Source organism: Blautia sp. KLE_1732_HM_1032, assembly GCF_025147905.1.
GTDB classification, from domain to species: Bacteria; Bacillota; Clostridia; order Lachnospirales; family Lachnospiraceae; genus Blautia_A; species Blautia_A fusiformis.
Genome location: NZ_CP102266.1, coordinates 1,769,911 through 1,885,253, shown reverse-complemented (window position 1 = coordinate 1,885,253; position 115,343 = coordinate 1,769,911). Strand labels below are relative to the sequence as shown.

The 115,343-nt window shown below is 39.7% G+C and carries 118 protein-coding genes and 4 pseudogenes (2 of these 122 only partly in view); 111 read left to right on the top strand and 11 right to left on the bottom strand.

The window, feature by feature from the left end:
• The 67 genes and pseudogenes from NQ489_RS08965 to NQ489_RS08635 all read left to right on the top strand — a co-directional run.
• Nucleotides 1-1,694, top strand: the 3' portion of a protein-coding gene (locus tag NQ489_RS08965) for a CHAP domain-containing protein (protein ID WP_021652010.1). Its footprint begins 16 nt before the window's first position; only the last 1,694 of its 1,710 coding nucleotides appear in the window; its start codon lies off the left edge, out of view; the stop codon is at nucleotides 1,692-1,694.
• A 154-nt stretch (nucleotides 1,695-1,848) separates the two neighbouring features.
• Entirely contained in the window at nucleotides 1,849-2,211 is a 363-nt protein-coding gene (locus NQ489_RS08960) for an MmcQ/YjbR family DNA-binding protein (RefSeq protein ID WP_021652012.1), read from the top strand.
• Between the two features lie 44 nt (nucleotides 2,212-2,255).
• Entirely contained in the window at nucleotides 2,256-2,675 is a 420-nt protein-coding gene (locus NQ489_RS08955) for a nuclear transport factor 2 family protein (protein WP_021652013.1), read from the top strand.
• A 203-nt stretch (nucleotides 2,676-2,878) separates the two neighbouring features.
• Entirely contained in the window at nucleotides 2,879-3,568 is a 690-nt protein-coding gene (locus NQ489_RS08950) for a response regulator transcription factor (RefSeq protein ID WP_021652014.1), read from the top strand.
• Nucleotides 3,565-4,593, top strand: coding sequence for a sensor histidine kinase (locus tag NQ489_RS08945; RefSeq protein ID WP_021652015.1), 1,029 nt, complete (start codon nucleotides 3,565-3,567; stop codon nucleotides 4,591-4,593). Before NQ489_RS08950 ends, NQ489_RS08945 begins: the two co-directional genes overlap by 4 nt.
• 25 nt (nucleotides 4,594-4,618) lie before the next feature.
• Nucleotides 4,619-5,296 (top strand): ABC transporter ATP-binding protein, encoded by a 678-nt coding sequence (locus NQ489_RS08940; protein WP_044961836.1) that lies wholly within the window; start codon nucleotides 4,619-4,621, stop codon nucleotides 5,294-5,296.
• Nucleotides 5,283-7,880 (top strand): FtsX-like permease family protein, encoded by a 2,598-nt coding sequence (locus tag NQ489_RS08935; RefSeq protein ID WP_021652017.1) that lies wholly within the window; start codon nucleotides 5,283-5,285, stop codon nucleotides 7,878-7,880. Before NQ489_RS08940 ends, NQ489_RS08935 begins: the two co-directional genes overlap by 14 nt.
• A 14-nt stretch (nucleotides 7,881-7,894) precedes the next feature.
• A complete protein-coding gene (locus tag NQ489_RS08930) occupies nucleotides 7,895-8,071 on the top strand; it encodes a hypothetical protein (RefSeq protein WP_021652018.1) in 177 nt (58 codons plus the stop codon).
• 207 nt (nucleotides 8,072-8,278) lie between these two features.
• Nucleotides 8,279-8,413, top strand: a pseudogene (locus tag NQ489_RS08925) (ABC transporter ATP-binding protein); the annotation flags it as partial.
• Between the two features lie 326 nt (nucleotides 8,414-8,739).
• On the top strand, nucleotides 8,740-8,877 hold the full coding sequence (locus NQ489_RS08920; RefSeq protein WP_227945632.1) for a hypothetical protein: 138 nt from the start codon (nucleotides 8,740-8,742) through the stop codon (nucleotides 8,875-8,877).
• A 4-nt stretch (nucleotides 8,878-8,881) separates the two neighbouring features.
• Nucleotides 8,882-9,997 (top strand): DUF6017 domain-containing protein, encoded by a 1,116-nt coding sequence (locus tag NQ489_RS08915; RefSeq protein WP_227945631.1) that lies wholly within the window; start codon nucleotides 8,882-8,884, stop codon nucleotides 9,995-9,997.
• Nucleotides 9,998-10,075: 78 nt separating this feature from the next.
• On the top strand, nucleotides 10,076-10,207 hold the full coding sequence (locus tag NQ489_RS17835; RefSeq protein WP_233435075.1) for a helix-turn-helix domain-containing protein: 132 nt from the start codon (nucleotides 10,076-10,078) through the stop codon (nucleotides 10,205-10,207).
• Nucleotides 10,204-10,746, top strand: coding sequence for a hypothetical protein (locus tag NQ489_RS08905; protein ID WP_227945630.1), 543 nt, complete (start codon nucleotides 10,204-10,206; stop codon nucleotides 10,744-10,746). The genes NQ489_RS17835 and NQ489_RS08905 overlap by 4 nt, the downstream gene beginning before the upstream one ends.
• Before the next feature lie 33 nt (nucleotides 10,747-10,779).
• Entirely contained in the window at nucleotides 10,780-11,706 is a 927-nt protein-coding gene (locus NQ489_RS08900) for a ParM/StbA family protein (RefSeq protein ID WP_092072137.1), read from the top strand.
• A gap of 16 nt (nucleotides 11,707-11,722) precedes the next feature.
• Complete coding sequence (locus NQ489_RS08895; protein ID WP_021650339.1) at nucleotides 11,723-12,139, top strand: hypothetical protein; 417 nt, start codon at nucleotides 11,723-11,725, stop codon at nucleotides 12,137-12,139.
• Nucleotides 12,140-12,152: 13 nt separating this feature from the next.
• Nucleotides 12,153-12,305, top strand: coding sequence for a hypothetical protein (locus tag NQ489_RS08890; RefSeq protein WP_155512673.1), 153 nt, complete (start codon nucleotides 12,153-12,155; stop codon nucleotides 12,303-12,305).
• 130 nt (nucleotides 12,306-12,435) lie between these two features.
• Nucleotides 12,436-17,874: a SpaA isopeptide-forming pilin-related protein gene (locus NQ489_RS08885; protein ID WP_227945628.1), complete on the top strand. Its 5,439-nt coding sequence runs from the start codon at nucleotides 12,436-12,438 to the stop codon at nucleotides 17,872-17,874.
• A 76-nt stretch (nucleotides 17,875-17,950) separates the two neighbouring features.
• Nucleotides 17,951-18,259, top strand: a complete 309-nt coding sequence (locus tag NQ489_RS08880) for a hypothetical protein (RefSeq protein WP_116441961.1) — start codon at nucleotides 17,951-17,953, stop codon at nucleotides 18,257-18,259.
• Nucleotides 18,256-19,380, top strand: a complete 1,125-nt coding sequence (locus NQ489_RS08875) for a hypothetical protein (protein WP_161276455.1) — start codon at nucleotides 18,256-18,258, stop codon at nucleotides 19,378-19,380. Before NQ489_RS08880 ends, NQ489_RS08875 begins: the two co-directional genes overlap by 4 nt.
• Nucleotides 19,361-20,422: a DUF3991 domain-containing protein gene (locus NQ489_RS08870; RefSeq protein ID WP_161276456.1), complete on the top strand. Its 1,062-nt coding sequence runs from the start codon at nucleotides 19,361-19,363 to the stop codon at nucleotides 20,420-20,422. Before NQ489_RS08875 ends, NQ489_RS08870 begins: the two co-directional genes overlap by 20 nt.
• A 12-nt stretch (nucleotides 20,423-20,434) precedes the next feature.
• The gene (locus NQ489_RS08865) at nucleotides 20,435-20,659 is read left to right on the top strand and encodes a hypothetical protein (protein ID WP_025577443.1); all 225 of its coding nucleotides are present in this window, start codon (nucleotides 20,435-20,437) and stop codon (nucleotides 20,657-20,659) included.
• A gap of 249 nt (nucleotides 20,660-20,908) precedes the next feature.
• Entirely contained in the window at nucleotides 20,909-22,432 is a 1,524-nt protein-coding gene (gene dcm, locus NQ489_RS08860) for a DNA (cytosine-5-)-methyltransferase (RefSeq protein WP_227945627.1), read from the top strand.
• 512 nt (nucleotides 22,433-22,944) lie between these two features.
• On the top strand, nucleotides 22,945-23,268 hold the full coding sequence (locus tag NQ489_RS08855) for a plasmid mobilization protein (protein ID WP_025577448.1): 324 nt from the start codon (nucleotides 22,945-22,947) through the stop codon (nucleotides 23,266-23,268).
• A 3-nt stretch (nucleotides 23,269-23,271) separates the two neighbouring features.
• Entirely contained in the window at nucleotides 23,272-24,687 is a 1,416-nt protein-coding gene (locus tag NQ489_RS08850) for a relaxase/mobilization nuclease domain-containing protein (RefSeq protein WP_259853052.1), read from the top strand.
• Entirely contained in the window at nucleotides 24,688-25,641 is a 954-nt protein-coding gene (locus NQ489_RS08845; protein ID WP_227945625.1) for a hypothetical protein, read from the top strand.
• Entirely contained in the window at nucleotides 25,642-26,061 is a 420-nt protein-coding gene (locus NQ489_RS08840) for a hypothetical protein (RefSeq protein ID WP_117688068.1), read from the top strand.
• Nucleotides 26,062-26,071: 10 nt separating this feature from the next.
• On the top strand, nucleotides 26,072-27,235 hold the full coding sequence (locus tag NQ489_RS08835; protein ID WP_227945624.1) for a PcfB family protein: 1,164 nt from the start codon (nucleotides 26,072-26,074) through the stop codon (nucleotides 27,233-27,235).
• 42 nt (nucleotides 27,236-27,277) lie between these two features.
• Nucleotides 27,278-29,359 (top strand): VirD4-like conjugal transfer protein, CD1115 family, encoded by a 2,082-nt coding sequence (locus NQ489_RS08830; protein WP_420314485.1) that lies wholly within the window; start codon nucleotides 27,278-27,280, stop codon nucleotides 29,357-29,359.
• Nucleotides 29,360-29,470: 111 nt separating this feature from the next.
• Nucleotides 29,471-29,809 (top strand): hypothetical protein, encoded by a 339-nt coding sequence (locus NQ489_RS08825; RefSeq protein ID WP_021651237.1) that lies wholly within the window; start codon nucleotides 29,471-29,473, stop codon nucleotides 29,807-29,809.
• Between the two features lie 47 nt (nucleotides 29,810-29,856).
• Nucleotides 29,857-30,693, top strand: a complete 837-nt coding sequence (locus tag NQ489_RS08820; protein ID WP_025577460.1) for a hypothetical protein — start codon at nucleotides 29,857-29,859, stop codon at nucleotides 30,691-30,693.
• A 12-nt stretch (nucleotides 30,694-30,705) separates the two neighbouring features.
• Nucleotides 30,706-31,650, top strand: a complete 945-nt coding sequence (locus NQ489_RS08815) for a DNA-methyltransferase (RefSeq protein ID WP_021651294.1) — start codon at nucleotides 30,706-30,708, stop codon at nucleotides 31,648-31,650.
• A gap of 17 nt (nucleotides 31,651-31,667) precedes the next feature.
• Nucleotides 31,668-32,480, top strand: coding sequence for a DUF4313 domain-containing protein (locus tag NQ489_RS08810; protein ID WP_021651295.1), 813 nt, complete (start codon nucleotides 31,668-31,670; stop codon nucleotides 32,478-32,480).
• A gap of 23 nt (nucleotides 32,481-32,503) precedes the next feature.
• Nucleotides 32,504-33,004: a PrgI family protein gene (locus NQ489_RS08805; protein ID WP_055056111.1), complete on the top strand. Its 501-nt coding sequence runs from the start codon at nucleotides 32,504-32,506 to the stop codon at nucleotides 33,002-33,004.
• Nucleotides 33,005-33,134: 130 nt separating this feature from the next.
• Nucleotides 33,135-35,501, top strand: coding sequence for a VirB4-like conjugal transfer ATPase, CD1110 family (locus tag NQ489_RS08800; protein ID WP_227945623.1), 2,367 nt, complete (start codon nucleotides 33,135-33,137; stop codon nucleotides 35,499-35,501).
• Between the two features lie 174 nt (nucleotides 35,502-35,675).
• Nucleotides 35,676-35,798 carry a hypothetical protein gene (locus tag NQ489_RS08795; RefSeq protein ID WP_255610470.1) on the top strand — a complete coding sequence of 41 codons (123 nt, stop codon included), beginning with the start codon at nucleotides 35,676-35,678 and terminating at the stop codon, nucleotides 35,796-35,798.
• Nucleotides 35,782-36,303, top strand: coding sequence for a JAB domain-containing protein (locus tag NQ489_RS08790; RefSeq protein ID WP_117688073.1), 522 nt, complete (start codon nucleotides 35,782-35,784; stop codon nucleotides 36,301-36,303). Before NQ489_RS08795 ends, NQ489_RS08790 begins: the two co-directional genes overlap by 17 nt.
• A gap of 168 nt (nucleotides 36,304-36,471) precedes the next feature.
• Nucleotides 36,472-37,911: a ribonuclease H1 domain-containing protein gene (locus tag NQ489_RS08785; protein ID WP_021650937.1), complete on the top strand. Its 1,440-nt coding sequence runs from the start codon at nucleotides 36,472-36,474 to the stop codon at nucleotides 37,909-37,911.
• A 25-nt stretch (nucleotides 37,912-37,936) separates the two neighbouring features.
• Nucleotides 37,937-38,302: a type II toxin-antitoxin system RnlB family antitoxin gene (locus NQ489_RS08780; RefSeq protein ID WP_021650936.1), complete on the top strand. Its 366-nt coding sequence runs from the start codon at nucleotides 37,937-37,939 to the stop codon at nucleotides 38,300-38,302.
• Between the two features lie 83 nt (nucleotides 38,303-38,385).
• Entirely contained in the window at nucleotides 38,386-39,726 is a 1,341-nt protein-coding gene (locus NQ489_RS08775; protein WP_117688074.1) for an LPD25 domain-containing protein, read from the top strand.
• 107 nt (nucleotides 39,727-39,833) lie between these two features.
• A complete protein-coding gene (locus NQ489_RS08770) occupies nucleotides 39,834-40,691 on the top strand; it encodes a phosphoadenosine phosphosulfate reductase family protein (RefSeq protein WP_021652267.1) in 858 nt (285 codons plus the stop codon).
• A gap of 63 nt (nucleotides 40,692-40,754) precedes the next feature.
• The gene (locus NQ489_RS08765; RefSeq protein ID WP_117688075.1) at nucleotides 40,755-41,216 is read left to right on the top strand and encodes a hypothetical protein; all 462 of its coding nucleotides are present in this window, start codon (nucleotides 40,755-40,757) and stop codon (nucleotides 41,214-41,216) included.
• Nucleotides 41,206-43,302 (top strand): C40 family peptidase, encoded by a 2,097-nt coding sequence (locus NQ489_RS08760; RefSeq protein WP_227945622.1) that lies wholly within the window; start codon nucleotides 41,206-41,208, stop codon nucleotides 43,300-43,302. Before NQ489_RS08765 ends, NQ489_RS08760 begins: the two co-directional genes overlap by 11 nt.
• A 12-nt stretch (nucleotides 43,303-43,314) precedes the next feature.
• A complete protein-coding gene (locus NQ489_RS08755) occupies nucleotides 43,315-43,521 on the top strand; it encodes a DpnD/PcfM family protein (RefSeq protein WP_055056107.1) in 207 nt (68 codons plus the stop codon).
• Nucleotides 43,518-48,836, top strand: coding sequence for an N-6 DNA methylase (locus NQ489_RS08750; RefSeq protein ID WP_259853042.1), 5,319 nt, complete (start codon nucleotides 43,518-43,520; stop codon nucleotides 48,834-48,836). Before NQ489_RS08755 ends, NQ489_RS08750 begins: the two co-directional genes overlap by 4 nt.
• Nucleotides 48,837-49,008: 172 nt before the next feature.
• A complete protein-coding gene (locus NQ489_RS08745) occupies nucleotides 49,009-51,129 on the top strand; it encodes a recombinase family protein (RefSeq protein WP_021639598.1) in 2,121 nt (706 codons plus the stop codon).
• Complete coding sequence (locus tag NQ489_RS08740; RefSeq protein ID WP_032089827.1) at nucleotides 51,054-51,431, top strand: TnpV protein; 378 nt, start codon at nucleotides 51,054-51,056, stop codon at nucleotides 51,429-51,431. The genes NQ489_RS08745 and NQ489_RS08740 overlap by 76 nt, the downstream gene beginning before the upstream one ends.
• Before the next feature lie 196 nt (nucleotides 51,432-51,627).
• A complete protein-coding gene (locus tag NQ489_RS08735) occupies nucleotides 51,628-52,575 on the top strand; it encodes a serine hydrolase (RefSeq protein ID WP_021639596.1) in 948 nt (315 codons plus the stop codon).
• A gap of 292 nt (nucleotides 52,576-52,867) precedes the next feature.
• Complete coding sequence (locus NQ489_RS08730) at nucleotides 52,868-53,059, top strand: hypothetical protein (protein ID WP_035323891.1); 192 nt, start codon at nucleotides 52,868-52,870, stop codon at nucleotides 53,057-53,059.
• Nucleotides 53,040-54,059, top strand: coding sequence for an AAA family ATPase (locus NQ489_RS08725; protein WP_021639594.1), 1,020 nt, complete (start codon nucleotides 53,040-53,042; stop codon nucleotides 54,057-54,059). Before NQ489_RS08730 ends, NQ489_RS08725 begins: the two co-directional genes overlap by 20 nt.
• A 180-nt stretch (nucleotides 54,060-54,239) precedes the next feature.
• Entirely contained in the window at nucleotides 54,240-55,505 is a 1,266-nt protein-coding gene (locus NQ489_RS08720; RefSeq protein ID WP_035323888.1) for a plasmid recombination protein, read from the top strand.
• A 123-nt stretch (nucleotides 55,506-55,628) separates the two neighbouring features.
• Nucleotides 55,629-55,817: a transposon-encoded TnpW family protein gene (locus NQ489_RS08715; RefSeq protein ID WP_021639592.1), complete on the top strand. Its 189-nt coding sequence runs from the start codon at nucleotides 55,629-55,631 to the stop codon at nucleotides 55,815-55,817.
• 31 nt (nucleotides 55,818-55,848) lie between these two features.
• The gene (locus tag NQ489_RS08710) at nucleotides 55,849-56,589 is read left to right on the top strand and encodes a helicase-related protein (protein ID WP_259853036.1); all 741 of its coding nucleotides are present in this window, start codon (nucleotides 55,849-55,851) and stop codon (nucleotides 56,587-56,589) included.
• Nucleotides 56,570-56,944, top strand: coding sequence for a TnpV protein (locus tag NQ489_RS08705; protein WP_001140406.1), 375 nt, complete (start codon nucleotides 56,570-56,572; stop codon nucleotides 56,942-56,944). Before NQ489_RS08710 ends, NQ489_RS08705 begins: the two co-directional genes overlap by 20 nt.
• Nucleotides 56,945-57,310: 366 nt before the next feature.
• The gene (gene tet(O) / locus NQ489_RS08700) at nucleotides 57,311-59,230 is read left to right on the top strand and encodes a tetracycline resistance ribosomal protection protein Tet(O) (protein ID WP_000691759.1); all 1,920 of its coding nucleotides are present in this window, start codon (nucleotides 57,311-57,313) and stop codon (nucleotides 59,228-59,230) included.
• Between the two features lie 51 nt (nucleotides 59,231-59,281).
• Entirely contained in the window at nucleotides 59,282-59,455 is a 174-nt protein-coding gene (locus NQ489_RS08695; protein WP_002779755.1) for a cysteine-rich KTR domain-containing protein, read from the top strand.
• 490 nt (nucleotides 59,456-59,945) lie between these two features.
• Nucleotides 59,946-60,455 carry a sigma-70 family RNA polymerase sigma factor gene (locus NQ489_RS08690; protein WP_105116765.1) on the top strand — a complete coding sequence of 170 codons (510 nt, stop codon included), beginning with the start codon at nucleotides 59,946-59,948 and terminating at the stop codon, nucleotides 60,453-60,455.
• 94 nt (nucleotides 60,456-60,549) lie between these two features.
• Nucleotides 60,550-60,975 (top strand): sigma-70 family RNA polymerase sigma factor, encoded by a 426-nt coding sequence (locus NQ489_RS08685; RefSeq protein WP_000323895.1) that lies wholly within the window; start codon nucleotides 60,550-60,552, stop codon nucleotides 60,973-60,975.
• A gap of 83 nt (nucleotides 60,976-61,058) precedes the next feature.
• Nucleotides 61,059-61,532 (top strand): annotated as a pseudogene (locus NQ489_RS08680) (RNA polymerase sigma factor).
• A gap of 154 nt (nucleotides 61,533-61,686) precedes the next feature.
• Nucleotides 61,687-62,719: pseudogene (locus tag NQ489_RS08675) on the top strand (AAA family ATPase).
• 518 nt (nucleotides 62,720-63,237) lie between these two features.
• On the top strand, nucleotides 63,238-64,203 hold the full coding sequence (mobV, locus tag NQ489_RS08670) for a MobV family relaxase (RefSeq protein ID WP_227945620.1): 966 nt from the start codon (nucleotides 63,238-63,240) through the stop codon (nucleotides 64,201-64,203).
• Between the two features lie 8 nt (nucleotides 64,204-64,211).
• Complete coding sequence (locus NQ489_RS08665; RefSeq protein WP_009320312.1) at nucleotides 64,212-65,066, top strand: ParB/RepB/Spo0J family partition protein; 855 nt, start codon at nucleotides 64,212-64,214, stop codon at nucleotides 65,064-65,066.
• Nucleotides 65,067-65,111: 45 nt separating this feature from the next.
• Nucleotides 65,112-65,342 (top strand): YdbC family protein, encoded by a 231-nt coding sequence (locus NQ489_RS08660; protein ID WP_021652370.1) that lies wholly within the window; start codon nucleotides 65,112-65,114, stop codon nucleotides 65,340-65,342.
• Between the two features lie 71 nt (nucleotides 65,343-65,413).
• Complete coding sequence (locus NQ489_RS08655) at nucleotides 65,414-65,605, top strand: hypothetical protein (protein ID WP_001820669.1); 192 nt, start codon at nucleotides 65,414-65,416, stop codon at nucleotides 65,603-65,605.
• 54 nt (nucleotides 65,606-65,659) lie between these two features.
• On the top strand, nucleotides 65,660-67,516 hold the full coding sequence (locus tag NQ489_RS08650) for a recombinase family protein (protein WP_227945619.1): 1,857 nt from the start codon (nucleotides 65,660-65,662) through the stop codon (nucleotides 67,514-67,516).
• A 241-nt stretch (nucleotides 67,517-67,757) separates the two neighbouring features.
• Complete coding sequence (locus NQ489_RS08645; RefSeq protein ID WP_227945618.1) at nucleotides 67,758-68,429, top strand: hypothetical protein; 672 nt, start codon at nucleotides 67,758-67,760, stop codon at nucleotides 68,427-68,429.
• A 31-nt stretch (nucleotides 68,430-68,460) separates the two neighbouring features.
• Entirely contained in the window at nucleotides 68,461-69,069 is a 609-nt protein-coding gene (locus NQ489_RS08640) for a septation protein SpoVG family protein (protein WP_227945617.1), read from the top strand.
• Between the two features lie 78 nt (nucleotides 69,070-69,147).
• Entirely contained in the window at nucleotides 69,148-69,387 is a 240-nt protein-coding gene (locus NQ489_RS08635; protein WP_173899983.1) for a flagellar export protein FliJ, read from the top strand.
• 55 nt (nucleotides 69,388-69,442) lie between these two features.
• On the opposite strand, the gene NQ489_RS08630 is transcribed toward NQ489_RS08635, so the two are convergent.
• Nucleotides 69,443-70,483 (bottom strand): sensor histidine kinase, encoded by a 1,041-nt coding sequence (locus tag NQ489_RS08630; RefSeq protein WP_044962490.1) that lies wholly within the window; start codon nucleotides 70,481-70,483, stop codon nucleotides 69,443-69,445.
• A 1-nt stretch (nucleotide 70,484) separates the two neighbouring features.
• Nucleotides 70,485-71,159, bottom strand: coding sequence for a response regulator transcription factor (locus NQ489_RS08625; RefSeq protein WP_044962492.1), 675 nt, complete (start codon nucleotides 71,157-71,159; stop codon nucleotides 70,485-70,487).
• 206 nt (nucleotides 71,160-71,365) lie between these two features.
• Here NQ489_RS08625 and NQ489_RS08620 point away from each other — a divergent pair, with 206 nt between their 5' ends.
• From NQ489_RS08620 to NQ489_RS08500, 25 genes are all read left to right on the top strand, one after another.
• Nucleotides 71,366-72,208 carry a zinc dependent phospholipase C family protein gene (locus NQ489_RS08620; RefSeq protein ID WP_044962493.1) on the top strand — a complete coding sequence of 281 codons (843 nt, stop codon included), beginning with the start codon at nucleotides 71,366-71,368 and terminating at the stop codon, nucleotides 72,206-72,208.
• A gap of 58 nt (nucleotides 72,209-72,266) precedes the next feature.
• Nucleotides 72,267-72,401 carry a hypothetical protein gene (locus NQ489_RS08615; RefSeq protein WP_021653101.1) on the top strand — a complete coding sequence of 45 codons (135 nt, stop codon included), beginning with the start codon at nucleotides 72,267-72,269 and terminating at the stop codon, nucleotides 72,399-72,401.
• Nucleotides 72,402-72,732: 331 nt separating this feature from the next.
• Entirely contained in the window at nucleotides 72,733-73,395 is a 663-nt protein-coding gene (locus tag NQ489_RS08610; RefSeq protein WP_021653102.1) for an ABC transporter ATP-binding protein, read from the top strand.
• Nucleotides 73,392-75,983 (top strand): ABC transporter permease, encoded by a 2,592-nt coding sequence (locus tag NQ489_RS08605; protein WP_227945616.1) that lies wholly within the window; start codon nucleotides 73,392-73,394, stop codon nucleotides 75,981-75,983. The genes NQ489_RS08610 and NQ489_RS08605 overlap by 4 nt, the downstream gene beginning before the upstream one ends.
• Nucleotides 75,984-76,047: 64 nt before the next feature.
• Nucleotides 76,048-76,182 carry a hypothetical protein gene (locus NQ489_RS08600; RefSeq protein WP_256280328.1) on the top strand — a complete coding sequence of 45 codons (135 nt, stop codon included), beginning with the start codon at nucleotides 76,048-76,050 and terminating at the stop codon, nucleotides 76,180-76,182.
• Nucleotides 76,183-76,196: 14 nt separating this feature from the next.
• Entirely contained in the window at nucleotides 76,197-76,334 is a 138-nt protein-coding gene (locus tag NQ489_RS08595) for a hypothetical protein (protein ID WP_155512147.1), read from the top strand.
• A gap of 17 nt (nucleotides 76,335-76,351) precedes the next feature.
• Nucleotides 76,352-76,489: a hypothetical protein gene (locus tag NQ489_RS08590; RefSeq protein WP_021650724.1), complete on the top strand. Its 138-nt coding sequence runs from the start codon at nucleotides 76,352-76,354 to the stop codon at nucleotides 76,487-76,489.
• Between the two features lie 139 nt (nucleotides 76,490-76,628).
• Nucleotides 76,629-77,291, top strand: a complete 663-nt coding sequence (locus tag NQ489_RS08585; RefSeq protein ID WP_021650725.1) for an ABC transporter ATP-binding protein — start codon at nucleotides 76,629-76,631, stop codon at nucleotides 77,289-77,291.
• A complete protein-coding gene (locus NQ489_RS08580) occupies nucleotides 77,288-79,885 on the top strand; it encodes an ABC transporter permease (RefSeq protein ID WP_227945615.1) in 2,598 nt (865 codons plus the stop codon). The genes NQ489_RS08585 and NQ489_RS08580 overlap by 4 nt, the downstream gene beginning before the upstream one ends.
• Before the next feature lie 65 nt (nucleotides 79,886-79,950).
• Nucleotides 79,951-80,085, top strand: coding sequence for a hypothetical protein (locus NQ489_RS08575; protein ID WP_021653104.1), 135 nt, complete (start codon nucleotides 79,951-79,953; stop codon nucleotides 80,083-80,085).
• Between the two features lie 15 nt (nucleotides 80,086-80,100).
• Nucleotides 80,101-80,238: a hypothetical protein gene (locus NQ489_RS08570; RefSeq protein WP_156906945.1), complete on the top strand. Its 138-nt coding sequence runs from the start codon at nucleotides 80,101-80,103 to the stop codon at nucleotides 80,236-80,238.
• 17 nt (nucleotides 80,239-80,255) lie between these two features.
• The gene (locus tag NQ489_RS08565; protein WP_021653105.1) at nucleotides 80,256-80,393 is read left to right on the top strand and encodes a hypothetical protein; all 138 of its coding nucleotides are present in this window, start codon (nucleotides 80,256-80,258) and stop codon (nucleotides 80,391-80,393) included.
• Nucleotides 80,394-80,529: 136 nt separating this feature from the next.
• Nucleotides 80,530-81,564, top strand: a complete 1,035-nt coding sequence (locus NQ489_RS08560) for a radical SAM protein (protein WP_044962494.1) — start codon at nucleotides 80,530-80,532, stop codon at nucleotides 81,562-81,564.
• 52 nt (nucleotides 81,565-81,616) lie between these two features.
• Nucleotides 81,617-82,600, top strand: a complete 984-nt coding sequence (locus tag NQ489_RS08555) for a S8 family serine peptidase (protein ID WP_242827009.1) — start codon at nucleotides 81,617-81,619, stop codon at nucleotides 82,598-82,600.
• Complete coding sequence (locus NQ489_RS08550; RefSeq protein WP_021653108.1) at nucleotides 82,557-83,498, top strand: ABC transporter transmembrane domain-containing protein; 942 nt, start codon at nucleotides 82,557-82,559, stop codon at nucleotides 83,496-83,498. The genes NQ489_RS08555 and NQ489_RS08550 overlap by 44 nt, the downstream gene beginning before the upstream one ends.
• A gap of 5 nt (nucleotides 83,499-83,503) precedes the next feature.
• Complete coding sequence (locus NQ489_RS08545) at nucleotides 83,504-84,130, top strand: ABC transporter ATP-binding protein (RefSeq protein WP_044962500.1); 627 nt, start codon at nucleotides 83,504-83,506, stop codon at nucleotides 84,128-84,130.
• A 15-nt stretch (nucleotides 84,131-84,145) separates the two neighbouring features.
• On the top strand, nucleotides 84,146-85,351 hold the full coding sequence (locus NQ489_RS08540; protein WP_021653110.1) for a radical SAM/SPASM domain-containing protein: 1,206 nt from the start codon (nucleotides 84,146-84,148) through the stop codon (nucleotides 85,349-85,351).
• Between the two features lie 2 nt (nucleotides 85,352-85,353).
• Complete coding sequence (locus NQ489_RS08535) at nucleotides 85,354-86,058, top strand: hypothetical protein (protein WP_044962495.1); 705 nt, start codon at nucleotides 85,354-85,356, stop codon at nucleotides 86,056-86,058.
• Nucleotides 86,059-86,145: 87 nt separating this feature from the next.
• On the top strand, nucleotides 86,146-86,814 hold the full coding sequence (locus tag NQ489_RS08530; RefSeq protein WP_021653112.1) for an ABC transporter ATP-binding protein: 669 nt from the start codon (nucleotides 86,146-86,148) through the stop codon (nucleotides 86,812-86,814).
• Between the two features lie 17 nt (nucleotides 86,815-86,831).
• On the top strand, nucleotides 86,832-89,435 hold the full coding sequence (locus tag NQ489_RS08525) for an ABC transporter permease (RefSeq protein ID WP_156906946.1): 2,604 nt from the start codon (nucleotides 86,832-86,834) through the stop codon (nucleotides 89,433-89,435).
• Between the two features lie 48 nt (nucleotides 89,436-89,483).
• Nucleotides 89,484-89,618 carry a hypothetical protein gene (locus tag NQ489_RS08520; RefSeq protein WP_256280322.1) on the top strand — a complete coding sequence of 45 codons (135 nt, stop codon included), beginning with the start codon at nucleotides 89,484-89,486 and terminating at the stop codon, nucleotides 89,616-89,618.
• A gap of 17 nt (nucleotides 89,619-89,635) precedes the next feature.
• Nucleotides 89,636-89,773, top strand: coding sequence for a hypothetical protein (locus NQ489_RS08515; RefSeq protein WP_021653115.1), 138 nt, complete (start codon nucleotides 89,636-89,638; stop codon nucleotides 89,771-89,773).
• Between the two features lie 99 nt (nucleotides 89,774-89,872).
• Complete coding sequence (locus NQ489_RS08510; RefSeq protein WP_021653117.1) at nucleotides 89,873-90,529, top strand: hypothetical protein; 657 nt, start codon at nucleotides 89,873-89,875, stop codon at nucleotides 90,527-90,529.
• Between the two features lie 14 nt (nucleotides 90,530-90,543).
• On the top strand, nucleotides 90,544-90,912 hold the full coding sequence (locus NQ489_RS08505; RefSeq protein ID WP_044962496.1) for a hypothetical protein: 369 nt from the start codon (nucleotides 90,544-90,546) through the stop codon (nucleotides 90,910-90,912).
• A gap of 93 nt (nucleotides 90,913-91,005) precedes the next feature.
• A complete protein-coding gene (locus NQ489_RS08500) occupies nucleotides 91,006-91,335 on the top strand; it encodes a winged helix-turn-helix domain-containing protein (protein WP_049947036.1) in 330 nt (109 codons plus the stop codon).
• 128 nt (nucleotides 91,336-91,463) lie between these two features.
• On the opposite strand, the gene NQ489_RS08495 is transcribed toward NQ489_RS08500, so the two are convergent.
• The 8 genes and pseudogenes from NQ489_RS08495 to tnpA all read right to left on the bottom strand — a co-directional run bounded on the left by NQ489_RS08495 (nucleotide 91,464) and on the right by tnpA (nucleotide 99,630).
• Nucleotides 91,464-91,631: a hypothetical protein gene (locus NQ489_RS08495; protein WP_156906947.1), complete on the bottom strand. Its 168-nt coding sequence runs from the start codon at nucleotides 91,629-91,631 to the stop codon at nucleotides 91,464-91,466.
• 147 nt (nucleotides 91,632-91,778) lie between these two features.
• On the bottom strand, nucleotides 91,779-94,295 hold the full coding sequence (locus NQ489_RS08490) for an ABC transporter permease (protein WP_044962498.1): 2,517 nt from the start codon (nucleotides 94,293-94,295) through the stop codon (nucleotides 91,779-91,781).
• Between the two features lie 13 nt (nucleotides 94,296-94,308).
• Nucleotides 94,309-94,974 (bottom strand): ABC transporter ATP-binding protein, encoded by a 666-nt coding sequence (locus NQ489_RS08485; RefSeq protein WP_021653121.1) that lies wholly within the window; start codon nucleotides 94,972-94,974, stop codon nucleotides 94,309-94,311.
• 117 nt (nucleotides 94,975-95,091) lie between these two features.
• Complete coding sequence (locus NQ489_RS08480) at nucleotides 95,092-96,126, bottom strand: sensor histidine kinase (RefSeq protein ID WP_021653122.1); 1,035 nt, start codon at nucleotides 96,124-96,126, stop codon at nucleotides 95,092-95,094.
• On the bottom strand, nucleotides 96,123-96,806 hold the full coding sequence (locus NQ489_RS08475; RefSeq protein WP_021653123.1) for a response regulator transcription factor: 684 nt from the start codon (nucleotides 96,804-96,806) through the stop codon (nucleotides 96,123-96,125). The genes NQ489_RS08480 and NQ489_RS08475 overlap by 4 nt, the downstream gene beginning before the upstream one ends.
• Nucleotides 96,807-97,112: 306 nt before the next feature.
• Nucleotides 97,113-98,729 carry an IS66-like element ISRgn2 family transposase gene (locus NQ489_RS08470; protein WP_021650231.1) on the bottom strand — a complete coding sequence of 539 codons (1,617 nt, stop codon included), beginning with the start codon at nucleotides 98,727-98,729 and terminating at the stop codon, nucleotides 97,113-97,115.
• Nucleotides 98,730-98,879: 150 nt separating this feature from the next.
• Nucleotides 98,880-99,224 carry an IS66 family insertion sequence element accessory protein TnpB gene (gene tnpB / locus NQ489_RS08465; RefSeq protein WP_009246070.1) on the bottom strand — a complete coding sequence of 115 codons (345 nt, stop codon included), beginning with the start codon at nucleotides 99,222-99,224 and terminating at the stop codon, nucleotides 98,880-98,882.
• A pseudogene (gene tnpA / locus NQ489_RS17830) lies at nucleotides 99,218-99,630 on the bottom strand (IS66 family insertion sequence element accessory protein TnpA). The gene tnpB and the pseudogene tnpA overlap by 7 nt, the downstream one beginning before the upstream one ends.
• 230 nt (nucleotides 99,631-99,860) lie before the next feature.
• On the opposite strand from tnpA, the gene NQ489_RS08455 reads away from it, so the two are divergent.
• The 6 genes from NQ489_RS08455 (at nucleotide 99,861) to NQ489_RS08430 (ending at nucleotide 105,290) form a co-directional block, all read left to right on the top strand.
• Nucleotides 99,861-101,111 (top strand): radical SAM/SPASM domain-containing protein, encoded by a 1,251-nt coding sequence (locus tag NQ489_RS08455; RefSeq protein ID WP_021651056.1) that lies wholly within the window; start codon nucleotides 99,861-99,863, stop codon nucleotides 101,109-101,111.
• The gene (locus NQ489_RS08450) at nucleotides 101,093-102,124 is read left to right on the top strand and encodes a radical SAM protein (RefSeq protein WP_021651055.1); all 1,032 of its coding nucleotides are present in this window, start codon (nucleotides 101,093-101,095) and stop codon (nucleotides 102,122-102,124) included. The genes NQ489_RS08455 and NQ489_RS08450 overlap by 19 nt, the downstream gene beginning before the upstream one ends.
• Nucleotides 102,125-102,163: 39 nt before the next feature.
• Nucleotides 102,164-102,337, top strand: coding sequence for a hypothetical protein (locus NQ489_RS08445; protein ID WP_021651054.1), 174 nt, complete (start codon nucleotides 102,164-102,166; stop codon nucleotides 102,335-102,337).
• A 12-nt stretch (nucleotides 102,338-102,349) separates the two neighbouring features.
• Nucleotides 102,350-102,517, top strand: a complete 168-nt coding sequence (locus tag NQ489_RS08440) for a hypothetical protein (protein WP_021651053.1) — start codon at nucleotides 102,350-102,352, stop codon at nucleotides 102,515-102,517.
• Nucleotides 102,518-102,619: 102 nt separating this feature from the next.
• Nucleotides 102,620-103,594 carry a S8 family serine peptidase gene (locus NQ489_RS08435; RefSeq protein WP_021651052.1) on the top strand — a complete coding sequence of 325 codons (975 nt, stop codon included), beginning with the start codon at nucleotides 102,620-102,622 and terminating at the stop codon, nucleotides 103,592-103,594.
• A complete protein-coding gene (locus NQ489_RS08430) occupies nucleotides 103,587-105,290 on the top strand; it encodes an ABC transporter ATP-binding protein (RefSeq protein ID WP_021651051.1) in 1,704 nt (567 codons plus the stop codon). The genes NQ489_RS08435 and NQ489_RS08430 overlap by 8 nt, the downstream gene beginning before the upstream one ends.
• Before the next feature lie 63 nt (nucleotides 105,291-105,353).
• On the opposite strand, the gene NQ489_RS08425 is transcribed toward NQ489_RS08430, so the two are convergent.
• A complete protein-coding gene (locus NQ489_RS08425; protein WP_021651050.1) occupies nucleotides 105,354-105,677 on the bottom strand; it encodes a helix-turn-helix domain-containing protein in 324 nt (107 codons plus the stop codon).
• A gap of 580 nt (nucleotides 105,678-106,257) precedes the next feature.
• Between NQ489_RS08425 and NQ489_RS08420 the strand changes: the two genes are divergently transcribed.
• From NQ489_RS08420 to NQ489_RS08360, 13 genes are all read left to right on the top strand, one after another.
• Nucleotides 106,258-106,410 carry an AgrD family cyclic lactone autoinducer peptide gene (locus NQ489_RS08420; protein WP_021651048.1) on the top strand — a complete coding sequence of 51 codons (153 nt, stop codon included), beginning with the start codon at nucleotides 106,258-106,260 and terminating at the stop codon, nucleotides 106,408-106,410.
• A complete protein-coding gene (locus NQ489_RS08415) occupies nucleotides 106,403-106,987 on the top strand; it encodes an accessory gene regulator ArgB-like protein (RefSeq protein ID WP_021651047.1) in 585 nt (194 codons plus the stop codon). Before NQ489_RS08420 ends, NQ489_RS08415 begins: the two co-directional genes overlap by 8 nt.
• 63 nt (nucleotides 106,988-107,050) lie before the next feature.
• Nucleotides 107,051-107,770 carry a LytR/AlgR family response regulator transcription factor gene (locus NQ489_RS08410; protein WP_021651046.1) on the top strand — a complete coding sequence of 240 codons (720 nt, stop codon included), beginning with the start codon at nucleotides 107,051-107,053 and terminating at the stop codon, nucleotides 107,768-107,770.
• A gap of 13 nt (nucleotides 107,771-107,783) precedes the next feature.
• Nucleotides 107,784-109,076: a sensor histidine kinase gene (locus tag NQ489_RS08405; protein ID WP_044961250.1), complete on the top strand. Its 1,293-nt coding sequence runs from the start codon at nucleotides 107,784-107,786 to the stop codon at nucleotides 109,074-109,076.
• A gap of 152 nt (nucleotides 109,077-109,228) precedes the next feature.
• Nucleotides 109,229-109,558 carry a winged helix-turn-helix domain-containing protein gene (locus NQ489_RS08400; protein WP_195191035.1) on the top strand — a complete coding sequence of 110 codons (330 nt, stop codon included), beginning with the start codon at nucleotides 109,229-109,231 and terminating at the stop codon, nucleotides 109,556-109,558.
• Between the two features lie 185 nt (nucleotides 109,559-109,743).
• Entirely contained in the window at nucleotides 109,744-110,352 is a 609-nt protein-coding gene (locus tag NQ489_RS08395; protein WP_021651043.1) for a hypothetical protein, read from the top strand.
• Nucleotides 110,353-110,670: 318 nt separating this feature from the next.
• Nucleotides 110,671-110,850 carry a hypothetical protein gene (locus NQ489_RS08390; RefSeq protein WP_044961249.1) on the top strand — a complete coding sequence of 60 codons (180 nt, stop codon included), beginning with the start codon at nucleotides 110,671-110,673 and terminating at the stop codon, nucleotides 110,848-110,850.
• 5 nt (nucleotides 110,851-110,855) lie between these two features.
• Entirely contained in the window at nucleotides 110,856-111,437 is a 582-nt protein-coding gene (locus NQ489_RS08385) for a hypothetical protein (protein WP_021651041.1), read from the top strand.
• Between the two features lie 263 nt (nucleotides 111,438-111,700).
• On the top strand, nucleotides 111,701-112,057 hold the full coding sequence (locus tag NQ489_RS08380) for a helix-turn-helix domain-containing protein (RefSeq protein WP_021651039.1): 357 nt from the start codon (nucleotides 111,701-111,703) through the stop codon (nucleotides 112,055-112,057).
• 26 nt (nucleotides 112,058-112,083) lie between these two features.
• Complete coding sequence (locus NQ489_RS08375) at nucleotides 112,084-112,539, top strand: sporulation initiation factor Spo0A C-terminal domain-containing protein (RefSeq protein WP_049946987.1); 456 nt, start codon at nucleotides 112,084-112,086, stop codon at nucleotides 112,537-112,539.
• Nucleotides 112,540-113,178: 639 nt separating this feature from the next.
• Nucleotides 113,179-113,724, top strand: coding sequence for a recombinase family protein (locus NQ489_RS08370; protein WP_021651966.1), 546 nt, complete (start codon nucleotides 113,179-113,181; stop codon nucleotides 113,722-113,724).
• A 35-nt stretch (nucleotides 113,725-113,759) separates the two neighbouring features.
• Nucleotides 113,760-113,978, top strand: coding sequence for a DUF6870 family protein (locus NQ489_RS08365; RefSeq protein WP_156906926.1), 219 nt, complete (start codon nucleotides 113,760-113,762; stop codon nucleotides 113,976-113,978).
• Between the two features lie 150 nt (nucleotides 113,979-114,128).
• Nucleotides 114,129-115,343: the 5' portion of a recombinase family protein gene (locus tag NQ489_RS08360; protein ID WP_044961777.1), read on the top strand. Its footprint extends 453 nt past the window's final position; 1,215 of the gene's 1,668 nt are visible here — the first part of the coding sequence; it begins with the start codon at nucleotides 114,129-114,131; its stop codon lies off the right edge, out of view.

Sequence of the window (115,343 nt, the reverse complement as noted above, 5' to 3'; positions counted from 1 at the left end):
AAAAAGTGCGGGATCAAAGTCCAAAGATCCGCAATCCAGCCTCCCGGCTTCCGAAAGAACTGGTGCGTTCTGCGATGCTGGAGACAAAAGAAAAGACCAGCATCATGGCAGATAAGCTCGGAAGAGAAACGGGAGAGGAATCCCCGGTAGAATATGCCGGAAACCGCATCCAGCGTGTGGAACAGCGAGTGGGAAAGGAAAGTGCTTCGGCAGCCTATCGTGGCGGTAAGAAGCTGGCAGTGAAAACTTATGAGAAGTTAAAGGAGCAGAAACAAAAGCAGAGAGAAGCTGCGACAGCCCCTTTGGACGGAGAAACAGGAACGGGTGGCACATCCGCCCAGGCAGGGCAGTCAAAGGCAAAGAAAGGGCGAACAGAAGCCAAAAGAAGCATTAAGGCCAGGCCGGAAGCAGAGAAAACGATCAAGGAAGCTGGAAATCGGATGGTAAAAACAGCGCCCCGTGTGGTGAAAGCCTCTCCGGTTTCTTCCCAGAAGGTGAAAACCCAGGCAGTCTTACAGAAGAAACAAGCACTCAAATCCATGAAAGCAGTCAGGGAAGCGAAACGGGCTGCCATGCACTCTGTTCAGACTGCCAAGCAAAGTGCAAAGACTGCAAAGGCAACCGGAAGAGGATTGAAAGCCATGGCAGAAGCCGCCGCTCATGCAGTGAAAGCTGCATTTGCAGCATTGATGGCAGGTGGAGGCGCAGTGTTTGTCGTTCTGATTCTGATTGTGGGGATCATTGGGGGTGCAGCCTTTTTGGGAAATTCCCAGAGCAGTGAGGCTTTAAGCGTAGAAGTGCTGGCACATACACCTGCCATTCAAAAGTATGCCAGTGAATTTGGCATCCCGGAATATGTTCCTGCCATTCAAGCCATTATGATGCAGGAAAGCGGCGGCAGGGGAACGGATCCCATGCAGGCCAGTGAGTGTCCTTATAACACCCAGTATCCCAATACACCCGGTGCGATTCAGGATGCTGACTATTCCATCAAGGTGGGGATACAGTATTATGCAGATTGTGTCCGGGAAGCCGGATGCCAAAGCCCACAGGATATGGACAAGCTAAAACTCAGTTGGCAGGGATATAATTATGGGAATGGATATATCTCGTGGGCGTTGGAAAAATTTGGCGGTTACAGTGAAGCCAATGCGCTGCAGTTTTCCCAGGAGCAGGCAGCCGCCCATGGCTGGTCGGGGTATGGTGATCCGGAGTATGTGCCTCATGTGATGCGGTATTATTCCGGCGGAGGTTGGTTTACCGGACTTTTTGGAAACAGGCAGCTTGTCACCATTGCGAAAAGCCAGCTTGGAAATGAAGGCGGAGAGAAGTTCTGGTCATGGTGGGGATTTACAGAGAGACAAGAATGGTGTGCTTGCTTTGTCAGTTGGTGTGCGGATCAGGCGGGGCTCATTCAAAACGGAGCTGTGCCAAAGTTTTCCCTTTGTACGGCAGGCGTGGACTGGTTTCAGGCACAGGGGAAATGGCAGGGGGCAGGAAGTGTCCCAAGTCCCGGCATGATTATTTTTTTTGACTGGGATCATGACGGAGCCAGTGACCATGTGGGAATCGTGGAAAGCTGCGATGGAACTACGGTACATACGATTGAAGGAAACAGCGGAGATGCAGTAAGGCAGAACAGCTATACGGTGAATTCCCAGTCCATTTTGGGATATGGACTGGTTGCTTACTAAAAAATGAGAAAAAATCAAAGAACGGATTGCATTGTAGGAGCAGAGGAACAATGCTATAATAGGAAAGCAGGCAGGGCGCACGTCCTGCCTGCTGATAAATATGAAAAGTACAATCATGAGATTGATAAAATAGAGTCATTGGGGAGTGGAATATTTGAAACGGGAAGAAATCTTTGAATATGTAAAAAAGCAATATGGAACAATTCCGGAATATCTTTGGAAGAGTTCTCCGGAGAACGCAATCCTCCGACATAAGAATGGAAAATGGTATGCAGCTATTCTACGGGTTGAAAAATCCAAGTTGGGATTAGAAGAAGAGGGCATGGTAGATGTGATCAATGTAAAGTGCGAACCGGATATGGTGGGACTTCTGACACAGACCTACGGTTTTCTGCCAGGGTATCACATGAATAAGAAGTATTGGATCACCATGTTACTGGATGGAACGGTAAGCGAGGCAAAAATTTTGGATTTTTTGGATATGAGTTATGATTTGATAGATGGGAAAAAAGATTGAGTTTAGAGGTTCCGTAACGAATTTGACATAGGAGGTATTTTATTATGGATAAGAGAGAACAGATGATTCGGTTATGGTTTTCTATGTGGCTGGAAAAGAAAGATTTAGGAATGGATGATATTTTTGCAGAGAACGTGATTTATACAGAAAGTTGGGGACCATGTTATAGCAATCGTGAAACCGTAAAGCATTGGTTTCAGGAATGGAATATGCGAGGGAGTGTAATCGCCTGGGATATCAAACAGTTTTTTCACAAAGGGAATCAGACAGCTGTGGAGTGGTATTTTAAAAATGTGATGGAGAATGGAGACATTGAAGAATTTGATGGAATTTCATTAATTGAATGGTCAGCAGAGAATAAAATCCAATCCTTGAAGGAATTCGGTTGTAATCTTCATAACTATAATCCGTACCAAAAGAGTGATACGCCCCAATTCAGAAAAGAAAAAATTAATTGGTTTTAAATGTTAAGTAAGCGGTACAAAGTAATTTTAGCAAGCAATGAGAAGGTGTGTGGTGACATGCATCTTCTTTTTTGCGTTCCAAAAGATTTTTAAGATTTCAAAAAGAAAATCATAAATTTTTCGATATGTAACATTTCTAGGACATTTCTGTTGTAAAATAAAAATTGGAATGATAGCAAAATTGTCGTAAAGGATGAAAAGGAATGAAACAGATTTTAATCGTAGAAGATGATGAACTTTTAAATAAAATGTTAGTTTACAACCTACAGTCAGAATCCTATGGGATTGTTTCTGTGGAAACGGTAAAAGAAGCCATGGAAGTATTAAAAAGCCAACCGTTTGACCTGGTACTATTGGATATTAATCTTCCTGATGGAAATGGATATGAAATTGCAAAAACAATCCGGGATAAATATAGTGATACCATTGTAATCTTTTTGACCGCAAATGACAGGGAAAGTGATGAGATCCGGGGATATGAACTTGGAGCAGTAGATTATATTACAAAACCTTTTTCCATCCATTCCCTGCAGAGGAAAGTAGAAAATGTACTGCGTATGATGCGGCATCATGTGTCCATGCAGGATGTCTTTGATGATGGCAGGCTGTTTTTAAATTTTGCAGAGCAGACAGCTATGCTGGGTGGGAAGCCATTAACCTTATCTACTTTGGAATTTCGGATGCTGAACCTGTTCTGCCAGAACCGCAATCGTGTATTAACAAGAAAGCAGTTGTTGGAAAAAATATGGGACTGCACAGAGAATTATGTGGACGAGCATACGTTGACGACAACGTTAAGCCGCATCCGGGGAAAGATTGAAACAAATGGAACAGTATATATCAAAACGGTGTATGGCATGGGATACAAATGGACCGGAGGTGAACCAGCATGATAGGAAAGAAAATCTCTGTAAAAAAGATGTTTTTTTGGCTGACTTCTGGAATGGCACTTTCAATGACAGCAATCATATTGGTCTCATTCTTTCTGACAAAAAATATCGTAGTGTTATGGGTTGGTCTGGCATTAATAGTCTGTGCAACACTGTGGATGCTTTTTATGGTACAACTGTTGGGGATGAGATTGTCAAATTTTACTTCTGAATTGTGTCAGATCCTTGACGACATGATGAACCGTAGTCAAGAGCCTGAAAATGTATCAGACAGGGAGACGATTTTTGCCCGTATCCATCATCGTCTGGTGCGTCTGTATAATATCCTGCAGGAAAGTAACCGGAAGGTAGAAGCAGAAAGGCAGGAATTACAGTCCTTGGTGTCAGATATTTCCCATCAGGTCAGGACTCCGGTAAGCAACATGAAAATGATTGTAGATACACTTTTGACAAAATCCCTGGAAGAACAGGAGCGGAATGAGTTTCTTAAAAGTGTAAGAGGCCAGATCAATAAGCTGGATTTTTTAATACAGGCATTAGTCAAAACCTCCCGTTTGGAAACCGGGGTGATTCAATTAGAAAAAGAAGATCATTTCATATATGATACTTTAGCGCAAGCTATGAGTGGAATCTTATATTCTGCAGAACAAAAAAAGATCCATGTATCAGTGGAATGTCCAGAGGATGTGTGTGTGTCCCATGACAGTAAGTGGACAGAAGAAGCTATTTTTAATCTATTGGACAATGCAGTAAAATATACCCAGGCAGGAGGGACTATCAATGTGTCTGTAGCGCAATGGGAAATGTATGTGGAAATAAAAGTATCCGATACAGGAAAAGGAATTTCAGAAAGCAATCAGGCATCTATTTTCAAGAGGTTTTACCGGGAAGAAGAGATTCATAATCAACCGGGTGTTGGAATCGGTCTTTATCTGACCAGGGAAATTGTAACACAGCAGGGCGGTTATGTTACTGTGGAATCACAGGTGGGAAAGGGATCAGCATTTTCTATTTTTCTGCCAAGATAAAGGAAAGAAATATATGGAGGATACTATGGCAGCTGTAAAATTGGTTTCACTTACAAAAGAATATCGAAATGGAGAAAATTACATAAGAGCAGTTGATGATGTATCATTTTCCATAAAAGAAGGAGAGTTTATTGCAGTCATTGGTGCTTCCGGAAGCGGAAAGTCAACCCTGATAAATTTAATCAGCGGATTGGAAAAGCCCACCCATGGATGTGTTTATGTGCATGATGTAAATTTGACGCAATTATCTTTAGAAGAACAGATTTCTTTTCGCAGATGGCATATTGGAGTTATTTTTCAAAGATATAATCTGATTCCTGCCATGAATGTGTTTGAGAATATCGTGCTTCCGGCAAAATTATTGGAGAGGACAGTAGATGAAAAAGAGGTTTTCCGTTTGGCAAAAACTCTGGGGATCGAAGAGAAACTCTTTCAGATGCCGGATGAGTTATCTGGAGGACAACAACAAAGAGCTGCTATTGCCAGAGCTGTCTACACCCATCCTACCATTCTGTTAGGGGATGAGTTGACGGGAAATCTGGACTCCAGAACCAGCGCCTCTGTTATGGAACTGTTAAAAAAGATCTGCAGGCAATATCAGCAGACAATGCTTGTGGTTACCCATGATAAAAAAGTCGCTGCCATGGCAGATCGGATCATCCGCATGAAAGACGGAAGGGTGGTGGAAGATGAAAAACTATGATTATCACCGTCCGGCAGAAAAAGTGCTTTTGGATTCTTACAGAAAACAGAACCGAAACAAAAACCGTCTTTTGTTTCTGGCAGTTGCACTTACCGTTGGAGTGATTTTCTGTATGATAAGCTTTGCCTATGGGAAAATACAGGTGGACATCCAAAAACATATCCGGACAGATGGAATGACAGTGTCAACGTATATTGAAAATGGTACAGAAGAAATGGCAGGGCAGTTGCATACGCTCTCCTACATAGCAGAGACGGGAAAAGAAAAATTTGCCGGAAAACTATGCAATCAAACTATAAAATATTGCGACTGTGTTGTGGCAGATGAAACAGCATTTGAAACCATGCTCTGTCCGGCTTATACACAGATCATAGGAACGTATCCCAAACAGGAAAACGAAATCATGCTTTCCACCAAAACCTTGGCGTATCTGGGAATTTCGGAACCAAAGGTGGGAATGGAATTAAAGCTGGATTTTTATTGGAATGATTTTTTCCAAACAAAAGGAACCGGACAGCAGACGTTTCAGCTTTCCGGATATTTTACAGAATATCAGAATCAGGGGGCAAGTTCTTCTATTGCATTTTTGTCTGAGAAGAAACTGAAAGAAAGCGGAACTGGATGGGACCCCTGCAGGATACTGGTGAAACCGGAAAAGGATTCTGTCAGTGGCATACAGATGGAACAGCAATTGCAGGAAGATGTCCGGTTGGAGGAAGGACAGAGGATTGTCAGCATGGATTCGGCTGCATACCGGGCAGTAGAAGGAATGCTGGGAAGCTATGGATTTGCAGCCTTGTTCTCTTTCCTGATTCTGCTGTGTATGTTTTTGTTCATCTATAATATTTTGAATTTATCATTAGGAAAAGATTTACAGCAATATGGTCTGATGGAAGTGATTGGGGTACAGCAGCATCAGATTATACAAATGATATTTCGGCAGATGATGGAAGTTGTCTTGAAAGGAAGTTTTGCAGGCGTTGCTATAGGCAGTCTGGTGGTACTTGGAGTCCTGCCCTCTGTCATTGGAAAGCTGTATCTTGGACAGGCAGAAGAACTGGAGGGGATTTCTTTCTACCAGCCAGGATTCTTTCTGATAGCCATTCTGCCAGTGGCAGTAACTTTGGGTGTTGTGATACTTCTGGTAAAGCAAAAAATCAAAGTTCTGAGTCCTCTGGAGTGTATGAACTATGGAACTGGGACTGTTGCAGAGAAGAAACAAACAAAGAAAAAGAAAGCAGGTTTCCGGAGTTTTGGAAACAATCCGGAAGTTTATCTGGCCAGGAGATATCTGTTTTACAATAAAAAGGCTTTTTTCATCACCATGATTTCTCTGACTATAGGTTGCGGCTTAGCGCTTGGATCTTCGGTGATTGTAAAGGGAGTAGATCTGCAAAACCAGTTTATGAAAGAACCTGATTTTCAAATCCGCATCACACAGGAAGCCTGCAGAACACTGATGGAAACTTCCCCGGATACAGAAAATATGGTCTTTTTCCCGAAAGAATTCTTGGCGAACATCCTGCAGACTGCCGGAAACAGCCTGCAGGATGAAACAAAGATCCAGGGATTTTACCCTATTATCGGGAAACAAGGTCGGGATAGCATCAAGTTATTAAATGACGGGGAAACTGTTCCGACAGTGATCCAAAAAATTTCTTCTTCTGAAAAAGAAAAACTGCAGGAATTTTTGAAAGAGCAGGAGATAACAGCAGAGTGGGAAACATTTGCACACGAAAACGGAACGATTCTTCTCCATGACCACAGAGTATCAGAATATGCAGAAGAGCAGGCATTGGAGCAGCTTGGAAATACAATAGAAGTGTATGACCTGGTTCCGGTGGGAACGGATATGTCTGTTCGGATTCCAGAGACACTGGTAAATTGCGGATATCTGGATATTACCAAAGAAGGATTTCCGGAATTAGAGTTGTGCTGGGATGGCAGAAATACCAATCTTCTTCTTGTAACAGAGGAAACCTTTGAAAACCTGTCAGAGAATCTGACCCCACAGACCTTTGAAATGAGCTTTTCGGTAGCAAAGGAACAGGAATCGGGCTGCAAAAATAGGTTAAAGGGAATGATCCAAACAGAAAATATGGAATTTCAGTCTGAAAACGGATATGCGGAGCAATTAAATTTATTCCAGATGGAGAGTCGGTCAGACCTTTTATTAAAAGAACAGGAGTATATTCAGACCAGCAGGCTGTTGCTTCTGGTAATCAGCGGATGCCTGATCTTTATCGGGATTATGAATTTTTTGAATGTAAGGGTAACAGAGATGTTACTTCGGAAAAAAGAATGTGCCATTATGAATCGTGTGGGAATGACCAGAAAGCAGTTGCAGCGGATGTTCCTTGCGGAAGGAATGTTTACCTGGCTGTTGTTGAGTGTTCTTCTGGTAACAACGGGAACGCTGTTGATAGGCGGGATTAGATGGTACATGAAAACAAAGATTTCTTATTTTGTATTCTATTATCCGCTGAAAGAAATGGTTGTTCTACTGATGATTTTACTTGCAGGCAGTATTCTGGTACCAGAAATTTTCTTTAAAAAGTTTTATAGAAAAGCGGATACTAAATAATTGGAGGGAATTGAATGATGTATCAAACCGTTTTAATAGAAAATATTACTACTGAAAATGTAACTGAAAAAATAAATGCTAAACTTATAGAAATGGAAAAACAAAGCTACAAACTTGTAACTATGTCATTTTGGGGAGCTGAAAAAGCTGTCTTGGTTTTCAAAAAAGGATTAAAAGGAAGTTTGCTGTGATATTTTAAATAGAATTATAGTCACAGATAAAATCAAGAACAGCAGAATATCATATTAGGTATCTTTTGTAATTTTTTGAAATGTCCGAGATTTGTAACAATTCAGGCTGAAATTCCTTGAATTTTGTTCTTTTCTCGGACATTTCTGTGACATTTGTATTTTATAATAGAGTCATCATAAAGAAAGGCAGAAAGGAGCTTATAGAATATGAGTATTTTACAGACAATCGATTTAAAAAAATATTATGGTACAGAACCGAATATTACAAAGGCACTGGATGGTGTGAATTTTTCGGTGGAAGAAGGTGAATTTGTAGCGGTAGTAGGCACTTCAGGTTCCGGTGGTCATGTTAAAATAAGACTAAGTTAGCAGATTCCTTATAAAATAAGGGCTCACGCCAATTTAGTCTTTTTTCTATTATACCATAAAGGGTAGAAAATTCATAGACCGGGAATGAATTTTTCATAGTAAAAATCAAATGGCAGGGGCTCTTAAAGATAGAAACCTATTGCTACTGGTCCTGTCAAAATTATATCCATTCTCACAGGCGGTCAAGTTTGTGAAAAACCATTCGGTTGCAATATATTGAAAAAAATATGTTAAGGACTAGGTTAGTTAAAAGATTCTGTTAGCTGGCTTAGTCCTTTTTTTCTTGGGAGGACGGAGCAATGATAAAGGTGATTATGATTGTTGGAATAATTTTTTTCCTCGTTTCGTTGTATGCGTGTCTGATAGCAGGCAAAAGAGCAGATGAAGAAATAAGTGCTTTATTTGAAAAAGAAAAGAAGCAGGGGAGTGAGGGATAAACGTATGAATGGAGGTGTTTATAGCACTGGGAATGAAATTGTAGATGAAAATGCAAAACTGAATATATCTGGAAATATCATTCCGCAGGTGTGGTATCGGACAATCATCAGAGAAAGCGGAAAGCCAAATCTGACAGCCATTATTATACTGGCAGATATTGTGTATTGGTATAAGCCTACAGAAATCAGAGATGAAGGAACCGGACAGGTCATTGGGGTAAGAAAGAAATTTAAGTCAGACCTTCTTCAGAGAAGTTACCAGCAGATCAGTGAACAGTTTGGGATTTCCAAAAAAGAAGCGACAAATGCAGTGGTATTTTTAGAGAAGCTGGGTGTGGTAAAACGGGTATTTAGAACCATTTCCATGAATGGGATTGTTGTAAATAATGTTTTGTATCTGGAATTGATCGTAGACCGATTAAAAGAATTGACTTATCCAGAAGAAACAGGAGCAGATCCGGTTTCCTTTGAAAAAAGAAGAGAGAAATCCAAAGCAGAGAAAATCAGTTCCCATACAGCCATAGAGGAAGAGATACATTTTGTAGAAGAGAGGGCTGTCCCTTTCCAAAGGGAGAGGGTGTCACCATTCAAAGAGGGAGCATACCCCGACAGGGAAACAGAGCCCTGGATACCCAAAGAGGTACCTCAGACTGATAGCGGGCAGACAAATACAGAGATTACTACAAAGACTACAGCAGAAAGTACCCAAAAGAATACAACAGAAATAGGGAATGGGTATAGAGATAATCCTATCTTATCCTATCAGGCAGCAGAAGAACAGTTCAAAGATCAGATTGATTATGATGCGATATGGATAGACAGACCTTTTGACAGAAAACTGCTCAATGAGATTGTAGGGCTTGCAGTAGATGTTTTGACGTCCAATGCAAAGACCATAAGGGTAAATCAGGAAGAACGACCTCTTGGCATTGTACAGGGAATGTATAAAAAGCTGGATAAGTTTACCGTAGAGTATGTGATAGACTCAATTAAGCAGTGTACAAGGAAAGCCAATAATATCCGGGCAGTGCTGCTTACCGCTTTATACAATGCCACATTGACAGCAAACAGCTATATATCCAATCTGTTTGCTTATCAGGAAGCTATCCCTCAGACGTAAGGAGCGTGATAGAAAGTAACAAAATTAAGAAAATTCAGGACAGCTCATGGATATACACAGATAGAACTTGCGGCTGTCTTGGGTATCAGTCTTCGGACGTATCAGAGGATTGAATACGGACAGCAAAAGCCCAATGTCTATGTAGTTGTCCGACTTCAGCGGTTATTTCAAAAAGATATTAGTGAGATTATGGAGGAATATACAGAATGAGGGAAGAAAGGTTTCGTATTCAGTGCCCCAAACATTTTCTGGTTGGAGATTCAGGGCGTTTTGAAAAATCTCCACAGGGTAAGGATTCGGATTTTGTAGTAGATTATGCTCCACCGGAAATGTTTGAAGCCGGGATTGTCTTACAGGAGATGGGGACGGAGGGAGATACCTATTGCACAATGTATGTCTATTTTGCACCAGAGGAACACCTTCCGGTTTATATGGACAGCATGAAATACGACCTACAAAAAGTATCCATTCGGAAAATTTTTGTTGATACCGAGGAATACCTCATAAAAGTAAATGAGAAGATAAAAAAGTTTTATGCGGGTGAGGACGGTTGTTGGGGTTCCTATACGGAACTTTACCGGAAAGAGAATGGGGAACGTCTGACTGATGCAGTGATTGTTTTTCTGTGTATGTCAGATGAAATGAAGTTTCAGGAAATGGAAGCTGTGATGGGGGAACTGTTTGAAAAACTTCCTGTGATAGACAAAGAAAAGAAAGAAACAGGTCAAGAACCAAAGAGAACAAGATAAAATACAAACTATAACTTTCAGGAGGATAAGAACGTGGAAACTAAAATGATTATTGGAATTGATCATGGAAACCGTAACATGAAAACTGCAAATACTGTATTTTCAGCAGCAATCCAGCCTTTACAGGCAAGGCCGGACAGCCTGGAACATATTCTGGAATACCAGAACCAGTTTTATTATGTGGGAGGGAAAGTACCGGAAAAGGAGTGTGTGGATAAGACAGAGAATGAAAATTATTATCTTCTTACCCTTGCAGCACTGGCACAGGAAATGCGCTGCCGGGGACTGACAGACGCTTCCGTAAAAATGGGAGCTGCCCTTCCGCCTAGAAGATTTCAGCAGCAGAAAGAAAGTTTTAAGAAATATCTGTTAAAGACAAAGGAACTGCATTTCCGTTATGAAGGAGTACATTATCATGTGTCTTTGGAAAATGTGTTTGTTTTTATGCAGGGGCATGTGGTGATCCATACGCTTTTAGAAGCAGTTCCCGGCTATTGCCTTTTAGTAGATATTGGTGGAGGAACTACCGACCTGGTAGAGTTTGTTGACGGAATGCCGGACGGGAAGTATTCGATTTCGGATAAGGCAGCTTTGTACTGTATCGGAAAAGTCAATGAGGAAGCCATTGCCAAAACAGGGGCAGGGGTACCGGCATACATTACAGAAGCATTTATGAGAACAGGAAGCTATGACTGCCCGAAGCAGTATCAGGACGTCATAAAAAACTGTTTGAAGTCCTACGCAGAGGAAATTTATGGTATCATACAGGCAAACCATTATAATCTGGATCTGACCAAAATGGTGTTTATGGGCGGTGGTTCTTCCATTGTGGAGCATTTTGGAGCCAATGAGGGAAAAGATGTACAGTTTGTAACGGATATACATGCCAATGCAAGGGGCTGTGAAGAGGCAGTGAAAAGTATTATCCGGGCAAAACAGAGGAAAATGCGGACAGCATGATAGGAAGTGAAAACTTATGGATACGGAAAAAGTATATACAACTTCACTGCGGCTGTATAAAAGCAGACCGGTACATCATCAGGCTTATCGGTATCTGAAGGAGTATAACAAAGATATTTTCAAGACAAAAGACGATTTTATAGCAGAAGCAATCGTTTATTTTGCCAAGTATCTACAGCAGGAAGAAGAAGTACAGCAGATGAAACTATTAAATACCCTTCTGGAGAACCAGAAAGAACAATTTTGTAAAATCGTAAAAGAAGCGGTTTCAAAGGCACAGGAAGAAGCCTTTGAGAAGCGGGGTGTGCTGGAAAAGACCGTTCAGGGAGAACTTTCTGACGGTGGAACGATAGCAGAGAACAGGGAAAAGGAAGAAGCCTGTATGGAAAAAGATTTACGGTTTGCGGAATTTTATGGGGCATTTGAAGAATAAGGAGGAAAAAGATATGGCAGTAGGAAGAAGTGTATGGGAAGTTGTAAAAGGGATTTTCATTGCAGTGGGGAAACTGCTGTATCTGACAGGGAAACTGGTGATATGTTTGTTTCTGCTGGTTCTGCAGCTTGTTTTGGCAGTGTTCCATGCAGGAAGCAGGGAATAGAAAGGGGATTGACAGGTGCATTGGATACGGGACAGACCGTATACAAAAGATAGAAAAAAGAAGATAGAAAATGGAAAGCAGGCTTGTGTGGCCTGCTTTTTTTGACGAAAAAATGAAAAGGAGCAAAGCTATGATGAAAGGAAAAAAGAAAAGGCTGCTGGCTGGGACGCTGGCACTTCTTCTTAGTTGTTCTACGTTACTCAATACAGGGATCACCGCACTGGCTTCTGAACAGTCTGAGGAACATGCACAGATACAGGAAGTAAAACAGGAGGAGGCTGCTTCAGAAACATTACCGGAGTTGGAAGAGGTAAAGGAGCAACTAACAGAAGAAGAACTGGTGTATGCAGAGGACCTTACCATAAAAGCAGGAGAGTCCTTTGACTTGGAAACAGATTACAGGGGTTTTCAGAAAAATGATGAAAAAGTAAAGGTGACGTTTCTGAAAGCAGAAGGGGACTCCGGCAATTCTTTTGATTTCAATACCCCAGGTTCTTACCAGGCGTTTTATCGTGTTGATCCGTTAAGCGGAAACCCTTCCTATCAGATTATGAGAAGAATTGTGGTAGAAGCAAGGGAAAACAGTACACAGGAACCCCAGGGAGAAGTAAGCCAGCATACCGAAGATGGCTCCGGTGAGGACGGTGAGGCGGACCCTGACCCGGAGATACCGGAGGTACTGACGGAAGAACCGGAAATGCCAGATGCAGGGGCAGAGTTGATTGATCTGACACCAAAAGAGGATAAGGGAATGTTCTTATCGGTTGTTCCGGCAGCAATGGAGCAGCAAAAAGGAAGCAATGTACATCTGGTACAGGGAGAGAAAATCCCATACCCTTCTAACGTGGGGAACTATTCTACTTCCTATTTCACCGTAAATGGCCATGTGGCATATTGTCTGGAGTCTATGAAGGCTTCCCCGCCGACCTCGGATTATGTAGCCAATGAATTTGAAAGCAACCCGGAATTACAGAAAGTCCTTTATTATGGATATGGCGGTCCCGGGGACATTACTGGGGAGTATATGCCCTCTTTTGACTGGAAGACAAAGTATATTTTTACGCATTTAGCTGCCGCTTATTCTTATTGTGGCATGGACGGTTTTTATGGCTGTACCTTTGAAGATATTAAGGCAAGCGGTGTGTGGGGATATATCCAGCATATTTACAGCCTGGAAGCACCTCCGACAGCAGCAATCACATTGTCCCCAAAGGAAGCAAAGGCTTATGAAAGTGGAAAGGAACAGCGTACCGGAGAATTTACTTTAAAAGGTGACCATAGAAACTATATTACTTTAAAAATGCCAGAGCATGTGACTTATCACAGTGGAAGTACAAAACAGACAGGAACCGTAAAGATCAATGGGAATACCACATTCTATTTCAGTGCTCCCAAAACTGTAACTGGTACATGGAACAGTGGTAAGCTGAAAGGACAAATGGGAACTCAGTGGAAGACCTTAGTATTGTCTACGGGTTCTGGTTCTCAGGATATTGGGTATGGGGCATTTTTTGAAGAAGAAAGTGCTTCTGTGGAATTTACGGTGAAGTGGCTGGACCTGGCAAGGGTAAAGGTAACAAAAAAAGATAAGAACAGTAAAGTAAATCTGTCCGGCGCTGTTTTTGGTATTTATTCAGACAGTGCATGTAAAAACCTTCTTGTACAGATGCCGGCCACAGACAGCAACGGTACTTCTGAGGTGGAAATTCCGAAAACCCAGGATACGGTATATTTAAAAGAAATTTCTGTTCCAGAAGGATATAAGCTGAATACAGAGTCTTTTAACGTGAAGCTGGAAACAGGAAAAACAACTTCTGTTGCAGTGACGAATGAGGAACAGAAAGGAAAAATCACAATCCGTAAAAAAGGTGAGGTTCTGACCGGAGTAACCGGAGAAGAGGGAAACCTGACTTTTGTATATGGAAATGCGGACTTTGCAGGGGCAGAATATAACATTTATGCGGCAGAGGATATTTACAGCCAGGATAAAGTGACGAAGGTGCATAAAGCAGGGGATCTGGTAGAAAGTCTGACAACAGGGGAAGATGGAAGCGCTGTTTCCAAAGAATTGTATCTTGGAAAATATAAGGTTGTAGAACAGAAAGCACCGGAAAATCTGGTGATTGGGAAAACAGAACAGGAACGTACCCAGTTTGTAACCTTGTCCTATGCAGGACAGAATGTAGAGCTATCCCAGGGGGAAACCGTTTTTACCAATGCAAGACCGGAGATTTCCGTAAATGTAGTGAAAAAATCGAAACATGATGATGTTACCCTGGAAGGTGCGACGTTTGGCTTGTATGTAGAAGAAGACCTGACGGCAGCAGACGGAAAGGTCCTTGTAGAAAAAGGAAGCCTGGTGGAACGTGCTGTTTCCGACAGGGAAGGAATGGCTGTGTTCCATGCAGATATTCCTTTGAATTTCCATTACAGCGTGAGGGAAATCCAGGCACCAGATAAGTATTATATGACAGATGAGGTGTATCGTTTCTTCTATGAATATAAAGACGACAGCACCTACACATATACTTTTTCCCATGATTTTAAAAATGAGGAAGTACGGGGAGAAGTTCATGTAAGTAAGATTGACCAGGATTCCCAGGGATTTATTTCTCAGGGTGACGCAACCTTAGTAGGGGCAAAATATGGGTTATATGCTACGGAAGATATTGAACACCCAAATAAGAAAGATGGGATTGTCCATAAAAAAGGGGAACTTGTAGCGCAGGGTACGATTTCCAGTGAAGGAACCGTAGATTTCAAAAACCTGTATCTTGGAAATTATTTCGTAAAAGAAATAGAGCCGGCAGAAGGGTATCTGTTAGATGAAACAGAGTATCCCGTAGAGGTTTCGTATGAGGGACAGGAAGTACAGATTGTACACCGGGAGGTGACTGTAAAGGAAACTGTAAAGAAACAGGCCTTTCAGCTTATCAAGATCTCAGAAGACGGGGAGCAGACAGAAACAGAACTGGTAGAAGGAGCTGGATTTAAGGTATTCCTCATCAGTGAGCTGTCTGGTGTAAAAGACGGAAGTTTGAAGCCGGGAAATGGTTCTTATTATACCCCGGAAGATTTTATCACCTATGATTACAGCAAAGACGAAACCGCTTCTTATTGGGAGAATGGTAAAAAGATTACGGTACCAGAGCTGTTTACGGATAAGAAAGGATATTTAAAGAGTCCAGAACTTCCTTATGGAACCTATGTGGTGTTTGAGTCTACGGTTCCGGAAAATTTAAAAGGGATTCGTCCATTTATTGTACAGATTTCGGAAGACAGCCGGGAACCCCAGGTATGGCGTGTGTTTGATGACCGTCCTTTGCAGTATTACTTCAAGATTGTGAAAAAAGATGCCCAGACGCAGAAGCCGGTGCTGGATAACAGTGCAGCTTATAAGATTTATGATGTGGAAGCAGAAAAATATGTGGAAATGATCGTAAGATATCCAAAAAAAGAAGTGGTATCTGTGTTCAGGACCAACGAAGAGGGATACCTGATTACACCGGAGCAGTTAAAATGTGGCACTTACCGGATTGAAGAAGTGGAAGCACCGGAAAATTATGTACAGGTAGGATTTGAAAATGCCCTCTTAAAAGACGGGAAGGAAGTTCCGCTGAATGAAGTTGCAGACGGAGGAACATACCAGGAGGCAAAGAAAGCGCCGATCACTATTACCGTAGATTCTGATACCGTACACCAGGTAGAGGAGGAAACCGGTAAATTTATTGTTGTCATTGAACAGTATAATGATGAAGCAGTAGGAAGCCTTACAATCCATAAAAAAGGAGAAAAACTTTCTGGTGCTTCTAAAGTAGAAGAAAAGTTCCTGACAAAGATGAAAAACGGTGTAGCAGGTTTCGTAAATCAGGTAAGCAGTTTCTTCACTGGGGAAGAGGTCATGGAAAAAGAGAAAGGTTATGAATTTGACTATGAAGAGGGAAATATGGAAGGTGCAGAATTTGCCATTCATGCAAAGGAAACCATTTATACCCCGGACGGACAGAAAGACGAAGCAGGAAACCGCATTGTAAAATATGAAAAAGATGCCCTGGTAGCCCGTATGGTGACAGATAAAGAAGGAAAGGCAGTCCTGAATAATCTTCCTATCGGAAAATACTATGTAGTGGAAGAAAAAGCAGGTCAGAACTGCGTGCTTGACCCGGAAGCAAAAGAATTTGAAATTGCATATAAGGGACAGGAAGTAGCAGTGGATTATGTAACAATGGAACTTACCAATCAGCGACAGAAAGTTTCCCTTAGTCTTCTGAAGAAAGACGCAGAAACCGGAAAACCGCTGGAAGGAGTGGTATTCGGGCTGTATGCGCAGGAGGATATCAAGAATGCTGCCGGGGAAGTAGTTGTAGAAAAAGATGCCTTGATTGAACTGGGAACAACAGATGAAGAGGGCAAGCTGGTATTTCAGGCAGATCTTCCTCATGGAAAATACTATATTCAGGAAGTAGAGCATAAGCCGGGATACCTGCCAAATGATGAGGTGTATTCCTTTGATGCGTCTTATACAGACCAGACCCTTGAACTGCTCGCTTTTTCAGAAGAAATTTCTAATCAGCCTACCATTACGGAGTTTACGAAAGTAGATTTAACCGGTGGACAGGAAATTGAAGGGGCCAAAATGCAGATCCTGGATCAGGAAGGAAAAGTGGTAGAAGAGTGGGTGTCAAAAAAAGAAGCTCATGTAGTCTACGCACTGGCACCAGGGGAATATATACTGCATGAAGAGCAGGCGCCTACGGAACAGGGATATGTCCGGGCAGAAGATGTGAAATTTGTTGTGGAAGAAACAGGGGACGTACAAAAAGTGAAAATGGAGGACGACCATACAAAGGTTTCTATCTCTAAAACAGATATTACAGATGGTAAGGAGATTGAAGGGGCGAAGCTGCAGATCCTGGATCATGACGGGGAAGTGGTAGAGTCCTGGACCACAGGAGAAGAACACCTGATTGAGTATCTTCCGGTAGGCACTTATACCCTGCACGAAGAGGCGGCAGTTGACGGATATATTGTGGCCAATGACGTGGAGTTTACAGTAGAAGAAACGGGAGAAATTCAGAAAATGAAGATGGAAGATGAGCGTGCTATGGGACAACTGGTTATTGTAAAGACTGATACAGACAGTAAAGCAGCTTTAGAGGGAGTAGAATTTGTTCTGCTGGAAAAGGAAACCGGAAAAGAAGTAGGACGTTTGAAGACTGGAAAAGATGGAAAAGCAGTTTCAGAACTACTTCCAATTGGAACTTATGAAAATGGTGTTTTCAAAGAACCGATCACCTATGTGCTGAAAGAAACTGCCACCTTAAAGGGATATGAGAAGACGGAAGAAGAGTGGGAAATCGTATTTACCTATCAGAATGATAAAACACCAGTCATTGAAGTGGTAAAAGAGATCCAGAATAAAAAAATACCAGAAACACCAGGTACCGTAAAACCAGGACCAAAAACGGGTGATGATACAAACTGGTTCCTGCCTTTGCTGGCTCTTGGTGTAAGTGCAGGTATGGTAGCAGGCCTACTTTATTACAGAAAAAGACATAAAAAGGCATAGAAAATAAAAATCAGTTTTTAAACTTGGGAAAGGGCGGCTGCGGCTGTCCTTTCTTTGGCAATATGAGGTGAGAAGCATGGAAGAGAAAAAAAGAATACGGTTTATTGACAGCCATTATCATACCCTGTTCAGCATAGCAGACGGGGACTCCATAGAGATTGTATATCCAGATGGAAAAAGGGAAGAACGGGTTTGTACCTATATTGATGAATACCACACACAGGTAGGGGCAAGGGTGTTCCATATTTGTGAATTTGCAGAAATCATGGAAGCAAATGGAAAATCATATTGCCCGGCAGAATGCAAGGAAAAGGAAGAAAGAAAAGAGGCAGTCAAAGGGGAGAAGAAAACCGGAACTACCCGTATGGAAAGGAGCAGGCGTTGAGGATAGGGATTATAGATGCAGATCTTTTATACCGGAAAAGACACCGGTTTCCTAACTTGGCATGTATGAAACTTTCCGCTTATTGGAAGGAGCAGGGATTTGAAACAGAGCTTCTTTTGGATTATAGCCAGGCAGGGGAATATGACCGGCTCTATGTATCAAAAGTGTTTACGGATACCTTTGTGCCGGAACATATTTTGACGAGGGAAACAACCGTTTATGGAGGGACTGGATTTTTTTACGATAAAGCACCGGTACTTCCAGAAGCGATTGAACACCATACACCGGACTATCATTTGTATGACCAGATGGTAAAAGAACATAGCGAAGGAGAGAAAAAGAAGAAAGAGTTCCAATTTTATACGGAGTATTCCATTGGTTTCCTCACCAGGGGGTGTTTTCGGAAGTGCAGTTTCTGTGTAAACAAAAACAGCACCGGTGCAGCACCAGCAAGCCCATTGGAAGAATTTTATGACCCGTCCAGAAAGAAGTTATGCTTTTTGGACGATAACTTTTTTGCCTGTGCAGGGTGGGAAAAAATCTTTTCCAGTGTCCTGGAAACAGGCAGGCGGTTTCAATTCCGGCAGGGGCTGGATCTGAGGATTATGCAGAAAAGGCAGATGGAACTTCTGGCATCTGGAAAATTGGATAACGGTATGATTTTTGCCTTTGACCATATCAAAGATCAGGAACTTATTGTAAGAAAATTGGAACTTTTGCGGGAAGTGATCCCAGTTTCTTACCAGAAAATTAAGCTGTATGTACTGTGCGGCTATGACTGGGAAGGAACCTGGAAAGCAGATTTTTGGGCAAAGGATATTCGGGACGTTTTCATACGGATTGAGATTTTGATGCGGTATAAGTGCCTGGCTTATTTGATGCGCTATGCCGCATGGGAACGGGCGCCGGAGGTTTATAAGGGAATGTATATCAATCTAAGTCGTTGGTGTAACCAGCCCGCCCAGTATTCAAAAAAGAGCCTGCGGGAATTTTGTACCGGACAGGGAGAGTATAGTTCCTGTTTCCGCTACCTGACTGCTTTTGAAGCTCTGCACCCGGAAATGGCACATTATCTGGATATGAAATATGAAGAGGTGCAGTATGGGAAAATTTACGGCTGAAGAAATTCAGATTGCAAAGGCAGTGGATTTAGTGGATTTGGCGGAGCAGATAGGGATTCCATTGAAAAGGAAAGGCAGGTTCTATCAGGCAGTTGGTATGGACTCTGTGATGATCTTCAACCGGTCTTCCTGGTGCCGGTTTAGCCAGGGGGTAGGTGGCAGCACCATTGACTTTCTGGAATATTTCAGAAACATGGATTTTGTGGAGGCAGTCAAATATCTGCTGGAGTTTGCCGGATATATCCGTACTGAAACCATGCAAAAATTTCAACCGGAAAGACAGGCTGAAAAAATAGAAGAAACAAAACAGAGAAAAGACATACCGAAAGAACCTTTTGTACTTCCTTCAAAATCAGAAACCAGCCGCCGGTTATATGGCTATCTGATAAAACAGCGGAAGCTGTCAAAGCAGATGATTGATTTTTGGGTAAAAAAGGGGATTTTGTATGAGAGCGGAACGTACCATAACCTGGTTTTTGTGGGAAAAGATACGGAAGGTATCCCACGTTTTGCCAGCCAGAGGGGAACCCTGGATAAATATGGAAAACCCTTTAAAGGAGATGTTACGGGGAATGACAAAACTTATGGGGTTAATCTGGTAGACCAAAACAGTGATACGCTCTATGTATATGAGGCGGCCATTGATGCCATGTCCGATATGGAACTGCGGGAAGATTATCAGAACAATATCCTGGTACTTGGAATGCTTTCCGATGGTCCTTTGGAAAAGTTCTTAAAAGATTATTCTCATATCAGGAAGATACAGTTCTGTTTGGATAATGACCTGCCGGGAAGACAAGCGGCAAAAAAATTGGCAAGAAAATATACCCTTATGGAGTATGAGGTTTTTGTACGTCTTCCACCTATGGGAAAAGACTATAATGCTTTTTTGCAGTATAAAAAGGAAAACCAAGAGCTTTCCAGCCTGGTAGAAAAGGAAAGGCCGCTTCTTACTGAAACAAAAGGGACAAACATACAAAAGATAGAAAAAATGGTAGGACACAGGAACATAGTATCATACCAGATAGCACAGGCAAGATAGGAGGGTATTCTTTTGGAAAATAGCTATGATGAGGAATGTTTCAAAAAATGGGAGATCGACGAATGCGAAGCGGAGATGGAAAAAGTAGTGCAGTGGATAGGAAAGAGGAAACTGCATGGACGTGTACGGGTTGCGTTTATCGAAGAGAGCTATGAGCGGCAGGGATACCGCATGGGGATACCCAAGCAGGCGTATGTGTCCAGGGTGCTGGCAAACATCAGGAAAGAAGAGCGGTGAGAAAGAAATAACCAATCCGAAAGTGGGAGTGTTAGGAAAGGAGGTGGTGCAGACCAACAGAATTTTTGACAGAAGGATAAACTCTGGATACGGGAAGGGGTGATTCTATGATTGTAAGGTAATGCCAGATGGATATTTCGTTTGTAGCTGTGGATTTCTCATGAAGACTATAAAAAATTTAGGAGACAGGAGGAAATAAGTGAGTAATCCTAGGTAAAATGTGTAGCTACACCTCATGAAATATGAGGAATGAAATATAGTTTGGTGAATTTTTGTGAGTTTGATAAATATGCAGCAAAGAGTTATTGTGCGATTCATGGTACAAGTGAAACATTGAATCTGGGAGATATTACAAAAGTGGACGAAAGGGAGATTGAACCGTTTAACATGATCTGTGGCGGAAGCCCCTGTCAGGATTTTTCCCTGGCAGGCAAGCAGGCAGGCGCGGTTTGGAAATGCCGAAGCTGCGGGTATGAGTATAACCCTCTGCAGGTACATTATTCCAAAAGGGACGCCTGCGGCATGTGTGGTTCCCATGATATTGATAAAACACGTTCTTCCCTTCTGGTGGAGTGGCTCCGTATGATACGGGGTGTCAAACCAGTATGGGGAATTTACGAAAATGTAAAAAATATTGTAGGAAAAAAATTCCGGGATACCACATTCCGGTTGTTTGAAGAAGAACTGCATGAATACGGATACCACACCTATTGGAGTGTTCTTAATGCAAAGCATTATGGAATACCACAGAACAGGGAACGGGTATATCTGATTTTGATACAGAAGGAAATGGATAATGGAACATTCCAGTTTCCGGAACCGCTGGAGTCCTTCCAGTGCCTTATGGATATTCTGGAGGATACGGTAGAGGAAAAATACTACTTATCCCAGGAAAAAGTACGCCGCTTGATTGAAGATATGGAAGAGAGAAAAGCGCTTTTGTTTGAGCCGGACGAAAAAAGCCTGAAGGCTTTTCGGGAAAACCGGGTAAAACGGGCCGGAAATATCAAAGGGGTGTTTGAACAGACTGGACGGGTTTATCTGCCAGACGGGTGCTGCCCTACGGTAACTGCCTGTGGTGGTGGCGGACAGCAGCCCAAAATTCTTCAAGTGGGAGATATTCATACCGGCTATGGTTCAAGCGGGGTTATTTATTCCCCTTTAGGAAGCAGCGGTGCGGTTTTAGCAGGGCATGACCAACCAAAGATTGTAGAAAAATGTCCAGGAGCAATCCGGGGCAGGTATGATCGGGAAGGCCGGATTGTGCAGACTTTGGAACTGGGAGAAAAAGAAGTCTGCCATACCCTTACTTCTGTGCAAAAAGATAATATCATTCTGGTACGTCAAAAGACACAGAAAGGTTATGAGGAATGTTTGGAAAATGGTGTTGTAAATCTTAGTTATCCGTCTGTGGAAAAACGGGGAAGGGTACAGGAGCATGGGGAACTCTGCCCTACGCTTACGACATCAAATGGAATACACCGCTTAGAGTCTTTGTTCCGTATCCGGAGGCTGACACCTTTAGAATGCTTCCGGCTTATGGGCTTTTCCGATGCGGATTTTTGGAAAGCAAAAGAAGCAGGCATAAGCAACAGCCAGCTTTACAAACAGGCAGGAAATTCCATTGTTGTTGATGTGCTGTACTATATTTTTCTGGAACTATACAAAGCCATGCCATATCTGTTTGAGGATATCCGGATTTCTTCCTTTTTCAGTGGGATTGGAGCTTTTGAAAAGGCATTGGAGCGTTTGGAAGAACAGGTAAACCAATAATTTCATAAGAGAAACCCAAAGCGGCAAATGGTCCATAGAGAGTCTTCCCATACTTGTTGGAAAGAGAAAAATTGCGGAAGAAGAAGCAGCCTGCATGGGAGTCTGTGTAAAAGCGTTGATAGCAGAATGGAAGAACTGCTGTCACATCAGACACAGGAGGCTGGCAGATTTGCTAACAGAACTGGGGGTTTGTTAGCAGAAATAGAAGTAGGAAGTGGAAAAACCGATAGCAGATGTTTGGAACTGCTATCGGTTTTTCCCTATATGGAACGCAGGTCTGCTACCAGTATCTGCGTTTTGCTATCTATTTTATCCGGGGTATTAGGGGTATCCCCCTAACAAGATGGGATTTTGTACGGTAAAATCCGTATCTTGCAGAGGACTGGCATAGCCAGTCCGGACGCCGGGAAGTTATACGGTGACCGATAGCAGGTCTTAGGAGTTGACAGCAGATAGCGTTGGAGTAGAAATCGGTAGATGAAATATGTGATAAAGATAAGGAAAGGGGGAGCATGAAAAAAGAAACAATGAAATGCAGAAAAGAAATCCGGCTGTACTCATGGGAGTTGGAAGAGTTACAAAAACAGGCAGAAAAGATGGGGCTTTCCGATTCCCAGTACCTTCGTATGCTGATTACCAACCGTCCCAGGGATTACCCGGAAATCCGTCAGGAACTGGAACGCATGAACCAGGAAATCAACCGGATTGGTGTAAACATCAACCAGATTACCCATAACAATAACAGCGCCCTTTATTCCAGGGAAGATAAACACCGTCTGTATGTGTTTTTGAAGCAGATAAAAACACTGGTAAGCCAGGTGCAGGAAAGGCTGTAGGTTATGGCAATTACAAAGTGCCTGCACATGAAACAGGCAAAAACGGGTTATCCGGCAAAACATCTGGCAAACGGTCTTCGCTATATTATGAACCCGGAGAAAACAGAACATGGCCGCTATGTCTGTGGACATAACTGTATTCCTGAACAGGCATTATCCCAGATGGTAGATACTAAACGTCATTTTGGAAAGCTGGATAAAAGGCAGGGCTACCATTTCATTCTTTCGTTTGAGGAAGATGAGGTTTCGGAAGAAGAAGCCTTCCAAGTGGTAGGAGAGTTTGTGGCAGAATTTCTTGGGAAGGATTTTGAAGCGGTTTATGCAGTCCATAATGATACGGACCATATTCATGGGCACATTATTTTTAATTCAGTACGCTGTACTACGGGATATAAATACGATTATAAAAACGGGGATTGGGAAAACAGTATCCAGCCTCTGACCAACCGGATATGCAGGGAGCATGGTTTATCTGTGCTGGAGCTGGAAGAAGTAAAGGAAAAACGCAAACAAAAAGGACAGGAAGAAAAATCTCTTTCTGAACGGGACAGGCGGATCAGAAGAGATGTGGACCAGGCATTACAGGACGCAGGTTCTTATGAGGAATTTCTTGAAAATCTTTCCAGCATGGGATATGAGTTGCGGGGGAGAAAGCACCTTTCTGTTCGGGAACCCGGAGCAGGAAGGGCAAGACGGCTTGACCAGCTAGGGGAAGAATATACAGAGGAAAGGCTTCGGCAGCGTTTTGGACGCCTTCCAATCCCGGAAATGACCGGAGAGGAGATACCGATAGAATGGACGTATGTGTTTATCCCATACCGGGAGCGGCATTTGACCAGATACCAGAAGGAACGTTTTCTTCGCAGGTACCGGCAGGGGAAACCAATGGCAGACTCTAAAACCTGGAAATACAGGGTAGCAATCCATGAATTGAAAAAATTGCAGGAGGAATTTGATTTTCTGGCAGCTTATCGCATACAGGATAAGGCGCAGTTGAAAGCCATTTCTGATGCAACAAAGGAACAGCTTTGGGAAAACAGCAGGGCAAGAAAGCAGCTACGAAAAGAAATGGTTCCTTATGAGGAAATGCTTCTGCTTCTCAATAAGCTGCAGGAAAAACAGATGGAAGCAGAACTTTATCAGGAAGGGTATCAGGAATTTTTTCAAGACCACCAGACATACCAAAACCTTCTTGGGCAGTTAAAAGAAATGGGATATTCCTTGTCTGAGGCAGAACAGACAGACGCTTATTTCTTTGAGAAAGAGGAGCATTTGCGGATTGAATGGAAAAAAATCTTAAAAGAAAAAAGGATTGCAGAGCGTCTGCGTGAAAAAGCAGAAGAAAAAGAAAACTTGGAAGCACAGCAGAAGGAAAAGAATAGGAAACCGTCTGCGAGGGGCAGAGGAAAAGGAGGGTAAATGACAGTAGAAGGACAACGGTATCTGGAAGAATGCCGGAAAGTTTTAAAAGAGGAACAGATGGACGCAGTTTCTATGGGGCTGGATTTTGGTCTTCCTGTTTCGGATATCCAGAAGGTAGTTAAGAGCAACCAGGAAGCCCCGGTGATGAAAGCAATCATCATAGGGCTTATGGAAGGGATTGGGGAAATCGACTTTTTATGTGAAGGAAATTATAACCAGTTCCAGGTACGGGAAATCGTAGAAGGCTTAAAAAACGGGCTGGATATGGAAGAGGTGAAAACCTATGCCGGAAATGAACTGCCGGCCAGTCGTATGCGGACCATGCGGATACAACTGGAAGAGTCAAAGGCAAAAGAAGAAGTTCCGAAAGATGAAGAAATGCGTTCTTATATGAAAAATCTTATGGGGATCATGGAACAATCCATTCAGCAGTTTCGGGAAAGTAATGACCGTTTTACAGCCTTGTCCTCTCTGGTAAAGGAGCATGTTGTTGAAGAGAAAAACCAGGAGATCAAAGACCTGTATGAGAACCTGCACTACAAAGATAAAAACATACAGGAATTAAAAGAAAAGCTGGCAAAGAAAGAGCAGGAAATTCAGGATCTGAAAAAAGAAGCAGAAAAACACAGGGAAAAGACAGAAACTGCTTCCGGGGAAACAAAAGTGGTATTGGAAGAAAAAAGCATACAAACAGCAGAAGGGCTGCAAAAAAGTAAGCGCCGGCTGCTTGGGATTGCCATGCTTGGGAAAAAAGTACCCAAAAGTGTTGTGGAGAAGATTCTGGAATATAACCTGTCCGCAGAGCAGTTGGAAGAAATCCGCCAGTGCGTAGAAAGTGGGCTGGCAGATGCAGAAATCCTTCAGGTGATGGAGAACAGCCCTTCACCGGAGAGAATGAAAAAAATGCGGGAAATTATCCTTTTGATGCGGAAACGGAAGGCGGGTGTGTAAATGGCAGAACTTGAACATGTGGTAAAAACATTTTCCCTTTTGGAAGCTGCCGAAAAGGAACAGCCCTTTCTTACCAGGGAGCAGAAACAGGATTTGTACCGCATTGCTTTTCATAAGGAGTCTATGGAAGAGGTAGAAAAAATTATTTTGCAGTTACAGGCGCCTCATGCAGGAAAGGAAGAAAAAGAGCGTATCCTTTCCCATTACCTTGAACCGTTTTTTCAGGTTCCGGAAAATATTTTGCAGATTGAGAATTATATTTTTCAGCTTCAATATATGACCTATGAAAAGGAAAAAGCAAACCACATGCTGGAGGCTCTCTTAAAACAGGAAAATATCCAGTATGATCTGGAAGCCATGCTTACAGAAGGAAAAATAAAGGCGGCTGTTCCAGTAAAAAAGGACAGGGCAATGGGATAGGAGGGAGAGCATGAGTGAAATACAAGATGCGGCACAGATTATTAAAGTTTCCTTTGAAGGCGCAGAAATCATTCTGAAAATGGGAAATACAGGCTGGCAGTTTGTAAAAGATATTTGTGCGGTATTTAAAAAAGTTCTGGACCAGGAAAAATTGTCAGGGAAAACTTCTGTACAAAAGCTCCTGAAAATGGGAGGCGATTTGCAGGTTTTCCGTTTTGAAACAAAAGACCTGGAGCGGGTAAAAGCCCTGGCAAATAAGTATGGGATTTTATATTCCATTTTGCCGGATTTGAATGAGAAGGACGGTATGAGTGAAATTTTGTTCCATTCCCAGGCAGCGCCCCGTATTCAGTCCATGATGGCAAAAATTGAACATTCCAATATTGGGACGTTAGATGAATATTATGAAAATGCAGAGCCGGATAAGGTGGAGCAGTTGGTAGAAGAAGTAAAAAAGCCTGCCCTGCCGGAGCCGAAGGAGTGTGAACTGGTTGCGCGGGAGCTGGCAAAAAACCAAGTGGAGAAGATCAGTGATGTCCGTTCCCGTCTGAATATGACCTGGCTTCAGATCTGGCCGATTATCTGCTACATGGAAGAACAGGGGATTTTGGAGAAAGGGAAGGAAGGTACGGTAACACTGACCAGGACACCGGAACAGATGGAAGAATTGGTAGATTCCCAGCAGTGGAAACAGTTGTTTGGGGAAGAGGAAGCCCAAAGACGCAGCACTGGAAGCAGCCAGGAAACAGAAGAAAAGATGCAGGTCATTCAGCGTATCCAAAAAGAGAAACGGAACAATCCAGGTGTGAATGCCATTACCATAGACCAGAAGCTGGTATATGAAGAAACAGAGCATCATATCAAAACCAGGATTCCGTACCGTAAGAATGAATTTATCTGGCTGGATAAATCGGAAATTAGCTGGATTAATGACCATAAGACGATTTTTGCAGGTTTGGAAAAGAAAAAGGAGTATGCAATTTTAGACTTGGAGGACCGTTTTCTTAGAAAAACTTCGGGGGAAGATTTATATAGGGAAAGCTATGATCCGGTACACAGGGAACGTGCCAGACAGGAGCAGGAAAAGATACGCAGAAGAAGGGAGCAGAATTACAGGAAGACACAACAGAACCTGGAAGCAGGGAGAAGAACCATACAGGGGCAAAGGAGGTAGAGAACCGGAGCAATTCAGAAAAAGAAGAAACAGTCCTGGGGTATGTATCTCATTGGCGGTGTAGCTTCCGGCTATGGAGGTTATCTCTTGAACGTGTGTTATCAGCCCGGAAAGGATATCAATTATTTTTTAAACCGTCTGGATCAGGTGATGGCAGCCCCGTTTGCCAATTATTGGAACGAAACTTCCTTAAAAGCAATCATTCTGGGGATTTTTGTATATGTGATCGGTATGGTCATGTATGTCACCAGCCGGAAAAACTATATGCCGGGTCAGGAATTTGGTACCGCTGTTTTTGCAGATCCGAAAAAGGTAGCAAAGCAGTTTGCGGATAAAGATGAACACAATAATCTGATCTTATCCCAGAATGTCAGGCTGTCCATGAATACCAGAAAGACCAGGAGAAATCTAAATGTCCTGGTAATCGGAGGAAGCGGCGCTGGAAAAACTTTGTTCATGGTGAAACCCAATCTCCTTCAGTTAAGCAGAGCTTCCCAGATCATTACAGACCCCAAAGGGGAAATTTTAAGATGCTGTGGAGGTATGCTGAAAGCGCATGGATACCGGATACGGGTGCTGAACCTGGTGGAAATGGAGCAGTCTAACGGATATAATCCATTCCGCTATATCCGCTCTGAAACAGATATTGTAAAACTGGTTACCAACCTGATCAATAATACCACACCGAAAAACGCACAGCCCAGTGATCCATTCTGGGAGAAAGCCGAGTCTTTGTACTTGCAGGCCATTTTTCTTTATGTGTGGCAGGAGTGTGAAATGGAGAAAAGGAATTTCCGTATGGTTCTGCAGCTTTTGAATGAGGCGGAAGTCCATGCAGACGGTTCCCCTTCTGATTTAGACCGGCGTTTCCGCAGACTGGAGAGAAAAAAGGGAAGCAATCACCCTGCTTTAATCCAGTATAATAAAGTGGTCCGGGGTGCCGGAGATACGGTAAGGAGTATCATCATTTCCGCAAATGCAAGGCTGGGATTGTTACAGAACCCACAAATTTTGCGGATTCTGGATCATGATGAAATGGAGATTGAGGAGATTGGGCTTGGTGTTGACGGGGACAGAAACCGGAAGACTGCACTTTTTTGTGTAACGCCGGATTCGGATAAGAGTTATGCCTTTTTAATTGGTATGCTTTATTCCCAGATTTTCCAGGAATTGTATTACCAGGCAGACTTCCATTACAATGGAAAACTTCCCATTAACGTCAATTTTATGCTGGACGAATTTGCCAACGTGCCATTGCCAGATGACTACTGCAGCCTCCTTAGTACCATGCGTTCCAGGAATATTTCATGTACCATTTTTATCCAAAACCTTGCCCAGATCAAGGCTTTGTTTGAGAAAACCTGGGAAACCATACCGGGTAATTGTGATTCTCTGGTATATCTTGGTGGGAATGAACAGTCCACGCATAAGTATATCAGTGAGTCCCTGGGAAAAGGAACCATTGATAAAAAAAGCAGTGGGGAAACCAAAGGCCGGCAAGGGAGCAGTTCCCGGAATTATGATGTGCTGGGGCGTGAGCTTTTGACACCGGACGAAACCCGAAAGCTGGATAACTCAGAGTGTATTTTGTTAATCAGGGGTTGTGATCCTATTATTGATAAGAAATACAATACTTTTGCACACTCCAGATTTTCGGAAACAGAAGATGGCGGGGCTGCGCCTTATATCCATGACAGAATGGCTGCCCAAAAACAGGCGGTACAGATTTTAAGTGAAGAATCCCTGGATTATTATAAGAAGAAAAAGAAACAGGGAGAAGATGTTCAGATTGTGGAACTGTCTTTTGGTGAAATTTTTTCTTATGAGCCTATTCCTAAGAAGATTTTTTCGGAGGAAGAGCTGAAAGAGAACCAGAAGAAGAGAACGGTAGAGGAGGTGAGGCCGCCGAAGAAAACGGAAACACCGGTACAGACAGAGGAAGAAAAACTTTCTGAATTATTGGAAAGCCATGTTTATAATGAGGAACAGTTGGGAGAAATCATGCTTGCCATTGGTGCTGGAATTTCGTATGATAAAATCCTTCAAATGGCAGATACAAAAAACAGTGCTGAAAAGATGAAGGAAATCCGTAAAAAATTTACAAAAGAAACAGCCTCGGATTAAAGAAGGCAGATTTTTGGAAACCTGTAGTTTTTGCATTACGCAGGGCAGGTTTTCAAAAATCTGTCTTTTTGCGTAATGCGGTATTAATCACATGAAAAGGAGTAAAAAGATATGAAGATCAAAGAGGTTATCAGAAAGAAACAGAACCGCTTGAAAAAATCTCTACTGGGAGTCCTGGCAGTAAGCGCTGCCACTGTTTCCCTGTTCCCCCAGACTGTCATGGCTTCCGGGGTAAGTGACGTAACACAGCCGCTTATGAATTTAAAGACACTGGTGATCAGTATTATCGGTGCGGTGGGTGTGATTATCCTGGCAAAAAACGTGATGGAATTTGCACAGGCTTACCAACAGCAGGACAGTTCTTCTATGAACAGTGCCATTAAAGGAATTGTTGCAGGGCTTATTATGGCAGCCATTTCCTCCGTTCTTACTTTCCTGGGAATTAGCTAAAACCATTCTTCTTTTTGAGATAAGCAGATAAGAAGAGAGGTGAAGTGATGTTTAATTTAGGAGAGGCGATCCTTGCACTTTTGGAAATCGTGTTTGGATTTTGGAATAACCAGGTCAGCCTCGTATTTGAACTTTTAGGACAGTCCCCTACCGGGTTCAAAGGAGGCGGGCCCTGGGGGATCATTGAAGGGATTGAACCCCTTTTTGTTGGGATAGGCTCTGCCCTGGTAGTCCTTTTTTTCGTCATTGGGTTTTGTGCAGAGTCGGTAGATATCCGGGAAGAAATCCGGTTTGAAGCAATCCTCCGTATGTTTATCCGGGTTGCCATTGCACAGTGGCTGGTATCTTATAACATTACCATTATGAAAGCCCTGTTTACTTCCTGTGGAAACCTGGTGGGGCATTTGGGGCAAAACCAGAGTGTGGAGTTATCCATTGACCCGGCGCAGGCAGAAGTGATCAAAGATTTGGGATTTGGAACCAGTATCGTGTTCCTGATACTTGCTGTTTTCCTGTCTTTAATCGTTATTATCTGTGGTTTCTTCCTGCTGTACAATGTTTATTTCCGCTTTTTGAAAATTATGGTAATTGTACCTTTTGGGGCGATTGCCAGCAGTACCCTGGCTGGAAACCGGGGGCTTAGCAATACCTTTGTAGCCTATATGAAATATTTTATCAGTGTCGTTTTTGAGGCAGTCACAATGGCGCTGGCAATCCTTTTGTGTAACCAGTTTATTTCCTCCGGACTTCCGACCTTTACCGGAGATTATGAGGACTGGGCCAAAACCCTGATTTATTTGGGGGAAATGACCTTTACGGTTGCGCTGACGGTAGGCACTGTAAAAGGAGCGCAGAACCTGACTTCCAGGGCACTGGGATTGTAGGAGGAAAGGATTGTGCAGGAAAAAGGGATACAGATGACACTATTTGAATATTTTCAGGACGCAGAATGCTTCAGCCTTAAAGAAGCAGTGGCTTGTGTAGAACAGGTAAAAGAGGTAAAAGAACCCAGTATCCGGGCAAGAATTTATGAGGGAATAGAAAAGGGGCTTTTTTCCAGGATAGCCAAAGGAGTCTATACGGTTACCAAAGAACAGGACGGAGAAGAGGTAACTTGTATGCTGGTTCAGGGAAATGGCAGGGATTTGAGCTTTTTAAAAGATAACAGTATAGATGCCATTATTACAGACCATGCTTATGACCTGAAAAAAAGCCTGAAAGGGGGAAACCGGGATTTTGCCGCCTATGAATGTTTTCAATATACGCAGGAAGACTTTGATGAAAAATACCGGGTGTTGAAAAAAGGGTGTTTTCTGGTAGAGTTCATGCCGGAAGAAAATGGGGAAAATTATGAATACCTCTATCAGATGAAAAAAATGGCAAAAGAAGCAGGACTTGAATATTATGCAAAAGTCGCCTGGGAAAAAGGAAATTTCGTTGCTAATACGGGAAGAAAATCTAAAAATACGGAAGAGATTGCATTTTTTACGAAAGGAAAAGCCAGGAATTTACGCCCAGATGCGAAAAAGGATAAGGCGGAGCCAGGAATATCCCACTATATGTCAGGCGCCAGGGGAATGCTTCCAACGGTCTTTGACATTGAACCGCCAGGGAAAAACTCCCGTATTCATCAGGCAGAAAAACCAGTGCAACTTTTGCAGCAGATCCTTGGATTTGTAACAGAAGAAAAGGAGTGGGTACTGGATCAGTTTGCAGGTTCGTTTTCCCTGGGGGAAGCAGCACTTTTAAATGAACGGAATGCAATCTGCATTGAAATTAATGAAGAATATTTTGAAAAGGGAAAAGAAAGGCTTCTGTCTGCAAAGAGTAGGAGCCGGTAAGAAGGGAGGATATGTAAATGGAACAGGAAGAAAAACTCAGCCTGGATTTTGGCAATGGGGAGATCTATGAGGTCTGGTTGGAAGTTGCAACTTATCCGGCTGATAAAAACATCAAAGTTTGTGTGTTTACGGAAAAAGAGGAAGAGATATGGAAACTTTTTGAATTGACCACAGATATGGGAATTCCGCTGGAAAAGAACCAGACCTTTTTGCTCCCAGGCTATGATCTGGAGCAGATCGTAGAATTTATCAAAAAAAACGGGCTTGGACAGTTAAAAGAAGAAATTTGCTGTTCTGGTTGTATGGAATATCCACTGTTTGAATTTCAGGAAGAAACTTTAAAGAAATTGGATCCGGAGGGATATGCAGCCTATGAGCAGGCATACCAGGAACGGGGAGAAGTAAAAAATCCAGAATTTCAAAAGGAAATCAAAACAGCAGATTTTCAATGGGCGTATGGAACCGAAGAACTGGCATTACGGGTAGATTATTATGCAATAAACCAGAACCTTTATGTGGAGCTGTATAGCAGGGAAGATGGGGCGTGGGAACCGTTTTCAGATTTGACCGTAAACCTTCCCGGATATTGCCTGGAACCTGGAACTGCCTGTATCAGCGGTGATTTTAGTAAGGAAAATATCCAATTTATTCAGGAGCATGGACTGGGAACACTGCTTCCCTGGAAGGCACAATCCGGTATGGGGCAGTATGCGGTGGTGAAATTTCATCTGGAGGAGCTGCGTAAGTTTGACCAGGCTGGGGTTGCCGCCTTTTGCAATCAACATGGATTACAGAAAACCATGCAGGAAGAGCGAAGACAGAGCAGATAAAAAACAGATACAGGAGGTTATATATGGAGATTGAATTAAGTGAGGACCTACAGCATTATAAAGAATCCCTGGTTCTAGGACTTACAGCAAAACAGTTTTTGTTTTCAGCATTGGCATTGGGCGTAGGAACTGGGATTGTCCTGCTTTTGTATGAAAAAATCGGGATTACTTTGAGCTGTTATGTGGCAACCCCTTTTGTTGTACCTCTGGCACTGACTGGGTTTTATAACTATCATGGGCTGACATTCTGGCAGTTTGCAGGGAAGATGATTTATTTTTCCTTTTTTAACCGCCCTTTGGTGTATGGCTCTACGGAATCGGTGCAGGAACTGAAACAGATTTATATGGAAACCCGTCAGGAAGAAGAACGGGAAGTACAGCAAAGGAAAAAGGAACAGAAAAAAGAGAAGAAAGGTGGTGATGTCAACGTGGTGAAAAAGAAGGCAATCCGTATGGGGATCGTAACGGTAGTGATGATTGTACTTGGTGCGGCAGCAGCGGTGTGGTATAAGATGTACCGTTGACCAGAATATTCAATCAAGGCGTGAAATAGCGCCTGCTCTCCATTTCAGGAGAGGGATACACAGACATGTAGCGGCAGATGGAAGCTGCTGTGTTTGTGGTCCCATCTGCCTGAAAGGAGGAAATTAGAGATTGTCAATTTTTTCAGATAAGTTTGACCAGTTAAAAAAAGCAGATAAAGCAGTAAAATCCCCGAAATATCTTCAGGAAGTCATGGGGATTGGGAGAATTGCAGAAAATGGCATTTTTGAAGTAGGGAAGGGGGTATACTCCAAGACATACCGCTTTTTGGACATTAATTATGTAACCGCAGGTGCGGAAGAGCAGATGCGGATTTTAAAGCAGTATTGTAAGACGGTAAATGCCATTGATGTATATTTTCTTATTACCATTTTTAACCGGAATAAAAATATGCAGGATTTCCGGGAGCATGTTCTTTTCCAGGAAAAAGGAGATGGTTTTAACTGGCTGCGTGGAAGCTATAACCAGATCATTGAAAAGCGCATTGTAGATGGAAGGCAGGGGATTGAACAGGAAAAACTGCTGACGGTATGTGTAGAACGGAAATCCTACGAACAGGCAAAAGCATTTTTTGCCACTTTTGAAGCTACCTTAAAACAGAACTTCGGAGAACTGGGTTCCTGCATTGAAGAATTAAATGCAGAAGAGCGGCTGCGGGTGCTTTTCAATTTTTACCGTATAGGGGAAGAAGAACAATTCTCCTTTGATTTCAGACAGGCATTAAAAAAGGGCGGTGATCCTAAAAACGATATTTCACCAGGATATATGCAGTTTTACCCCGGCTATTTTGAAACGGAACGGAAAAAATGCAGGGCATTATTCATTAAAAAATATCCCTCTTCTTTATCGGATACCTTTTTAAATGAGATTACCAGTCTTCCGGTTCATAGCATCACTACAATCTGTATTGTACCAGTACCAAAAGAGCTGGCAAATAAGGTTCTTCAGAAGAAATATCTGGGTATTGAAAATGATATTTTAAAGCAGCAGAGAGTCCGTAATAAAAATAACGACTTTTCCAGTGATATTTCCCATATCAAGAAAGTCCAGAAGGAGAAGATTGTAAATCTTATGGACGACGTGCGGGAAAATGACCAGAACCTGTTTTATACAGGGGTTAATTTCCTGATCATGGCAGAGGACAAGAAGGAGTTAGACAGTGTAACCGAAACCATTAAAAATATCGGCAATGGACGCATGTGCCAGATTGAAACCCACTATTATCAGCAGAGGGAAGCTATGAATACCATACTTCCAGTGGGAAACCGGCAGATCAGCACAATGCGGACCATGCTCACCAGGGATATTGCAGCCCTTCTTCCCTTTAATGTACAGGAATTAAATGAAAAGTCCGGTGTCTGCTATGGCATTAACCAGGTTTCTCATAACCTTTGCATTGGAAATCGGAAAAAACTGGCAAATGGAAATGGAATGGTATTCGGTGTCCCCGGCTCCGGAAAATCCTATTTCAGTAAGTCAGAAATGCTGCAGGTGTTCTTAGGAACAGATGATGATATTATCTGTATCGACCCGACACTGGAATATTTTGATATTGCAGAAGCCCTGGGAAACCAGGCGGCAATCATTAACCTGTCTATCTATACAAAGAATTACATCAATCCTTTGGAGATGGACGTCTGGGCGCTGGATTTAAACGATTCCCAGGGATATATCCGGGATAAAGGGGAATTTATGCTGGGGCTGTGTGAACAGTGTTACGGGGATAATCTAAACAGCCGCCATAAATCCATTATAGACCGTTGTGTACGAAAGCTGTATATTGACATTGCAAAGGCAAGGGAAAAGCATATCCCTACCATGTCAGAATTTTATGAGCTACTGTTGGAGCAGCCGGAGGAAGAGGCAAAGGATATTGCCTTATCGTTAGAGCTGTTTGTAAATGGCTCTTTAAATATTTTCAATAACCATACCAATGTGAATGTACAGGCAAGGTTCATTGTCTATGGTACCAGGGACCTGGGGAAAGAGCTGGGAGCCATTTCCACTCTGGTCATGCTGGAAAATATCAGTGCCCGGATTGCAGAAAACGCAAAGAAAGGAAGGGCAACCTGGCTTTATATAGATGAGTTCCATACCGTTCTTGACAGGGAATATAGTGCGAAATTTTTGTTCAGCCTCTGGAAAAAAGTGAGGAAACAAGGCGGATTATGCACTGGAATCACCCAAAATTTAGTTGATATGCTGCAGAATTATACAGCAATGACCATGCTGGGAAACAGTGAATTTATTGCCCTGTTAAAGCAGTCCAATGTAGACAGTCAGGAATTATCCTCTGCAGCAGGAATTCCAGAAGCACAGTTAAAATATGTAGATAATTCTCCTTCCGGTACGGGGATCATTAAGTATGGAAATACCTGTATTCCATTTGATAACCGTATGGAAAAAGAAGATAATCCGCTGTATGCGCTTTTCAATACCAACCTTCACGAAAAGGCGTTGCAGACAAAGCAGGAGTAATGTAAATTGAAAGGAACTTTTTCTTTTATCTGTAAAGGAAAAGGTATGACAGACGAGAAAAAGAATTGGGCAACAGCAAAATTATAAATCGGTAAAGTAGAAAAAGGATAGTACAAAAAGGGTGCAGCGTTTTTATCAGGCACTCTTTTTGTATATCATGGGAAAGGTGGCAGAATGGCCGAAACATATCAAATAGAAATGAATTTAGAACAGTTGGAAAGACTTTTAAAAAATCTGCCGGAGGGAATTATGCTGGAGATTTGTTTTGGAAAGGAAGAACATGGAGAAGACACATAAAATAGATGTGGTAAGTATACGCCTGGTGGAAGAACCTCCTCTATACAGTAGTAAAAAATTAAAAAATCCCTGTGATGTGGCAGAACTCTTTCAGGATTTTTTAAAAGATTGTGACCGGGAAATGTTCTGTATTTTAAACCTTCGGACAAAAAACCAGGTTATTAATGTCAACGTAGTAGGTATGGGAACGTTAAATAGTGTATTGGTTCACCCAAGAGAAGTATTCAAATCTGCAATTTTATCCAATGCCAGCAGTATCATTTTGGCACATAACCACCCTTCCGGTGATCCAGAACCAAGCAGGCATGATATAGAAGTGACAAAGCGATTGGCAGAAGCCGGCAATCTTATGGGGATTGAGGTGTTGGATCATATCGTGGTGGCTGAGAACCGGTATTTTAGTTTCCGGGAAGAAAACATACTACCAGAATACTTTCAAATGGAAGAAGTAGCAGCAGAGCAATCTCTTCCTTATGTAAAGAGTGAGAAAGAGAAGGTACATTAATTATTGCAACAGTGAAATACATTGACTGGTTTTGACAGAACATGTATAATAAAATAAGAAACAGAAAATAAAAGTAGCTAAATAGACAAATATCGTCAAAGTGTAAACATAAAATTCTTGACGAACAGGTTGTATTATGCTATAATCCCAAATCTTGAAGGAGTATACATGGCAAAGAAAAAAGTTTATGCTGTAAAAAAGGGTAAGCAAACCGGTTTGTTTTATTCATGGAATGAGTGTAAAGAGTCGGTAAGTGGATATCCGGGAGCAGAGTATAAAGGTTTTGAAACAGAAGAGGAAGCGAAAAACTATTTAGAGAATAGGATACAAGAAATTAAAAAAGTAGATATAGAAGAGAACACAACAAACCAGTTAGTTGTATATGTAGATGGTAGTTTTGATGAGAAAATAGGAAAATATGCTTTTGGGTGTATTATTCTTACACCAAGAGGAGAAACTATTAGAGAATCAGGAAATGGAAATGAACCGGACTCTTTAGCAATTAGAAATGTTGCTGGTGAAATGCTTGGTGCTATGTATGCAGTACAATGGGCAATTAAGAATGGTTATCATAACTTAGAACTTCGTTATGATTATGAAGGAATTGAAAAGTGGGCTCAAGGAGAATGGAAGGCAAAGAATACACTTACTCAGAAATATGCAAATTTTATGAAGAGTAAATCAGATATTCTAAAAATTTCTTATCAAAAGGTAAAAGCTCATTCTGGAGATCATTATAATGAAGAAGCAGATAAATTAGCCAAAGCTGCTTTAACAGAAGGTAATGGGATTCCTAAAGTTAAAAGAGGCGATTTTTGGTTTACAGTTGAGGGAATTTCAGATGAAGATTTGTCAACAGTTATAGCACTTGCTGTTGATGAAATTGGAAAAGACAATCTAATTATAGATGAAAAAAAGATTGCTCATGGAAAAGCAGTTTCTTTAAAATGTAACAAAAGTAAAGATAGAGTAGTTGTGACACATTATCAAAAGCATAATAAAGTAGTAATGCAAGGAAGACCAGAAGTGTTATTTTCTACTATTATTGGATATATTACTGAATTAATAGAAGTAGAAGAAATTCCTAAAATTTTTAATGACACATATAATCTTAACATAGATAAAGACGAGGTTCGCTCTGAATTTCAGTTTTATATGCCAAATGCTTATGATAAGCTACCGTCTAAGAAAATGGAAAGATCTCTTCATCAGGCTGTGTATAATTTAAAGGTCACAGATGATATGTTTGATGGAACATATTTGGCTCAGCCGGCAATTCGTGTTGTAGAAGCACAATTAAAAATAGCATTAATAGAATGTGGTATTATACCAAATGCGCAGTACATCAAAGAAAATCATTTTGATATGTTTGATAAAATAGGTGTAAAATATAAGCTGAAACCAGAGAGATATGGAAATGCAAAGCCTGAGCAGGTAAAGTATATTGGAAATATTTATACGTTTTATAACAGCAATCGCCATCCAATAGAACATTGGGATGACCCTACAGCACCAATTGATACTACAAAGATGCTGGATATAAAAGGTGCTCATGATTTGATTAAAAGAGCATTGGCGATTATTGATGAATATTATGAAGTGATTTAGAAATTAGGAGAAAGGAGTAAGTTAGATGAATAACTTTGATATGATTGTGATAAGTGAAGAAAAAGAAAATATTCTTGTGGTTATGAAGACTAGCGAGCCTCCTTTTGATTACCTTGCAGAGATTGAGGCTTCGCTAAGGGAAAAACACTATATCGGTGTAGTAATGATTGATGAATTGCTACATAGTGGGAATACGGAAGAACGGTTTATTCAGGGATACTTTGATGGTGCCCGGTTTGACAGTGGGCAATTTGCCTTTGAGCTTGTTCCGAAAAAGAGCAAATTAAGGGAACCTGTTTGTTTTTACTTGCATCAAGACAGGGAAAGCCTTGAATATTCTATTTTAACGACCAGACAGCAGAAGCTGATTGAGCATGGCTGTATCATTTAAAAAGAAAATAAGAAGTAACACAAAGAGCATTATCGCTAAAAACGGTAGTGCTTTTTTTGTGCATAAAAAGGAGGTATTGCTACGTGGAAAAAGGTGAGATGGGCGAGAATGCCACCGGACGTTTGGCAACGTATTATGTGGCAGAATGTATGGAATTTAACCGCTATGGAGAATACAGGGAGGATATCCACAGTGCAGAAGAGGCAGTAAAGATCTATCAGAGTATTCCTTCTGAAAGGTTGAATGCAGGAAAAGGGATTGGGCTTCATGTGGAGGAAGAAGATGGTATTCCATTGGAATTTTCCCTGGTTTATAACGGAGAGTTGGATGTGGATCTTTTGAGGGATATCTATGATCCAAACCAATACCCAGAGGTTTTTATAGCTGCCAGGGAACTGAGTGCTTATCTTCCGGAAACAAAAGTCATTGATACCAAAGGGCTTTTAACAGAGAAAACCTTGGAGGCTACTGTTTTTGCAGATGAAATGATAAAACTGGAAAAAAATCTTGACCCTGATTTTTACCATACCTTTTATCCGAAAGAAGCAGAACATAAGGAAGCTATTATATGGAAAGCCTTATGTCAAGATGGAAAAGAGGAATATAGCAGGTGGCTGGGAAGCAAGATATTTGAGCAGAAACCAGAGCTGAAAGAACAGGCAGACAAGCTAAAGACAACACTGGAACAGGTAAAACTCATTCCGCCTGTGGACTTGAAACCTTTTGTGTATGTGCGGATTAGTGAACACCCGGACATTCCATTAGAAGAAGCCATGCCATTAAATAAAGCGGTAGAATTGTTCGGAAAGCTGGACCGGCAGGCAGTGGAAGAGAAAGATATGGCAGGTTATTACAAAACACATTTTGAAATCTGTTTTCTCTCAGAGGGGGAAGTCATGTCTTATACCGGAAGGCAGGATTTTGGTGACGGGGAAGGAAATCTGCTGGATCATGTAAAAGCATTTGCAGATTATTATCTCCATACAGAAGAAGGGCAGCAGCTTATGAAACAGACCGCCAGGACAACTGCAGAATGGGAACATGAACAACAGCAAATGAGATGGGTACTGGAGGAGATGCTTCCTACCCTTCAGTATTTCTGCAACCTGGAAAAACTGGAAACAGCGGTTCTGGAAGAACAGGAAATAGAAAAGAAAGTCCCTTTACTGACGCAGGGGGACGCATCACGAAAAGCATATCAGGAAGCCATGCTTGCCTATATCCGGGAAAGCAGGATTGCATTAAATACAGGGAAGGAGCTGCCTTGTATGCCGGATATCCGGGATTTTGCAACTGCCTGTCCGGATAAATCATACAAAGAACAGGTTATGGAAGAAATACGACAGGAAGCAGAGTCATACGGTATGACCGTAGAAGCGTATGCAGCAAATGGATATGAGCCGCCAAAAAGGGGCGGCAGATAAAATTAGGAAAGGAGGCGGAGTTTTGGCCATGTAAAAGATATCTTCCCTCCTGAAAAAAATTGGATTTAGAAAAAACAGCAATAGAACGTATCCGCACTGCCAGCCAGATGTCCCTGCAACATTATGGGCTTCCTTTGGTCGTGACGGATAGTGGAGGAAAAGACAGCGCGGTATGCAGGGAACTGGTACGGCGTTCCGGCGTGCCATTTGAACTGATGCACAACCTGACTACTGCAGATGCCCCACAGACTATTTATTATGTGAGGGAACAGTTTCAGAAGGCAGAACAGGCCGGTATAACTTGTAGTATCAATAAACCTTACTATAAAGGGCAGCGGATAACTATGTGGAGCCTGATCCCCATGAAAATGATCCCTCCTACCAGGACTATCCGGTATTGTTGTGAGGTTCTAAAAGAAAATGGTGGGGCTGGGCGTTTTATCACCACAGGTGTCCGGTGGGCAGAAAGCCGAAAGCGGAGGAAAAACAGGGGGATTTATGAAAACTTTGTCCCAAATGGAAAAAAACGTGCCATTATTTTAAATAATGATAATGATGATACTAGGCGGCTCTTTGAATCATGCCTGTCAAGGGGCAAACACGTATGCAATCCCATTGTTGACTGGAGTGACCAGCAGGTCTGGGAGTATATCCAGGCGGAGAAAATCCCCATGAACCCCCTTTATGAAATGGGATTCCACCGGGTTGGCTGTGTAGGCTGTCCTATGGCAGGAAAACAAGGATACCGGGAGTTCCGCATTTTCCCGACCTATGAGAGGGCTTACCGGCGGGCTTTTGCTAAAATGCTGGAGTTAAGGAAAGCTGCAGGAAGGCAGTGCAATTCCCGCTTATGGTCAGATGTAGATGCTTTTTTCCGTTGGTGGATGGAAGATCCTGGTATCCCCGGACAATATGAATTGTCCTTTCATGAAGATACCAATGAAATTTATTATGACTATTTGTAGTGGAAGGGAGGAGGAATTATCGCAAAATATCAATTATCTTTTGGACTGCAGTATGAAGCCTGGATGCTGGAAATCCGTATTCCGGACTGGCTGGAGTTTTCTTCTAGGGAGCAGGCACTAAAATATGGTGAGCAGGCTGAGGTTTCCGTTTTCTTAAAAGCGGAAGCTATTTTTTTGCTTTTTGATGGCGGTAAGGAGAAGATTTTACCGCAGCAGACGGAACTTTATCAGTTTTCCTACCTGAAAGAAAAGACTTATGACAGACTGGGACCGCCACTTTCCCCGGAAGACATTGACCATTTAGTAGAGGCGGGGGAATTGGAGCAGGTACTGTTCAGCGAAAAGTATATCCTGACGGAAGATGATTACCAGGAATTTCCCGGAAACCTTACGGAAGCCTTTCAGGAACTGGAAAAGGAATATGGACCACCATCCAGAGAAAAGGAACAGGGGTATCTGTTTCAGGCACTCTGGTATCAGGCAGAAGAATTAAACCCCGGAGAGGGGGACTGCTTTGGAGATTAAGGTAAAAAAAGAAAAAGAGCCGGAACTGAAATTAAAAAAAGAAGCCCAGGTGACGGTGCATAAGAAAAATCCTATTTTATCTGCAAAGGAAAAGAAAGCTGCCTTTACTTCTAAGCCGGTGGCCGATCTTTTAGGGCAGAGAAAGAAAAAAGAAGGGGCAGAAAAAGGGAAACAGCCGGAGCAGGGCAGAGAAGCGCTGTTTGAAAAACAAAAGGAAAAGAAAAAGCAAGCCGGGAAAGAGGCAGCAATCCGGGGAGCAGCAGAAGATAGAAAACAAAATGGAACGTCCAAAAGTACCGTATCCGTACCGGAAACCTTACAGTCGGATCAGATGAAACAGGGGGCAGTACCAAACAGCCAGCCCTCTGCTGGTTTCCGGGCGAAGGAACAGTATCGGAGGGAACAGGCTGCAAAGCTGGCGGAAACAAAAAAATCTTCCCTGGCGAAGCAGACTGCCATAAAGGGTGTACGCCGGGGAGAGGCTGCTATACTGACCCAGTTAGAGGGCGGGGAGGAAGTCAATGATTCCCTTTATGTCATGGGGACAGCAGCAAAACCAGCAGAAAAGCTGTGGAAGGATCGGAGCTATAGAAAGGCAGAGCAGGAATTAAAGGTAAAACAGGCAGATGGGAAGATCACCAATAAGCAGTTTTACAAAGAAACAAAAGCAGTGAAAAAGAAACAGATGGAAAAACAGAAAAAGCAGGCAGTCCGGCAGAGGAAAATCCAGTATATGATCAATAAGCTCACCGGAAATGGGCAGCAGGACAGTTTAGCACAGGTGGCAAAAGATATTGTAAAGATGAAAGCCTCTGTGTTTATGCTGAAGGTGATCCAGTTTGCCGGGGCGCTTTTGGCTCCACTGTTCAGTATTCTGCTCGTGGTGGCAATCCCTGTGGTGATTATTTTTTTCCTCTTATACTGTTCGCCACTTGGTGCGTTCATGCCAAATCCGTCTGAGGAGAACCCTACCGTCCGGGATGTTTTAAGCGGTTACTACATGGACTTTAATACAAAACTTGGACAAAATGGGGAAGATGGGGCAGTCACCTATCTCCATGAGAAAAACGGGAATTATGTGAGTAATTACTATGATACTTTAATGGTCTATATGGTGAAGTATGGAACCGGGGATATGGGTGTGGATATGGATCAGCGGCATAAGGACAAGCTGAAGGAAATCTTTGATGAAATGAACAGTTTTGAAAACACGACCATAACCACCACCATAAAGGCAGGGGAAAGCCTGGGAAATGTTGTCACCAGCGGTTATTGCCAGTGCAGTATCTGTTGTGGACAGTGGGCAGGAGGACCTACAGCCTCCGGTGTCATGCCAAAACCGGACCATACCATTGCAGTAGATGCACAAAACCCCTTTGTCCCTATGGGAACCAGGATCATTATGAACGGGATTGAATATACCGTAGAAGATACCGGAGCATTTGACCGGTATGGGGTACAATTTGATGTTTTCTGTGCAGATCATGCAACTGCGTCTGCCTGGGGACATCAGACTTTTGAAGCGTTTCTGGCAGATGGGGACGAAAATGAGATTACGGTAACAAAGAAGGGCTGCTACGTCAAGAACCTGAATTATGAGGACTATATTGCACTTGGAAAGCTGACCGAAAAAGAAGAAGAACTTTTAAGGGAAGTCATGAGTGAGGAATTCCGAAATGAGATCCCTTCCTTTGGCGTAGGAAGTGACGTTGCAAATCTGGCACTGACGAAGGTAGGCTGCAAATACAGTCAGGAACACCGATATGAGGAAGGATATTATGATTGCAGTTCCCTGGTACAGCGGTTGTATCAGGAGGTAGGCATTTCCCTTCCGGCGATTGCCTCTACCCAGGGAGAATTTATGGTAACACATGGGTTGGAAGTTACAGAAGGCGAACTGGAGCCGGGAGATCTGATTTTTTACTCTTATGAGCAGAATGGGCAGTTCCGCAATATTTCCCATGTGGCAATTTATGTTGGTAATGGCAGAATGGTACATGCAGCCAACAGCAGACGTGGAGTAGTGAATGACCCGTTCAATCCGTCGAACATTGGGCTGTATGGAAGACCCAGCCGCTTGCAGTAAGAAAGGAGAAGCATGGACGAAAAAGAATATGAAGTGACCATAACAGAAGTCCTGGAGAAAAAAGTAAGATACCGGGGCAGGAATGAACTGGAGGCAACTGCAAAAGCAGAAGCAGATTATTATGCAGAAAAAATCGTGCTGGGGGCAGATGATTTTTCCTATCGTGATATTTCTGCAAAAGAATTGGTACCTGTAAAAGAAAGAAGGAACAGCAGATGAAGCATATCACAAAAGTACGGGAACTGTATGAGGAAACCATACACTGGATTTCAGAGTCGGAGGATTCCTGGAAAAATTTCCTTTCCTGCATGGGGCGCTTGTATCAGTTGGACTTCTTAAATACCTGTATGGTATATGCCCAGCGCCCAGATGCGTCCGTTCTTGCAGGATATGATGCCTGGCTGGAAATGGATTTGCCGGTTGCCAGAGGAAGTAAAGGAATTGCAGTATTTCCTTCCAAAATTTTCGGGGAAGGAGTTACCCATGTTTATGATATTCAAGATGTAAAGGGACAGGGAATCCGGCCCTGGAACTGGCAGGTGAATGGGACAAACCGCAGACTGCTGGCAAGGGAGCTGTTCCCGGAAATCTACGAACAGGAAAAAAAGTTTAAAAATTCTTTAGACGCCTTTACAAGAACAAATGTTTGGCTTATGATAGAAGAGGAAGATGAAATTTTAAAATCCTTGCAGAAGCTGGCTGTCCTTATCGGAGAGGGACAGGAGGTAAAAGAAAACCAGATTACAGAGTTTCTTGTAAACAGTGTCTGTTATGCGGTGAAAAGCCGCTGCGGTATCCGAGATGACACCCTGGATTTTTCTTTTATCTGCGGTTTTTCAGAGAATGAGGAGGTTCTGTACCGGACAGGACGGTTAGTATCCCATTTATCTGGGCGGATTGTGTTACAGATTGCAAGGACCATGAAGAACATAGACCTTGAAAGGAGGCAGTATTATGGAAGGGATCGCAGGAATCCAGTACAGGGAAATGAATGGCGTACAGATACCAGTCTTAGAGGGCGTGATGAGCGAGGAGAAGATGCTGGCGTCCCTGAACCGTTACGGCAGGATCGCAGCACAGGAAATGAAGAGAACGGACCAGGCACAATACGAAATGATGCTCCTGTCCGGGAAACTGATGGAGCGGCTTATGAAAATCCAGACAGAAGCGGAGGAATACCACGAGAAACTGGCAGAAAGTTTTCTGAAGACCTGGACCAGGGAGGACAGGATAGACCCTTACAACACGTTGGAAATGACCAACCTTCGGATACAGGCGGATATGGAAGCACAGAAACAGGTTATGGAGGAGATCATTCAGCTCAGGATCGGATAAAACAGGAAAAAACAGAAGAGGATACAGAGAAAGGAACTGCTTCGGCGGTTCCTTTTCTGTCTGGGGAGATAGAACCTGCACAGCCGGAAAACTGGCAGAAAGAGAAAATTCTTCTGGAAATGACGGAGCAGGAGATACCATATAAAATTTATGAGTTTTACCGGAACAATCCAGAGGAAACAGACCGGGAAGCTTATCTTTATGAATTGTATGGAGATGTAAAAAGAGAAGCCCATACAAAAGACGGTATCCTGACCGCAGAAAGCGGTTCCAGTGGTTTTTATATCCTTTGGAGTGAGGGAACTTCCATGAAGGAGGCGTTCTGGTACTGGGACGAAGTTTCTTTGGAAATTGGGAAACGGATTGAAAAAGGGACCTATCTTCCTTTGTTATCTGTATCGGAGGAAGCCTTAGAAAATGGGGAAGAAACAGAGGAAGAAACCTTACAGCCAGAGAAAGTGCAGGAAGTGATTGAGGAAAAGGAACCAATCCCATTAGAAGAGATTGGCATAGCCTTTTATAAACAGAATATCCAGGCGGATATTTTAAAGAAAATGCTCTGTCTGGTCTATACGACCAATCAGCTACCGGAAGAAAAAGACCATTTTTTGAAGATGCTTTTGCTTCGGGAAGTACCGGAAGGCCAGCCTTATTATCTGGTGCGGACAGAACATGGAAGCTATGAGCTTTGTATTCAGGAAAATGGGATTAAGATCACCCTGCCGGAAAGCCAAGATTTTCTGCAGGAACTTTCCTGGGATCAGTTTGGCGGGCTTACTGCACATCTGGCAGAGGAGGACCAGATTGCCTATACCGAAGATTCAGAAACCTTAGAGCAGCAGGAGAATATGTACCGTCTGCTTCCCTGGTTTCCGGCATTATGGGAAGAATATAGCGAAATTCTTAAAAAGGAAGAGCTTTGGCAGGAAGGAAGAACCTCTGTCCAGACAGAAGGCAAGGAAGAAGCCGGAGATTATTATTACCCAGAAGGGTGGTTGCAGTTTACCGGTGGGGATAAAAGCCGGTATCAGAAAAATATCCGGGCAATCCGTATCTTAAAAACACTGGAGCAGGAAGAGAGAAATGCCACAAAAGAAGAACAGGAAATTCTTGCGGGGTATGTAGGGTGGGGCGGGCTGCCAAATGCTTTTAACAGTAAACGCCCGGAGTGGAAAAAAGAATATCAGGAATTGAAGGAACTGTTGACCGCAGAAGAATACGCCCAGGCAAGGGCCAGTGTCAACAGTTCTTTTTATACGCCGCCGGAAGTCGTGCGGGGTGTTTATAAAGCCCTGGAGCAGTTTGGATTCCAGAAGGGAAAAATTCTGGAACCGGCTATGGGGATTGGAAACTTTTTTCATGGTCTTCCGGAAAGTATGCAAAAATCCCAGCTTTATGGCGTGGAGATTGATGCCATAAGCGGAAGGATTGCACAAAAGCTCCACCCTTCAGCCAGTATCCAGATTAAAGGATTTGAAAAAACGGAATTTGAGGATAACAGCTTTGATGTAATTGTAGGAAACGTGCCTTTTGGGGATTTCCGTTTGTATGATCCCCGATATAAAAAGATGAAGTTGAAAGTCCATGATTATTTTATCCGGAAAAGCATGGACCTCCTTCGGCCAGGAGGCATTTTGGCAGTGGTAACTTCAAAAGGGACGTTGGATAAAAATGACAGCGCTGTGAGAAAAAATTTGGCAGAACAGGCAGACCTTTTAGGGGCAGTCCGGCTTCCGGCAGATTCTTTTGGAAAGAGCGCCAATACCGCAGTTACCAGTGACCTTTTGTTTTTTCAGAAAAAAGCAGAGCCTTCGATTGGGGAGCCAATCTGGACTTATACAGGGCTTACGGAAGACATGGTACCGGTAAATGAGTATTATCTGGAACACCCGGAAATGATGCTTGGGAAAATGGTCTGGTTTGAACAGTTTTTCGGGAAAGATTCCAAATATACAGCCCTGGTCAATGAAGCGGAAGACTTTGACCTGGAAAAAAGAATTTTGGACGCAGTTGGAGAGCTTCCTAAAAACTGTTATGAAGAAAGCATAGCAGAAAAAAAGAAGGAAGAGCAGGACGTCTTAGCTGCTTCCCCAAAGATACCTAATTATACGTTTACGGTGATACAGGACGAAGTATATTACCGGGAAGGGGAGTCTTTATACCGGAGTCAGGCAAAGGAAAGTGTGAAGCGCCGGATACGTGCCATGCATAAAATCCGCCTTCTGGTGCGTGAAATTTTACAGATACAGCAGGAAAATTGTTCTGACCAGGAACTGAAAAAGGCACAGGAACAGTTAAACCGTTTGTATGATGCCTTTGTGAAAACGCATGGATATTTCTGTGACCGGACAAATAAAATGGCGTTCCGGCAGGACAATGATTATCCCCTGCTATCTTCCCTGGAAGTGGTTGATGAGGACAAAAACGTAACCAAAGCCGATATTTTTTACAAAAGGACCATACGCCCCAGAGATGTGATAGACAAAGTGGAAAATGCCCAGGAAGCATTGCATATCAGTCTGTCAGAATATAACCGGGTGGATATTCCCTATATGCTCTCTCTTTATCTGGGAAACAGGAAAGAAATGCTCCAGGAATTAAAAGGGTTAATCTACCAGAACCCGGTACTGGCAAAAGAAGAAGATCCCAATGCAGGGTGGGAAACCGCAGATGAGTATTTAAGCGGAAATGTGCGGCAGAAGCTCCGTACTGCTAGGATTTATGCGCAGAACAATCCCTTGTTTGTAGACAACGTGGAAGCACTGGAAAAGGTACAGCCAAAAGAACTGACAGCGCCTGAGATCAGTGTAAAACTGGGAACAACCTGGATTGAAAATGAGGATTACGAACAGTTTATATATGAGCTTTTGGAAATCCCGGAGAGCAACCAGAGAAACTATTGCGCTCATAGTGGCCATGCCCTCAAGATTGAGCGCTTAGATGCAGATATGTCTTACCATATTGACAGGGGAAATTTTTTTGGAGGAACCATTCGTACCAGGGAAACCTATGGCACAAGATTTATGGATGCGATCAGCATTATAGAGGAACTGTTAAACAGCCGGATTGTGACCATAAGGGACCGGGTGCAGGAAGGGGAAAAGGTGCGTTATGTGATTAATCGGAAGGAAACCATGCTTGCCAGGGATAAGGCGGAGCAGATAAAAGAAGCCTTCCGGGACTGGATTTTTAAGGAACCAGAGCGCAGAAAAAAATATGTGGATTTTTACAATGAAACCTTTAACTGCGACAGACAACGAAGCTATGATGGCTCTTATTTAAAACTGCCGGGACTGAACCCTTTGTTAAAACTGCGTCCTTATCAGAAAAATGCTGTAGCAAGGGCATTGCTGTGTGGAGGGAACACCTTGCTTGCCCATACGGTAGGCGCTGGTAAATCTCTGGAAATGATCTGTATCTGTATGGAGATGAGGAGGCTGGGGCTGGCAACGAAACCCCTTCTTACGGTTCCCAACCACCTGACCTTCCAGATGGGGGCAGAATTTTTGCGGGCCTACCCAGATGCGAAGATCCTGATTACCAGAAAAGAAGATTTTCAGAAGGAAAACCGCAGGCGCATGATTGCCAGAATGGCAACAGGGGATTATGACTGTATTATTATCGGACATACGCAGTTCCAGAGAATTGCCATTTCCCCTGACCGGCAAAGAGCCATGATAGAAGAACAGGCAGAGCAACTGGTAGAAGCCATTAACCAGGCAAGGGAAGAAGCAGGAAAGAACTGGTCCATAAAGCAGATGGAAAGCAGAAAGAAAAAATTGTTGCAGAAAATCGAAGAACTGAACAATGAAGAAATCAAAGATGATGTGATGTACTTTGAAGAAACAGGCGTAGATGCCTTATTTGTAGACGAAGCGCACCTGTTCAAGAACTTGGAAATTTTTACGAAAATGAACAATGTTGCGGGTCTGGGTTCCAGCGGTTCCCAGAGGGCTATGGATATGCGTATGAAAATCCAGTATATCAACGAAAAAAATCAGGGAAGGGGCGTCATTATGGCAACGGGAACCCCTCTGTCAAACTCAATGGTGGAACTTTATGTGATGCAGTTATATCTGCAGGAAAGGCGGCTTCACGAAAAGGGGATTTACCATTTTGATGCATGGGCTTCTGTGTTTGGGGAAGTTACCAGCTCTTTGGAACTGGCACCGGAGGGCTATACTTTAGTAAGACGATAAATAATGCGTTCCTAAATTGAAAATAGGATATCAAAATCGGTTTTGGAACTTCAAGAATTTTTTTGATTTTCTTGAAAAACAGTTCCGCTTTGTACCCCTATTTTCTCCTATTAGTAGAGGGAGTAATACTTTTAATACTAAACAGATTACATAAGGAAAGGAGGTTAAGAGAATGTCAAGGACTTCAAAGATTACAGCACTTTATGAGCGTTTATCAAGAGATGATGACCTTAATGGTGAGTCAAATTCAATAACCAACCAAAAACAATACTTGGAAGATTACGCCCGAAGAAATGGCTTTACGAATATCCGCCATTTTACTGACGATGGTTTTTCGGGTGTGAATTTCAATCGTCCGAGTTTTCAGGAGTTGATTAAGGAAGTAGAAGCAGGAAATGTCGCAACGATTATTGTTAAGGATATGAGCCGATTAGGACGAAACTATCTGCAAGTCGGCTTTTATACGGAAGTTCTGTTCCCACAGAAAGATGTCCGTTTTCTTGCAATAAACAACAGCATTGACAGTAATAATGCTTCTGATAATGACTTTGCCCCATTTTTGAATATAATGAACGAATGGTACGCCAAAGACACAAGCAATAAAATCAAGGCTGTGTTTGACGCCCGTATGAAAGACGGGAAGCGTTGCAGTGGTTCAATCCCTTATGGATATAACCGATTAGCAACCGACAAACAAACGCTTGTCGTTGACCCTGTGGCTTCTGAGGTAGTAAAGCGTATCTTTCTGCTTGCCAACGAGGGAAAAAGTCCGAGAGCAATCGCTGAATTGCTTACCGAAGAAAAGGTTTTAATTCCGGCGGCACACGCAAGGGAATATCACCCCGAACAGTATAATGGAATAAAGTTTACAGACCCGTATCTTTGGGGAATGTCAACCATAAGAGGGATTTTAAGCAGACAGGAATATCTCGGTCATACCGTTTTGCGTAAATCGGTCAGTACGAATTTCAAACTGCACAAAAGGAAGAATACCGATGAAGATGAACAGTATGTATTTTATAATACGCACGAGCCTATCATCACGCAGGAACTTTGGGACAGCGTTCAGAAGCGAAAGAAACGAGCAAACAGAACAGCCACAAAAGGTACGCATAGCAACCGTTTAAGCGGTTATCTGTACTGTGCAGATTGTGGAAGAAGAATGACCCTGCAAACGCATTACAGTAAAAAAGACCGTTCGGTGCAGTATTCTTACCGTTGCGGTGGGTATGCAAGCAAAGTAAACTCCTGCTCTGCCCATTCAATTAGTGCTGATAATGTTGAAACCTTGATATTATCGGCTGTAAAACGATTATCAAGATTTGTTCTGAATGACGAAGAAGCCTTTGCAAAAGAACTTCAAGCCTTATGGAATGAAAAGCAGACAGAAAAGCCAAAGCAGAATAAATCGGAATTGCTCCGTTTTCAGAAGCGATACGATGAGCTTTCCAAACTCATTCGTGGTTTGTATGAAAATCTTGTTTCGGGTTTACTGCCCGAAAGACAGTACAAGCAACTGATGAAGCAGTACGATGACGAGCAGGCTGAACTGGAAACGAAGATTGAAGTAATGGAAAAGGAACTTGCCGAAGAAAAAGTAAATGCTGTTGATATTAAGCATTTCATTTCTTTAATTCGCAAGTGCAAAGAGCCGACAGAAATTTCCGATTTGATGTTTGCTGAACTCATTGACAAGATTGTGGTATATGAAGCAGAGGGTGTGGGAAAAGCAAGGACACAAAAGGTTGATATTTACTTCAACTATGTCGGGCGGGTCGATATTGCTTATACAGAAGAAGAACTTGCTGAAATAAAGGCACAGGAAGAACAGATCGAGATGGAACGCTTGGCAAAACAGCGTGAGCGTGAAATAGCCTACCGAGAGAAGCGAAAGGCGAAAAAACTCGCTGAAACCGGTGGAGAAATCGTCAAGACAAAGATATGCCCTCACTGTCAAAAAGAGTTTGTGCCTACAAGTAACCGACAGATATTCTGTTCAAAGGATTGCTGCTATCAGGCAAGGCAGGACCAAAAGAAAGCCGACAGAGAAGCAGAAAGAGGAAATCATTATTATCGTCAGCGTGTCTGTGCTGTGTGTGGCAGTACCTACTGGCCTACACACAGTCAGCAGAAATTCTGTTCCGAGGAATGTCAAAAGCAAAACCACAACGAGAAATCTTTGGAATTTTATCACAAGAAGCAAAAGGAGAAATCAGAATGCAAAGATTTATTACAGACGAAAGAACTGGTATCCAGTACGAACTCATCGGAGATTATTACTATCCCTGCTTGACGATAGAAAACGAAGAACCGTCTACGCTCATAAAATACGGAAGAACGAGGGAAAAATATTTAAGGGAACACAAGAAAGTCTTATATTTCAATCTGCTTACAAGCGGAAAGTTATATGAACACCTTGCTGAAATTGATACTTCGGCGTGTAATATGGCGGAGTATCTGATAAAGGAAATGGCAAGAAAACAAGGTGTGACGGAACAACTGAAAGCGGAGGATATGATGAGATGGGTCGGATTGATGAATAATATCCGAGCCTGTGCAGATGAGATTGTATTGAACGATATTGTGTATTCCTAATAGCATACCAGCCGAAAAGGAACTGCTGTCTTAATTGATGGCAGTTTTCTTTTTCGGGAAGTATTCAAGAAGTCATTAAGTTGTGAGTGTAGTCGAAGTAGTTTGAAGTATTGAAAAAAATGATGACTTTTGTTATAATGTTTAATGGAAGGTTGTATTTTATTAGGAATAACGAAATGAATTTGTAGGTGAGAGTATGAAGAAGAATAGAAAATACAAAAAGATAAAGATAATAATGGTTTTTACAACAGTCTTGCTTATAGCGTTTGTAGCAGTAGTTGGATTATATAAAACAGGGATTTATCGTTTTGATTTTTTTAAGGATGTGTATAAAAAAATCGATTTTCAACTGAGTACAAATGAGCTTAACATTCCTCAGGACGCTCTTTCGTTTTCTGTTTATGATATTGAACAGGGTGAATATTTATTTTACGAGGGAGATAGCCAATTGCCCACAGTAGCAAGTTTGGCAAAACTATTTGTCATTGACTATGCTTTGACAAAAGTTAACTTGGAAGATGTTATTGAAGTAAATCAAGAGGTATTGGATCTTGTGCCGGCTGGGTCATCTTTAGCAAATCTAAAAGTTGGGAAGTACACAGTAAAAGAAATAATGGAAGCTATGCTTGTTCCTTCGGGAAACGATGCTGCCTATTCGTTGGCATATTATATTGCTAAAAATGAATTAGGAGAGGGCTATACAGCAACGGAATATATAAATTATTTTATGACAGAGCTAAGTGAGTATTTAATTGAAGAAGGCTATTCTAAAACAAATTTGTATAATGATCCGAGCGGGGCAGCTATGTCAGCCGATACACATTTGGATGATATTAATCGTGTAGCCTTGAAGCTTTATAATTATGATTTTGTTAAAGAATGTGTAGGGAAAAGCACTTTCTCAATTCAAACTCCACAAGGTGAATTTACTTGGAAAAATACCAATAAGTTTTTAGATAAAAAGTCACCGTACTATAATGAAAATGTAAAAGGAATAAAAACAGGAACTATGGCATCTTCCTATAATATTGTTGTTCTTTATAAAAAAGATGGCAAGGAATATTTGATTACCTGCTTGGCATCATTATCAGATGAAGGAAGATATAAAGCAGTGCAGTCCGCTATAAATACAATTATTAAATGATGTCGAAATATCTTTTAATTAAAGCGTTAAAGTGTCGTGGACAAGATAAAGATTAGTTTGGTGAAACAACAATAGTTGAAGTACGAAAAACATCGTAGAAATACGGTGTTTTTTGTTACCCCAAACCCTACAATTTTATACATAACCACAGGTTAGTACAAATACCTTGTGTGATTTTTTGAAAGGCTTAGAAAGGCAATTTTGCCCGATTTTCGCCCCGAGAAATGACAGAAACAAGGCAGTAAGTATCTTCCCTGTGGTTTTTTGTTTTCAGGCGGAAAGGAGGATTGATATGCCGAGAATGAGTAAGAAACGGAAACAAGAGTGGGCATTGTTTCTGAATGAAAGAAATCGCATTACCTACAACGAACTTTGCAGAAAATGCAGTAATGACTGTAAGCAGAGTTTCCGCTGTATCGTGGTGCTCTGCCCGAAGTATTTATCGAAAAGGAGAACGAAGAACAATGATGAAAATGGAAAATGAGATGAATGTAAATGTACCGCTTGAAATTATCAAGGCAAGTGAGATTGAACCGAAAGAAGTGAAATGGCTGTGGTATCCGTATATTCCGTTCGGCAAGGTTACGCTCTTGCAGGGCGATCCTGGCGATGGGAAAAGCAAGTTAATGCTTTCCATAGCCGCCCTGCTCTCAAAGGGAGAACCTCTCCCCTTTACCGAAGAAGAAACAGAGCCTATGACAGTCATCTATCAGACAACGGAAGATGATGCAGACGATACGGTAGTCCCCCGTTTTAACTCTGCCGGTGGGAACGGAGAAAATCTTATCTTCATCAAAGAAGATGAAAAATCTTTATCCTTTGGAGATAACCGTATTGCTGAAGCAATCGAAAGGTATCACGCAAAACTTTTAATTCTTGACCCGATGAGTTCCTATATCGGAGAGAACTGTTCAATGAACAATGCCAACGAAACAAGGGCAGAGTTTAATCACTTGATTGCAGTTGCAAAAAATACAGGCTGTGCCATCGTGATTATCGCTCATATGAACAAGATGAGAGATACCAACCCTCTTTATCGTACCAACGGTTCTATTGATATTGCGGGTGCTGCAAGAAGTATTCTTGCAATCACACGCACACCGAACAAAGAAGCACCGGCGGCAAGATATATGGTTCAAGTGAAATCCAACCTTGCCCCGACAGGCTCTGCAATTCTCTTTGAGGTTGCAGAAAAGGGAGTGGACTTTATTTCTGAAATGGAAATGACAGCAGAAGAAGCGTTCCAGTCCCTTGCCCCTAAAATGGGCAGACCGAACGACAAGGAAATCAAGGCGAAAGAATTTCTTTTAGAAATGCTGAAAGACGGAGAAATGCTTTCTTCGGATTGCGAAGAAAGACTTGAAGCCGCAGGGTTCAAGAAATCGACCATCAAAAAGGCAAAGAAGAAAGCAGGCGTTATCTCACGAAAACGAGGCTTTCTGTGGTACTGGTCTTTGCCGATGGGCGATATACCGAGAGAATAAAAGCAGGCTGTCTGATGGCGGGACAGTCTGTTTTTATGATTGAGGTATCTAAAGGAGGTCAAGGGGGAACTCCCTTGCCCACGACATCTTTGCAGACGAAGTCTGAAAGTGTCATAGTGGGTTACACACATTCAAAGAATGTTGTGTAATGGCTTCGCCCTGTCTGGAAAGGAGAGCAAAATGGCAAAAAACAATAAGGCGGATATGAGTTGTGCAAGGGTAAAAAAGTACACCGCTTCTGATGTGAGTAAGGCAGAAAGACACAACGAACGCAAGAATGAAACCTATGAAAATATGAATGTGATTGTGGAACGAATACCCTTTAATGTGCATTTCAAAAAGCCGACAGCCCCGACCTATATGGAACAGTTAAAGCAGATGGAAACAGACGGTCAGGTGTCGCTTCGTGGGTTAAGGAAAGACGCAACGCTGTTTAATGAGATTGTGATTGATGTGAACACGATGTACTTCGAGCGTAACGGCGGTTATGAATACGCAAAGCAGTTTTATGAAGAAGCCTATCATTTTATTGAAGAAAAATTCGGTGCGGACAATGTTATATCGGCGGTAATGCACGCTGATGAAATCAATGTAGCCGCAAGCGAAGAACTTGGAAAAGAGGTTTACCACTATCATCTTCACGCTATGGTTCTGCCTGTGGTGGAGAAAGAAATCTTGTGGAGTAAGCGTTGCAAAGACGAGAAATTGCGAGGAACAGTTAAGGAAGTGGTTAATCAGATTAGCCATTCAAAGAAATGGAAATCGGATATTCCGATGACCGATGAAAAAGGAAATCCGTTGCTAAGAAAGAACGGGAAACCGATGTTCCGAGCTTCGTACAGCATACTGCAAGATGAATTGTTTCACTATATGACGGAACAAGGGTTCAAAGGCTTTCAGCGTGGCGAATACGGAAGTACAGCAGAGCATTTGACTTCCCTGCAATATCAAATCCAACAGGACAAAGAGCGATTGGAGAAGTTGCAGAAGCGTATTCAAAAGGAACAGGTTAAGTATGAGCCTGCCCGTCATATTTCCAAAACCTTAAACGAGATTGACAGTATGGGACAGAAAACATTCACAGGCAAAATGGCAATTTCCCAAAAGGACTATTCTGAGCTGACTGCCCTTGCCAAAGAGGGTATCACAAGTCGTGCGGAAATCAAAAAATTTGAGCAGAGTGCAAATTTTTACCGACAGAAGTATATGGACAGTGCAAACGCATTGGAACGAATGAAAACCAAATACAACGAACTGAAAGAAAAGTGCAGACCTTTTCTTGAAGCGTTGGAACATTTCCCCGAAGTTGCCAAACTTTTTACCGAAAAAGTGAAGCAACTTTTTTCTTTTAAGGAAGCACAGGAACGAGCCGAAAAAGAAGCAAGGGAAAAAGAAAGACAGGAGCGTATCAAGGCACGAAAGAGCAAGCGAGGTATGGAAAGATAACCTTTTCCATTATACTCACGACTTAATGACTTCTTGATATGTTCCGATGAAACAGGCTGTATTTGTGGGGTGTTCCAAACGGAATGCCCCACAATCAATTTATGAAAAGGAGAAAATGATTATATGAAAGAGAATATTTTATCTTATACAACACGAATAGGCAAAACAACTTTTATTGTAAATGTGAAGCAATCGGAAAGTGCGAAGAAGCCTTTGAATACGGTGTTTCAAGAGATATGCAGACACGAGATGTTAGGAGATTTTTCAGCGGATAAATATTTGAATTTAGAAAACTTACAAAAATCATCTTGACAAACTCGTTCCCGAAGGTACTGGTTACCGGATGCGGACCAGGTTTAATAAGTTTATCAATCTGCCGGAACTGATACACCTGTTTAAAGAAATAGCAGACATTATTCTGCCTGATATGCTAGATATTAAGCGGCCAGAATTAAAGGACGGAAAATATAAGGTTGTAGTATCGGAAGCCTCTGATTATGTCAAAGAACGTATGCAGGAAATGGTGGAAAGGGCAGAAGCAATCCATAGAGGTGTGGTAGATCCAAAGGACGACAATATGCTCCGGATTACCGGGGAAGCAAGGCTTTTGGGTACAGATCCCCGGCTTTTGGACAGTTATGCTCCGGTAGATTCGGATTCCAAACTGAATAAAGCAGTAGAAAACATTTACCAGGAATATGTACAGTCCCAGGAACAGAAAGGAACCCAGATTGTTTTTTCGGATATTGGGACACCCGGACCTGGGAAAGCGTTTACCGTCTATGATTATTTAAAACAGGAACTGATTACCAGAGGTGTTCCAGAGGAAGAAATCTGTTTTATCCATGATGCAAAAACAGATGAACAGAGGGACCGTATGTTTTCCGATGTCAGAGCCGGAAGGAAACGGATTATTATAGGAAGTACCGAAAAACTGGGAGTAGGAACCAATATCCAGACCAGAATGGTGGCGGCACATCATATCGACTGCCCCTGGAAACCCTCTGATGTAGGACGGATTTTGCGGACATTCAAAATAAAAAAGAATGTGGAGGTAACAGACAATGGCAAAGACAATTTTTGAGGAAATGGGCGGCAAATACGAAAGGCAAGGCGATTATTTAATACCGTGCTTAACTGTACCCGCCGAAGAAGAACAGCCGATAGGCATCTGGGGACAGCGGCATTTGGATTATCTGAAGCATCACTGCAAAGTTACATACACCAATCTTCTTACAAGCGGCAGACTTAACGCTTACCTTGCCGACATTGACAGACAGGCACAGGAACGCTTTGAAAGGCTCATAGAGGGTATGAAACAGGCACAGGGCATAACGGAACAGCTAAAGGCAGAAAACGCCTTAGAATGGACAGGATGCCTCAATAACATAAGGGCTTGTGCGAGGGAGATTGTGGAAAAGGAAATTATTTTTGCATAAACAGATGATTAGTGGCAGGGGGAAATCCTGCCGCTTTTTCTGCTTTAGTTTGTCAGCTTGACAAATAAAGGGTTAAGGAATATAATTAGATTCAGTATTATACAAGGAGTTAATAAATATGCGGCAAGGTATTCTTAAATAAACTGTCAATTTGATAGTGGGAACAAAAAGTAGCAGTCCCGTTTCACTTTTAATATGGGGCTTAGTTTTTTGTACCCAGTTTAAGAATACTTTTATCATGTAATTTTATATGCCCGAAAACATATAAGTGTTTTGGGGCTATTGGAGTTATTTACCCAGTGATAGGAGTATTTATCACTGGGTATTTTTATGCCCTTTTTTGGGTGTTGATAGGAGGAAAATCACATGAAAATAATTAACTTAGGCATTCTGGCTCACGTTGACGCAGGAAAGACAACATTAACGGAGAGTTTATTGTATACCAGTGGTGCAATTGCAGAACCAGGGAGCGTAGATAAAGGCACAACAAGGACAGATACAATGAATTTGGAGCGTCAAAGGGGAATCACTATCCAGACAGCAGTGACATCTTTTCAGTGGGAGGATGTAAAAGTCAACATTATAGATACGCCAGGCCATATGGATTTTTTGGCGGAAGTATACCGTTCTTTATCCGTATTAGACGGAGCAGTATTATTAGTTTCTGCAAAGGATGGCATACAGGCACAGACCCGTATACTGTTTCATGCACTACAGACAATGAAGATTCCGACAATTTTTTTCATCAATAAAATTGACCAAGAGGGGATTGATTTGCCAATGGTATATCAAGAAATGAAAGCAAAGCTTTCTTCGGAAATTATAGTGAAGCAAAAGGTTGGGCAGCATCCCCATATAAATGTAACGGACAATGACGATATGGAACAGTGGGATGCGGTAATTATGGGAAACGATGAACTATTAGAGAAATATATGTCAGGGAAACCGTTTAAAATGTCAGAACTGGAACAGGAAGAAAACAGGAGATTCCAAAACGGAACGTTATTTCCCGTTTATCACGGAAGTGCTAAAAACAATCTGGGGATTCGGCAGCTTATAGAAGTGATTGCCAGTAAGTTTTATTCATCAACGCCTGAAGGTCAATCTGAACTATGCGGGCAGGTTTTTAAGATTGAATATTCAGAGAAAAGGCGGCGTTTTGTTTATGTGCGTATATATAGCGGAACATTGCATTTGAGGGATGTTATTAAAATATCTGAAAAAGAGAAAATAAAAATCACAGAGATGTGTGTTCCGACAAACGGTGAATTATATTCATCCGATACAGCCTGCTCTGGTGATATTGTAATTTTACCAAATGATGTTTTGCAGCTAAACAGTATTTTGGGGAACGAAATGCTGTTGCCGCAGAGAAAATTTATTGAAAATCCTCTCCCTATGCTCCAAACAACGATTGCAGTAAAGAAATCTGAACAGCGGGAAATATTGCTTGGGGCACTTACAGAAATTTCAGATGGCGACCCTCTTTTAAAATATTATGTGGATACTACAACGCATGAGATTATACTTTCTTTTTTGGGGAATGTGCAGATGGAAGTCATTTGTGCCATCCTTGAGGAAAAATACCATGTGGAGGCAGAAATAAAAGAGCCTACTGTTATATATATGGAAAGACCGCTTAGAAAAGCAGAATATACCATCCACATAGAAGTCCCGCCAAATCCTTTCTGGGCTTCTGTCGGGTTGTCCATAGAGCCGCTCCCTATTGGAAGCGGAGTGCAGTATGAAAGCAGAGTTTCACTTGGATATTTAAACCAATCGTTCCAAAATGCGGTTATGGAGGGGGTTCTTTATGGCTGCGAGCAGGGGCTGTATGGATGGAAAGTGACAGACTGTAAAATCTGTTTTGAATATGGATTGTATTATAGTCCTGTAAGTACCCCCGCAGACTTTCGGCTGCTTTCCCCTATCGTATTGGAGCAGGCTTTAAAAAAAGCAGGGACAGAACTATTAGAGCCATATCTCCACTTTGAAATTTATGCACCGCAGGAATATCTCTCACGGGCGTATCATGATGCCCCAAGGTATTGTGCAGATATTGTAAGTACTCAGGTAAAGAATGACGAGGTCATTCTGAAAGGAGAAATCCCTGCCAGATGTATTCAAGAATACAGGAACGATTTAACTTATTTCACAAATGGGCAGGGAGTCTGCTTGACAGAGTTAAAAGGATACCAGCCAGCTATTGGTAAATTTATTTGCCAACCCCGCCGCCCGAATAGCCGTATAGATAAGGTTCGGCATATGTTCCACAAGTTAGCTTAACAGCTTGCAAAAGTCATATAAAATGAGATTTGAAAGGATTAGAGACTAATTATGATGAAATGCGAATGGATATTGTGTCCTGTTTGTGGGAGCAAAACCCGTAATAAAATTAGGAAGGACACTGTTTTGGAGAATTATCCCCTTTATTGTCCAAAATGCAGACAAGAAAGATTGATTAAAGTTGACAACTTGAAGATAACTGTCATCAAAGAGCCAGACGCTTAAGACGCAGAGCCGATGAAATTGTGGAACAATTCACGAATCATCGGCTCTTTTTGTTTCGTATTTGAAAGAACAAACTCACCAAATAAAAAAAACGATATTCGGGTGGGTTATTTTGTTATACCCTAAATTACCCTCTGAATTTGTTTTTAAATTTGGAGGGATTTTTTTATGTCCTTTTTTCGGGCAGTTATCTATCTGCTCATACGAAGCAAAATTTATCAATACATAGCATATCAGAGAACGGCAGGAAACCAGTTAAAAAAATTTCTGCCAGTGCAACGGTACTTCTCACCTTGAAAGTAGAAGTACAATCTCCATACAATAGAATTACTATTTCCTATAACCGTAAAGGTCACAGAGCCTTTGCGGTTTTTCTTTTGTCGATTTTTGTTGGAAAGTGCCGTAGGGCTGTTTCTGATATGCGGTGTCGTTCTCCGCCTCTCCATCTGGATTTTTTACATTTCAAAAATTCAGATGGGAGGTATTTATGGTGAAATATGCACCAAGAAAGGTATATATCAGAGAAAGTGGCGGCTATGTGGAATTATCCTACACGGAGTTCTGCCGTTGCAGGGAATCCGACCAGACCTATATGGACAAGCTGTTTATCCCCATTCAAGGCTGTCTGCTTGAAGTCGTGAGGGAGCAATACACAGACTTCTACCGTGACAAGGAACGGTGGCGTTATCTGCAAAAATTAGATACAAAGAATAGACTGCTATCTCTCGACGGATTTACGGACAGCGAGGGGAATCCTCTGGACTTTATCACTGATGAAGCGGTGGACATTGCAGAAACCGTTGTCAATGCGGTCATGGTGGACAGGCTGAAAGCCGCCCTGCCTTTGCTGTCGGATAGTGAACAGGAGCTGATACAGGCAATCTTTTTTGACGGACTTTCCGAGCGTGAAGTCGGGGCGAGGTTGGGCATAACCCAGAGCGTTGTAAACAAACGCAAAGCCAGAATCCTAATAAAACTAAGAAAGATAATAGAAAATTAAAATTTAAGGCGTTCAGCCCCCTTGTTTTTTCCTTTGGGAAGATGAGGGGGCTTTTCTCTGCCCTCTCAATCAATTCTGATTGGAGGAAGTAAGAATGGCATACAACCACGGACGGGAGGACAGGAAATGGCGTATCTGGAAAGAAGCGGAGGAAAAGCTGCTGCGTGAGTGCGGCGTTGATGAAGCGACCATTGAGCAGATACGCATGGCGGACAGGGCAGACTTCAATTCCAACAGGCGGTTTTACCGATGGACGAATGACGTTGCGGAATATCTTGAGGACATGGCAGGCAGGGAGCGGCAGGCGGAAGTGGGTACGGTTGCGGAGTTACTGGAAGAGATTGAGAGCGAAAATCTCTATCAAGTATTAGTCACGGTGGACGGGCGTACCTTGAAAATCGTCCTGCTGAAAATGCAGGGGTATTCCACAAAGGAGATTGCCCCGCTTGTGCATTTGACGACTGGTGCCATCTATGCGAGGTTAGACCATCTGCGGAAGAAGCTGCGGAAAATTTTATAGCTTCTAAAACAGCCTGCCATCCTGCGGGCTACTGGGTGAGGGATGGAAATCCCCTCACTCATTTTTTGCAGGAGGACAACAGGATGGCATACAGGGTTAAGGCATACACGCTTCGGGAGGAATCCACGGAAAGCGGCACAAGGTATTTTATCAGCTTTAAGGACGGGCAGGGCAAATCCCACGAGTTGGAAGTGTCGGAACAGTTCTTTATGGAGTTTCGGCAGATGGAGCGCAGGAACAGGAATCTTTTCTAATGGGACGAGCGGCACAGGGAGTTTAACGAGGTATGGGACGAAACCCTTTACAGACGGGCGTTGCGTGTGCCTAAGAGCCTTGATGAACGCATGGTTGAGGAAGAACGGAATGAAACGCTCTATAAGGCGGTTGGGAGCCTTCCAGAGATACAAAGGCGGCGTTTCCTGCTTTATTACGAGCATGATTTCAATTTTTACCAAATCGCTGCGATGGAGCATTGCACCGCTTCAGCAATACAGAAATCTGTTGCGATTGCAAAGGAGAAAGTAAAGGCGGAAATGAGGAAATATCTCCAACCGTGACTGATACCGCCCGAAAAAGAAATCTGTTTTTTATTTGTGTGGGATTGGCGGCATTACATACTCTCACTTTTTTTCGTGGGAGTAAATCTATTTCTAAGGAGGTCAACGCCTATGTGTAACGAAAACAAAGACACCGCCCGAAAGGAGGAAAGCCATGCAGAAGTTACAGACAGTCAACGCCGAAACGCTCCTTTATGAACCGCTTGAGAAGCCGTCCTTTGTGGTGGACAGCCTTATCCCCACAGGATTGTCGCTGTTCTGCGGCTCACAGAAGATAGGCAAGAGCTGGCTCATGCTGAAGCTATGCCTATGCGTGTCGCAGGGACTTCCCTTGTGGGATATGCCGACAATGGAGGGCGACGTGCTTTACCTCTGCCTTGAGGACACGTTCTGCCGCATACAGGACAGATTATTCCGCTTGACGGACGAAGCAAGCGGGCGGCTTCACTTTGCCGTGGCAAGCTGCAAGCTGTCAGACGGTCTTATCGTGCAGCTTGAGGATTATCTGAAAGATTACCCAGACAGCAGGCTCATTGTCATTGATACCTTGCAGAAAGTCCGTACAGCTTCAAAAGACAATGCCTACGCAAGCGACTATGGGGACATCTCCCTCATCAAAGACTTTGCCGACAGGCACTCTCTGGCGGTCATTGTCGTACACCACATCCGAAAGCAGAATGACAGCGACGTGTTCAACAAGGTGTCTGGGACGACAGGATTAACGGGGAGTGCGGACGCTACCTTTGTTCTGGAAAAGGAGAAACGTGCGTCTGACACCGCCAAGCTGTATGTGACGGGCAGGGACACGCCTTATCAGGAATACACGCTGCGTTTCCGTGATTGCCGTTGGGAGCTTGTGGAGCGGAAAACGCAGGAGCAGCTTGCGAAAGAAACGATACCAGATGTCCTTTTTCGGTTGGTGGATTTTATGAGGGATAAGGAAGAATGGATAGGCACGGCAACGGAACTGTTAGCCGCTATGGGGGAAACGGAAACCATACCCACGGTGATTACGAAATGGCTGAATGAATACCGCACCACATTTTTAAGCGAGAACCGTATCTGCTACCAGTACAGCCGCAGGAAAGACGGCAGGCGGATTGCCCTTGCAAGGAGGGCGGGTGACAGCGGTGACGGTGGTGACAGCGATATTAGGATACCCCCCTGTTACTGTCATTGACGCTTAAAGCCATGTAAAGCTGGCGGCTCTGCCCTGCGGGTGACAGCAGTGACGGTGGTGACAGTGATTTTAGGATACCCTGCCGCTGTCATCCCTACGGGAGAACACCCCGTAAACGCAAAATGCAGGCGTGAGATTTACTCGCCCTTTTCGGTCGTGTAAAACCACTCCTGCGGTCAGAAAAATCATTCCGATTTTTCCGACTGCGTTTACAGGGTGTAACACACTACACTTTGCCCTGCAAAGTCGTGTGCCAGACGTTCCCTCTGGACTCCCTTAAGGCAGGGCTGTGCCCTGCTATCCTACGCCTTACGGCTTCGGATAAAAGAATGGCGGCATGACGGTGACGGCTCTTGCGAGGGGGGGTATCCCAAAAACACCGTCATCATCGACATGACCGTCATGCAGGGGGTGAGGGTGACAGTTGCGGCAGTCGGCAGGGGGTATCCCAAAACTGCTGTCACCACCGTCACCGCTGTCACCCCAAAGGACGGTCACCCGCCGAAAGAAAGGAGGAATCCGCCTATGCCTTATGCAATCCTGCGTTTCCAGAAACGAAAAGCGGGCGGCGTTGCGGCTTGTGAACGCCACAACGAGCGGAAGAAAGAAGCCTACAAAAGCAACCCAGATATAGATATGGAACGCTCTAAAAACAATTACCATCTCATAGCACCACCAAAGTACACCTACAAGAAAGAGATTAACCGCATGGTAGCCGAAGCGGGGTGCAGGACAAGGAAAGACAGCGTGATGATGGTGGAAACGCTCATCACAGCTTCACCAGAATTTATGAACCAGTTACCGCCCGAAGAACAAAAAGCGTATTTCCAGACGGCTCTTGACTTCATTTCGGAGCGTGTTGGAAAGCAGAATATCCTCTCCGCTGTCGTCCATATGGACGAGAGAACGCCCCATATGCACCTCTGCTTTGTGCCGATTACGCCAGACAATAAGCTGTCAGCGAAAGCTATCTTAGGCAACCAGAAATCATTATCCGAGTGGCAGACCGCCTACCATGAGCGGATGTCCTCACGGTGGAATCAGCTTGAACGGGGGCAGTCCTCAATGGAAACCAAGCGGAAACACGTCCCCACATGGCTCTATAAATTAGGCGGTAGGCTTGATAAACAGTATGAAGAAATCGTGTCTGCCCTATCCGACATCAACGCCTTTAACGCAGGGAAGAAAAGGGATAAAGCGTTAGATTTACTCTCTGCATGGCTGCCAGACGTGGAGAAATTCTCTAAGGAAATCGGGAAACAGCAGGCGTATATCGACAGTTTGAAAGAGAGAATTGGGCAGGAATCAGACTATGCGGGGCGTATGCGTGATGAAAAGTACGAGCAGGAACTAAAGGTGCAGAAAGCGAATCAGAAGATATTTGAATTGCAGAGAACCAACGAACAGATGGGGCGGCTGCTGTCAAAAATACCGCCCGAAGTGTTGGAAGAATTGCAGAAAAATCATAGAAGCAGAACGAAAGAAAGGTAGATATGTGAATGAAGAAACAGGATTTTAAGGTGTTAAAGACTAAAGACTTGTACCCGTTCCCCGACAATCCGTTTCATGTGGCAGAAGATGAAACACTGTCAGAGTTAGCGGAAAGCATCAAGGAATTTGGCATTGTCACGCCGATAATCACACGCCCGAAAGAGGACGGGAACGGCTATGAAGTGATTGCGGGACAGCGGCGTGTCCGTGCTTCTGAACTTGCAGGGATAAATACCGTGCCTGCGTTTGTCCTGCCCTTAGACCGTGACCGAGCCATCATCACCCTTGTAGACAGCAATTTGCAGCGTGAGAATATCCTGCCATCGGAGCGGGCGTTTGCTTACAAGATGAAATCCGAAGCCATGAAGCGGCAGGGTTTCCGCACAGACTTAACCTCGTCACAAGTTGTGACGAAGTTGCGGACGGACGACAAGGTGGCACAGGGCTTCGGCGTGGGCAGGATGACCGTGCAGCGTTTTATCCGCCTGACGGAACTGATACCGCCGATTTTGCAGATGGTGGACGAGGGGAAAATCGCCCTCACGCCTGCGGTGGAACTGTCCTTCTTGAAGAAAGACGAGCAGGAAAACCTCTTTGCCACGATGGAGAGCGAAGAAGCAACGCCCTCACTCTCACAGGCACAGCGGATGAAAAGCCTAAGCCAGAGTGGGCGGCTTGACATGGATATGATATTTGCGATTATGACGGAGGAAAAGGGAAATCAGAAAGAAACCTTGAAAATCAACACAAGCAAGCTGAAAAAATACTTTCCGAAGAACACAACGCCGAAGCAGATGGAGGAAACCATCATCAAACTTTTGGAGCGTGAGTTGCAGAGGAAACGCAACCGTGACAGCCGCTAATCTTCTTTTTTCGGGAAGTAAATACAGAGAGTTGAGGTAGAGAGAATGAAAGAAATCCAGTATGAAATCGTAAAGGAAATCGCAGTATTGTCTACGGGCGACAGTGGCTACACAAAGGAAATCAATCTCATTTCATGGAATGGGAAAGAGCCGAAGTATGACATCCGCAGCTTTTCCCCGAACCGTGAAAAGTGCGGCAAGGGAATCACGCTGAACGCTGATGAAGCGGCGGCACTCCTTAATGCATTACAGAAAGAATTAAACAGCGAGGATTAATGGTATCTGATTGGCAGGGCGGGGACATTTCCAAACTCTTCCCTGCCCTGTCTGGAAAGGAAGATTTAAGTATGGGCGAGGATAAGAAAGCAGATAAAAAGAGAAAGCGTATCGTGCCAAAAGCACCAGTGCAGATGATAATCAGCCGTGAATATGTCGGCACACAGACCGTTACAGAAGCGTTTGTCCCGATTATCTCCGAGGATATTCGGAAGAAGATTGCCGAGGGCGACACCTTCGACAATGAGGGGCTGTCCGCTTAGAATGTACGCAATGGGACATGAAAACAGATAGGACAGATACGGAGGTTTTACAGTATGGCAGGAATCAAAGAAGAAAAGAAAATCTATTTAGTCGGCATTTATTGCCGCTTATCTAAAGACGATGGTACGGATAACGAGAGTGCGAGCATTGCGACACAGAAATCCATCCTCACGGATTATGTGAAAAAGCAGGGATGGCACATAGCAAAAACGTATGTGGACGATGGTTATTCTGGTACAAATTTCCAAAGACCAAGTTTCCAGAATATGATAAAAGACATTGAAAGCGGTCTGATAAACTGCGTGATTACGAAAGATTTATCCCGTCTGGGGAGAAACTATCTTGATTGTGGGTTATATCTGGAAGTTTTCTTCCCAGAGCATAACGTGAGGTATATAGCGGTCAATGACGGCGTAGATACCTTGAATAAATCTGCTATGGACATCACGCCTTTCCGCAACATTTTAAACGAAATGTATGCCGCTGACATATCTGTTAAGATAAAATCGGCATATCGGGCGAGGTTTCAACAGGGGAAATTCATGGGAACTACCGCCCCTTATGGCTATATCAAAGACCCTGCCGACCACAACCATCTGCTGATAGATGATAAAGTGGCACATGTTGTAAAAGAGATATTCGACCTTGCATTAAAAGGGAATGGAGTTGCCAAAATTTGCAGACATCTTAATAAACAGCATATCCTACGCCCTGCCGCTTATGCGGCGGAGCGTGGCGAAACAGGCTTTGAACGTCATTTTGAGGGGAACGAGGACAAACGCTATATTTGGAGTGGGAACAGCGTGAGGAGCATTTTAAGAAGCCCGATATATGCGGGAAATCTTGTAGGCTACAAACGGATTGCCGCCAATATGAAAAGCAAGAAACGCTCCTCTAAGCTGCCCGAAGAATGGGAAGTGATACCCAATACCCATGAGGGAATAGTCACGCAGGAGGAATTTGATATTGTCCAACAGCTTATTACAAGTCGTAGGCTTCCACAGAACAAGGGAGGATTTGTAAATATTTTTGCAGGCGTTATCAAGTGTGTGGACTGCGGATGTGCTCTGCGAGCAATGAACGTACACAGGAGGAAACGCCCAGAGATTATCGACTGTGTACAGTATTCATGTAATAATTATGCAAGAAACGGAAGAAGCGAGTGTAGTGCCCACAATATAGAAGCAAGGGATTTATTCAATGCCGTTCTTGCCGACATCAACTGTTTTGCGGATATGGCAGTGAATGATGAAAAGGCGGTCAGGGCCATAGAAAAGCGGCTCACGGAAACAGACCAGAGCAGGGCGAAAGCATTAGAGAAAGAACGTAAGAAGCTGAACAAACGCCTTGCGGAACTGGACAGGCTGTTTTCCTCTCTCTACGAGGATAAGGTCATGGAGCGTATTACCGAGCGGAATTTTGAGATGATGTCGGGGAAATACCAGAAAGAGCAGCTTGAAATTGAAGCAAGGCTGAAAGAGGTGACGGAAACTCTTAATGAAAGCTACGAGAAATCACGGGGAATCCGTGACTTCCTCGCCCTTATCCGAAATTATCAAGGCTTAAAAGAACTGGATGCAACAGTTATAAACGCACTCATAGACAAGATACTTGTTTCGGAGCGTGAGAAGATGGCAGACGGAACAGTGAAGCAGGAAATCAAGATTTACTATAAATTCATCGGCTTTGTCGATGAATTACATATCATACCTACAAAACGGTGGGCAGCAATGTCCGCTAAAAACTGTACGGTGTGCGGCGTTGAATATGTCCCGGGCTCTGGTGCATCAAGGTATTGTTCTGCTTGTGCCAAGAAGATACGGAGGGAGAAATCAAACGAGAGCAAACGCAGGAGCAGAGAACAGAAAAGGATAGCATGTATGAACTGTCCGCAAAAAATGACCGACTGATATTGAACAGCGGGAAGGGCGTATTATCCGCCAGGGGAATGAAAATGAGGAAGTCAATATTTACCGCTATGTAACAAAGGGTTCTTTTGATGCTTATTTATGGGGCATTGTAGAAACAAAACAGCGGTTTATCAGCCAGGTATTTACCAGCCGGGAACTGGCAAGGATCTGTGAGGATATAGATGAAACCGTACTAAACTTTGCAGAGATTAAAGCGGTAGCTTCTGAAAATCCCCTGATTATGGAAAAAATACAAGTAGATAATGAAGTGGCACGTCTGAGAATTTTAAAAGCTGCACATGAAGGGAAACGGTTTGCTTTGCAGGATGCGGTTACGTTCCAGTACCCGAAAAGGATACAAAGTCTGGAGAAAGAACTGCAATCGCTTCAAATGGATTTGGACCGTAGGAACCAGGCTATGGAAGTACAGCCGGGGTTTGCAATCACGCTGCAGGGAAAAGTCTATGAGAAGCATAAAGAAGCAGGGGAAGTCCTGCGTGGGATTATAGAAGGTGTGACAGCTTTTACCAGGCACGAAGTCGGTATGTATAAGGGATTTCAGGTATTTGTCCAAAAGGATATGATGGAGCCGGTATTGTTCCTTCAGGGAGAGAAGGAATATAGTGTGGAGTTAAAAAGCAGTGACTCCGGCAATATGGTCCGTATGGAAAACCGCTTGAATGCCCTTGATAAAGCAGTAGAAGATGTTCAAAAAGAAATTAAGACCTGTGAAAATGAGATAAAAAATGCAAAGCAGGAATATGCAAAGCCTTTCCCGTATGAGGAGCTTTTAAAAGAAAACATTACCCGGCAGATGGAGATTGATGCAGAACTGGAAATCAAGGACCAGGAGGAGTGTGTGGAAGTGCAGGAGGAAACCAAAAATCTTCCATTCCAGACAGCAGTTCGGTAACGAAAAGTAGAGTAGAAAAGGAGATCACAATATGGAATATAATATCAGAGTATATAAACCGGAATTGAAACAGGAAGAAGGAAAGCTCAATAATCTGAAAGGATTTGCTACTATTACCTTTGATGAGGCCTTCTGTGTGAAAAGTCTTGCAATTAAAGAGTCCTCGAAAGGAAATCTGTACCTCGATATGCCCCGTTACAGAGATTACGAAACAGGGGAGTATGTTCCTTTTTTTCGGTTTACCGATAAGGAATTTCAAAAGGAAGTGTTGGATACTGTAAGGGAAGCCTATGAGAATATGACAGAAACGAAAACAGACTGTAAGGGCAGTTGGGGAGAGGAAGAACTGTATTACAATCTGAGTGTAAATCCGATACAGGGAAGCGATACATTTAAGGCAGATGTTGCCATTCGTCTGCAGGACGTATTGGCGATCCAGCAGCTTCATGTGATCCAGGCATGGAACGGAAAAACCTTTGTAGGTATGCCCCAGAAAAATTCTGCAAAAGGAGAACGGGAGGACATTGCCCATGCAGTTAATGCAGAATTTAAGGCAGATCTGGAAAGTGCAATCATGGACGAATACAATAAAAAGATGGAATATGCCAAAAGCCAGAAACAGCAGCGAAGAGGGAGATAGGAGCTATTCATAAAAAGACTGGTATTTTTGGAACAATAATGGTAGAATGAAGAAAATATCAGCATGGGAGGAAACAGTATGCCAAGACGTAAAAAAGTAGAAAATCTTTCTCTTGAAGAAATGCTTATGAAGACAGAACAGGAGATTAAAACAACAGAGGCAGAATTAAAAGAACTGCGTTTGAAAGCAAAAGAACTTAGGAAGAAGATTGAAGATAAACAGAAGGATGAGATATTTAGTGCATTGATTGCTTCCGGAAAAACGGTGGAAGAGGTCATGACATATTTAAAATCCGGTAATGAAGAAAAAGCGGAATAAAATAAAGAAAAATGCCGTTACGGGTGATACTAATGAACCTGTAGCGGCATTTTTCTTATTTATGAGAGTCTGAGTTGATAAGCCAAACTTCAAAGGTACTTCCTACATGAAGGGTAGAAAACACATGGATAAAACCATATTGTCGGCTGATAATGTCTTGTGCCAGATGCAGCCCTACACCAACTCCTGGAAAGTTTTTGACAGAAGGGGAGCGGTAGAAGCGTTGGAAAAGTTTAGGGATTTCCGACTCTTTGATGCCGATACCAGAATCAGTGATTACTATTTTGGTATAGTTTTCCAGGGTAAAAAGTTCTATGGAAATATGTCCGTTTTCATTCGTGTATTTTACAGCATTATCCAGGATATTATACAGCGCTTCGGATGTCCATTTGGGATCATGATACGCTTTAAAGTCTTCTGAATAATTAAAAGTTATTTGAATGTTCTTCTGATCAGCCGCTAAGACGATATTTTCCAGAGCCATGAGAATGGTGTCACCAATCGTTTGATAACTTGGGGATAGTTTTATCACACCTGTTTCCAAACGAGATATTTTTACAAGGGAAGAGATTAAAAATTCCAGCTTGTTTAAATGGGCGGTATTGGTGTGAAATAAGGTCTGTAGTTCCTGTGGTTTTGTAATGGCTTTTTCCATAGCGGACTCTGTCAGGCGCAGCGTGGTCATGGGGGTTTTTAACTGATGCGAAATATCAGAAATTAGCTGCTGGAGCTGTACCTTTTCGGCATTTACAGAATTTTTGGTGTTTTCCAATATACTGTACAGTCTTCCTAAATGATGATTGATCTGTGATAGTAAAGTTTCGTCATACTTTTCATCAGGTGAAAAATAGGTTCCTTCAATCATACTGTCCAATGTTTTATGAAGTTCACGAGTAAATAAGGTGAGCTTGTGGAAAATCATACAAAAGAGAATAAATACGCAGATAAGCAGAAGGAAAGTGAAGACGGTAAAAAGTAAAAATACTTTAGGATCTGATGTAAGTGTACGCAATATGATACAGCTTCCTGAAAATATCAACAGAAATAGCAGGGAAACTATAATATATACTTTTTTTAAAGAAAATGTTTTTTTCATATTAATCACCTATCCACATATATCCGGTTCCATAGATTGTTTTTATATAACGATGCCCGTTGGCTTCGATTTTCTTTCGGAGTCTGCTGATAGCAGTATTTAGGGAAGTATCACCTACAAAGTTTTCGGAGAAATCCCAGAGATGCTCAAGAAGCTGATCCCGTTTTAAAATATGCTTTTTATTCATAATAAAATATTGCAGAATACGGTACTCCAAAGGGGATAATTCCAGGGGAACTGTGTCCAGCGTCGCAGTCATTTGCGAGAAATTGATGCAGAGATTACCGTCTTCATATACAGTTTCCTTTTGCTTTTCAGTGATATATTTTGTTAAAACAGCTATTTTCTTTTGTAAGACGACAGGTGAAAAAGGTTTTGTAATATAGTCATCAGCACCCAGGTCAAATCCTTTCACTATATCATTTTCTAAATCATTTGCGGTTAAAAAGATAATACTGGCATTTGATTTTTCTTTCAACTCTGAATATAATTCAAATCCATTTCCGTCAGGAAGGTTAATATCCAAAATCAGAAGAATGTAATGATACTGTTTTAAATATTCAAAGGCTTCTTTTGCATTATATGCAGAGTCAACGGTATAACCGGCTGTCCGCAAGTTATAAGCCAGGGTATTATTTAAGGAGAAATCATCTTCAATAATTAAGATACGGTGCATAGTTTCCCACTCCTTCTGTTCTAAATTTCTAAGTTTTTCTATACCATAAAGAGCGTTTACGGTTTTCAAGATGTATTATAATTGTAAAAAATGCAAAAGTAAATAATGATTTTTTTCAGATAAAATATTTTTTTAAATGCACTAATTGTAATAATTTGGTAAGAATCTACGGATATACTGATAAGAAAAAATGGGAGGTACTAGATATGAAATGTAAAAAACTAGGGGTACTTTTGGCAATGGTTTTGGTAGGTGTTTCTGTATCGCCATCATGGACGGTATCGGCAGCGGAATCCCAGGATTTACCGCAACAGGTTCTTGATATTTCGAATGGTTCAGATGAAATTTACGGACCAGGCGCACCCATTGAGCATGTAGAAAATCCGGATGAGCGCTTTAGCAGCGGCGGGGTAGATCATACACACCAGTATATCGTATCGAATGCCTTGAAGATTTTAAATAACGATAAAGGTGCCAGTATATTAAACACAAAGGCTGCTGTGATATGCGAATATACAGATTGGCCGGACGTATTAGGAAATGAAACAGATTATGGCACGTTTGCAGGACATTTCTATGATCCAGATACCGGAAAAAACTGGATGGGACAGAAAAACCCTACAGCACGAACCAGAGCAGAAACCTATTATCAAAGTGCAGTTGCAGCATATAAAGATGGATATACAGATAAGGCTATGGAATACATAGGAAAAGGAACACATTATGTATCGGATTTGAATGAGCCACATCATGCTTCCAATCTGACGGCAGTAAATAGTAATCACTCAGATTTTGAAAAGTATGTAGACAAACACCGTACAGAATATACCATAGCAGGGAATAGCTTTGGCGCAGATATTTATAGCAGTGCGGAGAATACAGCAGTAGGAGATATGCTTTATAGCGCTGCAAAAGATGCCAAAGCACTGGCTGGAATGGCACAAAATAAAGATACTTATAGCTCAGCCGGAAATCAGTCAGTCCAAAATGCAATAAAGACAGTAAGTAAGTACATTTACAAATTTGGTAAGGAAGTAGGCATTTACTAAATGAGATGATTTGTGGTGATGTCACACTTTAAAATATCAGAGAAAGGAGGACGGGACAATGAAAGAACTGGAAAAGAAAATGCAGAACGAGAACTTTGATGTAGAAGTACAGTATTGTGCTCCTGATGATTGTCATTATGACTGTGAAACTGCACCAAATCATTGCACTGTTCATTTTACAAGCTTATGGTAGGGTAACCTTAAAAATTGTATTGTACGAAAGGGAATAATGGATGCAGGAATTAGAAAAGAAAATGCAAAACGAAAACTTTGATGTAGAAGTACAGTATTGTGATCCCAATGATTGCTCACACGATTGTGCGGTTGCGCCGGGGTGGTGTAACACACATATTACACCTTATTTGTAAAATTGAACTAAATTAGCTTCTGAATTTTATCAGCAAAATGAAGGGGACATTTTCTCTATTATGAGTTAAATGTTCCTTTTTTAATTTTTTGAGTTTAGGTAATAATTCGGTAAGAATTAGGGTTTATGATTAAATAAAATAAGGAGAGGTGAGAATATGGAATTGGTAAAAACATCAAATTTAAAAAAGTATTATCGCACCGGAGAGATTTGCGTAAAGGCATTGGATCAGGTCAATCTTTCTGTTGAAGAAGGCGAGTTTATTGCTGTTGTTGGACCGTCAGGCTGTGGCAAGACAACATTATTAAATATGCTGGGCGGATTGGATAATCCGACAGAGGGAACGGTTCTGATACATGGAAAAGACATAACAAAAATGAAATCGGAAGAACTGACGGTGTATCGAAGAAAACATATCGGATTTGTATTTCAAAATTATAACCTACTGCAAACACTGAATGTAAAAAGCAATATACTGTTACCCCTTTATTTGGGAAACAGTAAAATTGATGAAGCATATTTTGAAGAGATTGTAGAAATCCTGGGTATTAAAAATAAGTTGAAAAATTTACCGAACACCTTATCAGGCGGACAGCAGCAGAGAGTTGCCATTGCCAGGGCAATGATTACGAAACCGGATATTGTCTTAGCCGACGAGCCGACAGGAAACCTGGATAGTGAGTCAAGCGAAGAGGTCCTTAGACTACTTAGGGAGTCAGGGGAACGTTACAATCAGACGATTATCATGATTACCCATAGTAGAGAAATTGCAGAAACGGCATCAAGGATTATAAGAATGAGAGATGGTAAAATCGTATGAGTAATGAAAAGAAAATAATCAAAGAAATGGTACAGGGTAATCTGAAGGTGAATAGAAAGAGAAATCTTCTTCTTGTATTGGCAATTACTTTAACTACCATTTTATTTACATCAGTATTGGAAATTGGATTTGGCGGTATGCAATCCATTCAGGAAACACAGTTAAGACTTTCGGGATTGAAAGCAGATGCAGAACTTCGATACTTGAATAAAGAACAGTTTCAGGAAGTTCAAAATTCGGAGTTGTTTGAAAGCGTGGGAGGAAGGATTCCGATTGCATTTCTGGAAGGAGAAACAAAGCGACCTATTGAAATAGACTATCTGGATAAAGGTGGTATGGAAGCTTATTATCTTTCTTTGAAAGAGGGGAAGATGCCAGAAGATGAGAAAGAAGTGCTTTTATCAGAGCAAGCATTGGAAGAATTGGGAATAAAAAAGGAAGTAGGAAGTCTTGTTCCGATGTCTTTTACATTAAGAGGTCAAGCATATAGCTTTGATATGCGATTGGCAGGTTGGTATACGGGAAATCCTAAGGCTGATTTTTTAATTGTATCAGAAACATTTTTAAAACATAATCCTGAAGTGACAAAGAATACTTATGATGATGATAAAGAAGTGTCCGGAACATATTATGCAAGTGTTTGCATGAAGAACACAAAAAATATCGAGCAGAACCTTAAAGAATATGTGAAAAGCCTTGGGGGTCAAACTGAGGATTCTAATGGAAGAGAATATATTCACATAGCAGTGAATTATGTATTATATTCAGAAGATGGAAATACGGGATTGATTCTTTCGATATTCTTTTTTGCAGCTTTATTTATTCTATGTGGATACCTATTGATTTATAATATTTTTGATATAGGTGTTATGCAGGATATTCAGCAATTTGGAATAATGAAAACAATTGGAATGACAGGTAAACAAATCAAAAGATTAATGCGAAGACAGATGCTTTTCTTATCTCTTATCGGTATTCCAATTGGCTTGCTTCTGGGATATGGGCTAGGTGTTCTTTTGCTACCAGTCATTCTGAAAAACTGGGAATATAGTGAGGAAGAACTTACCATTGTGCAATCAGCGCATCCAGCTATTTTTGCTTTAACAATTATTTTTGTATTAATTACAGTATTCTTAAGCATGAGAAGACCTTCTCAAAAAGCGGCTAAGTATTCTGCAATTGAAACAGCAAAATATACAGAGATAAAGAAAAAAACTGCTGAAAAAGATATTCGTTCTATTAGAAACATAGCAAAGAGTAATTTGCAAAGGAATAGGAAAAGAACGACTTTAGTGTTTACTTCACTTATATTAAGTGTTATCTTTGTTAACTCTTTATGGATTATCTCGAATAGTTTTGATGAAGAAAAATATATTAATGCACAAATGCGGAGGGACTATTTGATTGCATCTACAGACACTTTAAATCCGAGTGTTGGATATGTTAGATCTTCGGCAGCATTGAACGAGGATGTCATGGAACAAGTAGAGAAAAATTCTATAGTACGAAATGGTACTAGATTATATAAAAATACAGTAGATAATTCTGACATAAGTTTCGAATGGGGCAATGAAGGAATTGAAATAAAAGAATATATGCCCAATGTAGAAGTTGATGGAGTAATTACAAATGAAGCAATAACAAATTATGGACAGGTAACATTATCAAAGGATGAAAAAGCATTATGTAATGTGTGTGGTATTTCTGAGAATTTTGTTGATAAAATGGAAATTTTAGATGGGGAAAGCAATATTGCCACCATTAAAGAAAAGCTAAAATGCGGGAACTATATTTTGGCTGCTGTTTCTAAAAATACAAAGGGTGGTTATAGTAGTCAGGCCTTAGAGAATTTACCAGATATTGGTGAAATAGTAACGATTTATAAGAATGGAAAACCACTGAAAAAAGCAGAAGTGCTATCACAAATTTTGGTAGTGGATTCAGAACAGATATCAGGAGGTAGTTTAACTGGTGATGATACTATTTTAGGACCTTGGTTTTATTTAGGAGAAGATTTATTTAAAGAATTGTATGGAGAAGGCAATTTAGTGAATTATTCTTTTGACGCAGATGAGAAAGATGCGCCTGCTGTACGGAGAATGTTGAATCAGATTTCACAAGAATTTTCTGATGTTGGATTTGAAACTACAGAGCAAAGGCACTCCGAAATCGAAAATTATAAAGCACTGGTCAGAATACTGTGCGTGTTAATCGGAGGAATTTTAGGTGTGATTGGAATTGTAAATCTTGTGAATATTATTTTTACAAATCTAATTGTGCGAAATCGAGAATTAGCAACATTTAGAAGTATAGGTGCAACAAAGAAACAGTTGCGTGAACTGATTATAAGGGAGAGTATAGGATATGTTTTCTATGCTGCAGTTGGCGGCTTTATACTTGCAACGCTTATTGATATTACTGCAATTAAAGCGATATGTTCTTCTATTTGGCTTTTTACTTTCCAATTTACATTACTTCCGGCAGCCATTGTCATAGTGCTATATTTCATAATAGCTGTTATTGCTTCTGAGGCAGGGATTTATTTTTGGGAAAAGGGAAGTATTACAGAGCGCCTCAGAAATCTGTAGATAAGATGATTTACAGCATAAAAGTGCTGATAAACCAAAATATAAGTGAAAGGAGGCGGATAATATGTTAGAACTTGAAAAGAGAATGCAGGAAGAGCCTTTTGATGTAGAGGTTCAGTATTGTGATCCAGATGATTGTGCTCATGATTGTTTAACAGCACCTGGACATTGTAACACACATTTTACTTCAATGTTATAAGGAGGAACGTAACCATGAAAGAATTAGAAAAGAAAATTCAGGAATTAGGATTCGACGTAGAAACCCAGTATTGCGATCCGAGTGATTGCTATCATGACTGCTACGGTGAAGGCGTTAACAATTGTGATGCACATTTTACAGAAATTTGGTAAGACTGGAGGAACACTATATGGAAAAAATGGAGAAAAAAATCCAGGAAGTTGCATTTGATGTCGAAGTTCAGTATTGTGATCCAAGTGATTGTTATCACGATTGCAAACATGAAGGTGTCAATAACTGTGATGCCGATATGACAACAATCTGGTAAAAATTGACAAATTACAGAAAGTGGTTCTTGTTTTTAATGCAAGAACCATTTTTTAATTTTAGAATTAGATTTATTTTATGCCTGTAATAATTCAGTAAGGATTGTAGATTATATTAAAATAAAACATGAGGTGAGAAACATGGAATTGGTAAAAACATCAAATTTAAAAAAGTATTATCGTACTGGAGAGATTTGTGTAAAGGCATTGGATCAGATTAATCTTTCAGTTGAAGAAGGTGAGTTTATAGCTGTTGTTGGACCGTCAGGATGCGGTAAGACAACATTATTAAATATGCTGGGCGGATTGGATAATCCGACAGAGGGAACGGTTCTGATACATGGAAAAGACATAACAAAAATGAAATCGGAAGAACTGACGGTGTATCGAAGAAAACATATCGGATTTGTATTTCAAAATTATAACCTACTGCAAACACTGAATGTAAAAAGCAATATACTGTTACCCCTTTATTTGGGAAACAGTAAAATTGATGAAGCATATTTTGAAGAGATTGTAGAAATCCTGGGTATTAAAAATAAGTTGAAAAATTTACCGAACACCTTATCAGGCGGACAGCAGCAGAGAGTTGCCATTGCCAGGGCAATGATTACGAAACCGGATATTGTCTTAGCCGACGAGCCGACAGGAAACCTGGATAGTGAGTCAAGCGAAGAGGTCCTTAGACTACTTAGGGAGTCAGGGGAACGTTACAATCAGACGATTATCATGATTACCCATAGTAGAGAAATTGCAGAAACGGCATCAAGGATTATAAGAATGAGAGATGGTAAAATCGTATGAGTAATGAAAAGAAAATAATCAAAGAAATGGTACAGGGTAATCTGAAGGTGAATAGAAAGAGAAATCTTCTTCTTGTATTGGCAATTACTTTAACTACCATTTTATTTACATCAGTATTGGAAATTGGATTTGGCGGTATGCAATCCATTCAGGAAACGCAGTTAAAATTATCTGGAATGAAAGCAGATGCAGAACTTCGATTTTTGGACAAAGAGCAATTTCAGAAAGTCCAAAATTCAGATTTATTTGAAAGTGTGGGAGGTAGGATTCCGATTGCATTTCTGGAAGGAGAAACAAAGCGACCTGTTGAAATAGACTATTTAGATCAAGGTGGTATGGAAGCATATTATTTGTCACTGGAAGAAGGGAAGATGCCGGAAGATGAAAAAGAAGTGCTTTTATCAGAGCAAGCATTAGAAGATTTGGGGATAAAAAAAGAAGTAGGAAGTCATGTTCCGGTATCCTTTACACTGAGAAATCAGGAATATAACTTTGATATGCGATTATCAGGTTGGTATACAGGCAATCCTAAATTGAATTTTTTGGTTGTATCAGAAACATTTTTAGAACACAATCCTGAAGTGTTAGAGAATACATACGATATTGATAAAGAGATTTTAGGAACCTATTTTGCAAGTGTTTGCATGAAGAACACAAAGAATATTGAGCAAAATCTTAAAGAATATGCAGAAAGTATCGGAGCACAAACAGAAAATGTCAATGAAAAAGAATATATTAAAGTATCTGTTAATCCTATGCTATATACAGAGGAAGAAAATATAGGAATAATACTTTCCATAGTCTTTTTCGGAGCACTATTTATTTTGTGTGGATACCTATTGATCTATAATATTTTTGATATAGGTGTTATGCAGGATATTCAAGAATTTGGAATAATGAAAACGATTGGAATGACCGGTAAACAGATTAAAAGATTAATGCGAAGACAGATGTTTCTTTTATCTCTTATTGGTATTCCGATTGGATTATTGGTCGGATACGGGTTAGGGGCGCTTTTGTTGCCAGTTATTTTGAAAAATTGGGAATACAGTGAGGAAGAACTTACTATTGTACAGTCGGTACACCCGGCTATCTTTATTTTAACAATTCTCTTTGTGTTGCTTACAGTATTTTTGAGCATGAGAAGACCTTCTAAAAAAGCTGCTAAGTATTCTGCGATTGAGACAGCAAAATATACAGAGATAAAGAAAAAAACTGCAGAGAAGGATATTCGCTCTATTAGAAATATAGCAAGGAGCAATCTGCAGAGAAATAGAAAGAGAACCGTTTTAGTATTTACCTCTCTTATTTTAAGCATTATATTTATTAATTCTTTGTGGACTGTTTCAAATAGTTTTGATGAGAAAAAATATGTTAATGCACAAATGCGAAGTGATTATTTAGTTGCATCAACAGACACTTTAAATCCTAGTATCGGTTATGTGAAACCTTCAGCAGTGTTAAATGAAAAAGCTGTTCAAGAGCTCGAAAAGAATGCCATGATTGAAAATGGAACAAAGTTATATAAAAATAAAATAGATGATTCTGTATATAATTTTGATATAAGTTATGATTGGGGGGTAAAAGTAATAGATGTCAAAATACCTAGTATAGAAATTGATGGAGTAATTACTAATAGTGCAACAACCAATTATGGATCATTGACATTAGGTAAGGATAAGAGACCGGTATGTAATGTATGTGGAATTTCAGAAAACTTTTTGAAGAAAATGGAAGTCTTGGAAGGAGAAAAGAATATTGATGAGATTAAAGAAAAACTAAAAAGTGGAGATTATATTTTGGCGGGTATTCCTGCAAATGATAATGGTAAGCCGAGTATGAGTGATATTGAAATATCACCTAAAGTCGGTGATGTTGTGACCATTTATAGGGATGGAAAACCAATAAAAGAAGTAGAAGTATTATCTCAAATTTTGGTGATAGATTCAGAACAAATATCAGGCGGAAGTTCTACAGGAGGAGGAACCATTTTGGGCCCCTGGCTTTACTTAGGAGAAGATTTATTTAAAGAATTGTATGGAGAAGATAATTTAGTAAATTACTCTTTTGATGCAGACGAGAAAGATGCTCCTGCTGTGAATAGAATGTTACAGGAACTATCAAAAGAATTTTCTGATGTGGGATTTGAAACTACAGAGCAAAGGCGTGCAGAAATCGAAAACTATAAAATGCTAGTTAGAATTTTATGTGTGCTAATTGGAGGAATTTTAGGTGTAATTGGAATTGTAAATCTTGTGAATATTATTTTTACGAACTTAATTGTGCGAAACCGAGAATTGGCGATATTTAGAAGCATAGGTGCAACCAAGAAACAATTACGTGAGCTGATTATAAGAGAAAGCGTAGGATATATTTTTTATGCGGCAATTGGTGGATTTATACTTGCAACACTTATTGATATTACTGCAATTAAAGCGATATGTTCTTCTAATTGGTTTTCAACTTTTCGGCTTACATTATTTCCGGCAACTATCGTTATTGCGTTGTATTTAATAATATCTATCATAACTTCTGAGGTAGGAATTTATTTCTGGGAAAGAGAAAGCATTACAGAACGCCTCAGAAACCTGTAGGTAAGATGATTTACAGCCACAAAAGTGCTGATAAACCTGAATACAAATGAAAGGAGGTGTAAGGTATGGCAGAACTTCAAAAAAAAATGCAGGAAGAATCTTTTGATGTAGAGGTTCAGTATTGTAATCCGGACAGATGTGAATACGATTGTTTAACGGCGCCGGACTGGTGTAACACACATATAACTTCGTTATGGTAGAAGGAGGACACTTTTATGGAAAATTTAGAAATCAGAATTCAAAAAACTACATTTGATGTAGAAACACAGTACTGTGATCCAAGTGATTGCTATCATGATTGTACTCACGAAGGAGTAAATAATTGTGATGCACATTTTACAGAAATTTGGTAAGACTGGAGGAACACTATATGGAAAAAATGGAGAAAAGAATCCAGGAAACTACGTTTGACGTAGAAGTCCAGTATTGTGATCCAGATGACTGTTATCATGACTGTAAGCTGAGTGTTCCCAACTATTGTAATGAGGTGGTAACATTATACTGGTAGAAATATCAGAAAACTTAACGTTTGTCCCTGTGGGTTTTCCTGCAGGGACACTTTTGCATTCACACATATTTTTTTAGTGTAATAATTTGGTAAGATTTTGTAAGTATACTAATTCCATAAGAAAGGGGGAAACCGTATGAATATTACATTCTGGGTAACCGAAAGATGCAATTTAGCTTGTAAATACTGCTATGTACATAAGCAGCCTAAAACAATGACATTGGAAACCGCAGAACAGACAATCAAATATTTTACTAATAAATTTGATGAAACTGTTGCAGCAGGAAAACGGATTAATGTGGCTTTACATGGTGGTGAGCCATTACTGAATTTTGATGTTATTCGGTATATTGTAGAAACCTTAAAAGAGCGATATGATGGTCATATCATTTTTACAATGACAACAAATGGAACAGTGTTTGAAAAGGATATTTACGATTTTATAAAGGGTAAGGTACAGATTTCTGTAAGCATTGATGGAAATAGGAAAACAAATGATACAAACCGTATTTATCCAAATGGCGAGTCTTCCTTTGATAAAGTAGTGGAAACCTTAAAGTTTTTAAAAGAGCAAGGTGAATACATTCGGGTCAGAATGACTGTCAATAAGGAAACCCTTCCAGTTATGGCTGAAAATTATATTTATCTGGATCAGATGGATATGGGAGTAGTAACTTTTGCATTAGATGCCGGGGCTGCATGGAACCAGCAAGATATGCAGATATATTATGAAAACTACGAAAAAATCATGGAATACATGATAGAAAAAGATAAAAAAGCAGCGCAGTATTTATTATTCAATATTAAAGAGGCAACTTTCAGAAGACGTACTGGCTGTGACGGTGGAACAAATACATTCCATATATCTGCGGATGGTGGAATTTACCCATGTGCATTAGCTGCTGATAAGGTGGATTATTGGCTGGGAGATGTTTGGAAAGGATTACAGCCGGAAAAACTGGAGGCTCTCCATAAGATTAACGAAATTCCGGTGACAGGGTGCGGAGATTGTACATTTAAACAGAATTGCTCCAGCCAGGTATGTAAACTGATTAATAAAGCATATACCGGAGATTACTACACCGTTTCTGCTTTCCAGTGCAATGAAAGAGATATTGTTTATCGAATTTATAAAAAGTACAAATATATATTGGAGGGATTCCATGTATAGTCCCAAAGTGGCAGTTGTAGACTCCGGTGTAGATACACAAAATCAGGAAATCATGGAGCATGTAATTCAGGGATTCTCTTTTCAAAAGAGTGCAGAAGAAAATGGAATTGTTGAAGAGGAAAATTTTGATGATGTTTTTGGTCATGGAACCAACTGTATCGATTGTATCTTACAATTTGCAGAGCAGGCGCAATTTTATCCTATAAAAATTGTAAATGAATTAGGAAAAACGACCAGTTCTTTACTGCTTGCCGCATTAAAAAAGTGCAGGGAACTACAGGTGGATCTCATCTGTTTGAGCCTTTCCGTAACACAAATTCTTGATCCTGCTATGGAAAAGGAATTGAGGGACATTTGTAATGACTTGGAAAAACAGGGAAAGATTATCTGTGCTTCGGAATGTAATAATGCAAAGGATACCATACCGGCAATTTATAAAAGTGTGATTGGTGTGGGGGAATTATTACCAGATGCAAAGAAAAAAGTTCTTGTAGACAGGGCGGCAAGCGTTCAGGTTCTGGCGGATATTTCACCGATATTTGTTGCAGGAAAATCTGGACGATATAATTTTTTTAAGGGAACCTCAAAGGGAAATGCTTATGTGGCAGGTATTCTGGCCAGAGCTATGCAGACAGCACCGAGTATAAAAAGCATACAGGAAGCATTAAACATACTGGAAAAGACAGAGGATCCTTTAGAAAAAATTGATTTAGAGTGCGTAGGCAAGCTCCAGACTGATGAAGTGGGACAGATGATTTTGGAAAAGGTACACAGGAGATTGTTTGAATTTGGCTGCACATCTTCCCTTGACGAAATCAGCAGGTATCCATTTCTTTCCCAAATTACAGGCGTGAATTTCTTTAATTTTTATGATTTTATCAGCGGGATATATGGGGAATTAAAAATTACAAAATTGGATTATCATACCATAAAAGTAGGTGATGTTTGTATCCTGTATAATCTGGTTGAACATTTGAGAAGGAATGTGTGTTATGAAGAAAAAGAATGTTGTTTTGGAGCAGATACGAAAGTATAAATGGGGTTATCTGTTTGGAATTATATTGGTAGCTATGGACGCTATAGTGACCTATATTTATCCCCAGTTAATTACCAATATTCTGGATAAGGCAGTTCCGGCAAAAGATCCAGGGGCAGTGATCTCCAATGTTGCATATATGGCTATATGCCAGCTTGTATCTATTACAGTAGCATTGGCATTGAGTTATCTGTTTTGCAAAATGTCAAATGGCTTTATTGTTAAAATCAAGTTATTGTTGATACAAGCAATGTTTCAGGTTGATGGAAAGGAAATAGAGAAGAAATCAAATCTGTTTATGACCAGCATGAATGCAGACGTTAATAATATAGAAATGTTATCTTCCCGTATGCTTTCCGATCTGCTGATACAAATTGTGACTGTGATTATTACAGCGGTAATCCTGATACAGATCAATCCGGTTATATTTTGGTTTATGCTTTTAATTTATCCGATTCTTATTGCTATCCAGATTTTCTTTAACAAAAAAATCATGGGGCAGTCCAGAAAAGTAATGGGAAAAATGGACATTGGGAATGGTTTGATTAAGGAGTTTGTAAGTAACCTTTACGAGTATCTGGCTTTAAATGGAAGAAATTACTATATAGATAAATTTTGCAGGAATGAAACTTCTTTGCGAAATGAAATTTTAAGGCAAAATATGTTAATGGCCTATAACCGTTCGGTACCGCAACTTATTAGTACCGCTACATTTTTGATTGTACTGGCAATCAGTGGTGTTATGGTGATTAACGGACAGGTACAGTTTGGAGAGCTGACAGTGATTATTATGTACACACAAAGAATGTTTAATCCGCTTTCTTCAATTATGCTTGTAATTGGACAGTTCCAAAAGGCGAAAGTATCAATGGACAGAATCAATGAGATTGTAGGGTGAAGCAAATGGATATATCAAAAATTGAAATAAAAGATGTGAATTTCAGTTATAAAGATGTAAAAGTATATAGAAAAAATTTGAATATGTGTCTTGAGAAAGGTTCTATTTATCTGATTAAAGGAAAAAATGGTTCAGGAAAAAGTACACTGGCCGGTATCCTGTTAAAAATATGGAACGATTTTTCAGGAACCATATTATTAGATGGGAAAAGTATTACTAATTTTTCCAGGGAAACACTTACAGAAACGATAGGAATTTGTTTTCAGAAGCCGCCGATTTTTCGTGACACCATAAGAAATAACATTGCTCTAAACGATCCTATTCCAGTAGAAAAGTATATTTCCTTATTATCATTTTATAAAGATTTAGAAGAAATGGGGCGTACATTAGAGTCGGAACTTATTGATACTGGAAGTGTTTCAGGTGGGCAGGCGCAGAAAATAGGTATTATCCGGACAGTATGTAGGGAACGTTCTGTATATATTTTTGACGAACCTACATCAAACCTGGATAGTGTTTCTAAAAAAGAATTTTATGATATGATAGAACACTTGAAACAGAACAGTATTATTATTTTATTTTCGCATGAAGCGGATGCAGAAAAAAATGCAGACTTTATTATTGAGTTGTAAAGGAGGGAACCCGATATGTATATGAGAAGTCCAAATGCAAAAGTTTTAGTACGTGAAGAAAGAGTTATTTTATGTAACACCAGAAACGGAGGCTTTGTAAAAACCTCAGAGGTTTATTTTCAGTATCTTGAAAAATATCTGGAAGAGAACAATGGGGAGTTTACCATTGAGGAAGAAGATACTGTGGTAAAGAAAAATGCCTATAAGTTATTTCAGGAACTGTGCCGGATTCATTTTTATATTTCGGAAGAACAGATGAAAAATGAGATAACCTATCCGTATCAGATCGTATATCTTTCTTTGACCAATAGGTGTAATCTAAGATGTAAACATTGTGTGGCGTCTGCTTGTATAGAAGAAGTAGACCACATGAATACGAAAGACTGGAAAAAGGTAATTGATCAGGTGGTGGTTTTAAATCCAGAACAGATTAACCTGACCGGTGGGGAACCGTTAATCCGTCCTGATTTCTGTGAGATACTGGAATATTTAAGGGCAAATTATAAAGGTGCAATTACCTTGTCTACAAATGCGTTGCTGCTGAATGAACGGCTTATGGAAATCATTAAAAAGAATGTTGATGGTGTTTCCGTCAGCCTTGATGGTTTTGATTCCTATAGCTGCACAAAAGTGCGAGGAGAAGGGATTTATGACCGGGTGATTGCCGGGATCAAAAAATTAAAAGAAGCTGGAATGGAAAAAGTATCTGTTTCCATGTTGGAAACAAAATACACTTATGGACATGATCAGGACTTTTATAAATTATGTGAAGAGTTAGATGTAAAACCATTGATCCGAAGATTTGCTCCTTCAGGAAGAGGAGAAGAGAACCAAAGAGAATTGCTTCCACCAATGGAGTACATAGAGAAATTGGAAAAACAGCATTTAAGATGTGCATTATGTCAGCCGGGTAAAAAGGAATTAAATATCAGTGAAAACGGAGATGTATATCCTTGTGCTCCACTTAGCAATTTGAAAAATCTTTTTATGGGAAATCTGCTGGAAACACCAATTACAGAAATTATTGAGGACCCGGCATGGAAAGAGGAATTGGAAAAGTTAAGACCTTGGAGAATGGAAAAATGTAAGGACTGTGATGTGAACCTGTTTTGCCATTCTTGCATCAATTTTACTCTGGGAATGCAGAGTGATGAGGAAATATTCCAGAAGTTTTGTGAAAAACAAAAAGGACATTTAGAAAAATTATTATGGGGGAATTAGTTATGAAGAATAGAAAAAGACTTTTAAAAACAGTAGGGTTATTAACAGCAGCTACAGTGATGACCGTATCTTTCAATGCAGAAAGTGTTCTTGCTTACTCAACAGGGGAAGAGGCCGCTATCGCAGTTTCAGAGGAAGATCCATACGAAAATGTTACGAAAATCAATTTGAAGGATATGTTTAACCAGAGCCAGGAGGATTACTACGTTTATTTTTACATGGTTCAGTGTCCGTTTTGCAATCAGGTAAAAGATAAAATGCTGAATTTTGCGGCAGAAAATGATAATGTATATTTTGTAGATTATGCTTTAAGAGAAAACCGCCCTTTACAGAAATATAACTGGGCGGCAACGCGATCCAAATATAACAAAAAGATAGGATATGTGGACAGTGATGGAAACAAGGTATTTTTACCAGGCGAATCGGAAGAAAAATATCAAAATATGAAGAATGATTACGGAAAACGTATGCGCTTCAATTTTGTAACCATTACTCCAGAGGATATTCCAGCATTCCCTGGTTCACAGGTAGGGGATATCTATACGGATATTCAGACACCAGAAATTGATTATGCTTCTATTACAAAATATGAAGATATGTTAATTGCAGGAGTTCCGGCTTTATATCGAATTACAAATGGAAAAATTACAGAATTTTATTTTGACTCTGTAGAAATAGAGGAGTTTTTCAATAGCATGGGAAGGTGAAATTATGGATATAAAGGAAATCTTAAACCCTATATGGTTGTGGATTTATAGAAGCTAAAAGAATTGCGGGATGGAGGAATCGACAGTATGGCCATACTTGAAACAGCGGACTTGAAAAAGTATTACGGTTCAGGTGAAAATATCACGAAAGCATTGGACGGTATTTCATTGAAAATAGAGGAAGGTGAATTTGTTGCTATTGTAGGCGTTTCTGGAAGTGGAAAATCCACGTTACTAAATATGATTGGGGGATTGGATATCCCCACTTCCGGAAATGTCTTAGTAAAGGGAAAAAACATAGGGCAGCTAAACGAAGAAGAATTAACAATTTTTCGTAGAAGGAATATTGGATTTGTTTTTCAGAATTACAATTTAATTCCCATATTAAATGTCTATGAAAATATTGTTTTTCCAGTAGAGCTGGATGGGAATGAAGTGGAGCAGGATTTCCTGGATAAGATTATCACGATTTTAGGAATTGATAAAAAACTGGAAAATTTACCAAGCGATTTATCGGGAGGACAGCAGCAGAGAGTTGCGATTGCCAGAGCTTTGATTACGAAGCCTGCTATCGTCTTGGCCGATGAACCGACAGGAAATCTTGATACGCAGTCAAGCCTTGAAGTGATGGGATTGTTAAAGCAAACCAGTAAGCGGTTCTGTCAAACTATTGTTATGATTACCCATAATATGAATTTAGCACAAATGGCAGATAGGATTATCAGAATTCAAGATGGAAAGATTATGGATATATAATAACAGGAGGGGACAGCGTGTATTCGACCAGAAACAAGAAATGTATGCTGAAACTAGCAAAGAAAGATTTCTTGAAAAATAGAACAAGAAACATTGTTGCTGTTTTGGCTATGATCTTAACAACGGTATTATTTGCTACCCTAATAACAACGGGGGTAGGAGCGTATGAGTCAGTCCAGCTTACTTTGCAGAAACAAAAAGGAAGTAAAGCAGATGCTGATATACGTTATATGACAGAGGAACAGTTTGAAAAATTATCAAAAGATGAAAGAGTTGATTTTGTCGGGCTTAGAAGACCGATTGGATTTTTAAGTAATACGAAAACACATAATATAGAATTGGATTACATGGATTCTATTGAGCAGGAATTAACCTTTTCTGTTCCTACATTAGGTTGTGCGCCTACAAAAGAAAATGAAATTGCAACAACAGACAGGGCATTGGAAAGTTTGGGAATAGAGCCTAAAGTAGGCGCAGAAGTTGAAATAGAATTTGAATTGCGAAATCAGATTCATCAATATAAGATGGTGGTTTCTGGAATATGGGAAGCACCAAATTCACAAACGAGTCTGATGTTAGTATCCGATAAATTTATGCAGGAAAATGAAGAAATATTTCCATATACTTTTGACAAAGACAGGCAATATGCCGGAACGTATTTTTCAGATATAGCATTAAAAAATACGAATAATATGGAAGAACAACTTCAGAATATTGTGCTGAGCCTGGGTGGAAATCCAGAAGATGCCAATGCAGAAAATTATATTGCTTACGCAGTTAATCGAATTACTAATCCGGAAATGAATGTATCTGTCCTTTTTATCGGTTTGGTGTTTGCTCTGCTTTTTGTATTCGCAGGTTATTTACTCATTTTCAATATTTTTGAAATTTCTGTTTTGCAAGATGTGCAGAAGTACGGTTTATTAAAAACGATAGGTACAACCCAAAAACAGATTAAGTTTTTAGTCCGTATACAAACACTGTGGCTCTTGCTGATTGCATTGCCATGTGGATTATTAATAGGATACTTTCTTGGAAAGGCAATCCTGCCATTTGCGATTGGATTTATTACAAATGAATATTCAAATTTATCGGTAGAGGTTTCGCCAAATGTAATTATTTTTATTGGGGCAGCCATTTTTACAATCTTTACTGTATTGGTCAGTGTAAGAAAACCAATCAATATAATCTCTAAAATTTCTCCGATAGAAGCTCTCAGATATTCTGAGAAAAAGGAGAACGGTAAGAAAATAAAGCATACAAAGAAAATTTCTGTTTGGAGATTAGCCTTATCAAATGTGAAGAGAAAGAAGAAAAGAAGTGTATTTATTGTTATATCCATGACTCTTTGCTGTATGCTGCTTAATTCTACTTTAATTATAGTAAACAGCATTGATATTGACAAAGCGGTAAAAGAACAGTGCGCAGCAGATGTGGTAATTGCGAATGGAAACACTTTTAATAACCTCAAAGGATATATACAACATACAGATAGTCTGGACGAGAACATAGTAGATTTGGTTGAAAATCAATTTGATATTGAAGATAAAGGTTTTATATATAAGAACACGTTAGATGACAGAGATATTACGATTGATTACGGACTGACGTATAATAAAGAAGATGTGATAAAAGAAGATGGAAAAGCCAGTATCATGGTAGATCAATATTATATTCCGTTAGGATATGATGATTTTCCGGTATGTAATGTATATGGCTGTAATGAAAATGTCTTCCAGAGATGTGATTTTCTGAAAACAGCAGATAATCTTTCTATTGCAGAAGTATATCAAAAATTGGAAGAAGGAAATTATGTTGTTGAAGCAGTACGAAAAAAACAAGGGCAGTCTTCGGTAAATACGGAGGATTTCCAATGTGAAATTGGAGATAAAATCAAGGTTCGCAGTAATGGAGAAGAAGAGCGCGAGCTTGAAGTGATTGCTCAAATGAGTGTGACCTCAACGGAGTATGAAGTCCCTAATGTTACAACAGGAATTACTGCTGTTGGAGGGGACGCTCCCATGTTTTATATTTCAGAAAACACATTTAAGAACATATATGAAAAGCCTTCTCTGATGAGTTTTTCTTTTAACGTAGATAAAGAAGAGTTAGTACCGATTATGGAACAAATAGAAAAACTTGTTGAGCAGAAGGAAGGTGAAATTGGCTGCAGTTCAGTTATCATGCTGAGAAATAGTTTGAGTGGTATTAAGAATACCGTTTATATCATTGGTGGATTTATCAGTGTGATTTTAGGTATGTCAGGATTTATTAACTTTATAAATTTAATGATTACCAATATCATTACTCGAAAAAAGGAATATGCAGTTATGCAAAGTATCGGCATGACAACAAAACAGTTAATCAGGCTTATTGTAAATGAAGGATTGTTATATGCTTTGTCTTCAGCGGTATTAGGAATTGTACTTTCTGCTTTGGTAGGCGGTACAATGATAAAAATAATCTGTAATGCAATTTGGTTTATGACCTATAAATTGCTGCTATGGCCGGCGATAACGTTATCTGTTGTAACTATAATTCTTTCGGGAGTGATTCCTGTAATTGTGTTTAAATCTTTCAATAAGGAAAGCATTGTAGAAAAAATAAGAAAAGATTTTTAAGTTGTCATTTGACAATTTTAAAATAATTTCATGAAGGGAGGCATCACTATGATGAATATGGAGCCAAAAGCACAGGAAGAAGAATTTGACATTGAAGTTCAGTATTGTGATCCTGATGATTGCTTGAGTGACTGTGTTGTAGAGGAAAATATCTGTACAGCAGTAGTAACTGGTTGGTTGTAGTAGCAAAGGAGAAAAATATGGGTGAAGTAGAGAAAAAAATGCAGACAGAAACATTTGATGTGGAAGTGCAATATTGTGATCCTAATGATTGTCTTCATGACTGTGTTCAGAGTGGATACAATAACTGTACAGCAGTAGTAACCGGTTGGTTATAAAATTTAAAAACACAAATGAAGCAAAAGGAAATGCGCCAGATAAAACCATAAGGGATAGTTTTCTGGTGCATTTCCATTATAGAAAAGGAGAGAAGAACTATGTATCCATTTCTAGTTGAAAATATGGCAGACGGGGAAGCCTATATACAAAATTTAAACATTGAAGTAAGGTCCAAAGAAGTTTGCTATTTTATGTGTGGGGAAAAGTTTGGACGGATACTGTTTGAAATTTTTTGCGGATATAGAAAACCGAAAACAGGTGAGATATTGGTATGTAATAAAGATTGGCTTGATATAGACGAAAATAGTCGTTCTCTTTTAAACAGGCGTTTGTTTGGAATAGCAGCAGAAGAGTTTCCGCTGATTGAATTTATGACGATTGAAGAAAACATTTCTATGCCAAGGCTATTAGATGGAGATAAATCCAATATAGAGGAATTGGTTAGGGCATTTAATATAGGACATTTATTACAAAAATATCCTTCGGATCTTAAACATAGAGAAAAAATGAGATGTATCTGCGCACGCGCCTTTTCTGGAGGCAGAAAGGTTGTAGTAATGTTCGACTTATTCAAAAGAATGCAGGCGCAGAGCAGGGAAGAACTTGCAATAATGACCTATCATGCAGCAAAAAGTTTGGGAATATCTGCTCTTTATATAAGCGAAGACTTAGAAGAAAATTATGGTGCCTATGATTTGCTGTACAAATATCGGCCTGAGAAAAAGGAATTTTCTATTTTTGATTATCGTGCATGAATGGAGCTGTAGAAATGGAATGTAATAGAGAATGTAGACTGCTGTTAAATGATTTGAACCGTATTCTTTTAGAACAGTGTTTGGAGCAGAGAGTTCGTTGTGGATATTTGAATGGTCCAGTGCAGGAATTAGCAGAGTGTATCAATCAGTTACTGGATTTTTGCGAAAAGGCAGCGACAAGGACATTGAATATAGAAAATGATTATCGTACTATGCGGGCAGAACTGCAGAGCAATATTCGAAATCCGTTAAGCTGCATGAAAACAAGTTGTTTTCTGGTCAACTCGCTTGTAGAAAAGGAAGATATCCAGTCTGAAAAGCTCCGGGAGTATCTTCAAATTATAGAGAAAGCAGCGGAGGATATAGAGAGTACATTAAAATGAGGAATGATTAAAAAGGTGCTGGACGGGAAATTTTCGTCCAGTATTTCTTTCTGGAATGAGAATAGAATTTACAAATCAGGAGGAGGCATACACATGAAGTATGTTTTTCCAGAATATAAAGAGAATGTAGTGTTGGGTAATGGGAAATTACAGTTAAATCCAATGTCCTATCAGGTTATCTACGAAGGAAAGGAGATAGACCTGACACCCAGGGAATTTGAAGTTTTATATTTACTGGCATTGAAGCCGAACTGGGTAATGCCAAAGACAAATATTTATCATTCTGTATGGGGGATTCATTATCATGATAATCAGATACCATACAGAACAGTAGAATATGTGATATGGAAGATAAGAAAAAAGATGGGATATGATATTATCGAAACGTTGGTCAATGTGGGGTATAGACTGAAAAAGTTATAATTTCCTGGAGATATAGAAGTATTGATTGTAAAACAACTATTGGAAAAGAGTATATGATATTTACAAAATGAAGGAAAAGGGAGGAGCACGGACGTACTCCTCCTAAAAAATATTTGGAAATAAGAATATTACATGAATAAATTGTATTTTGGAGTGAAAAGTATATTACAACCTGAAGCAGTGGTTGTTTTTCCTGACCATAACACGCAGTCATCTTTACATCCTTGTCCCTTTACAGTTGGAACATTATTATTATCGTTTGTGATTTTTTTGATGCTGTTTTTCTTATTTTTCATAAGGTGTCCTCCTTGTAATAAAAGATATATTTGTTGTACAAATAGTATTTTAACACACTAAAAATTTTAAACAATATATGTTGCTTTTTATACGATTTTTATGTTTAAGTAACAATATAAAAATGTATATCCATCTATTATTGGATTCTATTCAATAATTCGTAGACGTTCTACTACTGTTTTTTGCGCCATTTTTTTATAACAAAGAAATGGTACAAAAGCGGTAATTATAAACAAAGGTAGAATGCTGAGAATAACGGGAAGAAGTGTGAAATGCCATGTGAAATAGCTTAATTCACTGCCCATCATTCGAACTACTGTTAAACTTCCTATAATAGAAAGTATTAGAGAAAGAAGAAGTCCTAATACAGAATAAGCAATACCTTCATATACTAACATTCTTTTGACTTGATGCCCTGTCATTCCAACTGATTGTAGCATTGCAATTTCTTTATAGCGTGATAAGATAGAGGTCATCATGGAATTAATAAAATTTAGAATTCCAATAAGTGCTAATATTGCACAGAGTACACCACCAACAAGACGATACATGTTTATCATACCATCAAAAGATTGACGAAGGACAACTTTGGAAAGATAATCTAAAGAAGTATTGGTGTTAGTAGTATAATTTTTTAACCAGTTTTCGGTGGAAAGTAGATTCTTATCATCTACATTAAATATAGTTTTCATAGCTGGCTGTTCCGAGGAAACCATTTTGCCAAGAAGTTCATTCGTTGGAAAGATATAGTCTATTCCCATGTCAACTTGTAGGGGTGTTTCTAGAGCTTTTGGAATATCAACTATGGCAAGTACTTCATAAATTTTGTTTGTACCATCGAGTTGCGGAACACTAATGCGATCACCAGGTTGGTATAGACTTAAGGAACCATCGCCCAACATACGCATGGGAGTAACATACATACCTATTCCGGATTTCCACTTTTCAGTGTTTAATTCGCCCTCTAAAATATGTATATAGTTTGCAGGGAAATCATCTAATCCATATACATTTACACCATGTTCCTTTCGTAGCATGTAATTATCCAATTCATTTGCTACAGCATCTGATGAAATAGCAAGTTCTTGCAAATGTGTAAGATCGTTTTCTGAGAGGATTTGTTTAGAGGTCCATAAGTAAATATTTCCTATATCTTCAAGACCATTTAAGCTTTCTGCTTGACTAATAAAATCCGGAGTTACATTTGCAGTGTTAAAAGGACTATAGCTATTAATAACTGTAGTATCAGAAACAGTAAAGTCTGTTAAACTGAAATCAGAAACAAATTTATCAAAATCAAAAGAGGTTACATAAGTATAAACACTGTTAAGAAGAACAATACTAAGAGCAAAAGAGGAGATAACAATTGCTACCTTTTTCTTATTTCGCATTAGGTTGCTGCGAGCCATCATAACAGTACTAATGTGTTTACTATGTTTTTGCTTTTTTTTCACTGAATCATGTTCTACATAGTGAAGTGCCTCCATTGGAGAAACCTTAGCAGCCAGTATGGCAGGCTTTTGGCAACTAATGAAAACTGTAATTAGAGAAAACATAATTGCTACTAAAAAGATAATGGGATTTACAGTAGTAATAACATGTATATCATCAGTTAGCATATTAACAATAAAGGGAAGTAATAAGCGCCCAATAGGCCAACCTAATAACAAACCTAAAGGAATACCAATGAAAGAAAGTCTTATTGCTTTCTTATAAACAATTTTTTTAATTTGTTTTGATGTGGTTCCTAAGGTTTTTAGCATTCCATAAAAACGGATATCTTGTGCAATAGAAATATAAAATACGTTGTAAATTAAAAGATATCCCGCAATAAAAATAATCACAATTCCTGCTATAAGAGGAAGTATGGAAGAAAAACTAATACTTGCTGTTCCATAAGCATCGTTAATACTTACTCGTTCATCTAAACCATATTGAGAGGCTATTTTAAGTGCCTGATTTTCAATATTCCATTCAGTAGGCATCATCATAACACAGTCAATATAGCCACTTCCTATTGGAGGCGTGCTACCGTCAGTATTTCCATGAATGGTAGGAATGATTTCTTGAGTATATTCTTTTGATAGAAAAATTGTTTGACGGTAAGCTACGGCATCACCATCCCAAATACCGCATAATGTAAAAGAATCGTTAAAAGTACCTTCATCTGTTATAAAAGTAAGTTCTATTTGGGTTCCAAGTTTTTCAGGTAATCCCATTGCTGCTAGAACGATTCGGCTTGTAGCAATCTCTTTTTTTCCTTTTGGTAGATGACCGGTATCTGGAACATTAAATGTTAAATTGGCATAAGTATCATTACTATAGCGTAGTTCTGTTGGTGTTTTATTGAAGTCGTCTCCCGTAGCATTACCAATAATGATAGAATATCCAATACTTTTTATCTTTGGATCCGCTGATAAAAGTTTGTATTCATCACATGATAAACGTTTGATACCTGCATGGGCAGATGTACCAGTGGTTCTCATATTACTTTCTTGCATAGCTGTTTGAAGGCTAACTGCGATAGTAAATAAACTGGTAAATAGAAGTGTGGCAAGCATAACGGATAGAATGATAATTGTGTTTTTGCGTGATTTTAAGGAACGCTTTGCCAAAAGTTTGAGGATTGGTTTATTGTTATTTCCAAATAGAATATCTTCCATGTTTGTAGCTCCTTTACTCAGAAATTTTGCCGTCTTCAATACGAATAATACGATCAGCAAGTTGAGCGATTTCGTTATTGTGTGTGATCATTACAATAGTCTGATGAAATGTATGGCTTGTAACTTTTAAAAGGCTTAATACATCACTGCTTGTTTTGCTGTCAAGATTACCGGTAGGTTCGTCTGCAAGGATAATGGCAGGTTTTGAAACAAGGGCACGAGCAATCGCAACACGTTGTTGTTGTCCGCCGGAGAGATTGTTAGGCATGCTATTTAGTTTTTCATTGAGAGCTAGCATATTCACAACCTTAGACATAAATTTCTTATCAACAGTATCTCCATCTAGTTCTATCGGTAAGACAATGTTTTCATATACATTGAGGACTGGAACGAGGTTATAATTTTGAAAAATAAATCCAATATTTCGTCTTCGAAAAATAGTCAACTGATCTTCTTTAAATTTTGATAATTCCTTTCCATTTACTTTAATACTACCAGAAGTCGGTGTATCCAATCCGCCTATCATATTGAGAAATGTGGATTTTCCGCTTCCAGACGTGCCTACAATAGCAACAAACTCACCATCTTCAATTGATAGAGTTATGCCATCCAATGCTTTTGTTATATTTGGTTCTGTACCGTAATATTTTTTGAGATTTTTTGTTTCCAATATGTTCATAGTGAACACCTTCCTTTCTTTATGATAGTTATATTATAAATGCAAAACCTCACAGAAATGTCACAGTACAAGATTTTTTATCCATTGAAATGTCACAATTTCATGACATTCTATATTTTACATGGTATATGGCAGGTATATCATAAAACAAGAACCAATATTTTCCTTCGAAGTTAATTCGATATAACCTCCCTGTAAAGTTACAATTTCTCGAGCCAAAAATAGACCTATACCAATGCCATCTATATCATGGACATCATCTTCTCTGTAAAAGCGTTTAAATATTGTTCCATGATGTTCTTCTGGAATACCTTTTCCAGTGTCGGAAATGCTGATTTTTAGATATAATCCCCATGATTCTACATTTACAAGAATATTACCTTTAATCGGAGTGTATTTGACAGCATTATCCAAAATGTTGAATAATGCTTCGCTAGTCCATTTTTTGTCATGAGAAACAATCAGATGTTCTGGGCAACTAACTTCAACATTGATTTGTTTTTTTTCTGCATTCATTAGAATACCACCTAATGCGGAGGCAAGGGTATCATAGATTGGTTGCACTTTTTTATTAAGAGATATAATCCCTGTTTCTAAACGGGAAGTTTTTATCATGGCCTGCATAAGAAAATCTAATTTATCGAGCTGATTTATAGATGCTAATAAAAATTCCTTTTGTTTATCTGCTGGGAGTTTTTGGTCTATAAGAGTGCTATTGATCATTTTTAAGTTAGCAATTGGCATTTTAACTTGATGGGAAATATCCGAGATTAATTCTTGAAGCTCGGAGCGCTCTTTAATGACAGCAAGACGGTTTTCTCTCATTGTTTTATATAATTGCACTAAACGGTAGTTTATTTTGTAAAATAAATTTTCTTCTTCAACTATTGTAGGAGGTTCCATATCTCCAGACAACATATTATCAAGTGTTTTACATAAAATATCAGAAAAAGTAGTTAATTTGTGCCGAATCAACATTATGAATAGAAGCATATTAAACGAAATAAATATAGCAAAAAGTATGCAGCACAATACTGGTAAGATATTATTTGTTATTTTATATGTAATAATAACAATTGCAAAAATACCTACTAATAACATGGAATAGAAGAAAAAGCAGACTCTATTAATAGTTAATTTTATTTTGTTCATTTTTGAGATTCTCCTATCCACATGTATCCCATACCATAGACTGTTTTGATATATTGGTGATTTTTTAGTTCTATTTTGTTTCGTACTCGGCTAATAGTAGCCGTCAGTGCATGTTCATCTACAAAATTACCATCATTATCCCAAAGCTTTTTCAAGAGCATTGGTCTGGTTAATACAATATTAGGATTTTTGGATAAAATGTTTAATAGACGATATTCTAAAGGTGTAAAGAGTATTGAACTTCCAAGAATAGATGACTTCATTTCTGAGAAGTTTATATATAAAAATCCGTCATTATAACAGCAATCATCGGACTGTTTTTTTGTTCGTTCCAGAAGTACTGCCAATTTTTTTTGAAAAACACTCATATAAAATGGTTTGGTTATATAATCATCAGCGCCTAATTCATAACCTTTTAACATATCACTTTCCATATCATTTGCTGTAAGAATGATGACAATGCTATCGGGGCGGCATTCTTTGAGTTCCCGACATAAATCAAAACCATTTCCATCAGGAAGATTTATGTCTAATACAATTATATCATAATCATATTTTTTGATATAATTAGATGCTTGCTGTTTAGATAAAGCTGAATCTAATGAATAGCCAGACATACATAGATTATAGCATAAAGTGTTATTTAAAAGCTGGTCATCTTCTACTATTAAAATTCTCATAATAACATATCCTTTCTATTAATGTTAAAAATATACTGTAGTCAGTTCCTATTGGTTAAAAAATAATTTATTAATGTATTATAATTTGAGTCGTTGAAGATATCAAGAAATAATTTTGGAATATAAAATAAAAATTGATAAATCTCTTATAGCAGAGAAAGGAATAAAATAATTAAAATGTCGTAGCTTATACAAAAAAATCGTAGTGTACTCAAAAACTATTGAATTGTAAGCGCAAAATATTGCTACGCTGCCCATGAATCACGCTTGCACCAAAATGATAGATGCAAGCGTTTTACTCTATGTTTAGTTTTGACAGTTCGCTTTCGCAGTCTCGCTCCATGGGGCAAGCTGTTCCAGCTGTTCATCTGACATTTTAGCGTCTGGCCGCTGTGATAAGAGGTATGTCAGATATTTGTAGGTATTCAGGTCATTCGCTTTTGCCATCTCAACCATTGTATACACAATAGCGCTAGAGGCAGCTCCCTTCGGACTGGCACTGAACAGCCAGTTTTTCCGGCCAACAGTGAATGGTCTGATTGCATTCTCGCTAAGATTATTGGATAAACTGCAATGACCGTCTTCCAGATAGGTCATCAGGGTGTCTTTCCGATTTTGGGCATAGTTCACCGCTTTCGCCAAACGGGTTCCCTTATTTGGACGCTGTTGATCCAGCCAATTCCAGAATGCCTCCAGTATCGGCTTCTCCTTTTCAAGACGGAACTGTTTTCTCTGCTCCGCAGTATGATTTTTTGCTTTTGAGTACCGCTCACAATCAAACAGCTTGGAGCAGAACTGTACTCCCTGCACTGCCGGAAGGCTGTAATCATACTCTTTCCCTTTCGGTATGGCATCTGTGAAGTAACGTCTCACATGTGCCCAGCAAGAGCAGCGTTTGATATCCGGCAGATTGTTATAACCCTGGTATCCATCAGTCTCCAGATATCCGCTGAACCCCTGCAAGAAAGATGCTGCATGGAACTTTGCCCTTGTCTCTGTGTAATGATAGAGCAGGATCGGCGGAAGCCCATCTTCTCCACTGCGGAAGAGCCACATCCAGGAACCTGTTTCAGGATTGCGCTCCGGCTCATTCAGTACCTGAACCCGGGTTTCATCTGCCATCAGATATTTACGCATCCGTAACTGACGGTGAAAATAATCATAAACATGACAGAGGTAATTCTCGGCACAGTAAATGATCCAGTTAGCAAGCGTAGCCCGGCTTAATGGGACACCCAGCTGCTTCCATTCCGATTCCTGCCGGTTTAATGGCAGGCCATTCTGGTACTTCTGGTGCATTGCCCATCCTACAACGGATTCCGATGCATAACTTTCTGGGATCAATGGTTCCTGGACAGGCGCTTTGACAAATGTCTGATCATCCGGGTGTTCCTCTGATATGGCACATTCCGGGCATTTATAGGTTTCACGATAGATATTTACTACTTTCCCTTTGGCAGGGGTAAACCGGAATTCATGGCGGACGAATTCTTTCCCAATACATTCCATCTGTGTTCCGCAGGTTGGACAGTTCCGCTCCTCCTCCGGAAGAGAAATGATCTCGTCGCAGGAAGGAACATTTTTAAAGAGATCTGCATGTGTCCGTCGTGCTTTTCGCTTATGTTCCGGAACAGTGATGTCATCAGGAAGTTCCTGTTTCCATGTCGGATCTGCTTCCTGCTCGGCTTCATCAAAAAGATTCAGCTGACCATCGATATCTTTCCGTTTTTCACTGGAAGTACCAAAAAGCTTCTTCGTGAGATATTCAATCTGCTGACGAAGGTTTTCTTTTTCCAGACGGTCTGCTTCCAATGTTTTTTGTAAAGACTGGATCAGTTCTGTCTGTGTGGAAATCGTCTTATTCAGTTGGTTGATCAGGTCCTTGTACGCGAGGATTTTTGAATCTTTTGAATTACCGGCCATATGTTTTCTGCTCCTTTTTCACTGCTCTTATTATACCATAAAAAGCAATGAAAAAGAAGCAGAAAACCCAGTATTTACAAGGGATTTCAGACATGATATAGGGTGAGAACCCCCTCCCTTTCTGTTGGTTGGCATAGATGTTTTACGCGATCATTCCGTAGGTTTGAATGCCTTTGGCTGTTCGATTTCAAGCCCGGACATGAGCCAGTCGAATTGCTGCCAGGTCAGTTGCTTTACTTCCAGCTGATTTCTGGGCCAGCGGAACCTGCCCTGGACTTCCATGCGTTTATACAGCAGCACAAATCCGTCAGACTCCCAGAGCAAAGCTTTGATCCTGTCACAACGTTTTCCACAGAAAAGATACAGGGCACTTCGCCTTGGATCCATATGGAGTTGATCCTCTACAATAGCACACAGCCCGTCAATGGATTTCCGCATATCCGTTCTGCCTGTTACGATATAGATTTCATCGGCGGCTGTGATATCCCCTAACATTCCAACTCCTTCACAATGCGGAGCGTTTGAGCCAGAAGCTGAGGATCTGTTCCATTTGGTATTGTTAGATGGAAGCTTCCTACAGACAGCTTCATTGGCTCTGCTACGGAAAGGTTATTTCTTTCCGTAGCTACCGGAATCACATTGAATGGCTGTTCATATGGGAGCGGGTCAGTATCATGAAAATCCATTCTGACAACTTCCTGGCTTTCCGGTGCACGATAGCTGCGTCCGGTTGACGCTGGCAAATCCACACAACCTTTCTGACGCAGCCTTTTTACCCAGTTGTAAAAGTCCCCGGTTTGATGTCGTGTTCCACACACCATTGATGATCGGTCAATCCACTTTGACGGCATTCCATGATGAGACGGTATTGTTCTTCGGCAGGTATTCTTTTGCTTCTCATGAGCACACCTCCATAAATCGGATAGAGTAAAATGCTCGCATCTATCATTTCTGGCAAGAGAAGATAAAGTGAAATGCTTGCATTTTCTAATGATTATTATGGAATGATTTTTAGGGCAACACAATCCGTCGAATTATTTTGCGCTTACATTGAATTAATTAAAAAAAGCATTATTGTATAAATAAAATCAAGAACATTTAAAGAAATTTATATTTTCGGGAGGGCTAAAAATGATAAACAATGAGGACGCAGTTGTTATTTCAGATAATGCAAAATATTTATTTCACAATGATCAAGCGATTATCTTGAATAGGACAAATAGACAGTGGATAAAAATATCTAAAGAATGCTATGAGGTATTAATGCAGTGTAATGGTAAATATACAATCAAAGAACTTTTACATATGTTGATTGATAACGAAGATCGAGAATATGTAAAAAAGGTACTTGATGCTTTGGATGAAATGGAACTTATTGGAAAATCACCAATGAGAAAATTGCATGATGTTAGTTTTGCCATTTCAAATAGATGCAATCTAAAATGTAAACATTGTATGGTAAATGCAGATTCGTGTAATGAAAGAGAATTTTTTACTACTGAAGAAATTAAACAGGCGTTTGATAAAATTATTGCTGCAAATCCAGAAAATATTACAGTTACAGGTGGTGAACCATTGGTTCGTAATGATTTTATAGAACTTATTACATATTTACGTAAAAACTTTAAAGGTACAATTGGATTAATGACAAATGCAACTTTATTAAATGAAAAAAATGTTAATGCAATAGTGAACGCTGTGGATAATATTAGTATAAGTTTAGATGGTGCAAATGAAGAAACAGTTTCTTTAATAAGAGGAGCTAATGTATTCAAAAAGGTTCTTGAGGTCATAGAGCTTTTGCATAAAAAAAACTTTAATAGTATTTCCATATCTATGGTTATAACCGCAGATAATGATTTATTTATTAATGATTTTTTTGAACTTTGTAAGAAATATGGATGTAAACCAATATTAAGAGCTTTGAGTATTTCTGGTCAAGCAGAAAAAAACAAGATGTTATTAACAGAGCAACAATTGAATATTGAAAAGTCTAGTAATAACTTGAAACCTGTAAATAAGCCAACGGAGAATAATTTTTATGCTTGCTCTTGTGATGCAGGAACTACAACGTTAACAATAGAAAGTAATGGTGAAATATTCCCATGTAATCTTTTTGTTGAACCAGAATATTGTCTAGGAAATATTAAAGAAGTAAACGACTTACAGGAACTTCTTCAAAAAAATCCTAAGAAATTTATTTCAGATTGTTTGGAGGAATTTGAACCGGATACAATCTCTGAATGTGTAAATTGTGATATTTCCTATTTTTGTTGGAGTTGTCTGCACGAAGTGAAAGAATTGAAAGATAAAGGACTACTTAAACAAAAGTGTCAATATGTAAAGCGCGCTTTAGAGGGTATATGGGAGGAGAAAAATTGAATTTCAATATTTTTTTCACAAACAATTGTAATTTAAAATGTAGATATTGTTATGAGGGAGAAAAACAAAAATCTATAATTTCTCAAAAAATTATAGATCAGACATTGGATTTTATTTATTCAGTATCAGGAGGAGAGCCCATTACGGTGACGACTCATGGTGGAGAACCGCTACTTGCATTTAAAGAAATTCAATATTTTGTTAAAAATGCAAAGAAAAGGTTTCCAAATATTTATTTGCAAATGACGACAAATGCTACGTTATTGGATGCTCAGAAAATAGATTTTATTGAAAAAAATTATAATAAAATTTCAATTAGTATTGATGGAAATCAAAAGTCTCATGATGCAAATAGAGTGTTTATGGATGGTTCAGGGACTTACAATACTGTAATGAATAATTATAAAAAAATTAAAAAACGGAATATTGAACTTGAAGCAAGAATGACAATTAATCCATATAATTATATGTATACCTATGAAAGTATTCTTCACTTGATTCAGATAGGATTTACAAAGATTTTACCAGTTCCTGATGTTTTTACAAAAGAATGGACAGAGGAAATGCTACAAATATTTAAAAATGAATTAAAAAAGATTGTAGATTATATAGTCAGAAATAAACTGGAATCAATAATTGATATTGGTCTTATTGATACGGTAAAATGTAAGACAAGAAATTCTTATTGCGATGGTGGAATCACAACTTTTACGATTGATACATCAGGAAAAATATACCCTTGCATTTTATGTAATGGAAATAATCAGTACTGTATTGGGGATGTAAAAGATGGCATTGATGAAGAAAAACTTGCGTATATTCATACGTTTGATCGGAAGAAAATTGATATTTGTGAAGGATGCAAACGATATGAATATTGTAGAAATACCAGATGTAAGTTAATTAATGATATTGTTGAGGGAAATCCGTACATACCAATAGCAGTGCATTGTCAAATTGAAAATATAATTGTAGAAGTAGATGAATATATGGATCTAATCAATACTAATTAATGGTAGTAGAACAAACCCTAATAAAAAAGGAGGAAAACGATGCTTAAAATCAATAAAATTAACAAAAAAGTATTTGAAACAAATGTACAGGGACAGGCTTGTGACAATGATTGCAAAGTAAAAGTTTGGTCTGGAAAAAAAGAAGCAGATGGTTCTCAGGCGGGCTGTTGGTATACATATCAGTATACACCAAGATGGAATCCATTTGCATAGGAGGTAGGAAAAATGACAATTAAAAAAATAACAAAAACAATGCCGGTCAATGTAAAAGGCCAGGGTTGTAACGATGATTGCACAGAACATAATAAGTTAGTTGGAAAAACTGACAGAAATACACCAGGTTGTGTATTTTATGATACAATTTATACTGCAAAGGGAAATATTTTCTTCTAAGAAGAAATAATAGGGTTTGTTTTATTATAAATAGGATGGGTTTCAAATGGAATCCATCCTGATTCTTTATACTTAAATTAAAATAAATTAGGAGGTGTTAGAATGAAACCAATAATTGTAGTAATTGATTCTGGAATTGATGCTATGATAGTAGAAAATGAAACAAGGGATATATTAAATAAAGGACAATATGATAAATGTGGGCATGGGACAGCATGTGCAATGGTGATAAAATCTATAGTTCCAACTGCAAATATAATTTCAATTCCGCTATTAGATGAGAGCGCCAGAGCTACCAGTGACGAGTTAGAGTATGTACTTGAATATTGTTGTGAAGTAAATTGCCATATTGTGAACTTGAGTCTTTCTGTTAGTAATTTGCATACAAGAAAACTTGAAAAAATATGTAATCAGTTAAAGACACAGGGAAAAGTGATTGTATCTTCAGTAACAAATAGAGAACTTACAAGTATACCAGCCAATTATGATACCGTTTTAGGGGTCAGAGGGAAAGTCTTTTCATCTCCATTTACATATTGGTTTAATAATAGGAGAGAAATACAGTTAATAACTGACATGACACCTGTTTTTACTGATTTCCGATTGAATCGATATTTTATGTTTTCTGGAAATAGCAAAGCTGCGGCAGTAGCGAGCGGATTAATAGGAAGCTATTTTAGTAATGAGTTTGTAGAAAATTCTAGAGAATTGATTCATTATATGGAAAAAAAGAGAGCAAAAAGTAATTGGGGAAAACTCACATTAAAATCACAACTAGGAGAAATTTTAGCACCAACAGTTATTGAAGAAAGAGAATTGAAAACTATTCGAGAAAAGATATATCCTTTGATTAAAAAATATATAATGTTAGATCAAGAATTTTCAGAGAATGATGTATTGTTTGATTTGGGAATGATTACAGAAATAACAGTACAGGAATTATTTAAAGGACTTTCAGAATTATTTGAGATTGAAGTTAATTTGCAAAATATGATGCCTAAAGACATTGTTTCTATAAATAATATAGCAATAGCAATTAAAAGAATATGCAGTGAGCAAGGAAGAAGATATGTATAAAAAAATGTTGAGTTATACTAAAGGTAATTTTAAATGGTATTTTGTTCTTTTTATTTGTTTAGGAATTAAAAGTGCAGAATCGCTTATATCACCTTTGATTGTATCTAAAATAATAGATCAATCTATAGGAAAAGGGGATATTATTGAGATAATTCAGGGTAGCATATTTGCAATTTTTTTGTATTTGAGTGCTAGTCTTGCAGCAGTAATATCACAAGGAACTACTACTAAAATAGAAAGAAGAATTACAGTAAATATTAGACAGAAGTGTATTGAAAGTTGTTTTAAAAAAAATGGAGCATTTTATACAAACTTAAAGAGTAGTGATATAATGACTATATTGATGCAAGATATAGAAAACATTTCTAGTATGCTTTCGGGTGAAATTATAAGTGTGTTATATGATATAGTTATGATTTCTGGAATTTCTTTTTTTCTAATTTATACATATTGGAAATTAGCAATAGTTGTATTTCTAGCATTATTTGTTTTGCTCTTTATACAGAAAAAATTAAATAAGAAAATTGAGAAAGCGACAGAAGAAAGCCGGGAAAGTGCAGTTCAGTTGCAGCGACCAATACAGGAAATGGTAACAAATATGTTATCATTTATTATGGGAAATATGGAAACATTCCAAGAAAATAAAATTCAAATAAGAGAACAAAATTTTACAAAAACCAAAATTAAAACAGCTGTTACAATTTCGGAATTCAGTGCTACAATCAGTCTTATATCAGGAGTATTGGTTGTGATTATTATTGGTTTGGGTAGTATACAAGTTATAAATGGTGAAATGAGTATTGGAGTACTACTCGCATTTGAAATATATACTCAAAGATTTTTAAGTCCTTTATCTGATTTATCTAATATTAACGCAAACTTATCAGCTTTGAATGTTTCTTTAAGAAGAATTGAAAAATTTTTAAATGAAGATAACTATATCAACTTTGGAGTGGAAATACCAGGGGAAAGCGGAGACATCATCTTTGACAATGTGACATTTGGATATAAAGAAGACAGGGATGTTTTAAATAATATCTCATTGCTAATCAAGAAGGGTAGAGTTCACGCATTTGCTGGTGAAAGTGGATCGGGAAAATCAACAATTATAAATTTGCTTTATGGATTATGGCAAAATTATTCGGGAAATATTTTAATAAATGGCAAAAATATTAAAAGTGTGTCAATTGAAAACTTAAGAAAAAGAATAAGTATTGTAAGCCAAAATATTTTTTTAGTTGACGATAGTATCTTGAATAATATACTTTTAGATGATGATTCTCCAGATTTGCTTAGAGCTGAAAATGCGTTAAAGCAGGCAAAAATATGGAAGTATATTAATTCTTTAGAGCAAGGTTGGAATACAAATATTGGGGAAAATGGTATTTGCTTATCAGGAGGAGAAAAACAGCGTCTTGCGATTGCTCGTGCAATATATCGTGAATCAGATATTATTATTTTTGATGAAGCCACATCCATGCTTGATAATGAAACGGAAAATAGTATTGTAAAAAATATATTAAATGTATTTGATAAGAGTACAATTATTATGATTGCACATCGTTTGACAACAATAAAAAATGCAGATAAAATCTTTGTTTTAAATAAAGGGGAAATTATAGAAGAAGGAACTCACGAAGAATTACTTATTAAGAAGGGATTTTATTATAATTTGTATTGTTACCAAACAAAGTAAAGAAAAATAATGCATTACCACATAAGGACTTTTGATTAAATAACAAAAGTTCCTTATGTGACATTAAAAGTTATAAGAATCGATTATTTGTTTAATAATATTTATTAATTGTAACTTTTTAGTATCTGGGCATGTATTAATAAGTTCGAGAAAAATATGATTGCTGGATGGACTATCTCCAAAAAGGATATAGTCTGTAGAGATTAGTAGATTGGTAGAAAGTAAGACTAATCTTTTGAGAGATACTCCACGTATGCCACATTCGATATCCGCAATAAATTTGGGGCTAACATCTAACAATTCTGCCAGCTGCTCACGACTTATATTTAGTTCTTCTCTCCTATGCCTGATTCTTTCACCCATGCTTTTTGAATCTATGGTTTTCATATGGCTCCCTCCGTTTAAAGATTATAATTATTAATTCCCAAAAACAAAATAAACTATTAGTGTTGAAAAAAGTTATTTAAAGTTATAAAATATTTCAAAAAGGAGTACCTTCAATGAAGATTACAGATTTAGAATTGAAATGTTTTATCAAGAGAATAGAAAAAAATATCCTAATAAAATTTCTTGTTTTTTTTATGATAAAAAAATTTACAAGGTGAGTATCGAAAATTAGGACATGCATTAAAATGGACTTGGAAGATCATAGATGAACTTTGCCATGATGATGAAATCCAAAATTTCTATATTAGACTGCATAAATTTCATAATTGGTATATAATTAGGATTGGAGGTAATGGTAAAATTACTTTTAAAATGGAAAAATCTATGTATGAAATTTCTGGGGAAAATATAATACAAATTTTAAATTCTGAAAATAAAGAATTTATTATCACAGCATCTTACACAGAATTATAAAAATGTGGTAGATTATACATAAAATTCGTAGTTTATCCAAAATTATTGAAATATCTGTATTTAAGAACTATAATCTATTTCGATAAAATATTTGGAGGTAGTATAAATGGTGAGAAATATTAAAAATATTACAAAAAAAATGATTGTAAGTGCTGCGTATAGAGAGGCTAAAAAAAGTGCAAATTCAACATGTGCATTTTTACATGGACAACCTAGATTGCCAGAATGTGTGAAAAAATTGAATAAGTCTAATGAATAGAAGGGGAGAGAAATGGCTTGCTCGTTATTTTTTGTTAGACGAAAGCGTTCCATTAGATGAAGTAGAAATATACTTGTATGGTGTAAGGTTACTTATAAAAAAATTATGTCATATTATATTTATCATATTATTGGGCTTCTTCTTTGGCGAATTTTTTAGTATAGCGATTTTTTTGATAACATACGCACATATTAGAGAATATTCCGGAGGCTATCATGCAGATTCAACCATAAGATGTTATGGTTGTACTATTGTGGTTACGCTGTGTGCTATCGGATTAGTGAAAATTTTATCTCAAATTTCATGGCAATGGGGTCTATTTAGCTTATTGATTGGAGGAAGTATAATATGGAAACTTTCACCTCAGGAGGCGGTTAATAAGCCGTTGTCAGAAAGAGAGAAAAGGAAGTACCAAGATATTACTCATAAATATCTTCTAGTATCAGGTGGAATATCTGGTTTGGGATTTGTTAATCCCTTGATTATGTACAGTATTAGTACAGCTTGGATGATTCAAGCAATTATGCTCATAATGGGAAAATTTAAAAGTACACGTGGCTGTAGAAAAAGAATCTGAGCATTATGGATTCTTTTTCTATTTCTCAGAAAATTACTTTGAGAATGCGGAGGAAAAAAGAATTTGATTAAAGTAGCAATATGCGATGATGATAAGGATATTCGCATGAAAATTCATCTCGTTGTGAAAAATTATTTTTCTGAAATTAAACGTCCGTTGTGGTCTGTTGAATTTAAAAGTGGAATAAAATTATTAGAATCACATATACGTTTTGATATTATTTTTCTTGATATAGAAATGCCAGGTTTAAACGGAATAGAAACTGCATTGAGATTAAGAAAATGGGATGTGAATAGTAAGATTATATATGTTACAAATTACGAAAATTATAAAGCGTCTGCCTATAAAGTACATGCTTTTGATTATATAGATAAACCAGTAAATAAGAATGATGTGATTGCTGTGTTAAAGGACGTTGTTTATTATTTGGATCATACAATAGAAAAACAGAAATATGCGTTCAAAACCGAAGAAGGAATTATTACTTTAGAATTAGATGAAATTTTTTATTTTGAGTATTTGTCAAGAAAAGTGATTATACATGGAGTGAAGGGTAATTATACTGCCACATATCAATTAAAAGAATTATTGGAGAAATTTGAAAAATACAATTTTGCTTCTCCTCATAAAAGCTTTATTGTTAATATGTTGTATATTAAAGCGATTAAGGGGTTTGATATTTTTATAGAAAATGGAGATAAAATTCCGCTGGCACAAAAACGAGCTGTTGGATTCAAAAGCATTTTTAATGATTTTCTTCAGACGACATTTGATAGAATATAATAAGGAGATTTTTATGGTAGCTATTGTAGGATTAATATTTTCATGTTTTACAACAGGATATGTATATTTGGTGATTTTGGATGAACTGTACAACCGAAAATATTTGGAAAAAAAGTGGATATATTATTTGGCTGTTTTACTACATACAATTCTTAATACGGTGGAAGCCCTAATTGGATATCCTTTATTAAATGTATGCTATTCTTTAGGAATTTTATGTATAGGTTCAGCACTGTTATATGATACGGAAAAGAAAGATATTATTGTAAATTCTGTTGTGATAGTAATTTATGTTGCAACTATTGACTTTTTGGTTACAACAATTTTTTCTACATTGACACAAAACAGTGCATATATTGCATTACAAGATCCTAAGTTTTTTCTTGTTTCTGGTATGGCCAATACATTAGCCATACTATGTACATGCCATGTTTTTAGCCAACTATTAAAGAAATATAAAATCAGCAATATATCGAGAATTTTTGCTATGTACATGATATTTTTGCTTGTATTTGAATTATCACTGCTTTTATATCTATTACGAAGAGAAATGAATATTGACAATAATGGCATTTTATTAATATTTTGTATGGGATTTGTGGCTGTTGATGTGGGAATATTGCGTTTGTTTGAAGTAGTATCGCAGAGCTATGAATTGGAAAAAAAGACAGAACTTTTAGTACAGCAAAGAGAATTATTAACAAAATATTACGAAGGGCTTCAAGAACGATTTAAGGAGTCGCAAAAATTATTGCATGATGTTAAGAAGCATTTGCAAGTGATTTCCGATTTAGGTGACAATGAGAAAACAACACAGAAGGAATATGCAAAGGAGTTATTGGAAGAAATAGAAGAAATACAAAAAAATTTCCATTGTTCAGATAAGATTGTATGTGCGATTTTATGGGATAAGATACAAGTATGCAACCATGATGGAATCAAATTAGATATTAATATGCAAGATATATTGTTTGATTTTATGGACAAAACAGATGTGACAGTTTTATTTGCAAATTTATTGGATAATGCAATAGATGCATGTAAAAGTTGTCAAGAAGATACAAGGAGAATATTTTTAAGAATTCATAGATTTAAAGATTATGTTGTAATAAAAATGATTAATACTATGAATCAAACACCTCGAAAAAATGATGAAAAATTGATTTCTACAAAGAAAAATCATAAAGGACTGGGTATGGAAATTTTAATGGATTTATCAAATAAATATTGTGGTAATATCAGTTATAGTTATACAGATGTAGAGTTTGAGACAAAAATCATTTTATCAACAAATAGTAAATTATAAAGTAGGTATTAAATATTTCCAGAGAAACATCCATGTTTGAGAACTATCAATCAAGGATGTTTTTATCTTTTAATGAAGCCAAACATAACATTGTATTGTTAGTGGCACTTAGGAGAGTGAGTTTTTTATTATTTATTAGTTGGAGGAGTTAGATGAAAATAGTTTTTCCAGAATATAAATCTGAAATTGTATTAGGGAATGGTAAATTTCAACTTGATCCCATGTCATATACTGTTATTTATGAAGGAAAAGAAATCAGCTTAGCTCCCAGGGAATTTGAAGTCCTTTATCTTTTAGCTCAAAGACCTAATTGGGTTATCCCAAAGAAAAATATTTACTGTTCCGTCTGGGAAAGTGATTATTATGATGATCAGATTCCGTATAAAACAGTGGAACACGTAGTATGGAAGATACGAAAAAAGATGGGGCATGATATTATAGAAACATTGATCAATGTAGGATATAGACTAAAAAAGATGTAAAGGCAGGATCATGTGAGTAAAGTTTTTATATTCCGATTGAATTTTTGGGAGATACGCCATATAATATTGGCAACTATAAGAAGGCAAGCACATACAATATTTGACTAAATATTACGTTGTGACAGGAAACGGAGATAAATCCTTACAGAGCTTTTGTGGATCATCTAAAGAAAAGGAGGCTGACTATGAACATATATGAAGAAATAGATCAGGAAACAATGATGTTGCTTTTAGATTCCTTGTGTAAACGGACAGTGGAGGGAAAACAGATATGGGAAAATATGGAGTATAATCCTATTTCCTTTTTACAGAAAGATATTTATGAAAAAGAAGGTACCTGTATATCACAAATGTTTGAAGCAACAACGGTGTTCAATGGTATTGAATATGAATTAGAACTTTCAGAGTCAATCGATCTTCCGTCTAGTAAAGGAGATATTTTTGGAACAATTTCTTATGAAACTGAGAACGGAGAAGAGAATACGTATGATTTCTCTTTGGCTTTTGACGTAGAGAAATATGATGATGCAAACGCGGAAGAATTGCAGGGTATTTTTGGAAATTCAATCATTGTACAGTTTACAGATGCAATGGTGGGAGTATTTGAAAATTCAGATGCGGTAGCTGAGGGATTTGCTTATGCAAGATACTTTCATCAAACAGGAATTGATCCGGAATGGGAAACCAATCCTCTTGTGAAACTGGGGGAGAAACTGATGCAAGAGCACGCAATGCTGGATTTTCATAAAATAGTATTGGATACAGATTATAGAAAAAGTTTATTGAAACGATAAGGAACCTGCTATAATAGGATACAAATTTGGGGGAAACCATTGATATTTCTTAGGGTATCACATATAATATAGTTAAGCCAAAAGGTTTCGTGTAGCGGCACGTAAAAGCTGTACTGTGCCCGGGCAGGGTAAATACTGGGACTATTTGATACTCGGAAGGATATTATGCCCACACCAGGGAGATACGGTGAGTCCGCACCGGGGACTGAATGATACTGGTGACATTTCAGACATTCGGAAGGGTGTCGCGGCTGACAGCCAGCAGAAAACCGCTTTTGAGAACAAAGAGAATGACAAGAGAAGAGGAGGTGCTTTTATATGGCTACATCAAGTATTCTTACCAATGTTGTAATTGAAGATCCGAAAAAAGCAGAAGCATTTGTAGATGCACTTGAAAAGTCCAGTCAAGATCCCGTATGGAAACCTTCTGCACCGTCTATTCCAATATTAAATAGTGTAGAAGAATTACGCAGATTCCTGGGTAGGAAAAGGAAATAAGAGAGATGGATTATGCAGTTGTAAATATTTTAGATTATATGGAACTTATAGGAGAGGAGTCAGTAGTTGATGTCCTCTCCGGTTTTTCGTGTCCAAAGAATAAAGAAATAGAAAATTTTGTCCGTAATAATGCGGTAGAGTTCGCAAAACGGAAGATGTCAATTACTTATCTTTTGTTAGATGAGTCTAGCAGGGTTTTGGCAATTTTTGCGGTCACACATAAAGCAGTGCAAATCTGGGGTGAAAATCTTTCTTCTACGTTGCAAAAAAAGATACAGCGATATGCGCAAAAAAATGAAAAAACAAATGAATATGCTCTTTCTGCTTTTTTGATTGGTCAGTTTGGAAAAAATTATCAGCATAAAGATGCACCTGTTCCAGATGGCGGAAAGATGATGGAAGCAGTATTGACCATTCTCAAGCATGTACAGCGGGAAATTGGTGGTGGCGTTGTATACTTAGAGTGTGAGGAAAAGCCGGAGCTATTGAATTTCTATCAGAATGAGAAAAACAGATTCCGGAAATTCGGAGAACGTTTATCAGAAAAAGAAAATGTGAATTATATTCAGATGCTACGAATTTTATAAAAAATAATAAGGATACATAAGGTGCAGGTGATTCTGAGATAGAGGAGTCACCTGTATTTTTTTTGCCTAAATGAAGAGATAATGCAGTGCTTTTTCGTAAATGGTGCAAAAATCGTTTTCAAGGCGTTCAGATATAATAAATCTCTAAAACAAAAAAAGGAAAGAAATGGTAATGATACGGGAAAATCTTGCCCTCATAGTCCATTACCAGGGAAAGGATTTGTAATTATAATAGAGCCTGTAATCAACGAGGAGATAAAAGAATGCAGAATGAACTTTATATTGTAGCAGATGCCATAAAAGCCTTGCGGGAAGCCAGAGGGCTGACCCAGGAGCAGCTTGCGGAGAAAGCGGATATTTCTGTATCACATCTGGCAAAGATTGAAACACATGCCAGACTTATGGGAATGAAAACTTATATCCGGCTGCTGGAAGCTATGGACATTCCCATAAAAGAACACTTCATACACATGGGGACAGCGAAAAAAGATATGATGCTGAAGGAGAAAATCTGGTATCTGGTACAGGATTGTGATGAAAGAGAAACCAGCCTTTTGATTTATTCCATAGAGGGAATTAAGAAAGGGCTAAAGGAATATCAGCAAGACAGCAGGAAGTGAGAATACAGATGGGGAGGAAAAGGGAAATGTTATCAAGAGAAAAGGTAGAAGCAGTATTATTTAAAATGGGAATGCCGGCCAACGTAAAAGGATTTGGCTATATTGTAGACAGTGTTTTGCTTCTGGAAGAAGACAGCAAGATCAAAACGACATACCTGTATTTTAAGGTGGCCCAGAGAAATGGCACGACAGGACAGCGGGTAGAGAGGGCAATCCGTCATGCGTTTGATATTGTGAGAAGCTGCAGAGGTGATTATGATGTGGTAAACCATTATATCGGTTTTATTAACTGTGCAAACTCCCCTTCCTTATCCATGCTCACAATCAAAATAAAGGAAGAAGAACAGGAAATACAGGAACTGAAACCGGAAAAGAAGGAAGAAAATGTAATTACAGGAATTACAGAGGAGCGGCTTCTGGAATTGATGCGGCAGGCATACACAGAGTTCTGGGCAGATATGATTATCCGGTTAAAAAAATAAAGAGAAATGCAGACCGAAAACAGTCTGCCAAAACACATCAGGGTTATGGTGTCTTTTGGCAGGCTGATATTTTCAGCCGGAGGGAACCTTGAAAACTGAATATCAGTATGGTGATATTTTTTTGGAATAAACGTGTCATTTCTGACGCTAATCAATAGGAATATCTTAAAGGACACAAAACATTTCGGTACATTCTATTTTGTATGATGCAGGGTCATGAGCTGTGCGAAGATACACTTGTCCGCAATGACAGCAGGGTAAGGCAGACAAGAAGCGGATCAAACAAGGAATCGTAGAAGATGAAGGAAAAGTGTGAGCAGCGCCCAGACATAGGCTGCCGGTGGCAGGCAGCCTGAAAGCCGGATGATAATGATACCTTTGCATAAAAACACTGCAACCAGGGTAGCGTCTGGGACATGCTGCAGCGGGAAAGGGTGCTGCAGGGTGTCAGGCGGCCAGCCGGGCCGGTCCTACATGCTCCCGTTCACACCGGGGTGAGAAAATGAAAAAATCATACTGGCAGGGAAAGCCCTGCCGGTATGGTGTGTGAAACAGGTTCATTTTAGGGCTATGGGGAAACCGCCGGTTTCTTTGTAGCCCTGGAATGAAAACAGGGCCAAAGAAAGAGGAGGCAGAGCAATGAATAGAGAGATATTACAGAAACTGTTTTCAGAAGATAAAGAGGTCTTTCAGGGAGAAATGCTGTTCCCTGCATGGATCTGCAAAGGAAAAGAAGAGATAGAGAAAAGGAGTATTCCCCAGCGCGCAGCGGTGTATCTGGATATTCCCATTCCCTGTGCGGGGCTTTTGTATTATGAAAAAGAAAAAAGCCTGCATTACTGTGAACAACAGACATACCATGTGATTACTTTGTTGGAAGGTGTAGGGTGTGGTAATTCCATAGAAAAAGAAAACTGGCAGAGGCTGGCAGTGCTTGCAGGAAAAGGCATGATTGATGTGATTGTAGTATCCGGGCTCAGCAGGCTATCCTACTGTCCGGAAGAAATTTTACAGACAATGGAACTGCTCCAGTCTTTCCAGGTACAGATAGACTGTATCGGTTATGGGATTTTAGATTATGCCAGGCTGAAACAGTATTTAATGCGTACCTGGGCGAAACAGAAACAGTTTGAGCAGGACTTAGACGCGTATCTGTGCAGTTGCTGTACCAGGGAAAGGATATAATGCTCTCGCGGGCAGAACTGCAGAAGATGAGGGAAATGACGTTTGAGGACATTGACCCAAAAGAAATACAAGATGTAGAGAAATTGGATATCGACGTAAAAAAGAGCAAACCAGAGAAGATCCGGGAAATCCTGGAGTCCGGAAAGAACCCTTATTTTTTGAAATATAAGGGAATTACCATAAAGATTGGGTTTGCTTCTACCAACCGTACCATAGAGGAAGCAATGGAAAGCCTTGTGCAGATGAAGTGGTAAAGCCACGACAGGGACAGGAAACAAAGCGGATTGTTGGCAGATTACAGGGTGGACAAACCTTCTGGACTATGGTAGGATGATGGCAAGGACCCAGTAGCCTCTATCATTTAGGGAATCGGCTGACGAATCTAAATGATAGGAGTGAATACAATGAAAAATCAAATACTTAACAAAATCTATCGTGCGGTTGTCTACCTGCGCCTTTCTGACGAAGATGGCGATAACAGGGAAAGCGACAGCATATCAAACCAGAGGATACTAATTCATAGCTTCTTAAAGAGCCACCCTGAAATTCAGGTAGTAAAAGAATGTGTAGATGATGGGTATACCGGCACAAACTTTAACCGCCCTGGTTTTCAGGAAATGCTGCGTATGCTGGAACAGGGAGAAGCAGACTGTATTATTGTCAAAGACCTTTCCCGGTATGGAAGGGATTTTTCCGGTGTTTTACAGTATGTGGAACGTATCCTGCCGAAAATGGGCGTGCGCTTAATTCTTGTGAATGACAATTATGACAGCCTAACGCCAAATCGTGATTTCCTTACCCTGAGATTTAAAAGTTTAATCAATGACCTTTATCCTGCGGATACTTCCAGAAGTGTGCGCTCTCATTTGTATGTTAAAATGACAGCCGGACAATGTGTAGCGCCTTTTGCTTTTTATGGTTATCTGAAATCCGAAGAAGATAAACATAAGCTGGTCATAGACGAAGTGGCAGCTTCTGTAGTACGGGATATTTACCACATGAAAATGCAGGGGTACAGCCTGACAGACATATCCGAAGAATTGAACCGGCGTGGGATACTGACGCCTCTTCGTTATAAGCAGGTGTATTTAAAACAAAAATTAAAGACAGGGTTCTGCCTGACGGAAAAACCGGTCTGGATGCCAACTATGGTGCGCCGGATTCTGCTTGATGAACGCTATACCGGAGTGCTGATACAGGGGAAAACGACAACGCCAAACCATAAAGTAAAGGTTGTAATCCACAAAGAGGAAGCAGAGTGGATACGGTATGAGAATGCTTTTGAGCCTATTATCAGCAGACACCAATATGAAGTGGTAGGAAATCTGATGAAAATGGATACCATGAAAGGGTCAAGGGGACTGGCTCTTCTCTCCGGACTGGTAAAATGCGGGGACTGTAAAGAAAGCATGGTGCTGAAAAGCCCGGATAAAGTCCACTACTATTATGTATGTTCGACTTCCCTTTATGAAAAGCAGTGCAGTTCCCATAGTATCAATGAGAAAAAACTGGTAGAAGCTGTGACAGAAGCAATCCTGCATTATATTTCTGTTCTGGTGGAGCTGAAGGATATACTGGCGTATGTAAAAACTGTCTCAATCCCAAAACAGCGGCTTTTG

What these genes read in the sequence shown, in the direction of transcription:
- NQ489_RS08840 (WP_117688068.1), top strand. Translation starts at nt 25,642, where the DNA reads ATGGCAGAACTTGAACATGTGGTAAAAACATTTTCCCTTTTGGAAGCT.
- NQ489_RS08405 (WP_044961250.1), top strand. Translation starts at nt 107,784, where the DNA reads ATGGTAGCTATTGTAGGATTAATATTTTCATGTTTTACAACAGGATAT.
- NQ489_RS08750 (WP_259853042.1), top strand. Translation starts at nt 43,518, where the DNA reads ATGAAGCATATCACAAAAGTACGGGAACTGTATGAGGAAACCATACAC.
- NQ489_RS08950 (WP_021652014.1), top strand. Translation starts at nt 2,879, where the DNA reads ATGAAACAGATTTTAATCGTAGAAGATGATGAACTTTTAAATAAAATG.
- NQ489_RS08905 (WP_227945630.1), top strand. Translation starts at nt 10,204, where the DNA reads ATGAGGGAAGAAAGGTTTCGTATTCAGTGCCCCAAACATTTTCTGGTT.
- NQ489_RS08505 (WP_044962496.1), top strand. Translation starts at nt 90,544, where the DNA reads ATGGAATGTAATAGAGAATGTAGACTGCTGTTAAATGATTTGAACCGT.
- NQ489_RS08535 (WP_044962495.1), top strand. Translation starts at nt 85,354, where the DNA reads ATGAAGAATAGAAAAAGACTTTTAAAAACAGTAGGGTTATTAACAGCA.
- NQ489_RS08655 (WP_001820669.1), top strand. Translation starts at nt 65,414, where the DNA reads ATGGGCGAGGATAAGAAAGCAGATAAAAAGAGAAAGCGTATCGTGCCA.
- NQ489_RS08620 (WP_044962493.1), top strand. Translation starts at nt 71,366, where the DNA reads ATGAAATGTAAAAAACTAGGGGTACTTTTGGCAATGGTTTTGGTAGGT.
- NQ489_RS08755 (WP_055056107.1), top strand. Translation starts at nt 43,315, where the DNA reads ATGGACGAAAAAGAATATGAAGTGACCATAACAGAAGTCCTGGAGAAA.
- NQ489_RS08795 (WP_255610470.1), top strand. Translation starts at nt 35,676, where the DNA reads ATGGCCGAAACATATCAAATAGAAATGAATTTAGAACAGTTGGAAAGA.
- NQ489_RS08610 (WP_021653102.1), top strand. Translation starts at nt 72,733, where the DNA reads ATGGAATTGGTAAAAACATCAAATTTAAAAAAGTATTATCGCACCGGA.
- NQ489_RS08605 (WP_227945616.1), top strand. Translation starts at nt 73,392, where the DNA reads ATGAGTAATGAAAAGAAAATAATCAAAGAAATGGTACAGGGTAATCTG.
- NQ489_RS08645 (WP_227945618.1), top strand. Translation starts at nt 67,758, where the DNA reads ATGGAAAAAATACAAGTAGATAATGAAGTGGCACGTCTGAGAATTTTA.
- NQ489_RS08440 (WP_021651053.1), top strand. Translation starts at nt 102,350, where the DNA reads ATGACAATTAAAAAAATAACAAAAACAATGCCGGTCAATGTAAAAGGC.
- NQ489_RS08485 (WP_021653121.1), bottom strand. Translation starts at nt 94,974, where the DNA reads ATGAACATATTGGAAACAAAAAATCTCAAAAAATATTACGGTACAGAA.
- NQ489_RS08790 (WP_117688073.1), top strand. Translation starts at nt 35,782, where the DNA reads ATGGAGAAGACACATAAAATAGATGTGGTAAGTATACGCCTGGTGGAA.
- NQ489_RS08630 (WP_044962490.1), bottom strand. Translation starts at nt 70,483, where the DNA reads ATGAAAAAAACATTTTCTTTAAAAAAAGTATATATTATAGTTTCCCTG.
- NQ489_RS08885 (WP_227945628.1), top strand. Translation starts at nt 12,436, where the DNA reads ATGATGAAAGGAAAAAAGAAAAGGCTGCTGGCTGGGACGCTGGCACTT.
- NQ489_RS08380 (WP_021651039.1), top strand. Translation starts at nt 111,701, where the DNA reads ATGCAGAATGAACTTTATATTGTAGCAGATGCCATAAAAGCCTTGCGG.
- NQ489_RS08570 (WP_156906945.1), top strand. Translation starts at nt 80,101, where the DNA reads ATGGAAAATTTAGAAATCAGAATTCAAAAAACTACATTTGATGTAGAA.
- NQ489_RS08705 (WP_001140406.1), top strand. Translation starts at nt 56,570, where the DNA reads ATGGCAAAGACAATTTTTGAGGAAATGGGCGGCAAATACGAAAGGCAA.
- NQ489_RS08695 (WP_002779755.1), top strand. Translation starts at nt 59,282, where the DNA reads ATGATGAAATGCGAATGGATATTGTGTCCTGTTTGTGGGAGCAAAACC.
- NQ489_RS08930 (WP_021652018.1), top strand. Translation starts at nt 7,895, where the DNA reads ATGATGTATCAAACCGTTTTAATAGAAAATATTACTACTGAAAATGTA.
- NQ489_RS08585 (WP_021650725.1), top strand. Translation starts at nt 76,629, where the DNA reads ATGGAATTGGTAAAAACATCAAATTTAAAAAAGTATTATCGTACTGGA.
- NQ489_RS08685 (WP_000323895.1), top strand. Translation starts at nt 60,550, where the DNA reads ATGGCATACAACCACGGACGGGAGGACAGGAAATGGCGTATCTGGAAA.
- NQ489_RS08745 (WP_021639598.1), top strand. Translation starts at nt 49,009, where the DNA reads ATGTCAAGGACTTCAAAGATTACAGCACTTTATGAGCGTTTATCAAGA.
- NQ489_RS08660 (WP_021652370.1), top strand. Translation starts at nt 65,112, where the DNA reads ATGAAAGAAATCCAGTATGAAATCGTAAAGGAAATCGCAGTATTGTCT.
- NQ489_RS08730 (WP_035323891.1), top strand. Translation starts at nt 52,868, where the DNA reads ATGCCGAGAATGAGTAAGAAACGGAAACAAGAGTGGGCATTGTTTCTG.
- NQ489_RS08785 (WP_021650937.1), top strand. Translation starts at nt 36,472, where the DNA reads ATGGCAAAGAAAAAAGTTTATGCTGTAAAAAAGGGTAAGCAAACCGGT.
- NQ489_RS08635 (WP_173899983.1), top strand. Translation starts at nt 69,148, where the DNA reads ATGCCAAGACGTAAAAAAGTAGAAAATCTTTCTCTTGAAGAAATGCTT.
- NQ489_RS08395 (WP_021651043.1), top strand. Translation starts at nt 109,744, where the DNA reads ATGAACATATATGAAGAAATAGATCAGGAAACAATGATGTTGCTTTTA.
- dcm (WP_227945627.1), top strand. Translation starts at nt 20,909, where the DNA reads ATGAAATATAGTTTGGTGAATTTTTGTGAGTTTGATAAATATGCAGCA.
- NQ489_RS08500 (WP_049947036.1), top strand. Translation starts at nt 91,006, where the DNA reads ATGAAGTATGTTTTTCCAGAATATAAAGAGAATGTAGTGTTGGGTAAT.
- NQ489_RS08845 (WP_227945625.1), top strand. Translation starts at nt 24,688, where the DNA reads ATGACAGTAGAAGGACAACGGTATCTGGAAGAATGCCGGAAAGTTTTA.
- NQ489_RS08735 (WP_021639596.1), top strand. Translation starts at nt 51,628, where the DNA reads ATGAAGAAGAATAGAAAATACAAAAAGATAAAGATAATAATGGTTTTT.
- NQ489_RS08435 (WP_021651052.1), top strand. Translation starts at nt 102,620, where the DNA reads ATGAAACCAATAATTGTAGTAATTGATTCTGGAATTGATGCTATGATA.
- NQ489_RS08480 (WP_021653122.1), bottom strand. Translation starts at nt 96,126, where the DNA reads ATGAACAAAATAAAATTAACTATTAATAGAGTCTGCTTTTTCTTCTAT.
- NQ489_RS08715 (WP_021639592.1), top strand. Translation starts at nt 55,629, where the DNA reads ATGAAAGAGAATATTTTATCTTATACAACACGAATAGGCAAAACAACT.
- NQ489_RS08445 (WP_021651054.1), top strand. Translation starts at nt 102,164, where the DNA reads ATGCTTAAAATCAATAAAATTAACAAAAAAGTATTTGAAACAAATGTA.
- NQ489_RS08830 (WP_420314485.1), top strand. Translation starts at nt 27,278, where the DNA reads ATGTATCTCATTGGCGGTGTAGCTTCCGGCTATGGAGGTTATCTCTTG.
- NQ489_RS08890 (WP_155512673.1), top strand. Translation starts at nt 12,153, where the DNA reads ATGGCAGTAGGAAGAAGTGTATGGGAAGTTGTAAAAGGGATTTTCATT.
- NQ489_RS08895 (WP_021650339.1), top strand. Translation starts at nt 11,723, where the DNA reads ATGGATACGGAAAAAGTATATACAACTTCACTGCGGCTGTATAAAAGC.
- NQ489_RS08555 (WP_242827009.1), top strand. Translation starts at nt 81,617, where the DNA reads ATGGAGCATGTAATTCAGGGATTCTCTTTTCAAAAGAGTGCAGAAGAA.
- NQ489_RS08765 (WP_117688075.1), top strand. Translation starts at nt 40,755, where the DNA reads ATGCTGGAAATCCGTATTCCGGACTGGCTGGAGTTTTCTTCTAGGGAG.
- NQ489_RS08780 (WP_021650936.1), top strand. Translation starts at nt 37,937, where the DNA reads ATGAATAACTTTGATATGATTGTGATAAGTGAAGAAAAAGAAAATATT.
- NQ489_RS08515 (WP_021653115.1), top strand. Translation starts at nt 89,636, where the DNA reads ATGGGTGAAGTAGAGAAAAAAATGCAGACAGAAACATTTGATGTGGAA.
- NQ489_RS08415 (WP_021651047.1), top strand. Translation starts at nt 106,403, where the DNA reads ATGAATAGAAGGGGAGAGAAATGGCTTGCTCGTTATTTTTTGTTAGAC.
- NQ489_RS08725 (WP_021639594.1), top strand. Translation starts at nt 53,040, where the DNA reads ATGATGAAAATGGAAAATGAGATGAATGTAAATGTACCGCTTGAAATT.
- NQ489_RS08880 (WP_116441961.1), top strand. Translation starts at nt 17,951, where the DNA reads ATGGAAGAGAAAAAAAGAATACGGTTTATTGACAGCCATTATCATACC.
- NQ489_RS08475 (WP_021653123.1), bottom strand. Translation starts at nt 96,806, where the DNA reads ATGAGAATTTTAATAGTAGAAGATGACCAGCTTTTAAATAACACTTTA.
- NQ489_RS08370 (WP_021651966.1), top strand. Translation starts at nt 113,179, where the DNA reads ATGAATAGAGAGATATTACAGAAACTGTTTTCAGAAGATAAAGAGGTC.
- NQ489_RS08870 (WP_161276456.1), top strand. Translation starts at nt 19,361, where the DNA reads ATGGGAAAATTTACGGCTGAAGAAATTCAGATTGCAAAGGCAGTGGAT.
- NQ489_RS08550 (WP_021653108.1), top strand. Translation starts at nt 82,557, where the DNA reads ATGAAGAAAAAGAATGTTGTTTTGGAGCAGATACGAAAGTATAAATGG.
- NQ489_RS08955 (WP_021652013.1), top strand. Translation starts at nt 2,256, where the DNA reads ATGGATAAGAGAGAACAGATGATTCGGTTATGGTTTTCTATGTGGCTG.
- NQ489_RS08940 (WP_044961836.1), top strand. Translation starts at nt 4,619, where the DNA reads ATGGCAGCTGTAAAATTGGTTTCACTTACAAAAGAATATCGAAATGGA.
- NQ489_RS08615 (WP_021653101.1), top strand. Translation starts at nt 72,267, where the DNA reads ATGAAAGAACTGGAAAAGAAAATGCAGAACGAGAACTTTGATGTAGAA.
- NQ489_RS08835 (WP_227945624.1), top strand. Translation starts at nt 26,072, where the DNA reads ATGAGTGAAATACAAGATGCGGCACAGATTATTAAAGTTTCCTTTGAA.
- NQ489_RS08640 (WP_227945617.1), top strand. Translation starts at nt 68,461, where the DNA reads ATGGAATATAATATCAGAGTATATAAACCGGAATTGAAACAGGAAGAA.
- NQ489_RS08420 (WP_021651048.1), top strand. Translation starts at nt 106,258, where the DNA reads ATGGTGAGAAATATTAAAAATATTACAAAAAAAATGATTGTAAGTGCT.
- NQ489_RS08385 (WP_021651041.1), top strand. Translation starts at nt 110,856, where the DNA reads ATGGATTATGCAGTTGTAAATATTTTAGATTATATGGAACTTATAGGA.
- NQ489_RS08520 (WP_256280322.1), top strand. Translation starts at nt 89,484, where the DNA reads ATGATGAATATGGAGCCAAAAGCACAGGAAGAAGAATTTGACATTGAA.
- NQ489_RS08580 (WP_227945615.1), top strand. Translation starts at nt 77,288, where the DNA reads ATGAGTAATGAAAAGAAAATAATCAAAGAAATGGTACAGGGTAATCTG.
- NQ489_RS08810 (WP_021651295.1), top strand. Translation starts at nt 31,668, where the DNA reads ATGGAACAGGAAGAAAAACTCAGCCTGGATTTTGGCAATGGGGAGATC.
- NQ489_RS08600 (WP_256280328.1), top strand. Translation starts at nt 76,048, where the DNA reads ATGTTAGAACTTGAAAAGAGAATGCAGGAAGAGCCTTTTGATGTAGAG.
- NQ489_RS08510 (WP_021653117.1), top strand. Translation starts at nt 89,873, where the DNA reads ATGTATCCATTTCTAGTTGAAAATATGGCAGACGGGGAAGCCTATATA.
- NQ489_RS08740 (WP_032089827.1), top strand. Translation starts at nt 51,054, where the DNA reads ATGCAAAGATTTATTACAGACGAAAGAACTGGTATCCAGTACGAACTC.
- NQ489_RS08545 (WP_044962500.1), top strand. Translation starts at nt 83,504, where the DNA reads ATGGATATATCAAAAATTGAAATAAAAGATGTGAATTTCAGTTATAAA.
- NQ489_RS08935 (WP_021652017.1), top strand. Translation starts at nt 5,283, where the DNA reads ATGAAAAACTATGATTATCACCGTCCGGCAGAAAAAGTGCTTTTGGAT.
- NQ489_RS08455 (WP_021651056.1), top strand. Translation starts at nt 99,861, where the DNA reads ATGATAAACAATGAGGACGCAGTTGTTATTTCAGATAATGCAAAATAT.
- NQ489_RS08920 (WP_227945632.1), top strand. Translation starts at nt 8,740, where the DNA reads ATGATAAAGGTGATTATGATTGTTGGAATAATTTTTTTCCTCGTTTCG.
- NQ489_RS08625 (WP_044962492.1), bottom strand. Translation starts at nt 71,159, where the DNA reads ATGCACCGTATCTTAATTATTGAAGATGATTTCTCCTTAAATAATACC.
- NQ489_RS08855 (WP_025577448.1), top strand. Translation starts at nt 22,945, where the DNA reads ATGAAAAAAGAAACAATGAAATGCAGAAAAGAAATCCGGCTGTACTCA.
- NQ489_RS08495 (WP_156906947.1), bottom strand. Translation starts at nt 91,631, where the DNA reads ATGAAAAATAAGAAAAACAGCATCAAAAAAATCACAAACGATAATAAT.
- mobV (WP_227945620.1), top strand. Translation starts at nt 63,238, where the DNA reads ATGCCTTATGCAATCCTGCGTTTCCAGAAACGAAAAGCGGGCGGCGTT.
- NQ489_RS08565 (WP_021653105.1), top strand. Translation starts at nt 80,256, where the DNA reads ATGGAAAAAATGGAGAAAAGAATCCAGGAAACTACGTTTGACGTAGAA.
- NQ489_RS08430 (WP_021651051.1), top strand. Translation starts at nt 103,587, where the DNA reads ATGTATAAAAAAATGTTGAGTTATACTAAAGGTAATTTTAAATGGTAT.
- NQ489_RS08915 (WP_227945631.1), top strand. Translation starts at nt 8,882, where the DNA reads ATGAATGGAGGTGTTTATAGCACTGGGAATGAAATTGTAGATGAAAAT.
- NQ489_RS08595 (WP_155512147.1), top strand. Translation starts at nt 76,197, where the DNA reads ATGAAAGAATTAGAAAAGAAAATTCAGGAATTAGGATTCGACGTAGAA.
- NQ489_RS08490 (WP_044962498.1), bottom strand. Translation starts at nt 94,295, where the DNA reads ATGGAAGATATTCTATTTGGAAATAACAATAAACCAATCCTCAAACTT.
- tnpB (WP_009246070.1), bottom strand. Translation starts at nt 99,224, where the DNA reads ATGTTAGGGGATATCACAGCCGCCGATGAAATCTATATCGTAACAGGC.
- NQ489_RS08665 (WP_009320312.1), top strand. Translation starts at nt 64,212, where the DNA reads ATGAAGAAACAGGATTTTAAGGTGTTAAAGACTAAAGACTTGTACCCG.
- NQ489_RS08820 (WP_025577460.1), top strand. Translation starts at nt 29,857, where the DNA reads ATGTTTAATTTAGGAGAGGCGATCCTTGCACTTTTGGAAATCGTGTTT.
- NQ489_RS08530 (WP_021653112.1), top strand. Translation starts at nt 86,146, where the DNA reads ATGGCCATACTTGAAACAGCGGACTTGAAAAAGTATTACGGTTCAGGT.
- NQ489_RS08850 (WP_259853052.1), top strand. Translation starts at nt 23,272, where the DNA reads ATGGCAATTACAAAGTGCCTGCACATGAAACAGGCAAAAACGGGTTAT.
- NQ489_RS08470 (WP_021650231.1), bottom strand. Translation starts at nt 98,729, where the DNA reads ATGGCCGGTAATTCAAAAGATTCAAAAATCCTCGCGTACAAGGACCTG.
- NQ489_RS08720 (WP_035323888.1), top strand. Translation starts at nt 54,240, where the DNA reads ATGGCAAAAAACAATAAGGCGGATATGAGTTGTGCAAGGGTAAAAAAG.
- NQ489_RS08710 (WP_259853036.1), top strand. Translation starts at nt 55,849, where the DNA reads ATGCGGACCAGGTTTAATAAGTTTATCAATCTGCCGGAACTGATACAC.
- NQ489_RS08590 (WP_021650724.1), top strand. Translation starts at nt 76,352, where the DNA reads ATGGAAAAAATGGAGAAAAAAATCCAGGAAGTTGCATTTGATGTCGAA.
- NQ489_RS08390 (WP_044961249.1), top strand. Translation starts at nt 110,671, where the DNA reads ATGGCTACATCAAGTATTCTTACCAATGTTGTAATTGAAGATCCGAAA.
- NQ489_RS08400 (WP_195191035.1), top strand. Translation starts at nt 109,229, where the DNA reads ATGAAAATAGTTTTTCCAGAATATAAATCTGAAATTGTATTAGGGAAT.
- NQ489_RS08425 (WP_021651050.1), bottom strand. Translation starts at nt 105,677, where the DNA reads ATGAAAACCATAGATTCAAAAAGCATGGGTGAAAGAATCAGGCATAGG.
- NQ489_RS08365 (WP_156906926.1), top strand. Translation starts at nt 113,760, where the DNA reads ATGACGTTTGAGGACATTGACCCAAAAGAAATACAAGATGTAGAGAAA.
- NQ489_RS08450 (WP_021651055.1), top strand. Translation starts at nt 101,093, where the DNA reads ATGGGAGGAGAAAAATTGAATTTCAATATTTTTTTCACAAACAATTGT.
- NQ489_RS08805 (WP_055056111.1), top strand. Translation starts at nt 32,504, where the DNA reads ATGGAGATTGAATTAAGTGAGGACCTACAGCATTATAAAGAATCCCTG.
- NQ489_RS08375 (WP_049946987.1), top strand. Translation starts at nt 112,084, where the DNA reads ATGTTATCAAGAGAAAAGGTAGAAGCAGTATTATTTAAAATGGGAATG.
- NQ489_RS08575 (WP_021653104.1), top strand. Translation starts at nt 79,951, where the DNA reads ATGGCAGAACTTCAAAAAAAAATGCAGGAAGAATCTTTTGATGTAGAG.
- NQ489_RS08770 (WP_021652267.1), top strand. Translation starts at nt 39,834, where the DNA reads ATGTCCCTGCAACATTATGGGCTTCCTTTGGTCGTGACGGATAGTGGA.
- NQ489_RS08825 (WP_021651237.1), top strand. Translation starts at nt 29,471, where the DNA reads ATGAAGATCAAAGAGGTTATCAGAAAGAAACAGAACCGCTTGAAAAAA.
- NQ489_RS08540 (WP_021653110.1), top strand. Translation starts at nt 84,146, where the DNA reads ATGTATATGAGAAGTCCAAATGCAAAAGTTTTAGTACGTGAAGAAAGA.
- NQ489_RS08945 (WP_021652015.1), top strand. Translation starts at nt 3,565, where the DNA reads ATGATAGGAAAGAAAATCTCTGTAAAAAAGATGTTTTTTTGGCTGACT.
- NQ489_RS08650 (WP_227945619.1), top strand. Translation starts at nt 65,660, where the DNA reads ATGGCAGGAATCAAAGAAGAAAAGAAAATCTATTTAGTCGGCATTTAT.
- NQ489_RS08560 (WP_044962494.1), top strand. Translation starts at nt 80,530, where the DNA reads ATGAATATTACATTCTGGGTAACCGAAAGATGCAATTTAGCTTGTAAA.